This is a genomic window from Catenulispora sp. GP43 (genome assembly GCF_041260665.1).
GTDB lineage: Bacteria > Actinomycetota > Actinomycetes > Streptomycetales > Catenulisporaceae > Catenulispora.
Genome location: NZ_JBGCCT010000001.1, coordinates 627,536 through 742,878, shown reverse-complemented (window position 1 = coordinate 742,878; position 115,343 = coordinate 627,536). Strand labels below are relative to the sequence as shown.

The window sequence follows — 115,343 nt, the reverse complement described above, 5'->3', positions numbered from 1 at the left end:
GATGGCCGCGGCCCTGGCCGAGGTCGGCATGACCGCGCGCATGCACTGTGTGCTGGTCAAGGCGCTGGAGGAGGAGCGGACCCAGATCCAGATCGCGGAGATCGGCGACATGGACAAGACCACGATGGTGGTCACGGTCGACGCCCTGGAGAAGGCCGGCCTGGCCGAACGCCGCCCCGCCGCCACGGACCGCCGGGCCCGCGTCATCGCGGTCACCGACGCCGGCGCCGCGATGGCGAAGCGGACCCAGGAGATCGTGGACCGGGTGCACGCCGAGGCGATCGGGGCGCTGCCGGAGGAGATGCGGCCGGTGCTGCTGGAAGCGCTGAAGCTGCTGACGCAAGGGCATCTGGCGACGCCGGAGGAGAGTCCGGCAGGGGCGCGGCGGGCTCGGCAGGTCTGAGCGGTGAATGCACGTCCGGGGCCGGCGCCGGCCTGCGCTCGGCCCTCGGCGCGCCGCGGCGGGGGCCGTCCCAGGCCCGCCCGCGCCGCGACGCGTGGTGACATTGGAGCAGGTGCTCGTTAAGCGCGCTTTAAAGATGCCCGGAAAAACCGAACCGCCCGACCGGTGTGGCCGCTGCTCAGGGAGGAGGGCTGAGCGGCCTCACCGGACGGGCGTCCGGGTCTTGCATCCCACACACACACGACGCCGCTAGCGGCGCCCCCACACCGATCCCACAGACTTGAAGCGAACACAGCCCAGAGGGTCCTGCGAGTTGACCCGACGCCCCGGTCCCAAAGGACCGGGGCCCAGCATGGCCGTCTCGTCAGCAGCCACACCGTCCGGGAGTCGGGCTCTCCCGGGTTTTTCGGGGGTGAGACCACTATGGCCCGCGCGGCCCACGGATTCGCTGAGACCCCTGTGAGAAAACCCTGAGAAAAGAAATCGCAGGTCGAGGCCGGTGTGTTACCGAACGTATATCAGCGCGGAAGGTTCCCGATCGGGGTGAGGAATTCGGTGAGGAGATCCCTGAGTCCGGCCCGGTGACCCCAGAGCGCACCCGCCTGGTCGAAGACTGTCAGGCGGGCCGTCGGAAGCGCGTCGGCCACTCTGCGCGCCGCCGAGACGGGGTGCGCCGGATCGCCCTCCTGGGCGACCACGAGGACCGGGATCCGGACCGCGCGCAGCCGCTCCAGGTCCTGCGGCTCCAGCGGCACGGCCTCGGCGAGCGGCAGCCAGCGTCCGGGATCCCCGCCCTCGGCGATCAGCTCCTTGGCGCGGCGCTCGGCCCAGTCGCGGGCGATCGCCGCGTCGCGGACCGCGAGCGGCTGGGTGCGGAGCAGGGCGTCGGCGACCCCCGGCGCGTCGGCGGCGGCGAGTCGCTCGGCGAGGTCGCGATGCGGCGCGACGGCCTCGGGCTTGCGCGGGACGTCCGCGACCGCCGGCAGGTACAGCACCACCCGCTCGAAGCGGTCGGGCGTCCGGCTCAGCACCCGCAGCAGGGTCGCCGCGCCGAGTGAGACGCCGAGCGCCGCGGTGGCGTGCTCGTGGTCGGCGACGGCCAGCGCGGCCGCGGCGAGGGTGTCGTACCCGAGCGGGTCCGGGCCGGTGGAGCCGCCGTGGCCGGGCAGGTGCGCGAAGACTTTGCGCCCGGGCACGCCGGAGGCCAGCGGACGGGTGTCCTCGATGGAGCCGGCCAGGCCGTGCAGGAACAGGGTGGCCGGCGGTGTGGGGCTTCCGGCGAGCGCGTATTCGACGGTCCCGCCGCCGGCCGGGCCGGCGTAGGGCAGCGTCAGGGTCCTCACCAGCGGCCGGAGGGCCCCTGGTTGCTCCCGCTCTTGCGCTTGGGGCCGGAGACCTCCTTCAGGGCCGGGCGGACCTCCACCCAGTAGACCATCGCGACGACCACGCCGACGATGGTGAACAGCAGGCCCAGGAGCAGGTTCGCGGCGATCGCCACGGTGAGGATGATGAGCCATCCCGGCTTGGTGAGCTTGCCGGCGGCGCGGTAGGCGTCCTCGCGCCGCATGGCGGCGTCGACCAGGACGACGATCTGCCCGACCAGCACGGCCAGGGAGATGATGGCGAGGAAGCTGGAAAGGCCGTCGCGCAGTGCGGAGCCGATCATGTCGCCGTCCTCCTTCTACATTCGGGGCTGGGAGTGCCTGCCGGTCGTTACGTTCAACGTACGCGACCGACAGACTCGTTCCCAGTCTCCTCGCGATCTACCAACGATCGGCTGTGGCTTTCGCCGATCTGTCGGCTCTCGCCGGCTTGTCGGCTCAGCTCTCGCCGGTCTTCTTGGCGGCGGAGCCGTTGGCGCCCCGGCGCGGCGCGGCCTTCTTGGCGGTGGTCGAGGTGCCCTTAGCCTTGGGCTGCTCGGCGGCGGGCTTCGGCGCCTCGGCGGGCTTGGCGGCGGTCGGGGCCGGGGACTCGGGAGCCTCGGTCTTCGGGGTCTCGGTCTTCGGCTCGTCCTGCTCGATCACCACGACCGACTCGGCCCGCGCCGGCCCGGCGTCCGGGCTGTCCTGGACCACGACCACCTCGACGTCGGTGGCCCGGCCGGCCAGCACCCGCTCCACGACGGCCTTGCCGCGCTCGGAGTAGCCGTCGTAGGTCTCCACGGCCTTGCCCGCGACTTCCAGGGCCCGGCCGACCTGCATCAGCAGCAGGGTCTGGGCCTTCTCCCGCGCGGCCCGCAGGTCCGGCTCGGAGATGCGCCCGCGCAGCGCCTTGGCGTCGTCCTGCAGCTGGCCCAGCGCGATCTTCGACTGCACGGTCTCGGCCACCCCGGCCACCCGGCCGGCCACGGAGGTCGCGACGTCGCCGGCCTTGGAGCCGGCCTCGGTCAGCAGCGCCGGGGCGTCCTTGAGCGCGGCCACGGCGGCGTCGCCGACACCGGCGGCGAAGTACAGGGGCTTGGGGTTGCTGACGGTGGTCGTCACGGTCTTGCGGGCGTTGTCCACGAGGTTCATGGGTGACTCTCCGATTTCACTGCTCGGTGGGCCCGGATGTCACCGGGCTGTGGATGGTCTCGTCGCTGTCGTCGTCCTGGGGGGCCGGAACGGCCTGCTCCGCCGCCGCGCTCTCTATGCGGAAGGCCTCGTAGATGTCCAGCAGCGCGCGCTTCTGCCGCGCGTTGAGCCAGGGATCCTCCGCCACGGCGGCCCGTACCCCGTGCCCGTCGGTCGCCGCGTCCTCGTCGACGTCGGCGCCGCCGTCCAGCAGCCCGGCCCGCACGTACAGCGTCTCGGCCGAGATCCGCAGCGCCTTCGCGAGCTGCTGCAGGATCTCCGCGCTGGGCTTGCGCAGACCCCGCTCGATCTGGCTGAGGTAGGGATTCGACACCCCGGCCGCCTGCGCCAGCTGCCGCACGGAGTACTGCGCGTTGCGGCGCTGCTCGCGGATGTACTCGCCGAGCGGTCCGATCGGGAGGGCTCCCAGGGGGTTGTGGGGCATGTGTTCAGGGTGGCACGCGGGTGCTTGCAATTGCAAGCGGGTGCTTGCTGATGTGATGCGGGGCACTGCGGCGCGGCGGGTGAACGGTGTTGAGCCGTCTGGGTGGTCGCTCTCAACCTGAACGGTGCGTACCGCGTCGTACGAAATGTGAGTCCTGAAAAAGCGATCAAGGTCCTTACCCGACGCCGGGTTGCCGCCCTGGCCGGCTGTACCGCCCTCGCGGCAGGAGGCGCCCTGCTGGGGACGTCCGACAGCGCCGTGGCGGCCGGTGCGCCGGCGGACGCGGTCACCGTGCAGGTGTGGCTGACGCCGGATCTGGCCGGTGCCGCGGCGTTCGCCGACGCGGCGTCCACGCCGGGCGGAGCCGGGTATCGCCGCTATCTGAGTCCGAACGCTTATACGGCGCGCTTCGGTCCCTCGGCCGCGCACATCAAGGCGGTCACGGACTGGCTGACGCACGCGGGGCTGAAGCAGGTCCGGGTCAGCAGCGGGCACGACTTCGTCTCGGCGACCGGTGCGGTGACGAAGCTGCCCGTGCCGGCCTCGCTCGCGGCCGACGTGCTCGGTGTGACCGGGTTGGGCGGCGGGGACGCGGTGGCTTCGGCTTCGGCGGCGGCGAGGGCGGCGGCGACGTCGAAAGCCGCCCCGACCTGCTCGCAGTCCTGGGGTCAGCACACCCAGAACCTTCAGCCGGCTTACAAGGGCTTGACCAAGGCCTCCCTCCCGATCTGCGGCTACTCCGCCGCCCAGATGCGCGCCGCCTATGGCGCGACGTCCGCGAACACCGGCAAGGGCGTCACCGTCGCGCTGACCGAGGACGCGTCGCCGACCGCGATGTTCGCGACGCTGACCGAGTACGCGAAGAACAACCACCTCCTCGCGCCCCGCAGCTCGCAGTTCCGGAAGATCGAGGGCGGAGTCGGCTGCGCCGCTCCGGCGAAGGGCACCCCGGCCCGCCACGCCGCTGCGGCTGTTGCCGCGCCCGCCGACGCCGCGCCCGGCCCCGCCGTCGACGACGAGGCCCAGATGGACTCCGAGGCCGTCTACGCCCTCGCCCCCGACGCGAACCAGCTCATGGTCGTCGCCGGCGGCTGCGGAGACCAGGACCAGTCCCTGTTCGACGCCACGCTGTCGGTCCTGATCGGCGACGGCGCCCACCCCGGCGCCACCATCGTCTCCAACTCCTGGCAGATCCCCCTCGGCATGGAGCCCGAGCAGGTCGCGCACGCGATCGACCTGCGCGCCGCGGCCGAGGGCGTCGGCATGTACTTCGCCTCCGGCGACACCCCCGGCCTCACGATGACCGGCTCCGACCCGTACGCGACCGTCGTCGGCGGCACCACCCTGGGGATCGGCGCGCACAACGAGCGGGTCCTGGAGACCGGCTGGTCCAGCGACAGCGCCTCGCTGGACGGCGGCACGTGGAGCGACGAGGGCATCAGCGGGGGTGGCGGCGGCACCAGCCTGGTCTACGGGCAGCCCTTCTACCAGAAGGGAGTCGTCCCGCTGTCGATGGCGCAGGTCCAGGTCGGCAAGAAGACCGTGGTCAACCGCGCGACGCCCGACATCGCGGCCGACGGCGATCCGGACACCGGCATGATGGTCGGCTTCATCCAGACCGGAACCGACGCCGAGCCGGGGCCGTACCAGACGCTGCCGAACGCCGGCACGAGCCTGGCGACCCCGCTGGTCGCGGCCCTGGTCGCGGACGCGCAGCAGGGCCAGGCCGCGCCCTTCGGCTTCATCAACCCCCTGCTGTATCGGCTCGCCGGCAGTCCGGCACTGCGCGACGTGCTGCCGGTCGGGGCCGCCGCGCCGCAACCGGACCGTGCCGCCTACACTCCGGCCGCCGACGGTCTGAGCCCCAGCCTGGACGTCTTCGGCGCGACGGTGCCCGGCGCGGGGCAGCAGGTCATTGCGAAGGGGTACGACACGGTCACCGGTGTCGGCACGCCTAACGGCGCCGCCTTCATCGCCGGACTGCGCAAGGGGCACCGGTGACGGCGGTTCGCTAGACCGCGCCGGCTGCCGTCCTTCGTTGACCGATCAAGTCAGTCACCATAGGTTCGAGCCATGCGAGGAAGACTCCCGGCACGGCCGCTGGCCGAAGTGGCCGACGCGGCCGTGCGGGTCTTCCTCGACAAGGGGTTCCGCCCGGCCGGCATCTCCGACGTGGCCCGCGAACTCGGCCTGAGCCACGGTGCCGTCTACACCTACGCCGACAGCAAGCAGGCGCTGCTCTATCTGGCGCTGCTCCGGGTGCTGGACCCGGAGGCCGTCGCGAAGCTGTCGACGCCGGTGGTGGCGCCGCCGGCCGAGGGCATCGTCGAGGTGGTGAAGGTCTGGGCGGCCGCGCGCGGCGGCCTGGACAGCGTCAGCCAGGTGCTCTCCGAGGCGCCCGCGGAATCGGCGGAGCAGGCGCGCGACGAACTGGCCCGGATCGTCGACGGGCTCTACGGCTTCGTCGAGGACAACAGCGTCGCGCTGAAGCTGTTCGCGCGCTGCTCCGAAGACCTCCCCGAGATGACGCAGTGGTATTACATCGAGACGCGCCGGGGCTTGTTGGAGGTGCTCGGCAGGTATCTCAGGGCCCGTATCGACGCCGGGGTGCTGCGGCCGGTGCCGGACGTGCCGGTGGCGGCGCGGTTCATCGTCGAGACGATCGCCTGGTTCGCGATGCACCGGCACGGGGATCCGGACTCGGCGATGCTCAGCGACGCCGACTGCCGGCGGAGCGTGATGGATCTGGTGGCCGCGGCCTTCGCACGGTGACCGAGTGGTGACTGAACGGTGAGCGGGTGGTGAGCGGGCGGTGAGCGGGCGGCGACCGTCCGAGGCAGCGGTCCCCGCGCGACGGCAAATCCACCCAGGTTCTGGCGGCATTTTTCCGGTCGCCGTGCCTGGACGCCGCCGTTTCGATGGGCCCCGCACCGCTCCCACATAAAGATCCTGACCCGCGCCACGCGTTCGCCATACGTCAGAGAAAAAGCCTCTGAGCTGGGATTCGATGCCGCATTTCGGTCATCTACTACGCCGCGTAGAGGTTTTTCTTATGTGGTTTTGACATCGGACATGCCACTCTGAGAGCCCTCCGAGGGAGCCCGACCCTCGGCGGTGTGCGAGTGCAGACCCGCGCGCCTGCCCGGCCCCGTTCCGTTCGCGTCCCCGCGTGTTCGGTCATACGGGGCCGGGTCCTTTTTCCGGCTGTTCTCGCGCCGTGTTCCTGCTCACATCCGGTGGCGGGCAGAGGGCTTCCCCGTACGGGTTTCCGCGCGTTGCGCAAGGTCATGGCGTCCGTCTCACTGGTCAGTCGGCATCGCGGCGCGGCCCGTCATGCCCCGTAAAGTCATCCGATGATCGGACTGATGCGTGGCGCCGGCCCCGGCGGGGAATGCGCTGCCGAGGTCCTGCCGTTGCATCGTTGTCGGCCACGACAGCCGCCCGCGTCCGCGCGGGGCCGGTTGGGCGGCCTGCGACGACACCCCCGGATTTGCCGATGTAGGAGGTAGAGCGCCGTGGAATCGCTGCCCAGGCGTGTGGCGCTCCTTTCCGTCCATACTTCCCCGCTGCACCAACCGGGGACAGGCGACGCCGGGGGGATGAACGTCTACATCGTCGAGCTGTCGCGGCGGCTGGCCGACCTGGGCATCGAGGTGGAGATCTTCACCCGGGCCACCACCGGGGCGCTGCCGCCGGCCGTGGATCTGGCGCCCGGGGTGCTGGTGCGGCACGTCACGGCCGGTCCGTACGAGGGCCTGTCCAAGGAAGACCTGCCGGGGCAGCTGTGCGCCTTCACCTCCGGTGTGCTGCGCACCGAGGCCATGCACGAGCCCGGCTACTACGACCTGATCCACTCCCACTACTGGCTCTCCGGCCAGGTGGGCTGGCTGGCCAAGGAGCGGTGGGGCGTGCCGCTCATCCACTCCATGCACACCCTGGGCAAGGTGAAGAACGCCGCGCTGGCCCTGGGCGACGACCCCGAGCCGACGGCCCGGCTGGTCGGCGAGGACCAGGTGGTGGACGCCGCCGACCGGCTGATCGCGAACACCGACCAGGAGGCCGCGGAGCTGGTGCGGCTCTACGGCGCCGACCCGGAAAGGGTGTCGACCGTGAACCCCGGCGTGGACCTGGACCGCTTCCGTCCGGGGGACAAGCTGGCGGCGCGGGAGTCCGTGGGGCTGCCGGCCGACGCCGCCGTGCTGTTGTTCGTCGGCCGGATCCAGCCGCTGAAGGCGCCGGACGTGCTGCTGCGGGCCGCCGCCGAGCTGATCGCCCGGGCGCCGGAGCGGCGCGAGAAGCTGGTCGTCGCCGTGGTCGGCGGGCCCAGCGGGTCCGGGCTGGCCGAGCCCACGCACCTGCACCGGCTGGCGCGCCGGCTGGGGATCGCCGACGTGGTCCGGTTCGTGAAGCCGGTGGACCAGACCCGGCTGGCGGACTGGTACCGGGCGGCGGACGTCGCGGTCGTGCCCTCCTACAGCGAGTCCTTCGGGCTGGTCGCCATCGAGGCGCAGGCCTGCGGCACGCCGGTGGTGGCCGCGCGGGTCGGCGGGCTGGCCACGGCCGTGGCCGACGGCCGCTCCGGTGTTCTGGTCACCGGCCACGACCCCGGGGACTACGCCACCGCGGCCGCGCGGCTGCTCGACGCGCCGCACCTGCTGGCCGACTACGGCGAGAACGCCGTCGAGCACGCGGCCCGCTTCGGCTGGTCCGCCACGGCCGCGGCGACCGCCGACGTCTACAGCCGTTCGATCGAGGATCTGCGCGCGCTCCGGTACCGCGAGTTGTGCGCCGGCCAGTAGGGGCGGCGATGCGGGAGCCGGCGGGGCGGCAATAAGGTCGGTCCCATGGCTGGTGATCGAGAGACCTTGAAGGCCGCCGCGCGCTCGGCGGTGCTGGAGGCCGTCGGCGAGGCGGGAGTGGAGTACGAGCAGCCCGCGGAGAACACGTTCGTCGTGAAGCTTCCGGGCGAGCACAAGCTGTGGACCACGTGCTCGCTGGTGGTCGGGGACCACACGCTGTCGCTCAACGCCTTCGTGGCCCGCCGCCCCGACGAGAACCACGAGGGCGTCTACCGCTGGCTGCTGGAGCGCAACACCCGGCTCGGCTCGCTGGCCTTCGCGCTGGACCGGCTCGGCGACGTCTACCTGGTGGGCCGGCTGCCGCTGGGCCTGATCACCGCCGGGACCGTGGATCAGCTCCTCGGCGAGGCGGTCGCGGCCTCCGACTCCTCCTTCGACCAGCTGCTGGAGCTGGGCTTCGCCTCGGCGATCCGGCGCGAGTGGGAGTGGCGGACCTCGCGCGGGGAGTCACTGGCGAACCTCGCGGCCTTCCGCCATCTCATCGAGCGGACACCGGACACCCAGGACGAGAGTGGTACCGAACCCCCGAAGTAGGCTGGCGCCATGACCGCCGAATACCGCCTCATCCTGCTCCGCCACGGCGAGAGCGAGTGGAACGCCAAGAACCTGTTCACCGGTTGGGTGGACGTCAACCTCAACGCCAAGGGCGAGGCCGAGGCCGTGCGCGGCGGCGAACTGCTGCGCGAGCACGACCTGTTGCCGGACATGGTCCACACCTCGGTGCTCCGGCGCGCGATCCGCACCGCGAACCTGTCGCTGGAGGCCGCCGACCGGCACTGGATCCCGGTCCGCCGCAGCTGGCGCCTGAACGAGCGGCACTACGGCGCGCTACAGGGCAAGGACAAGGCCGCGACCCTGGCGGAGTTCGGCGAGGAGCAGTTCATGCTGTGGCGCCGCTCCTACGACGTCCCGCCGCCGCCGCTGGCCGTGGACGACCAGTACTCGCAGTTCGACGACCCGCGCTACGCCGGCCTGCCCACGGAGCTGCGCCCGCAGACGGAGTGCCTGAAGGACGTCGTCGAGCGCATGCTGCCGTACTGGTACGACGCGATCGTCCCGGACCTGCGCTCCGGCAACACGGTGCTGGTGGCCGCGCACGGCAACTCGCTGCGCGCGCTGGTGAAGCACCTGGACGGCATCTCCGACGAGGACATCGCCGGGCTGAACATCCCCACCGGGATCCCGCTGGTGTACACGCTGGACGGCGACCTGCGGCCGACGAAGACCGGCGGGGAGTACCTGGACCCGGCGGCCGCGGCGGCTTCCATCGAGGCGGTCAAGAACCAGGGTAAGAAGTAGCCCGGGAAAATCATTTGCCCCACTGGTGCCGTCGTGCGAGCCTGCACGACGGCACTGTCGTTTTACGGAAAGGCCACGGGCATGCGGCGTCGCTTCGAATTCTTCGTTTCCCCCATGGATCGAGCTTTCGAGGACGCAACCAACCGTGCCCACTGTGAACATCGGGATCCTCGCGCATGTCGACGCGGGTAAGACCAGCCTGACCGAGCGTCTGCTCTTCGAGACCGGGGCCATCGGCCGGCTCGGGAGTGTGGACGCCGGGACCACGCAGACCGACCGCGGCGAGATCGAGCGCCGTCGCGGGATCACCATCAAGTCCGCCGTCGCCGCCTTCGGGGTCGGCGACCTGCGGGTCAATCTCATCGACACCCCCGGGCACTCCGACTTCGTCGCCGAGGTCGAGCGCGCTCTGGGGGTGCTGGACGGTGCCGTGCTGGTGCTGTCGGCCGTCGAGGGGGTGCAGGCGCACACCCGGCGGTTGATGAAGACGTTGCGACGGCTGCGCGTGCCGACGCTGTTGTTCGTGAACAAGATCGACCGGGTCGGGGCGCGGTCGGAGGAGCTGCTCGCCGAGGTGCGGCGGCTGCTGACGCCCGGTGCGGTCGCCGTGACCGGGGTCGAGGGGATCGGGACGAAGGCGGCCCGGGTGTGGCCCGCGGCCGTGGGCGCGTCCGATGCCGAGCGGTTGGCCGAATACGACGACGCCGTGCTGGCCGCGCTGGTCGAGGACCGGCTCCCCGGCGATGCCGAGCTGCGCGCGGCCCTGGCCCGGCAGACGGCATCGGCGAAGATCTATCCGGTCTACTTCGGCTCGGCCATCACCGGCGTCGGCGTCGCGGACCTGGTCGACGGCGTGCGCGATCTGCTGCCACGCGCCGGAGGGGATCCGGACGGCCAGACCCGCGGGACCGTGTTCGCCATCGAGCGCGGACGCGCCGGCGACAAGACCGCCTACGTCCGCCTCCGCAACGGCATGCTGCGCATCCGTGACCGGACCGAGTTCGGGACGATCACCGGTCTGGAGGTCGTCGGCCTGCCGGGCGGGGGCGCGGGGGAGGCCCGGCCCGGCGACATCGCGAAGGTCAGGGGACTGCCCGGGATCAGGGTCGGCGACCGGTTCGGATCCGGGGAGACAGAAGCGGATGCGGCCGCGGACTTCGCCACGCCGAGCCTGGAAACCGTGGTGCACGCGGCGAACGGCGACCGCACCCGGCTGCACGCGGCCCTCGTCGAGATGGCCGATCAGGACCCGCTGATCAGCACCCGCGCGCTCCCCGGCGGCGAGAGTTCGGTCCTGCTGTACGGGGAGGTCCAGAAGGAGGTCGTCGCGGCGACCCTGGCCGAGGAGTACGGCGTCGAAGCGCTCTTCGAACCGAGCCGGACCGTCTACACCGAGCGGCCCAGCGGTGTCGGCGAATACCGCGAGGACATGAACCACGACCCGAGCACCCGCTTCCGCGCGACCCTCGGTTTCCGCGTCTCGCCGGGCGCGGCGGGCAGCGGCCGGGTGTTCCGCTACGAGACCGAGCTCGGTGCGCTGCCGCCGGTGTTCCACCGCGCCACCGAGGAGACTGTCCTGCGGGCGCTGGAGCAGGGGCTCGACGGCTGGGAGGTGACCGACGTGGTGGTGACGATGGTGCACAGCGGTTTCTGCTCGGTGACCAGTGTCGCGGGCGACTACCGCAGGCTCGCGCCGTTCGTGCTGATGCGCGCGCTGGCCGCCGCCGGGACCGAGGTCTACGAGCCCTGCCACGCCTTCGTGCTGGACGCGCCGGCCGACACCGTGTCGGCGGTGCTGTCGGTGCTGATCGCGGCGGAGGCAGAGCTTGAGGTGTCGGAGCTCGAGGTGTCGGAGGGCGGGACGGCTTCGTGGTCCCTGCGCGGGAACCTGCCGGCCCGGACCGTGCAGGACGTCGAGAAGACGCTGCCCGGGCTGACCCGCGGCGAGGCCGTGTGGCTGTCGCAGGCGGCGGGGGATCGGCTGACGCGGACCCGGCCGGCGGCGCGGGAGCGGACCGACGGGAACCCGGCCGAGCTCGACCAGTACTTGCGCCATCTTTCTTTGGAGAAGGGCTAGAACCCTGAGCCTGCCTACCCCGGTTGTATCTGCGTGAGATCTCTCAGGAAAGGCACCAGCCCGGAGCACCACGAGGAGTTCCGGGCCTTCGTCACGGGAAGCCAGGGCCACCTGAGGCGCTCGGCCTACGTGCTGTGCGGCGACTGGCACCTCGCCGAGGACCTCGTCCAGACCGCCTACCAGCGGATCTTCCGGGCGTGGCACCGGGTGCGGGTGATGGACCTGCCGGACGCCTACGCGCGGCGCGTCGTCTACCGCTGCTTCCTCGACAGCCGCAAGTGGCAGCGGGAGGCGGCGTCGCTGGAGGCGATGGTCGACCGGCCGGCCGTGCAGGACGACGCCGCGGTGCGGCTGACGATCCTGGCCGCGCTGGCCGAGTTGGCCCCGCGCACGCGTGCCGTCGTGGCCCTGCGCTACTGGGAGGACCAGAGCGTCGAGCAGACGGCGGCCGCGCTCGGGATCAGCACCGGCACGGTCAAGAGCATGTCCGCGCGCGGGCTTGGGCAGCTGCGGGACCGGCTGGGCGACTTCGCGGCCCTGCTTCCCGACTCCGTAGAAACCAGGTGAGGCAGCAATGGATGCAGAGAACTCGGACCTGATGGTCCATGACGTGATCGGCCGGCTTTTCGAGGGGCCGGAGCCGACCCACCGCGCGGATCTGGCCGACGGCGCGATCTCGCAGGGGATGGCCGTGACCAGGCGGCGCGGGTTCGCCGTGGCCGGGGCGACGCTGAGCGTGCTGGCGGTGGTCGCCGGGGCGGCGACGGTGAGCGGGACAGGGGCGGGATCGGGCGACTGGTCGCTCGGCCCGGACACGGGGTCTATCTCGCCGCAGGCGTATGAGGACTCCGGCCCCACCTACGCGGACCGGGAGCGGGAGATCGTCGAGCAGCTGCCGGGATTGCTCGGCCCGCTGCTGCCCGCCGGGATGACGGTGCGCCGCGATCCGCTGGCGGGCAATGATTCGACGACGATGGCGACCGGCGTCTTCTCGCCCGCTTTCGTGCTGAAGTCGGGCGGAGTCGAGTACATCTTGGGCATCGACAACGACGGCGGCGAAACCGCCGGCGGGTTCGCCAAGGCCTCGGCGAAACCGGTCGCCGTGACCGGTGGTTCGATCCGGATGACGGCGCCGTCCACGTCGAACTCTGAGGGCCCGGTCTGTTACGAGTTCACGCCCACCGACACCGCGGCGCCGCCGGTCCGCTTCGTGGTCTTCGGGTTCCGGACGCCCACGCCCATCGACGCCTCGCCCATCGACGCGACGGCCTTCAAGAAGATGGTGGAGGCGCCGGGATTCGCGAAGGTCCGGCAGCTTCTGGACCCGTCGGCCCGGGCCTCGGCCGCCGCGGTCCGGGAGCGGTACACGATCGAGGCGAAGATCGACGCCGAGGCCAAGACCGTGCTGCCGCCGGGATTCCGGCTGAAGCTCAGTCCGGGGGCGCCCGGCGAGCTCGAACTCGTCGGTCCTGAGGGGGTGGACGCGTTCCAGTGGTTCAACACCACCGGGCCGAAGGGGTCGCAGGGGCAGATCTCCTGCCCGGCCGACTCGGTGTGCTTCACCGCCCACGGCGGCCCGCACTTCAGCAAGATGGGCCCGGACGGCCGCGCCCGGCTCGGCATCTACGTGGGATGGGCCGGAGCGTCCACCGACTCGTCGGTGGTCCTTCAGGTCTTTGGAAAGTCCGGCGCGGGTGCCGCGACCGGTGCGTACGTCGCGACCGGTGCGCCGGGCAGCGAGACCGCCCCGCAGGGTCCGGGCCTGACGCCGCAGCAGGCGCGGGCGATCATCGACGCGCCGGGGGTGGCGACGGTGATCGCGGACGTGCAGAAGCTCGTCACTCTGAGCTGAGCGGCTGGTCAGCCAGCCGGCCGACCGGCCGACCGGTTGAACGACGGACCAGCTGCAAAAACGGCTCCGGCCGGCTCCCCGGGAAGGGCAGCCGGCCGGAGCCGCTGAGCTGTGTCGTCCGTGTGCGGACCGGCGTGGCTCAGCTCGCCGCCGGCGTCGGGTGCTCGCCGGTCACCAGGAACACCAGGCGCTTGGCCACCGAAACGGCGTGGTCGGCGTACCGCTCGTAGTAGCGCCCGCACAGGGTGACGTCCACCGCGGTCTCGATGCCGTGCTTCCACTTGTCGTCCATCAGCGACTTGAACAGGCTGCGGTGCAGGCGGTCCATCTCGTCGTCCTCGGACTCCAGGGCCAGGGCGGCCTCGACGTCGCGGGCGGCGATGATCGAGCCGACCTTGGCGACCAGCTCGGCGGCGATGTCGCCCATCTCCACGATGGTGCCGCGGATCTCCGGCGGGATGGCCGACTGCGGGTAGCGGCGGCGGGCCACCTTGGCCACGTGCCGGGCCAGGTCGCCCATGCGCTCCAGGTCGGCGCTCATGCGCAGGCTGGTGATGATGGTGCGCAGGTCGCCGGCCACCGGCTGCTGCCGGGCGAGCAGGTCGAAGCTGCTGTCGTCCAGCGCGTGCTGGAGGTCGTCGACCTTGTCGTCGGCGTCGATGACCGACTCCGCCAGGGTCAGGTCGGCGTCCAGGAGCGCGGTGGTGGCGCGGGTCATGGCCGAGCCGACCAGCCGCGTCATCTCGACCAGGGTGTCGCTGATCGAGTCGAGCTCCTCGTGGAAGGCGTCGCGCATGGGGTTACCGCTCCTGTCGTCGCGTGATCGCGTGATCGCGTGTGCTCTCGTCTGCTGTGCGGACGCCGTCCACTCTCCCCTTTCCAGGCGTCCCGGGACAATGCCGCCGGTGAATCGACAGGGTCGGGAAAGTGAACTCTTGGCCACGTCGGTACGGCGGAATGATCCGTGGGAGTGTTCGCGGTGCGAAGCGCCCTTACTGTTGGCTGTGTGAACGTCAACGCCGCGACCGCCGGGCTGGCCGCGCTGATCGGCCTGGGTACCGGCGTCAGCGGGGCTTTGGCCTTCCGGTTCAGTGAAAGGGAGCGAGTGGGTCCACCCGAACCGCCCGGCGACGACCCGGTGCCCCCGGGCGTGGCCGGCGTCCTGCAGGTCCTGCGCAGCTCGGCCGTGGTGCTGGACGCCAGCGACGCCGTCGTGAAGGCCTCGCCGGCCGCCTACGCCATGGGACTGGTCAAGTCCCGGAGCCTGACCTCGCCGGAGCTGCTGGAGCTGGCCCGGCACGTGCGCCGGGACGGCGAGATACGCCAGGTCGAGATGGACCTGCCGCACGGCGCGACCGCGGTGCTGCATTCCACCGTCCGCATCGCCCCGCTGGGCGCCACCCTGGTGCTGGTGCTGGTCGAGGACCGCACCGAGGCCCGGCGCGTGGACGAGGTGCGCCGGGACTTCGTGGCCAACGTCTCGCACGAGCTCAAGACCCCGGTCGGGGCGCTGTCGCTGCTGGCCGAGGCCGTGCAGTCGGCCTCCGACGACCCCGACGCGGTCCGCCGCTTCGCCGCGCGCATGCAGCAGGAGTCGCACCGGCTGACCTCGCTGATCCAGGACCTGATCGACCTGTCCCGGGTGCAGATCGACGCCCCGCTGGCCGCCTCGGCGGAGAAGGTGCACATCGCCGAGGTGGTGGCCGACGCGCTGGACCGCAGCTACGAGACCGCCGCGGCGCGCCGGATCGAGCTGGTCGCCGACGCCGAGGACGACGTCGCGGTGCGCGGGGACCGGACCCAGCTGTCCGCGGCCCTGGGCAACCTGGTGGAGAACGCGGTCAACTACTCCCCGGACGACACCCGGGTGGCGGTGACCGTCAAGCACGTCGGCGACCTGGTCGAGGTCTCCGTCACCGACCAGGGCATCGGGATACCCGAACGGGACCTGGAGCGCATCTTCGAGCGGTTCTACCGCGTCGACCCGGCGCGCTCGCGCGCCACCGGCGGCACGGGCCTGGGCCTGTCGATCGTCAAGCACATCGCGGCCACGCACGGCGGGGAGGTGACGGTGTGGTCCTCCGAGGGGAACGGCTCCACCTTCACCCTGAAGCTCCCCGTCTGTGTCGAGGAACGCGACCTGGCACGGGCCGTCTGAGGGCCCATGTACAACCGAGCCATACCAAGTGGGAGGACCCCGAAGTGACCCGTGTACTCGTGGTCGAGGACGAGGACTCGATCAGCGACCCCCTGTCCTACATGCTGCGCAACGAGGGCTTCGAGGTGGCGGTGGCCGACTCGGGACCTGCCGCGCTGGAGGAGTTCGACCGGCACGGCGCGGACCTGGTGCTGCTGGACCTGATGCTGCCGGGGCTGCCCGGCACCGAGGTCTGCCGGCAGATCCGGGCCAAGTCCAACGTCCCGGTGATCATGCTCACCGCCAAGGACAGCGAGATCGACAAGGTGGTCGGCCTGGAACTGGGCGCCGACGACTACGTCACCAAGCCCTTCTCGGCCCGCGAGCTGGTGGCCCGCATCCGCGCCGTGCTGCGCCGGCAGGCGACCAGCGACGAGCCGGACGGCGGCGCGCTGGAGGCCGGCCCGGTCCGGATGGACGTGGACCGGCACAAGGTGACCGTCGACGGCCGCCCGGTGGAGCTGCCGCTGAAGGAGTTCGAGCTGCTGGAGATGCTGCTGCGCAACTCCGGCCGGGTGCTGACCCGCATGCAGCTGATCGACCGGGTATGGGGCGCGGACTACGTCGGCGACACCAAGACGCTGGACGTGCACGTCAAGCGGCTGCGCGCGAAGATCGAGCCGGACCCGGGCACGCCGGTGCACCTGGTGACGGTGCGCGGGCTCGGGTACAAGTTCGAGGGCTGAGCCGGTGGGGAGTCGTACTCCCCGGCATACCGGGCAGCGGGCGCCGGCCTCGGGGGTCGACGTGCGTGAAGAGGGGCTCCGGTCGGTGACCGGGGCCCTTCGCCGTCGTCCGGCTCAGCGCGTCGACATCGACGGCGGGGGCGGCGGCGTGGTGTTCGACCGCGACCCCATCACCGGCCCGGTGGGCGTGCTGCTGTGCGGCGGGGGCGGCGGCGCGGACGTGGTCGGCTTCGGCGCGGACGTCGGCTGCGGGTGCGTCGGCGCCGGATCCTTCGACCGGGACGAGGTCGCGGTGGCGGGCGAGGAGGCCTGCGAGTCGTTGATGGATCCGCCGCTGGGCCGGTCGTCCGTCGAGGCCGTCGAGGCCCCGCCCGGGGCCATCGCCGCGCCGCTGGGCCGGTCGGAGTCGCTCGGGGCGCCGGCCCCGGTGGAGGAGACCGCGGCGCTCTTCGTCAGCGGTGCCGGCTGCTGGCTGGCGGTGCTGCTGCAGGCGGCGCAGACCAGGGCCGCCGCGACTGCGGTGGCGGCGGCCCTGGCCGGTGCTACGGTCCCCCGGATCGGCATGGATGCCACTGTAGCCAAGTGGACAGCCATGCGGGAGGACTCGTATGCGTGCACGCGGTGTGCGGCGCGACCGCTCCACCGTATCCGGCCGGGGCGGCTTTTCGCTTGATAACAGGTGAAAATCAGGGGTTCTTCACTCGAAAGTGGGTTGTGCCCTGATGTGCGGCCGCGTCGATCCTGTCGGGTGGCGCTCAGGGCTCCTTGCGGAAGAAGTCCCGCAATGCCGCGCCGACACAGACCACGATGATCAGGACCCCGATGACAACCGCCGCGGCGGCGGGCGTGCCGTGGATCGAGAACTCGCGCGGCATCGCCGTCACGAAGGCGCCGGTGAGTGCGCCGACCATGGCCAGCGAGAGGTTGAAGGGGGTCCGGCCGTTGATGGCGGGCCTGCCGCCGGCGACGCTTCGGGTCCCGGAGCCGGTGTCGGCTCCGGCTCCAGCCCGGGCTCGGACTCGGGCTCCGGGAGTCCCAGCTGGCCACGCGTAAGGATCCGGGTCCGGCGCCGGGGACTCGACCAGGCGCTGGCCGCTGAGCGTGCGGAACATCTGCCCCCGCGTGAGCGTGCCGGCGTCGACGACCCGCACGGTCTCCGGCGGCGCGAGCTCCCGTACGGCGCGGTAGACGGCGTCCAGGGCGGCGGACCCGTCGGCCTTCCGCGTCGGCTTCACGATCAGCAGCAGCGCGGGCACGCTGTCGGGGAAGAGCGTCCAGGTCGCCGTGATCCGCGCCGCCCCGGCCGGCTTGGCGGCCCGCCGGATCCCCGCGAGGTAGGCGTTCACGTGCGGCGGGGGTAAGTGGAAGGCGGCATCGGCCTCCGTCCCGAACGGGATCGGCCGGGGCCGCAGCTGGTCGACCGCGGCCGCCGAGACCACCATCGGATCGGCCGAGGCCATGTCCACGACCAGCCCGTGATGCGCCGGCACCAGCGCCAGCACGGCGTCGGCCGCCCCCGGGGACACCGGCCGCGCGCCGCCGGGCGCGTCGGCCACGTCGATGCTGGCTATCGTCGAGGCCACGACGTAGATCCCCGGCCCCACCTCCGGATCGCGCACCACCGCGGGCGCGCCCCCGCGCGTGATCCACACGATCAGTCGCGCCAGCGGAACCGGCGGCTCGGGGCGCCACAGGCGCTCGTCCGCTGCGGTCACGGCGCTCCCTTCGTCCGGCCGGCGCCGTGCGAGGGACGGCGGCTGTAACAGTGATATCAGGGGTTCCGGTGACTGTGCGCGCGGGGCTGCGGGGGCGGGTGACGGGGCCGGTCAAGCGCATCGCCCGCGTGCCGTGGGCGACGCGGGCGATGCGGGCGATGCGGGCGATGCGGGCGATGCGGGTGGTGCGGTGTTCGGACCGGGGGCTCAGCCGTTGGTGCTCTGACCTTCGTTGATCTTGATGGTCGTGGTGTTCGGCGCGCTGGTGATGGTCTGGACGTCCGGCTGGCCGCCGTTCTGGATGATGGCCAGGGTCCAGGACGTCGTCACGCTGATCGTGTAGGTGTCCGGCGCGGTGAACTGGTACGCGCAGTTCGGGTCCTTCGACGGCGCCGAGCCGTCGGAAGGGCTGTATTCGATGTCCGATTGACACGACCGGGTCGCGTCGGGGGTCGTGTGGTTCGCCCGCGTGATGGTCCACTTCACGCCGACGAACGTCCGGGTGCCGATCACGTTGCCCGCGGAGCGGGTCTGCACGGACGTGTCCAGACCCTTGGTCCAGAACCAGATGTTCTGGTTCACGAAGCCGATCGCGCCGGGGCCGCCGGGCGGCGCCATCCCGAGATCCGGCTTGGCGATCTGCAACTCGTTGGTGATGAGCGCCACCGGGTTCGGCCCGGCGCAGTAGCCGACGCAGGGGCCGATGATCTCGATGGCACCCACCTTGCTCGGCGGATTGCTGGTGCTTCTGCCGGGTGTGCAGTCCTCCCACTGGGCCCGGTTGGTGGACGGGTCGTAGCTGCCCCAGATCGGATCGTTGGTGGCGGGCTGGGGCACGACCGGCTGGATGTAGCAGCCGCCGCTGAACGACCAGCCGTCGATCGCGCACTTGTAGGTCTGGCCGTTCCGGACGATGTTGCCGGCGGCGTCGCAGTTGATGCTTACGCCGTTGCCATCGCCCCCGCCGCCTCCACCGCTCTGCTGGCCGTTGATCCAACAGATGGTGGTGCCATCGCGGGCCACAGTGATGGACGTGCACCCGTCGGCGTGCGCGGCGGGGGCCTTGGCGCTCGTGGCGACGACGGTCGCGGCGACCAGGGCCAGGACCGCGACGACTGCGGGGAGCCGCCGTCTGAGCGCGGTCAGCATGCCGTGCTCGACGGAGACACGGAGTAGACGCGCCACTTGCCACCGAAGCTCTGGTGAACCTTGTAGACGGACACCGTGGCGGGCTGCGCGGGGACGACGATCTTGCCCTTGTTCGGGCCGTATGTGCTGTACATCGGGAGCTTCGAGTCGTCGGTGCACACCGTGATCGACACGATCGGTGGATCGCCGGTGTCCTTGGATACGTTCATCACCCTGATGCCTTCCTGGCCGCGCGAGATGATGTTCTTTTGGCGTTCCTCTGTCACGAAGTTGTTCAGCAGGGACTCGACATTGCCGTCCGCGTAGTTCACAAGGTTGTTGTTGTGCGACATGGTGATGGCCATCTGGTAGGAGAGTGCCGCGTAGTTCTCGAACGCCGTCATCGCGTCGGCGATGGCGGTGTCGCCGGGAACCGAGGCGTTGTAAGCCCATCCCCCGTTCGACGTCGCCACACTCGTCGGCGCCGGGGCCCCCGGGCTGCTGCCCGTCGTGGAACCGGTCGGACCCGAAGAGCCCGTGGTCGCCTCCGTGGACGTGGCCGAGCCCGAGGTCCCGGCGGAAGTCCCCGTGGCGTTCCCGCCCACAGGTGCCAGAGCAGCCGGCTTCTGCGAGCTCGAGCAGCCGGCCAGCAGCAGACAACCTCCGAGAGCCCCGATGAGGCCCCTGTACATCTTGCCCTGCTTCAGCAGCACCATTCCCGTGTTCCCCCTTGTCCGGCCGTCCACTTTAGATACCGAGCCCCGTGCGGCCTAGGCCCCCACCGCCAGGACTTCGCGTCCTTCGCGCCAGCCGGGCAGGAGTTCGTCCACCAGGGCCTCGGTCTTCGGGTGCAGACCGCGTTCCCCGTGGACCGCCCGGGTCTGCTCCTCGACCGTCGCTATCGCCTCGCGCAGCCTGGTCTCGTCGCCGGTGGCGTGGGTCGCGCGCAGGAGAGCGCGGGACAGCTCCTCGTCGGAGGGGGCCCCGCGCATGCCGCTACGGACGGCGTCGATCGCGCCTTCGGCGTCGCCCAGGGCCAGGCGCAGTTCGCAGAGTTCGACCGCGGTGTCCGCGATCACCGCCGGGACCTCGGCCTCCACCGACTCGTACGCCAGCCAGCCGTAGCGGCTGGTCTCGCGGTGCGCCAGCAGCGGCCCGCGGACCAGGCCGAGGGCCTGGCCCAGGACCTGGTCGCGGTTCCTCGGGTCCTGATAGCGGGGGTCGGCGTCGGCCAGGGCCCGCATGTTCTTGAACATCTCCCAGTCGCTGCGCACGCTCGGCGAGACGGTCAGGCGGCCGTCGGGCAGCGTCACCAGGTTCGGGGAGCCGTCGGGGGCCACGCCGAGCCAGGTGCCCAGGCGGTGCAGGACCTGGTCGCCGATCTCGTTGGCGGCGCCGCGCGGGAACAGAGCCGAGGTGAGCACCCGGGGGTGGACGCCGTCGCGGTGCAGCATCACGAAGGTCAGGGCCTCGGCGGCCTGCTCGACGCGGTCCTCGTCGAGGTCGCCGTAGGCGCCGGTGACCTCCAGGTCGCCCAGCAGCCGGACCGACACCGTCGGGGTCAGGCGGAGCTGGGCCTCCAGGGCCGCCGCCTCGGCGGTCAGCGGCAGGATCGGCTCGCCGTTGACGTCGCGGGTCGCCTCGAAGAGCTCCAGGACCGACCGGTACTGGTCGTCGGGCAGGCGCTGGGCCGTCAGGTCCAGGTCCAGGGCCGGCAGGCGCAGGCGGCCGGCGCCGTCGACGGTGGCCTTCCAGGTAGCCCCCGGGACGTCCCCGGCTATCAGGTAGCCGATGCCCAGGCGGGACGGGTCGCCGATGATGCGGGCCAGCCGCGCCGCGGTCTGCCCGGACACCGGGACGGCGCTGATGATGAAGTGCGGCGGCCAGCCCGCGCCGCCGACCATGCCCAGGCGGCCGCCCAGCACCGAGTCCAGGCCGGCCTCGGCCAGGCCGCGGCGGCGCTCGGCCAGTTCGGTCTCCAGCCCCGGCAGCACTTCCTCCAGCGACGGGGTCTGGTGCACGCGCCCCGGCGCCAGCGTCGACAGGTCGCCGGCGAAGCCCACGAGGGTCACCGTCATCTTGTCCGACCACGTGTTGGTCAGCAGTTCCACGGCCATCGCGGCCAGGACCGCGCGCCGCATGGCGTCGTCGCCGCCGACCGAGATCACGCCGCCGGAGGCCTCCAGGTCCAGCAGCACGCGGGTGGCCGCGTCCGGCCCGACGGCGCCGACCGTCACCAGGCCCGGGCACGGCGCCACCGCGGCCTCCATGACGCGCCTGGCGACCAAGCCGACGTCGGTGCGGGCCACCCACCAGGCGAGCCCGTCCGGGCGGGTGTGCCACGGCTGCGGGGCCGCCGGGGCGGGCTCGGTCAGCCGCAGTTCGAGCCCTGATTCGGTCAGGTTGGCGCTCTGCACCGGCGGCAGCGGCCGTCCGGCGGTGGCCAGCGAAGCCGACAGCTCGCGCAGCGCCTGGTTCAGGAAGCGCACGTCGCCGAGCCCGGCGCCGAGCCGGATCGCCTCCTCGGCGCCGGCCGCGGCCTGCCCCGGGCCGGTCAGCCGGCGGCCGACGGTCCGGTGCCACAGCTGGCGGCGCCGGTTGCGGCCCAGCGCGCCGAGCAGGCCGGCGGCCAGCAGCGGGGCCGAGACCAGCTCCAGCGGCAGCCGGTACGGCGACTCGGCGCCGGCCGGGGCCGGGTTCTGGTGCGCGGCGGTGCTGGAGGCGTGGCCGCCGGCCGAGTCGTCCTGGTGCGCCGGCGTGGCCGGGGCCCGGTGCGGCGACTGAGGGTTCTGCGACAGCGCGCCGGCGACGATCTGCACCGCGTCCGAGCGTTCGCCCGAGCCGTCCCCGAGGTGCCGGGCGGCCTGGGCGACGACCTGGCCGGCCGTGTCGACGGCGTCGGTCACCGCGGACAGGTTCATCGTCTGCTCGGTGGGGGAGACGAAGCCCTGGGCGCCGGTGCCCGCGCCGGGCGGGATGTCGGTCGAGATGGTGATGGTGCGCGGGCTCCCCGGCACGCCGCCCCCGCCGCCCATGAGGCCCGGGGTCCCCGGGACGCTCGGCGGCGTACCGCCGTCCGGCTGTGTGCCGTCGCCGTGCTGCGTACCGCCGCCCAGCTGCGCGCCGCCTCCGGGCGCGCCACCCTGGAGAGTGCCACCACCCTGTTGGGTGCCGCCGCCCTGCGTGGTGTGCGTGGGCCCGCCGGGGTGCTGCGACGGCGCTCCGCCATGCGACGCCGCCGCCGGATCGCCCACCAGGTCCCCGCCGGTCGCGTCGGCCGGCATCTGCAGGATCCAGCCCGGCCGGATCAGCGAGGCCTTGGTCAGCATCGAGCCGTCCGGCTGCACCCGGTCCTTGTTGAGGTCGTAGATCTCCTGGTACCGCCGGCCGTCGCCGAGGTGCCGGTCCGCGATCTCCCACAGCGAGTCGTGGTGCCGGCCGGCCGGGGGCTGCACGCGGTAGAACTTCGTCGCGCCCTTGGCCGGCGTGGACTTCAAGTCCGTCGCGGTCCGCCCGTCGATGTTCGTCGCGGTGCGCTGCGTCGGGCCCGACGGCATCGCGGTGTCGGTGCGGGTGCCCTGCTGCAGCACCTGGGTCGCGGCGATCGGCGCGCGGTGCGGGCCGTCGTCGTGGGTGCGGCCGAGCGAGGACAGGCCGGGGGCGAAGGACGCGGCCGAGGCGGTGATCAGCAGCACCGCGGCGACGAGCTGGCGGGCCAGGATCTGGCTGCCGCCGGACAGCGGCACGTGCCCGGGCATCCCGATGCCGCGCGCCGCGGCCAGCGCCTCGACGAGCACGCACGCCGAGAACTGCGCCCAGGCCAGCCAGACCAGGATCGCCAGCACGTTGGTGAAGGTCTTGGTGTCGATCTTCGCGTTGAGCAGGCCGCCGGAGGGCATCTTGTGCGGCAGAGGCCAGCCGACGAAGTACGCCAACGCCAAGGGCACGCCGATCACCAGCACCAGCAACGCCACCAGAGCGCCCAGGCCGGTGATGACGTCCATCGCGCTCCGCTGCCGTTTCAGAACGACCGGAGTCTGCTGCGCCGTGCCCGGCGGCGGCCCCTGCGGCGCGAGGTACTGCCGGTCCGAATCGTGCGCCATGCGTCCGCGCCCCCTTTCCTGCTCCTGTTACTTCGGAATCACCGGTGTCGCGGTTCCCGTCCCGGTGACAGTAGTGTCCCCTTTGAGAGCGAAACCGACGAACAGCGGCTTGTACTGCATCTGCAGTGTGACGGTTATCTGGGGATTGACATAGGGGTTCGCGTCCGTCGGATTCCCCGTGACTTGGCACGACGTGATGGTCGTGTCCGCGATCTGGTTGTCGAGCAGGTATTGCTGGGCGTCCGGCATGCAGTCCCCGGCGGGGTCCACATTGATCTTGATCCCGGGATACGCGCCCGTCGTCGAGATGACGTTGTGCGTCTTGAGCCAGCCCTGGTCGATGTCCTGCGCGACCCGCCGTGCCGCCTGGTCTGCGTAGTCCGAGGCCTGGGTGCGGTCGGAGATCAGCAGGCCGACGTCGACCAGGAAGGCCATCAGCAGCACCACGACCGGCGCCCAGATGACCACGGCCATGGCCAGCGACCCGCGGTCGTTGCGCAGGCCCGTGCGCAGGCGGTCCAGACGGCTGCCCATCAGTGCCCCGTGGAGGTGGTCGAAGTCGGGTTGCTGGGCTTGGTCGGCTTGCCGGTCGAGCTCGTCTTGTCGCTCGGGCTCGGTTTGCTGGGCGGAGTCGTGGACGGCGGGGTGGGCAGGCTGTCGGTGCCGGTCGGCGTCGCGGGTGTGGTCGGCGACGTCGGCGAGGTCGAAGGCCCGCCGACCGTGGTGGTGCTGGCGTTGGTCGGCAGGACCGAGGGGGTCAGCCAGCTCGGGATCGAGAACTGCGTCGGCTCCGGCGTGCTGGGCCCGCTCGGCTGCGGGGCGGTGGAGGTCGGCACGGGCCCGGGGTGGAAGTTCTGCAGCGGGTCGATCGGCGCCGCGAAGGTCTGGCTGAAGGTCTGGTGCGCGCCGAACATCCCGAACCCGGACATGTCCACCGTGCACGCCACCGTCACCTTGTAGTAGCCGCCGCCGCCCGCCACCGGCGGGACGTACGCGCTGGTGACTGTGGCAGAGCCCTGACAGCGCGAGCCCAGGTCGGCGTCGGCGGCGGCCTGGGCCTGGGCCGCCGCGACGTCGCCGCTGCCCTGCAGCGACCCGGCCCGGGCCGCGTCCCGCGCCGCGCCCTGGACCTGGCTGCGGACGTTGACCATCACCCCGAGCGCGACGACGAACAGCAGCATCGTCACGATCAGCGGGGTCATCAGCACGACCTCGACGGAGGACACGCCGGCGTCGGAGGACACGCCGGCGTCGGAGGACACGCCGGCGTCGGAGGACACGCCGGCGTCGGAGGACACGCCGGCGCCGGCGGCCCGGCGGCCACGGGGTGCGGGCACGGGGCGGCTCACGGGTGCCTCACCGGCTGCTCCACGGGACCGCCGGCGTGCACGTCGATCGCCAGGCCGAAGCCGGGGAAGACGGAGGGCACGTTCGAGTGCAGATCCACCCGCACCAGCGAGATCTTGCAGTCGGCGTTCAGATTCGGGTCCGCGGTGAAGCTGGTCGTCGCCGTCGGGGTGAGAAGCAGCTGCCCGCCGAGGATCTGCGATTGCCGGATGGCGGTGTTCACCGCGTCCTGCTGCCAGGGGGCGGTCGGGGCGTCGCAGTCCTGCGGCAGCGTGCCCGCGGCCGCCTCCTCGCGGGCTTTGCGGGCGCCTTCCTGGACCGCCGCCGTCGCCGCCTGCTTGGCGAACAGGTACAGCGCGAACTGCACCGTCAGCATCAGCATCAGGAACAGCAGCGGGGTGAGGATGACGAACTCGATCGCGGTCATGCCGCGGTCGTCGCGCAGCGATCGTCCGCCGCGCGACTCCGTCCCGTCCTTCACCCCGTCTGTCATGTCCCTGACTCAGCCGCAGCTGCCGCCGGTGGTGCCGCCGGTGGTGCCGCCGGTGGTACCGGTGGTGGTGCCGGTGGTGCCGCCGTTCCCGCCGCCGGTGGCTCCGGCCGTCGTGCCGTTTCCGGCGTCGTTGATCTGGGTGCAGGCGCTCTTGGCCTTGTTGGAGATGGCCTGGCTGATGATCACGCCCACTCCGGCCACGATCGCGACCACGATGCCGGTGATGATGACCCACTCGACGGCGGACGCGCCGCGGTCGCGGGCCTTGCGCGGCGCGGCGGCCCCGGGCGCGGTGCCGTCGGCCGCGTCCCCGGCGCCGACCCCGGTAACAGAGTCCTGCGAAGCCGCGACGACGTGCTGCCACGCCTGGACCGGGTAGAGGTCGGTGTACTCGGTGGTGATGACCTGAGCCTTCATCTCTGCGTCTCCTAGATAGAGCCCATGACCCGGGCCATCGCCGGGTACAGGAGGAAAATCATGAAGCCCGCGCACAGCAGCATCTGCGCCACGAGCATGGACTGCGACTTCGCGCCGGCCGCGCCCTCGATCTCGGACAGCTCCCGGTGCCGCATCGTCTCGGCGCGCGCGGCCAGCGACTCGCGGACCTTCGCGCCGTCCTCGGCGACCAGCGCCAGCGCGGCGCCCAGGTCCTTGAGCTCGTCGATGTCCAGGGCCTCGCCGAGGTGGGACAGCGCGTTCCACTGCGAGACGCCGGTGACCCGGGCGTCGGTGAGCGCGTCGCGGATCCGGCGCAGCGCCCAGCCGTCGGAGACCTCGGCCGCCGCCATCAGCGCCTCGGGCAGGCCGCGCCCGCCGGCCAGGTTCATCGCGACCAGGTCCAGGTAGGCGCCGAGCACCCGGCGGAAGTCGCGGCGCTTCTCCGCGGCCTGGCCCTTCACCTCCAGGTCCGGCAGCAGGAAGAAGACGACGCCGAACAGCAGCGCCAGCCAGACCGGGATGGTCGGCGTCAGATGCAGCCCGATGATGTAGAAGGCGGCGAAGACGAACGGGCCGAAGACGACGCCCAGCGCCGCCAGCAGCAGCTTGGTGGCCAGGAACTGCTCCACCGAGCGGTCCAGGATCGCCAGGTCCGCGCGCAGCGAGCGGATCTGCCAGCCCTGGCGGATGTAGAAGTCGTTCACCGAGGCGCCCAGGTCCTGGCGCAGCTTGGCCAGGCCCTTGGGCGGGGCCTGCTCGGCGGACGGGGCCAGCGAGCTGTGCTGGCGCAGCGCGTCGATGCGGGCCACCGCGGCCATCGGGTCCGGCCGGCTCGGGATCAGGGCCCTGATGAGCAGGAAGAGCCCCAGGCCGGCCAGCGCGCCGGCCAGTACCTCGTACGTCATCGCGGATCACCGCCTCGCTGGTCGGGGACCTGCGCCGGCACGGTCCGGGCGCGCTGCAGGAACCGGGCGGGAGTCTGGATCGAGGACAGCCGGCGCAGCCAGTAGAACCCGGCGGCGAACAGCGCGATCACCGCCAGCAGCACCAGCTGGCCGGTGGCCGTGCTGTAGGGCTGCACGAAGGACTTGTTGAAGACCGCCAGCCCCAGCACCACCGCGACCGACACCCCGACCACGATCTGCACGCTGCGCCGGGTCGAGCTGCGCTGGGCCATGACGCGCTGGCGCATGTCGACCTCCTCACGCGAGGACTGCGCGAGCGCCCCGAGCACCTCGCGCAGGCCCGGGCCGCGCAGCCGGGCGTTCAGGATCAGCGCGGCGATGACCAGGTCGGCGGAGGCGTCGTCCATGTCGTCGGCGAAGTACTCCAGCGCCTGCGGCATGGGCATGCGGGCGCGCAGCCGGTCCACCAGGGTGTGCAGGTTCTCGCGGATCGCCGGTGAGGCGGCGCGGGCGGTGGCCGGGATCGCCTGCTCCAGGCCGACCGCGCCGGCGATGGTGTCGCGCAGGCTCTCGGTCCAGCCGGCCAGCGCCTCGACCCGGGCCAGCGCGGCGCGTTCGGCGGCCAGCCCGCCGAACAGCTGGTTCCAGAAGAAGACCAGGATGCCCGAGGCGATCGCGGCGGTCGGCCAGCGGGTCGCGGCCAGCACCAGCGCGCCGACCACGACCGCGACGGCACCGCGCGTCGACAGGAACTTGATGATGTCGCCGACGCTGCGCGCGGCGGGCTCCTCCGGCTTGGCCGGGAAGCCCCGGACCGCCGCGATCAGCAGCGCCACGGCGGCGCCGACGCCCGCGCCGATGCCGAGCGCGGCGAAGGTGGCCGGATTGAAGACCGCTGTGTCCATCCGGGCCTCACCTCCATCCCGGGGCGTGGTGGGTTTGCGTGGGGCCGGCGTATCCGACCTGTGCGAGGTCCTCCATGCAGGCGATCGGGGCGTGCGCGACCGCGCGGCCGTCCGGGCCCTCGGCGAAGATCTCGGAGGACAGCACACGGCCGTCGATGCCGTTCACCTCGCGGACCGAGGTCACCATGCGCTGCAGCGTGCCGCCGTGGTGGTAGGCGTTGCGGCGGGTGATGAAGACCACGAAGTTGATGGCGCCGGCGATCAGCATCTGGCTGGCCTCGACCGGCAGCCGCTCGCGCGATTGCAGGGCGTAGGTCGAGACGCGGTTGAAGACCTCCAGCGAGGAATTCGCGTGGATGGTGCTCAGCGAGCCGTCGTTGCCCTGGGACATGGCGTTGAGCATGGTGACGATCTCGTCGCCCAGCACCTCGCCGACGATCACCCGCGAGGGGTTCATGCGCAGGCTGCGGCGCACCAGCTCGGCCATCGACACCGCGCCGTGGCCCTCGGAGTTCGGCAGCCGCTCCTCGAAGGCCACGACGTTCGGATGCAGCTCGGGGAACTGGTCCAGGCCCAGCTCCAGCGCCCGCTCGACGGTGATCAGGCGCTCGTGGCCGGGGATCTCGTTGGCCAGCGCGCGCAGCAGCGTGGTCTTCCCGGCGTTGGTGGACCCGGCGATCATGATGTTCTTGCGCGCCGTGACGGCCGCGCGCAGGAACGCGGCGAGCTCCGGCAGCACGGTCCCGTTGGCCTCCAGGTCCCGCAGGAACACCTTGCCCAGCCGGGCCCGCCGGATCGACAGCGCGGGGCGCTGGGTGACGTCCATGACCGCCGAGAGCCGGGACCCGTCCGGCAGCCGCAGGTCCAGCTGCGGGTTCGCGGTGTCGAACGGCCGCGAGGACAGGCCGGAGTAGGCGCCGAGCACCTGGATGAGCTCGATGAGCTCCTCGTCGTTGTCCGCGACCGGCTCGCCGGTGGCCTCCCGGCCGTCGGCGTAGCCGAGGAAGACCCGGTCGCACCCGTTGATGTCGATGTTCTCGATGTCCGGGTCGTCCAGCAGCGGCTGCAACCGCCCGACGCCGTAGAGCGCGGCGTGCACCGCGGCCGCCAGCGCCTCCTCCTCCATGGCGTTCGGCGGCGTGCGGCCGTAGGTGATCTCGGCCCGAGCGTGGTCCTCCAGCGCCTGCGCCACCAGCGCCCGCGCGTACTGCCGCTCGTCCTCGCCGGTCATCGGGGGCAGCCGCGAGGCCTGGTCGGCCCGGCGCTGCTCGGCCAGCCGGTCGCCGACCTCCTGGCGCAGCCGCTTGACGAGCCCGTGGTCGATCGGCGTCATCATTCGTCCCCCTGCGGCGGCCCGGCGCGGTGGCCGCCGCGGCCGGGCGCGATCTCGTCGCGCGGCGGGAGCCGGTCCAGCTCGCCGTCCCGGTACGGCAGGGCGCCGCGGGGGTCCGGGCCGCCGCCGAGGGTGACGGAGGTGAAGCCCTCGTGCGCCGACGGCGCCGGGGCCGGGGGCTGTTCGCCGGGCCAGACGGTGGGCTGCGGCTGTGCGGTGCGGCGGAACATGGGCTGCTTCGCGGTGCCGGGATCCTGGGGGGTGCCGAGGTCCTGCGCCGGGGGCGGGTAGCCATTGGCGGGCGCGGCCGGGGACGCCGGTATGTGGTGCTGCGGCAGCGGATCGGTCATCGGCGGCGGCGCGGGCTGCTGCGCGAGCGGATCGGCCATGGTCGGCGGTGCGGGCTGCTGCGGCTGGGGCTGCGGCTGCGGGTTCGCGATCGGATCCGCCATGCCGGGCGCAGACTGCTGCTGCATCGGCGGTGCAGCCTGCGGCGGCCTTGGCGGCGCGGTCGGCTGCTGCATCGGCGGCGCAGCATATTGCTGCTGAGGCATCGGCCCAGCGCCGGTCATCGGCTGCTGCGGCCGCGGCGGCGTACCCGGCTGCTGCATCGGCGGCGCCGCGTATTGCTGCTGCGGCATCGGTCCTCTGCCGGCCGCCGGCTGCTGCGGCATCGGCCGGCCGTCGCCCATCGCGGGCCCCTGCGAAGGAGTCCCGTAATCGCGCGACAAGTCCAGCGCCACCTCGCGCGTCGAGCGGATCAGCAGGGTGCGGTCCAGGCGTCCGCGTCCGCGGCCGTTGATCAGGTCCGCGCCGTCCGGGTCGTCGGCGATGGTGCCGATCACCTTCACCGGCAGGCCGCTGTTCCGCAGCAGTTCGTCCACCTGCGCCGTGACCCTGGTGCGCTGCTTCGGGTCGACGATCAGCACCACGCCGATCGGCACGCCGAGGCCTCCGCCGGCCGCCGCGGTGCCGCCGCCGACACGCTGGAGCAGCGACAGCGCCCGGTCGCGGACGTGCGCGATCTGCTCCGCCGAGGTGCGCGCGATCAGCACCACCAGGGAGGCCGCCGCCATCAGTTCCAGGGCCGGGCCGGTGGCGTCGACGCGGCCGCAGTCGGCGATCACGTCGGTGTCCGGCAGCGAGTCGAAGGCGCGGCCCAGCGCCGGCCACAGGCCGGTCAGGCCCGCCGACTGGTCGCCGGTGGCCAGGCCGACCACCAGCTCCAGGCCGCCGTGCATGCGCTGGATGTGCTGCTCGAGCTGGTGCGCGGACAGGCCGTGGCGGGCCGTGGTGGCCAGCGACAGCATGCCGATGTTCGGGTTCAGCGGCGCGCCGCTCTCGGCCGGGGCGCGGTAGACCAGGTCGCCGCCGGAGGGGTCGCACTCGGCCAGGATGGCGCGGCGCGGCCAGACGCCGGCCAGCGCCACCGCGGTCGTGGTGACGCCGGGGGAGCCCTTGTCGGAGGCCAGGACTATCAGGGACATGAGGTGTGCTGCCCTACCCGAAGCTCTTGGTGAGCATCAGGTCGCCGGCGTTCGCCACGGCCAGCACCTTGTCGGTGGGCACGGCGATGGTCGCCGTCATGGTGTCCGCGTCGTTGCGGTTCACCAGCGTCACCGTGCACAGCTGGACCCAGGTCGTGGTGGCGTTCTGGCCGTTGGCGCCGGGCGTGGTGGTCTCGGTGTACAGCGTGAACTTGTCGCCGATGTACATCTGCTGCGTCGGGTAGTGGCCCTGTTTGATCTGGACGCCCATCAGGGTGTTGCCGGGGGTGGCACCGGCGACCGTACCCGACTGGTCGTTGAGCATGTCGGTGGTCAGCAGCGAGCCCTTGACCAGCGTGTTGTAGGTGGTCATGCCCTGAAGCTGGTTGACCTGGCTCCACGGCACGTACTTGATGCTGTTGTCCTGCGCCACACTGGTCTCGACGAACTGGCCGGTGCTCAGCTTCGACCCGGCCGCGATCGAGGTGTTCCCGACCCGCACCACCGAGACCCGGTGTCCGGACTGGGTCACCAACAGCATCGTCGCCAGCGCGCCGGCCAGGATGAGCAGCACGGCCAGCGCCGCCAGCGCGGGCTTGCGCTCGCGCGGCGCCGTGGGCAGCCGGGTGGGCGCGACCGCGCGACCACCTCCGAAAGCGGCACCCGCCGCCGGGGCGCCCGGAATCGTTCGGTCCTTGCTCACAGCTGTCTTCCCCGCCTACACACGTCAGGCCACATCGCAGAACGCAGAGACGGGGAGGATCGTGATCCCCCCGGAAGCGATGCGGCGATGGACGGTTCGCCATCCCCCTGCGAGCGGCTATCGTAACCGCCTTTCAGGGCCCCCGGGGAGGGGCGTTTTGCGATCTTTACCTGTTCACGCGCGGTCCGTTCCCAGTTCCCGCATTTACTTCGTCACTATACGTGGCAAAGGCCGCCGCGACAGGGGGTATCCCGAGTCGCGACGGCCCTTCAACCGGATGTATCTCACACGGCCCTTACGCCGCCACCACCGTCCGCTCGCGGCCCGCAGCTTCCTCCCGCAGCTGCCGCACCGCCTCCGAACTCAGGCGCAGGAACGACTCCGGCGTGACCAGCCGGTAGCCCACACCGCGCACCGTGGCGATCATCCCGGGCAGCGCGAGCTTCGAGCGCAGCGAGGCGATGTGCACCTCCAGCGACCGCTCCGCGCCGTCCCAGCCGGCCGGCCACAGCCGGGATATCAGCTGGTCCCGGGCCAGCACCGTGCCGGCCTGCCGGGCCAGGACCACCAGCAGCTGGTACTCCTTCGGGCGCAGGGCGACGCGCTGGCCGTGCACGGTGACCGTCCGCGAGTCCTCCGCGACCACCAGGGGTCCGGCGACGATGCGGCGGGGCGGTCCGGGCGTCAGCGGCGGTCGTGGTGGGGCCACGGCCAGCCGCAGACGCGCGGCCAACTCCTGAAGTCCGAACGGCTGGACCACGTAGTCGTCGATGCCGTTGTCGTGGCCGCGCAGCCACGCGTTCATGTCCACGCGATGGGTGACGGCGATGATCGGGGCCTGCAGCTCGGTGCGCAGCCGGCGGCAGAACGCCAGCACTTCGCGATCGACGATGCCGCATTCCAGCAGCACCACGTCCGGCAGCCGCCGCAGCGGCCCGGCCCCGGTGACGTCGGCGGCGTCCAGCACGTCGAACCCCAGCGCGGCCAGGCCGCCGCTGAGGGTCCGGCTGCGCCGCCGACCCAGTCCGGTGATGAGAACTCGCATACCGATACTGTCCGCCGCCGGGCTCACCATTTGCTCAACGTCGGATAGACGGGCTTGTCAACGCGGGTGCACGGGCCTTTGGATGGACGCTGACTACTGCCGTGCGGAGTCGTCGCGCACCGTCACGCGAAGCTCTCCGTGGGCGTTCATCCCGACCATTGGTAGACCGTTTCCGGCCGCCCGGGCCCGCCGTAGCGCGGCTGCCCGGAGACCAGCCGCCGCGCTGTCAGGTATTCGAGATAGCGCCGCGTGGTCGGCGCGCTCACCCCGGCCCGGCCGGCCAGTTCGGCCGCGGTCAGCGGCGAGGCCGCCTTCAGGATCCCGACGAGCGCGGCCAGGGTGCTGTCCGAGAGCCCCTTGGGCAGCTGCGCCGGCCGCGGGGACCGCAGTCCGTCGAGCATCCGGTCCAGTTCGTCCTGTTGCAGCGCGTCAGAGCTCGCGTCGGCGGACTCGGCGGCGCGGCGGAAGTCGGCGTAGGTCTCCAGCCGGGCGCGGAATGTCGAGAACTGAAACGGTTTGATGAGGTACTGCACGATCCCCAGCGACACTGCGGCCCGCACCGTCGCCAGATCCCGGGCCGAGGTCACCGCGATCACGTCGGTGGCGTCGCCGCGGGCCCGCAGCGTGCGGCACAGGTCGATCCCGGTCATGTCCGGCAGGTACACGTCCAGCAGCACCAGGTCCACGTCCCGCGCGGCCAGCACCCGCAACGCGTCGGCCCCGGTCCGCGCGACGTCCGCGACCTCGAAGCCGGGGACCCGCTCGACGTAGACGCGGTGCGCCTCGGCCAGCACCGGATCGTCCTCCACCACCAGGGTGCGGATCACTGCCCGGCCCTCCTGGGGATGTGGACGCTGAACACCGCGCCGCCGCCGTCCGCCTCCGAGACGGCGACCGTCCCGCCGTGCCGCCGCACGATCTGCGCCACCAGCGCCAGCCCCAGGCCGCGCCCGGCCTGGGCCTTGGTGGTGAACCCGCGCACGAACACCTCCTCGCGCAGCTCCGGCGCGATGCCCGGGCCGTTGTCGGTGACCCGGATGCCCAGCCCGGACGCGTCGTCGGACAGCTCGATCCAGACCCGCTTGGCGGCGCCGTCCCAGTTCTGCCCGGTGTCTCCGGTCTCTCCGCCCTCCCCGGTGTGCCCGGTGTGCCCGGTGTGCCCGGCGCCGCCCACCGCCTCCAGCGCGTTGTCGATCAGGTTCCCGACCAGCGTCACCGCGTCGGTCACCGGCAGCGGCAGGTCGCGCACCGCCGTCACCTCCCCGACGCCCAGCTCGATCCCGCGCTCCCGGGCCTGCGCGACCTTGCCGAGCACCAGCGCGGCCAGCACCGGCTCCTCGACCGCGGCCAGCAGCCGGTCGACCAGCTCCTGCTGGGCCGCCAGCTCGCCGGTCGCGAAGCGCACCGCCTCGCCCGGCCGGTCCAGCTCGATCAGCGTCACCACGGTGTGCAGCCGGTTCGCCGCCTCGTGGTTGGAGGCGCGCAGCGCTTCGGCGAAGCCGCGCACCGAGGCCAGCTCGTCGGTGAGCGCCTGCAGCTCGGTGCGGTCCCGCAGCGTGACCACGGTGCCCAGGTCGCGTCCGGCGCGCCGGGCCGTGGACTGGTTCACCGTCACCACCCGGTTGTCGGTGAGGTGGATCCCGTCGGCCACGTCGGCGCCCTCTGCCAGCACCGCGCCGAGCGAGCCGTCCACGCCGAGTTCGGCCGGCGTGCGCCCGGCCCGGGCCGCCGGCAGGTCCAGCAGCCGCACCGCCTCGTCGTTGGCCAGGATCAGTTTGCCGGCCGGATCCAGCAGCAGCAGGCCTTCGCGCATCGCGTGCATCACCGCGTCGTGGTGCTCGTACAGCTCGGCCAGCGCGACCGGGCCCAGGCCCCGGGTCTGCCGGCGCACCCGGCGGCCGACGGCGTACGCCCCGAGGACGGCCAGGGCCAGCGCCGCGGCCGAGATCCCGATGACCATCGGCAGCTGCTGCCCGAACAGCGAGCTGAGCCGGTGCTGGGTGATGCCGACCGAGACCAGGCCGATGATCTCGTTCCCGTGCTGCGGATCGCGGATCGGCACCACCGACCGCACCGACGGGCCCAGCGAGCCGCGGTAGGTCTCGGTGAACGCCCTGCCGGCCACCGCCGGGGCGATGTGCCCGACGAAGGTCTTCCCGATCAGCGTCGGGTTCGGGTGCGTGAAGCGGATGCCCTTGGTGGTCATCACCACCACGAAGTCGACGCCCGCCTGCTGCTCCAGCGCGGTCGTCTCGGGCTCCAGCGGGACGCTCGGATCGGCGGTGTGCAGCGCCGCGACCGTGGACGGCGCGCCGGCCAGCGCCTCGGCCGTGGAGATCACCTGGCGGCGCGCGTCGGCGTGCTCGGTGGCCTGCGCCTGGAGCACGGCCGCCGTGGAGCCCACCGCGGTCAGCAGCAGCACCAGCACGCACTGCATGAGCAGCACCTGGGTGGCGATGCTGAACCGGCGGTGGAGACGACGCATGTCCGGCAGTGTTCCCCACAATCCGTGATCGTCCAAGGTGAGCCCCCGGTCTCGTGCGCGTAATGCGCGTAACCGCGCTTGTGATCTGTGACCTGCCCCACAGTGAACGGCGTCCGTCAGCCCGTCCACGCAGTCCAAGGGGAGCGACCATGTCCGAAACCTCATCGCCACCGACGCACAGCCGCTGGTACAAGCAGCTCTACGTCTGGGTCCTCGTCGGCATCGCGGCCGGCATCGCCCTCGGCGCCGCCGCGCCGGGCGTGGCCACCCAGCTGCAGCCGCTCGGCGACAGCTTCGTGAGCCTGATCCGGATGGTCATCACCCCGGTGGTGTTCGTGACCGTGGTGACCGGGATCGCCGGGGTCGGCAAGCTGCGCGAGGTGGGCCGGGTCGGAATCAGGTCCCTGATCTACTTCGAGGTGCTCTCCACGGTCGCGCTGGCGATCGGGCTGCTGGTGATGGACGTGCTGCGCCCCGGGGCCGGGGTGCACGCCAAGGTGCCCAAGGCCACCGGCACGGCCGCGGACTACATCAAGACCGGCCAGACCCAGTCCGCCTGGCACTACCTGACCGACATGGTGCCGAACAGCATCGTCGGCGCGTTCAGCACCGGCAGCGTGCTGCAGGTGCTGGTGATCGCGGTGCTGGTGGCGGTGGCCATCAAGCTGGTCGGGGAGCCGGCCGAGCCGGTCGCGCGCGGTATCGAGGTGGTCGGCAGGGTCCTGTTCCAGGTGCTGCGGATCGTCATGTACGCGGCCCCGGTCGGTGCGTTCGGCGCGATGTCGTTCACCGTCGGCAAGTACGGCCTGCACACGCTGACCAGCCTGGGCAAGCTGATGGCCGTGTTCTACGGGACCTCGGCGCTGTTCGTGCTGGTGGTGCTCGGCGCGGTCGCCGCCACCCAGCAGGTGAACATCCTCAAGCTGCTGCGGTACATCGCCCCGGAACTGCTCGTGGTGCTCGGCACCTCCTCCAGCGAGACCGTGCTGCCGCGGATCATGGACAAGATGGAGCAGGCCGGCGTGCGCCGCGACGTGGTCGGCCTGACCGTGCCGGCCGGGTACTCGTTCAACCTCGACGGCACCTGCATCTACCTGACGCTCGGCGCGCTGTACATCGCGCAGGCCCTTGACGTGCACCTGTCGCTGGCCCAGCAGGTGACGATCCTCGGTGTCCTGCTGCTGACCTCCAAGGGCGCCGCCGGCGTCACCGGCAGCGGGTTCATCGTGCTGGCCGCGACGCTGTCCACGGTCGGCACCATCCCGGTCGCCGGCATCATGCTCATCTTCGGGATCGACAAGTTCATGAGCGAGTGCAGAGCCCTGACAAACCTGTGCGGAACGGCCGTCGGCACCATCGTCATCGCGGGCTGGGAGGACGCTTTGGACCGCGAGAAGCTCTCTTCCCAGCTCAACGGGGGTGGGGACGGGTCCCCGGAACCGGTTACAAGCGGTGTCGCAATTCCGGCATAAGCGGACAGATTTTCCGGGAAACCGCTGGTGAGGGAGTTGTCGCCGGTTGCCAAGCGGTACGCCGTGCTGGCAGTCTCTGAGGTGTTCACACGGGGCTGGGAAGCGAAACGCTGTCCGGCTGACGCGGGTGGCGCTCCGGTGGGGCGCTCAGACTAGGGGAGGGCTTCCAATGGCGAGCATTTCCATTACATACCACGACATGTCGGACGCGGCTGGCAAGCTGACCAGCTACCAGACGCAGATCCAGGACACCCTGAAGCAGGCGCAGTCGCTGGTGCAGAACCTGGTGAGCTCCGGCTTCGTCACCGAGGCCGCGTCGAAGGCGTTCGACCACGCCTACGCCGAGTTCACCCAGGGCGCCTCGAAGATGATCGAGGGCATGGAAGGCATGAGCAAGTACCTGAACAACGCCGCCCAGACGATGCAGCAGACGGACGAGCAGCTGGCCAAGGGCATCGGCGGCTGAGCAAGCCGTTGTGCCGGGCCCGCCGCGCGGGCTGAGCGCTGCCGAAGGGGCCCCCTCCGCATGGAGGGGGCCCCTTCGTGTTCTGCGATCTGCTTCGTGTTCTGCGACAAGGGTCGAGCGGCGCTGTCAGCCCTGCTGCCGCAGGCTGTTCGTGTACCCCGTGCACGCCGCGTAGTTCGGCAGCAGTCCACTGTCCTTGGCCTCCGCCAGCGACGGCGATTTCATGTCCCGCTCCGACAACTGCGGCACCTCGGCCGGCCAGTCGATGCCGAGTTCGGCGTCCAGCGGGTAGACCCCGTGCTCGTGGCCCGGGTTGTAGGTGGCCGAGCACAGGTAGGTCAGGGTCGCGTCATCGGTGAGCGCGCAGAAACCGTGGCCCAGGCCCTCGGCGATGTACACGGCCTTGCGCGTGTCCTCGTCCAGGCGGACGCCCTGCCACTGCCCGAAGGTCGGCGACCCGACGCGGATGTCGACGATGACGTCCAGCACCGCGCCGCGGGTGCAGGTGACGTACTTCGCCTGTCCCGGCGGGACGTCGGCGAAGTGGATGCCGCGCACCACGCCGCCCGCGGACACCGACAGGTTGCCCTGCCTCAGATCCAGGGGGTGGCCGACGGCCTCGGCCAGCAGGTCGAAGCGGTACCACTCCGTGAACAGGCCGCGGGGGTCGCCGTGCAGGCGCGGGGTGATCTCCCAGGCTCCGTCGATCGACAGGGGCGCGATGTCCATGCGGGAGGGGTCCTCGTTTCCGGTGAAGGGCTGCGGGGTCGGATCGCGGGCTGGATTCAGATCGCGGGGTCCGGGTTCAGATCGACGGGTCCAGGAGGTGCTGCAGGTACTCGCCGTACCCGCTCTTGCACAGGGGCTCGGCCAGCGCGGTCAGCTGCGCGTCGGTGATGAAGCCGGAGCGCCAGGCCACTTCCTCGACACAGCCGACCTTGTAACCCTGCCGCTGTTCTATGACGCGGACGTATTCGGCGGCCTGGACCAGGGAGTCGAAGGTGCCGGTGTCCAGCCACGCGGTGCCGCGCTCCAGGACCTGCACCTGGAGCTCGCCGCGGTTCAGGTACTCGACGTTGACGCCGGTGATCTCCAGCTCGCCGCGGGCGCTGGGCTTGAGCTTCTTGGCGATCTCCACGACCTGGTTGTCGTAGAAGTACAGACCGGGGATCGCGAAGCGGGACTTGGGCTTGTCCGGCTTCTCCTCGATGGAGACCGCGCGGCCGGCGTCGTCGAACTCCACCACGCCGTACTCGCGCGGGTTGGCGACCTGGTAGGCGAAGACCACGCCGCCGGCCGGCTCGGTGAGGGTGCGCAGCTGACGGCCCAGACCCACGCCGTGGAAGATGTTGTCGCCCAGGACCAGGGCCACGGACTCGTCGGCGATGAAGTCCTCACCGAGGATGAAGGCCTGGGCCAGACCGTCCGGGCGTTCCTGCGCGACGTAGGAGATGTCCAGGCCCCACTGCGAGCCGTCGCCGAGCAGGCGCTGGAACTGCACCTGGTCCTCGGGCGTGGTGATGACCAGGATCTCGTAGATGCCGGCCATCACCAGGGTGGAGAGCGGGTAGTAGATCATCGGCTTGTCGAAGACCGGCATGAGCTGTTTGGACACGCCCTTGGTGATCGGCCACAGCCGTGAGCCGGTCCCGCCGGCCAGGATGATGCCACGCATGCAGGCCACTCTAGCCGGGTCGCTGGTTCGGCCACCTGCGGGAAGTGGGATTGAGCCGTGCCCGGTAGCATCGCGCAGGTGAGGATTCTTGTCACCGGCGGTGCCGGGTTCATCGGCTCTGAGTATGTACGCCAGCTCCTGTCCCGGCCGGGTGCGCCCGATTCCGTGACGGTGCTCGACGCGCTGACCTATTCGGGGGTCGAGGCGAACCTGGAACCGGTCCGCGACAATCCAGGCTTCTCCTTCCGGCGCGGCGACATCCGGGAGGCCGAGGTCGTCGAAGCGGTGATGCCCGGCCACGACGCCGTGGTGCACTTCGCCGCCGAGTCGCATGTGGACCGTTCGATCCTGGGCGCCGGCCCCTTCGTCACCACCAACGTCGTGGGCACGCAGGTGTTGCTGGACGCGGCGCGCAAGCACGGCGTGGGCCGCTTCGTGCACGTGTCCACCGACGAGGTCTACGGCTCCATCGACGAGGGCTCGTGGACCGAGGAGTGGCCGCTGGCGCCGAACTCGGCGTACTCGGCCTCCAAGGCCGGCTCGGACCTGCTGGTGCTGGCCTACCACCGCACGCACAAGATGGACGTGGTCGTCACCCGCTGCTCCAACAACTACGGGCACTACCAGTTCCCGGAGAAGATGATCCCGCTGTCGGTGACCAACCTGATCGACGGCGGGACCGTCGCCCTCTACGGCGACGGTGCCAACGTGCGCGACTGGCTGCACGTCTCCGACCACGTCCGCGGTATCGACCTGGCGCTGCGCCAGGGCCGGGCCGGCGAGGTCTACAACATCGGCGGCGGCACCGAGATGACCAACAAGGACCTGGTCCAGCTGATGCTGGACGGCACCGGCAAGGACTGGACGTCGGTGCGCATGGTCGAGGACCGCAAGGGCCACGACCGCCGCTACTCGCTGTCGATCGACAAGATCCGGCGGGAGCTCGGCTACGAGCCGCAGGTGCCGTTCGAGCAGGGCATCGCGCAGACCATCGACTGGTACAAGAACAACCGGTCGTGGTGGGAGCCGCTGAAGGCGAAGGCGGCTCTGGAGAGCGCGGGCGGGTCCGGCGCGTCCGGCGCGAGCGGGAGCGCGGCGCTGTGAGCCGGCCGATCGTGATCGTGCCGGGGCGCGAGGCCCCGCGCCGCTGGCTGGTCACCGGGGCCGGCGGGATGCTCGGGGCGGACCTGGCGGCCCTGCTCAGGGCCGAGCCGGCCGCGCAGGTGACCGCGCTGACCCGGGCCGAGCTCGACGTCACCGACGCCGCCGCGGTGCGGGCCGCGGTCGACGGCCACGACATCGTGGTCAACGCCGCGGCCTGGACCGACGTCGACGGCGCCGAGACCCACGAGGCGGTGGCCACCGCGGTCAACGGCGGCGGCGTCAGCGCCCTGGCCTCGGCCTGCGCCGCGAGCGGGGCCCGGTTCCTCACGGTCTCGACCGACTACGTCTTCGACGGCAAGGGCGCCGCGCCCTACGCCGAGTACGCGGCCACCGACCCGATCAACGCCTACGGCCGCTCGAAGCTGGTCGGCGAGCAGGCCGTGCTCGCGGTGCTGCCGGAGACCGGCTACGTGGTCCGGACGGCCTGGCTCTACGGCGCGCACGGCCCGAACTTCGTCCGCACCATGCTGCGGCTGGCCGGCGAGCGCGAGACCCTGGACGTGGTCGACGACCAGGCCGGGCAGCCGACCTGGACCGGCGCGCTGGCCGGGCAGCTGATCGCGCTGGGGCAGGCCGCGCACGCCCCGGCCGGGATCTACCACGGCACCGCCTCGGGGCAGACGACCTGGTTCGGTCTGGCCCGCGCGGTGTTCGAGGAGGCGGGGCTGGACCCGGAGCGGGTGCGCCCGACCACCTCGGACAAGTTCGTGCGGCCCGCCGAGCGTCCGAAGTACAGCGTGCTCGGCCACGAGCGCTGGGCCGAGGCCGGGATCCCGGAGCTGGGGGACTGGCGCGCGATGCTGACCGCCAGCGGCGTGGCGGCCCCGGGCCAGGTGGGCTGAGGGCCGTTCGACCATTTGGACGACCGCGAACCGGGTAACAGGCATCAACGGTCGGATAGTCGGACATAACGACCCCATGACCGACATGTATGACGGCGACGACCGCGGCCCCGGCCCTGAGGAGTTCGGGAGCCCGCTGCGGATGCTCGGGCAGGCGGCCTGGCAGGCGCTGATGCTGATGGGTCTGGCCGCGATCGCCATCGGCGTGTGCGCCGTGGTCTGGCCCGGGCGGACCCTGCTGGTGATCGGCGTGCTGTTCGGGATCTATCTGCTGATCAGCGGGGTCATGCAGATCATCGCGGCCTTCGGCGACCACATCAGCGCGGGCATGCGCGTGCTCAACCTGATCGTCGGCGCGCTGTCGATCCTGCTGGGCCTGTTCTGCTTCCGGAACTCGCTGCACAACTCCGTGCTGCTGCTCAGCCTCTGGATCGGCATCGGCTTCCTGATGTGGGGCATCGCCACCATCGCGTCCAGCGCCGCGGCCCCCTCCGGGGTGGCGGGCCGCGGCTGGGCCTTCTTCGCCGGCTTCATGACCCTGCTGGGCGGGATCATCATCATCTCCTGGCCGATCGGGTCCATCTTCACCCTGGCGGTCTTCACCGGGATCTGGCTGATCGTGGTCGGGCTGATCGAGGTGATCCACGCCTTCAGCCTGCGCAACAGGGTCAAGCACGCGGCCGGTCCCGCCGGCCGGCACGCGACGGTCTAGCGCCGCACCGCCGGATGCTCGGCCCCCGCGGGCAGGTAGCGGGGGTCGACGCGTTCCCGCAGGCCGTCGCGGAAACCGCGCAGCAGGGCCGGGATGTGGGTCCGCCGCTTGGGCTCGAACAGCAGCGTGTTGGTGAAGCGCTCGCCCATGAAGATCAGCGTTGAAGCCAGGGCCCGAGGTCGACTCGCGAAGTGGCCGCGGTGCAGGATCGAGACGTTACGGCCGATCCAGTAGAGCCGCCACGCCGGATAGTGGCTGTAGTGCGCGGTCCGGCCGAACCTGGTGTGCACCTCGCAGGCGCCGATCTCGTGCGGCAGCCGCAGGCGCCAGTCGATGACGATGCGCCAGCCGGCCCGCCGCACGTCCAGGCAGAACGCGACGTCGACCCAGTCCAGGAACATGTCCTCGTCGAACGGCACCTTCTCCAGCACCTCGCGCCGCACCAGCATCCCGGAGGTGATGACCGCCTCCTCGTCGGACACGGAATCGTTGCGGCGCGCGTCCGAGCAGTAGTAGCGCTGATGCTTGGGATCCCACGGACTCGGTGCCGCGATCCCGACGGCCGGGTCGGCCAGATCGGCGACCAGTCCCGGCACGATCTCCGGCGGCAGCTCGGAGTCCTGGTCGAGGAACAGGACGGCCTCGGCGTCCGCGGGCAGCTCGCGCACCGCGATGTTCAGAGCCGCGCCCAACCCCACGTTGCGACCGTGGTCGATGACGGTGACCCGCGGCCCGGCCAGCGCTGGAGCGCTGGACTCCGGGGCACCGCCGCCGGGGCCGGCCGGGGTGTTGTCCACGACGATCACCGAGGTGCAGCTGCGCAGCGCCGCCTCGACCGCCGCGGCCAGGCGCTCGTCGGGGTGATAGGCGGTGAAGACAGCGGCCACGCGCATCGCGGGGAACCCACCTTTCAGTGACGGAATCTACAAGCGTATATTGTGCCGATTGGCATCGACTACCATCGAATCTCGTGTCCCCTCCCAGTGCCGAGCGCCCGCGCGTAATGCGCTCCGTCCTGAGCCGCCTGGTGACGCCCGGTCCGCTGCTGGCGATCGGGCTCGGGTCGACGACGGTGGCCGCGTCACTGTGGTTCGCGAACGCCAACCGCGCACTGAGCAGCCATTCGACGGCGGGACTCTACGCCTTCTACTTCCTGGTCGGGACGATCGGCACCGGGGTGCTCGCCGGCCTGGAACAGGAGATGACGCGCACCGTCGCGCGCACCCACGCCGCCGGGCGCCCGGTCGGGGTGGCGGTCCGCGGTCAGCTGCGGCAGGCCGCGGGGCTGGCGGCCGTGACGGTCGTGATCCTCGGTGGCGCCTCGCCCTTCCTGGTCTCGCACTTCTTCGGCGGGGACTGGACGTTGGCGCTGGCGCTGCTGGCCGGGCTGGCCGCGACGTGGGCTTCGTTCCTGGTGCGCGGGGTGCTGGCCGGCTGTCAGGACTTCCGCTATTACAGCCTGACCCTGGTCGTTCAGGGCCTGGCCACGCTCGTGCCGAGCGTGCTGCTGACGCTCGCCGACGGCGCCTACTCCCGTCCGGTCGGTGCCGCGCACCAGGCCGGCGGCGGGACCGGGCCGATGCTCGGATACGCCTTCATCTTCGCGCTCGCGCCGCTGGCCGCCGCGCTGAGCGGACTCGCCTCGCCGGTGCTGCGCCGGTCCTGGCGCGCGACCGGCGCGGCGACCGGCAGGGCGGCCGACTCGGTGGCCGCCGCTGGTCCCCCGGTGGACGCGGCACTCGCCGACGAGGTCGTCGCGGCCGGCGACGGCGCCGAGACCCTGCCGACCACCGTTCTTCCCGAGCCCGACGAGGAACCCGGCGGCAGCCCTCGCGAGAAGCTGGTCCTGCTCACCCTGGCCACCCTCGTCAGCCAGCTCCTGATCAACGCCGTACCGCTGATCATCGGCCAGCGTCTGGCCGCCGGCGACACGCACAGCGTCGACCTCGGCAAGTCCCTGAACTCGTCCATGGGCCTGTCCCGGCTGGCACTGCTGTGCCTGTTCCCGTTGCAGGCGCCCCTGCTCCCGCTGCTGGCGGCCGCCGCCGTGCGGGGCGACTTCCGGGAGGTCCGGCGCAAGACCGGCTTCCTGATCGGGGCCTGCCTGGCGGCCGGTGCGCTGGGCGTCGTCGCGGTGGTCGTGGCGGGGCCGTGGCTCCTGACGGTCTACCTGCACACTCCGGCGAAGCTCTCCCGCCCCTTCCTCGCCGCCCTCGCGTTGAGCACCGCCTTCCTCATGACCGCCTTCGTCCTGCAGTCCGCGCAGGTCGCGCTGAACCGGCACCGGGTGGTCTTCGCCTCCTGGCTGGCCGGGCTGGCCGCGATGGCGGTGGTCTTCGTGCTGCCGCTTTCGTCGCTCGGGGCGGCGGCTTGGGCCGGGATCCTGGGGCCGCTCGTGGTGACCGTGATCGCGGCCGCCGATGTGATGTTCGTGACCCGGCCGGTGCCGGTCGCGGTCGACGGCGTCACCGGCGTTGACCAGGCGGTTCCGGTCCCGGTCGAGCAGGCGCCGGCGGAGCCGGAGCGGGGTTCCGGGCACGGTGCGCCCGTCGCGGAAGGGGTGCGCCGATGAGCGCTATGCCCTGGCGGGGCGGCCCGCGGCGCCCCGATCCGGGAATGGAACCCGGTAGACTGCCCGGGTTCACCCATCGGGATCAGCCGACTACCGACGCGCCGGGGCGCGGCGTTGCGCGCCATCGCTCCCTACCGCGCCACCACCGCCATCAATCCGGGAGTGGATCCGCATGAAGCTGGCCATAATGACCGGTGTCGTGGCGCTCCTGCTGCTGGCACTGATCTTCGAGCTGCTCCGGCGCCGCCAGCTGCGCGAGAAGTACGCCGTGCTGTGGCTGGTCGTCGGGCTCGTCACGCTGCCGCTGGGCTTCATCCCGTGGTCCCTGGACAACGTCTCCAGCTGGCTGGGCGTGGCCAGCGGCGCGAGCCTGGTGCTCTTCCTGGCCGTGGTGTTCCTGCTGATCGTGTGCATCCACCTGAGCTGGGAGGCCTCGCGGCTGGAGGACGAGACCCGGTCGCTGGCCGAGGAGGTCGCGCTGATCCGGGCCGAGCTGCGCGAGGTGAAGGACAAGCACGCCGAGCTGGAGAGCGGGCTGGAGGCCGAGAGCGAGGCCGCGCGCGCGGTCCGGGCCGGCGGTGCGACCGGTGCGAACGGCCACGCCGTCGGCATCGTGACCCAGCGGGACGGGAAGGCGGTCGTCAGTGAACGCTGACCAGCGCGTCCTCGTCATCGTCCCGGCGTGGAACGAGGCCGGCTCGATAGCGGACGTCATCGCCGAGGTCCGCGACGTGCTCCCGGCCTACGACATCCTGGTCGTCAACGACGGCTCCACCGACGACACCGAGCGTGTGGCCCTGGCCTGCGGCGCCCGTGTCGTCTCGCTGCCCTACAACCTCGGCGTCGGCGGCGCCATGCGCCTGGGCTACCGCTACGCCGACGAGAACGACTACGACGTCGCGATCCAGCTCGACGCCGACGGCCAGCACGACCCGCGCTACGTCCCCAAGCTCATCGACGGCCTCGGCCAGGCCCAACTGGTGCTCGGCGCCCGCTTCGCCGGCGAGGGCGACTACGAGACGCGCGGACCGCGCCGCTGGGCCATGACGCTGCTGTCCCGGGTCCTGTCCCGGATGGCGAAGACCAAGCTGGACGACACCACCTCGGGCTTCCGTGCCTGCGACCGCGAGATCATCAGGCTGTTCGCGCAGTGGTACCCGGTGGAGTACCTGGGCGACACCGTCGAGACCCTGGTCCGCGTCATACGCCTGGGCCACCGGGTCGGCCAGGTGCCGGTGGCGATGCGCCAGCGCACCGCCGGCACGCCCAGCAACTCGCCGGTCAAGGCGGCGGTGTATCTGGGGCGCGCGCTGATCACGCTGCTGCTGGCGATCAACCGCCGATGACCCCGCTCCCGCCCGCCGCCGAATCCCGAACCGTGAGGCCTCAGACGCATCCATGACGACCATCGACATCATGCTGCCGTACTACGGCGACGTGGCCCTGATGCAGACCGCGGTGCGGAGCGTCATCGCGCAGTCGGACCCGGACTGGCGCCTGACGGTCGTCGACGACGGCACCGAGCCCGGCGTGCCGGAATGGTTCGCGGCCCTGGACGACCCGCGCGTCAGGTACCGGCGCAACGAGCAGAACCTCGGCGTCACCGGGAACTTCAACAAGTGCCTGGACCTGGCCGAGGCCGAGTACATGGTGATGATGGGCACCGACGACGTCATGCTCCCGGGCTACGTCGCGCAGATCCGCCGCATCGTCGCGCGCTACCCCGGAGTCGGCATCATCCAGCCCGGCGTCGAGGTCATCGACAGCGCCGGGCAGGTCGTGAACACCATCGCCGACCAGGCCAAGGCCCGCATCTACCTGCCGCGCTTCACCGGCACGGTCCTGATGGGCGGCGAGGCCCTGGCCGCCAGCCTGCTGCGCGGCTGCTGGTTCTACTTCCCCTCGCTGTGCTGGCGCACCGAGGCGATCAAGAAGGCCAGCTTCCGCCCCGACCTCGACATCATCCAGGACCTGGCGATCGTCATCGACCTCATCGAGGCCGGCGCGACCATGGCCCTGTCCGACGAACTGGCCTTCCAGTACCGCCGGCACGACGCGAGCGTCAGCTCCGTGGAGGCCATGGCCGGCAAGCGCTTCGCCGAGGCCCGCCGCTACTTCGTCGGCGCCGCCGCGCAGATGGACGCCCTGGGCTGGCCCAAGGCCGCGAAGGCGGCCCGCCGCTACACGGCCTCGCGCCTGCACGCGGTGACCCTGCTGCCGTCGGCGCTGAAGGCGCGCTCGGCCCCCGGCGTGCGGAACCTGGCGCGCCACGCATTCCTGCCCGCACCGCGGCCGGAGCAGCCCGGCCGGCCCGTGAAGCGCTGACGGCGCTCTGAGGGGACTGAGGGGACACGACGTGAGAATCGCCGCCGTAGTGACGGCCTACCACCCCGACGAACGGCTGCTCGCCGTCGTCGACTCCGTCCAGGAGTCCTGCGCCGAGATCGTGGTCGTGGACAACACCCCCGAGGGGGCCGCGTCCGTGGTGGAGAAGATCGAGGACACCGCGACCGTCACCGTGCTGCGCTCCGGCGTGAACCGCGGGCTGTCGCACGCGCTGAACCTCGGCGTCTCGCGCCTGTCGGCGGGCGTCGAGGCGGTCATCTTCCTGGACCAGGACTCGGTCCTGGCACCGGACGTGGTCCCGCGCCTGGCCGAGCACTTCAAGGACCCGACCATCGGCGTCGCGACCCCGGCCCCGTGGGACCCGGTCCACGAGCGCTTCTACGAGACCTTCTCCGGCCGGCACGAGGACGTTGCGGACCGGGCCATCTCCATCACCTCCGGCATGCTGATCCGCCGCGACCTGCTGGCCCGCGTCGGCGAGTTCCGCGAGGACTTCTTCGTGGACTACGCGGACCTCGAGTACTCACTGCGGGTCCGGCGCGCCGGCGCGCGCATCGTCCAGGACAAGCGCCTGAAACTGCCGCACTCCATCGGCGAGCGGCGCACCCACGCGTTCTTCGGGATGCGGGTGCCGGTCACGCACAAGGCCGCCTGGCGCGACTACTGGCAGCTGCGCAACGGCCTGATCACGGTGCGGGAGCAGGGGCGCTTCTCACCGGCCTGGGCCGTGACGGCGGTGCTGTACCTGGGACGCGCGGCGGTGCAGGCGGTGCTGTTCGAGGACGACCGGCGCGCGCACGCCGGCGCGGTGGCGCGCGGGCTGCGTGATGGTGTGACGCAGCAGTACAGCTTGCGGTACTTGCCGACGGGGGCGGAGCTGACGGTGCATCCGGAGCGGAAGCGGCGGCGGAACCAGCGGGGCTGAGCGCGGGATCAGCGCTCAGCGAAAGAACTGATCCCGGCCCCGCACCAGATCGCACGGCACCGTCATCGACCACGTGACGAACGCCGGTGCCACCCGGATCTCCGCCTCGCGCGCGTCAGGACTGCTACACGCCGCCGACGCCTTGGTGATCTCCGCGTCGAACGACGGGCCCTTCCCCCGCCACTGCATGTCCTGCGAGTACCCGCCGAAGATGCACAGCCCCACCAACCCCAGCGCTCCGTAGGCGGGCACCAGTCGCGGTGACGTCAGTGCGGTGCCCTCGCGCGGCGTCAGCAGGCCCGCCACCGCGACCAGGAACAGGCAGATCGCCGGCAGCTCATAGCGCGGGGCCGCGCTGCCACCCTGCATGGCCAGCCCGCAGAACAGCAGCAGGCTGTGCACCAGTGCGACCATGACCAGCGGCCAGTTCGGCTGGGTCACCCGCAGCAGCGCCAGCACCAGCGCCATGCCCGCCAGCGCCCACGCCACGTAGTGCGCATCCTTGCTCTGCACGACCATCCCGACGCGGGTGTCCGCGTGCTCCGTGAACAGCCCCTGCCCGACAACGGTCTGCACGTACTCCCGCACCGCCCACACCGGGTCGTAGTGCGGCGAGATATTGCGGCTCGTCAGCGCGTTCCGGAAGAGGATCCCCACCGACTGGAACACCATCCCGACGCCCATGGCGATCGCCGGCAGGGCTCCGCGCACGCCGCGCAGCGTTCGCCACCGCAGTACCGCGAGCGGGAAGAACACCATCGCCACCGGGTCGCTGCCCACCGTGCAGAACAGCACGATGGCCGCCAGTATCTGTGCCCGACGACGCACCGGGTTCCAGATCACCATCCAGAACGCCGTATAGAGGAACAGGAAGTGCAGACAGGCGAAGTTGTTCGCCAACTCCAGCTGCCCTATATACGGAAGTGCCACAGGGGCTGCCACTGCTATCCGCAGTGCGGGGGAGCGTAGATGCCGTCTGGAGGCTCGGTATATAAGCAGCGCACATGCGCTCGTGATGAGCGCACCCATAGTGGCGATCACCCAAGCGGCCCAAGCCAGGGGGAAGATCCTGACGATCTCTATAAGGACCCGCGGCACGAAGTGCAGGTAGCCGTTATACGGGGTGAACAGCAGGTCGACGAAGTTGTGCTGCAACGTCCCCTGATAGAAGACCCGCGCATCCTCAGCCCATATGGAGTCCGTCGCCCCGAACCCCTTGGTCCGCATCAGCGACAGCGTGACCCCCGCCGCCAGGGCCACGGCCCCGATGACAGGCTTCTTCCACGAACTCCACGATCTCAACGAACTCCACAAGCCGCCGCGCTGCCCCGGAGTCGTTGCGGAAACCTCGGCAGCACGATCGGCTACGAACACGTCTGAGACCCCCCTACACGGAACACATAAAGCGCCGCGTCTCCGATAAACCCGTAAGTCTTGTAGTGCTGTACAGAGACTAGCGACCACCCGGCCGCCATGCGCGGAGAGGGCGAAACCACGTAGCAGGGGAAGTGGTTCGGCAGATATTCCAGGGCGCCGAAGTAGGACCGGTCGACCGAGTGGTCCGCGTGGTCGGACATCGCCGTGGGGGAGTGGTACCCGTCCCAGACCAGGCCCGCGTCGATGTGCTCGGCGCCGGCCTGGCCGGCGGCGACGATGCGGCTCGCGGTGTTCCACACCGCCGTGTCGAAGGTGAAGGCGTTGACGGTCAGCGTCGCGCCGGTGACCGCGACCATGCCGGCGGCGACGGCGATCGGCGCGATCCGCCGCGGGGCGCGCAGGGCCCCCGGCGCGGGCAGCGGTTCGGACAGCAGCAGGGCCAGGACGGGGATCGCCATCGGGATCAGGTACCGGTCGTAGATGTCGGTGCCCCCGCCGATCTCCATCAGCGTGCCGACGACGGTCGCGACCGCGAACAGCAGCAGTTCCGGCCGGATGCGCAGGCCCCAGCCCTCGGTGCGCACCCGGTCCACCACCGAGCCCACCAGCAGTGCCGCCGAGGCGTAGGCCACGCACGCCAGCGCCATCCACCACCCGCTGCCGAGCAGGATCGGCCGGCCGGCGGCGCTGGCCGCGGAGTAGGCGCCGTCGTGGTTGACGTAGTTGCCGAGGAAGGCGCCCTTGTCCTCGGAGACCAGCAGCCCGGCGGCGACCGTCGCGACCGCCGCCGTCCAGGCGGGCCGGGACCAGCGGCGGGGGCGCACCATGGCGAACACCGCCGGGCTCACCGCGAGCGCCACGATCAGCAGGCCCTGCACCATCTCCACCGATACCAGCTCGGCGGTCACCTTGCGCACCGTGAGGTCCGGTGCGGCGCCGCCGGGCACCTTGCGGCGCCAGAGCTCGAACAGGCCCGTGGCGGCCAGCAGGAGGGCTCCAGGGGCGAGGATGTGCGGGATGCGGAAGGTGGGGAACCGGTCGGCGCGGAACCGGGCCCGGAACAGGGCGACCGCCAGGATCGCCGCCGGGGCGGCGAGGACCTGCTCGCGGACCGTCGCGCCCCACAGGCCTGCCGCGCAGGCCGCGGCGAGCCACGGCACCGAGAGGCGGTCCAGCGCGCGGCGTCCGAAGGCCAGCGTCGCGGCGATGGCGGTGAAGGCCGGGATGTCGGTCATGAACGACGTGGACAGCAGCGCGAAGCCCGGCCACAGCGCCACCAGCAGGGTGCCGAGCGCGGCGCGGCGGCGGCCGGCCGGGCCGAGCGCCCCGGCCAGCACGTCATAGCAGGCCAGCAGCCCGGCCACGGCCAGGACGGCGATGAACACCGACTGCGCGGCCAGCGAGGCCCCGACCGGCCAGGCCACGACCACCAGGCCGGCCAGGCCCATCATGTTCCAGTTGTACATGCGGACGTGCCCGGTGTGGACGAAGTCCTCCGCGGAGCGTCCGAAGGCCCAGGTGTCGTTGTGCGGGATGCCCAGGTTGCCGCTGAGGGCGGCGTACGCGAGCGGGATGAGGACGCCGAGCAGCAGCGCGGCGCCGAGCGGGACCATCCAGGGCAGGGAGCGGCGCGCGGAGCCGGTGCCGCCGTGGTCTTCGGAGGGGGCCGGTGCGCGCGTTTCGTGCGCGACTCCTGTCGCCAAGGCTGCCGCCCCCGTTCCTCACCTTGGGTACACCCGTTTATCGACGTGTATAGAGTTCCGAGGCTACCTCAGTGACCATGGGCGTCGCCGCGTCTCCACTACGATGAAACGATGCCGACGATCGCCGCGGTAGCCACCGCCTTCCATCCGGATGAACGCCTCACGGCCGTCGTCGAGGCGGCGCTGAAGAGCTGCGTGCGAGTCGTGGTGGTGGACAACACTCCCGGCGACGGACCGTTCCTGACCGATGCCCTGCGTGACCGCGCCGGCGTCACGGTGCTGCGCGACGGCGGCAACCGCGGCCTGGCCGGGGCGCTGAACAGCGGGGTGGACACCCTGCTCGCCGTCGACGGCGGCGAGCAGCCCGACCTGCTGCTCTTCCTCGACCAGGACTCGGTCCTGGGCGAGGACCTGGTGCTCGGGCTCGCCGAACACCTGGCCGACCCGGCGGTCGGCATCGCGGCGCCGGCGGCCTGGGACGAGCGGCAGGGGCGCTACTACGAGCCGGGCACGGAGAAGGGCCCGGACGTCGCCGACCGGGACACGGTCATCACCTCCGGCATGCTGGTCCGGCGCGACGTGCTGACCGAGGTGGGCCGGTTCCGCACCGAGTTCTTCGTGGACCACGTCGACAACGACTTCTGCCTGCGCGTGCGCGCCGCCGGATACCGCGTGCTGCGGGACAAGCGCCAGAAGCTGGCGCACAGCCTGGGGCAGCGCAACCAGCACAAGCTGCCCGGGGTCTCGGTGTCGTCCTCGCGGCACCCGACCTGGCGCCTGTACTGGATCGCCCGCAACGGCACGGTCCTGATGCGCGAGCACCGCAAGGACGCACCGGCCTGGACCCGCGGCACCGCGGCGTACCTGGTGTGGTGGTTCGGGCTGCGCACGGCGATCGAGGCCCCGCGCGGGGCGCGCGCCCTGGCGATGCTGCGGGGCTTCCGGGACGGGTTCCGGGGAAAGACGTCCCGGCGCTATCTGCCGCCGGGAGCGGAGCTGTAGGACCCGCTCAGGAGGCTGAGGTGACCGCCGGGCCGCGGTCCTCCGCCGAGCTCGGGCCCGGCGCGATGGCCGTGCCCGATCCGTTCGCGGAGTGCTGCTTGCCGTTGGCGCCGTTGGCGCCGTTCGGGCCGTTGCCGGTCCCGTTGACCGCGGCCGGGGCGGGCACCGTGACCACCGTCCGGTCCGGGGCCGGGAAGTCTCCACCGGAACCCTCGCTCGCCTCCGCCGGATACGGCGCCCAGCTCTTGAGCACCACCAGCGCGGCCAGCCCGGCGCCGGCCAGGTACAGCAGCACCACGCCGGCGATCGTCCCGGGCGGGTTCCACGTCGGGTGCAGCGAAAGCAGCGGGCCATAGGTGCCCACGGCGTAGCGGCGCAGCGTCATGTAGAACATCAGGAAGCCGAGGACCAGCGTCGACGCCGTCACCGCGAGCGGCAGCCGGGCCACCGCGCCGCGCAGCCGCTCCCGCCGCGGTTCGCGCTTGGCCAGTATCGTCGCGGCCAGCAGCGGCAGGCCGACGGCCACCGCCAGCAGGTAGCGGCCCTGCCAGATGTAGCCCAGGCTGGCCGCCTGGCGGCCCTGCGCCAGCACCGGGATGAAGACCACCGAGCCGGCCAGCACGGCCAGCGCCGCGATCTCGCGCAGCCGCCCGGCGGCCACCGCGCCCGCGATCAGCGCCAGGACCGGGATGAACCACAGCTCGGCCAGGTTGTACGGCGCGCGCACGTCCAGCCAGCCGAAGAAGCCGACCATCTGCCGCATGTAGTCCACGCTCAGCCCGAAGGTGTGCTCGGCCGCGACCGGGAAGGTCAGCTCCGGGTGGGTGGCCGCGGTGCCGGTGCCCAGGACGTTGAACTTCGCGGTCCAGGCGATCGAGCCCAGACCCACCACGCCGACCACGGCCGTCCACAGCCAGACCGCGGGCCGCCGCAGCACCGAGCGCAGGGCTCCGCTGTGGCCGGCCAGCGCCGCGCAGACGATGATGACCAGCGCCCACGCCGGGCCCAGCTGCCGGACCGACACCAGCGCGATCGTGGCCAGGCCGGCCCGGGTGAGCAGCCGGGGCACCAGCTCCGGGCGGGGGTCCGTCAGCAGGCTGAGGACGGCGGCCCACAGCAGCAGGGCCGAGGTGGCCTCCAGCGAGTTCGGGTTCACCGAACCGTTCAGGAACAGCACCATCGGGGTCGCGGCGGCCAGCACCGCGGCCATCGGGTAGCGCCGGCGCCGGCTCCAGCCGAAGGCCGTGACCACCGCGCTGGCCAGCATCGCCGAGCTCAGCGCGGCCGAGACCAGGCGCATGCCGTACATCCCCAGCGGCCCCGGCGACAGCAGGCTCGGCCAGCCGACCGCGAGGTAGTACAGGGGGTTGTTGGACCCGGCGGTGGTGCCGGCCAGGGCGGTGCCGGGCAGCGAGCCCAGGTGCCGGGAGCAGGCGGCGGTGACATAAGGGCTGTTGAAGTAGCACTCGTGCAGGTTCGTCAGGAACGAGTACGCGGTCGGCAGGCGGTAGCCGGTCATCGGGACTTCGTTGGTGACCCGGCCGTTGTGCGTGATGACCGTGATCGGCGTGCCGTGCAGCTGGCCCCGGACCGTGGCCGCGGCCTTCACCATGTGCCAGGGCTCGTCCGGGACCGAGGTCAGCGGGGAGGCCAGGGCCCAGGCGGCGGCCAGGGCGAAGAAGGCCAGGAACGCGGTGATCCAGACGCGGCGCGGGGTCCAGGTGTCGGGGGCGATGCCCGCGACCAACCGATGCCGCATCCGTCGTACTCCTTCGTCCGGTGACCCGCCCCGCAACGAAACCGGCCGCTCCCCCATGGCCCTCGGGCGTCCATCCATGCTAGCGACCTGTCCAGGTAAGGGACGTCGGCGCTTATGAAATCCTTATATACCGTTCACGGATTGTGACCGTTTCGACGTCCGATATCGGCATGGAGCGGGCCGCCCTCAGGGCCAGGGTGAGCAACACCACGACGCCGGCCACACCGAGCAGTACCGCCGGGACCCCGGAGCCAGGGGGCGTCCACGCCCCGGAGAACGGGTTCACCGACGAGGTCTCACCGAACAGGAAGAACAGGTTCGGGTGCAGGCCGTGGAAGGCGTGCTGGAACCGGATCATGGTGATCCACAGCGCGACGCCCTGGGTCGGGATCAGGATCCAGGCGGCCCAGCGCATCACCGTGGCCTGGCGCGGGACCGCGACCAGGCCCCGGTCGGCGAGCACGAACCCGGCCAGGATCGGCGCCCCGACCAGCATCGGCAGCGCGTAACGGCCCTGCGAGAACCACCAGCCGCCGGCCGCGGCCTGCAGGTCGGCGGCGACCAGGAACAGGTAGCCGCCGGCCACGATCGCCGCCAGTTGCAGCAGCACCCGCCCGCCGGCCCGGCGCGCGGCCGCGACCAGGAGCGCGCCGACGGCCGCGAACCAGACCAGGACCAGCGGCAGCGGGACCGCGACGTCCCCGAAGGAGGTCAGCCCGACCAGGCCGTTGGTGTACATCGGGACCCGGTGGGTCAGCTCCTTGACCAGCAGGCTCATGCCGTGCGGGATGGCGTTGGTCGACTGGCCGCTGGCCGGGATGCCGGCCTGGGTGGACAGCAGTATCCAGCCCGCGCCGACCGCCGCGGCGAGCACCACGACCGCCGACCAGACCTGGACCGATCGTCGGCGGGCCAGCTCGCGGAGCCGTTCCGTGCCGGCCCCGAACGCGGTCACCACCAGGGCCGCCAGCAGCCAGCCGATGCCCAGTTCGCGCAGGACGGCCAGGACGCCGGCCGAGACGCCGAACAAGGCGAGTGTCCACTTGGAGTCGTCGCGGGCCATCAGGATCGCGATCAGCGAGGTCCACACCGCGACCGCGGCCGCGATCTCCGGACCGGCCGGGTTCACCGCGCCGGTGAGGTTCACCGCGACCGGGGTCACGGCCAGCAGGACGCCGCCGAGCACCAGCGGCCCGCGGCCGCGCGCCAGCCGGGCCGCGACCGCCACCGCGCCGCCGAGCAGCGCGCTGGTCAGCAGGCAGGTCAGGAGCCGTGCGGCGATGACGCCGTGGTAGTCCGGGAAGAGCTTGATCGGCCAGCCGGTGACGGCGTAGTAGATCGGGTTGTAGTTCGCCGCTCCGCTGGTGGTGACCACCATGCGGTGCTCGTCGCCGGGCGCGGGGGAGGCCACGCAGGCCGCGGTGACGTTGAGCTTCCAGCGCATGCAGGACTGCGGGTCCGGGTCGGCGATGCCGTTCGGGACCAGGCTCTTGGGCACGGTGATGTGCGCGTCGGCGACGTTGATCTGGCCGTCCAGCACGCCGTAGGCGCGCACGACGTGACGGAACTCATCCGCCGAGCCGTCGTAGGGCATGGCCAGGGACCAGGCGGAGCCCAGCAGGAAGAAGCCGACGAACGCCAGCAGGAACGCCTTCGTCCCCGTCGAGCGCGGCTTCAGGCGCAGGGCGGTACGGGACGGGGCGGATGGCATCCCGTCAGTTTAGGGCCGTTCATCGTACGGATCGACCCACCTTGCTGTGAAGACGGCGACGGCCGGCGAATTCCGGGCCGGTGACCGGGGTCACACCCGGCCGGCGGCCTGGGCCTCGGCGGCCGGGGTCGGGGCGCCCGCCGGATCGGCCGGATCGGCCGCAAGGGCGTCCTCGGCCCCGGCGAAGCGGGCGTTCCGCAGACCCCTGAGGCTGAAGGCCATCGCCAGCACCACGCCGGCCGGGCCGACCAGCGAGGCCGCGACCGCCGCCGCGACCGGGTCGCCCGGCCACACCACGGCCACACCCATCGCGACCGCGCCGATCACCCAGGCGATCGGCACCTGGCGCTGGCGGGCCAGGCCGATCAGCGTCGGCTGCAGGACGCCGACGGTCATCAGGCCCGCCGTCCCGATCGCCATCAGCACCAGGGAAAGCGCGGAGATCCCGGAGGCGTGGAAGAAGGTCTTGAGCACCCACGGGCCCAGCACCCCGAGCCCGGCCCCGGCCAGGGAGCCCAGGGCCAGCATGGCGATCGAGCCGGTGCGGACCGTGGTGCGCACCGCGCGCATGTCGCCGATCGCGCCGGCGGCCGTCAGGCGCGGCAGCAGCAGCGCCGTCACCGGGCCGACGAGCAGCAGCGGGATGCGGGCCAGGGTGGCGGCCTGGACGAAGGCGGTGGCGGTGGCCGGGTGCGCGCCGAGGCGGGAGCTGGCGCCGAGGGCCGGGAGGTTCGCGACCAGCTGGGTCAGCAGGGCGGCGCCGACGAGGAACAGCAGGCCGGCGGAGTACCAGGCCCGCAGGCCCGACTCGTGGGTGTCGGTGTCGGCGTTGGCGTTGGCGTCGGCCTTCGCGTCGGCGTGGACAGCGGCGTCGGCGTGGGTGGCGGAGGCCGCGGTGCCGGCCGCCTCAGCGCGCTGCCGCGCGAGCCGGGGCCGGAGCCAGAAGTACCAGCCGATCCCGGCGGAGAAGAAGAGGCCGCAGGAGTACACGGCGCAGTAGATGAGGGCCGAGCCGGCGCCGACGGCCACGATCGCCAGGCACGGCACGATGCGCGAAAGGCCCTCGGCGACGAGGGTCGCGGAGTAGCCGCCGAACAGCTGCTGCCCCCCGAGCAGACCGCGTACGAGGTATGACAGCGCGTAGCTGACCGTCCCGACCAGCACGGTGGGGATCAGGACCCACTGCTTGTGCAGCGGCCCGGCCACCAGGATCGGCGAGGCGGCCGCCACGAACACGCAGCACACCGCGAGCAGCGCGGCCGTGTGCCGGACGGCGCGGCGCATCACCGGACCGGTGTCGTCCCCGACCGCCGCCGCCCGGCTCAGGGAGCGGCTGGTCTCCTGCTCCAGTCCCGCGAAGACGCCCTGGCCGATGAGGTTGACCAGGACGTACATCGAGGCCATGGCGGCGGCCTCTTTCTTGTCGCTCAGTCCGCCGGCCAGCATCAGGAACAGGTAGCCGCCGCCGGCCACCAGGAGAACCGAAGCCGTCATCATCGCCGAGGGGGATTTGGCGAGGCGGCGTATCGAGGTCAGCGTCATCGAGGAATCACCGGGGCCTGGAGGTGGTGCGGGCGGCGAGGGGGACGTGTCGATAGTGCCAGATCCGCGGGGTGGCGCGAGCACGCCTCGGGCCTGCCTACGTTTTATGTAGCATGTTGGCTTGTTCCACAGGATGTCGAGAGGGGTGGGCGCCATGACTGGCGGCGACGCTGCGGTGATCGAGTTCCTCATCCCCTACTACGGGAGTCCGGAGTACCTGCACCAGACCATCGCCAGCATCAGGGCCCTGGAGGACACCGACTGGCGGCTGACGGTGGTCGAGGACGCCTACCCGGACGGCCTGGAAGTCGAGCGCACGGTCCGTGCCCTGGAGGACGACCGCATCCGGTACGTCCGCAACGAGAAGAACCTCGGCAACAACGCGAACACGTACCGTTGCATAGAGCTCGCCGAAGGTGACTGGTTCGCCATGCCCGGCGCCGACGACCTGGTGAACCCGAACTACGGCCGCGCGGTCGCCGACCTGATCCGCCGCCACCCGGACGCCGCGATGGTCCAGCCCGCGGTCGAGGTCATCGACGAGGCCGGCGCCCCGCACTTCCCGCTCCCGGACAAGATCAAGCGCCTGACCCGCCCCGGCACCGGCGAGGTCGTCCTCAAGGGCGACGCGGGCGCGGCGAGCCTGCTGCGCAGCAACTGGCTGTACACCCCGGCCTCCTGCTACCGCCGCGAGCACCTGCAGAAGGTGTCCTACCGCGAGGGCATCGACGCCGCGCACGATCTGGCCTTCATCGTGGACGTCATCATGGCCGGCGGCGAGGTCGTGGCCGGCAGCGAGGTGGCCTTCCGCTACCGCCGCCACGGCTCCAGCCACTCCAGCTCCTTCGCCCGCAGCGGCCGCCGCTTCGAGCAGGAGCGCAAGTACTTCGAGGACATCCAGGCCGAGCTGATCGCGCTGAACTGGAAGACGGCCGAGCGCGCGGCCCGCCGCCGGCTGCTGTCGCGGCTGAACGCGCTGAGCCAGATCCCCGGCGCGGCGAAGGCCCGGGACGGCGGGGCGGCCAAGGCGATGCTGCGGCACGGGGTGCGGTAGGGGGCTGCGCACGGGCGCCAGCCCACCCGCCCACCTTTTCTCAGCCGACGAAGTCGCGAAACCCGAAGGGCCCGGTTCCAGCAGCCTCCGCCGCTGGAACCGGGCCCTTCCGCCGTGCTCTACCGCCTACTTGCCGTTGACCTTCGTGATCCCCTGCACCAGGTTCGCCGGGGAGTCGAAGTGCGCGTGCCAGGCCAGCTGGCCCTCGGAGCCGTCGTTCTTCGGCATGATCTTGTCGGTGGCCGCCGAGGCGGACATGCCGGTGAACAGTGTGAGCGCGAACGCCAGGCCGACCATGCCGGTCTGGAACGGCACCGGCACCCGCCCGCCGGAGCGCCGTCCACGCTGCGCGGGCACCAGGGCCTCGCCCTCGGCGTCCGACTCCTGCGCCGCGGTCTCGGGCTCGCTCTCGGCCTTTGCAGCCGCTGCCTGCTGCCGCACGGTCGCCGTGAGCTTGCGGTGCTCGGCCAGGAACTCCTGCGCGCGCTCGCCGATCAGCTTGACGGCGAACACCGCCAGGATCAGGAAGCAGTACAGCGAGAAGGTCGTGGTGCGCGGCCAGTAGCGGACCAGCTGGTCGCGGTACTCATGCGAGGCCAGATAGAAGCGCATCAGCCAGCCGCCGGTGAGCAGGCCGGCGGTGAGCAGGACCGGGGTGCGGCGCATGCCGAGCCAGATCGCGACGCCGGTCAGGACCAGGACGATGGCGCCGAAGACGCCCACGCCGCCGAGCTCGCCGGTCGGCGGCCAGGTGCCGTTGCGGATGGCGTTGCCGGGCATGTCCGTGAGGTACACGAAGGTGTACGCAGGGTCCTGGCTGGTGCCGAAGAAGAAGTACGGGTCCGGCGCCTCGTGCAGCAGGCCGTCGATCAGGTGGTAGGAGGGGATCAGGAACCCGACCACCGTGGCGCCCAGCAGGGTCGCGCCGTGGCGCCATCCGGTGCGCCAGGGGAACATCACCGCGGCGCCCAGCGCGACGCCGAAGGCCGCCCAGTAGAAGGGGCCGGCGAACAGGATGAAGATCTCGCCGACCAGCAGGCCCCAGGCCAGACCCGCGATCGCCAGGTGCACCAGGCCCTTGGTCGGGCTGGTCTGCAGATAGCGCAGGAAGGCGATGACGATCGGGATGACGATGGCCAGCACCAGCGGCTCGTAGGCCTTGTACGGCTCGGCCAGCGTCGGCACGTACACCACGGCCAGCACGCACGCCCACGGCCGGGAGACGACGAAGCGCCACGCCAGGTAGGTCAGCGGGCCGAGCACCGCGGTGGTGAGGATCTCAGTGTGCTTCAGGCCCAGGAAGACGTTGTCGTGGCTGAACTTCGCGACGAACCAGACGATGCGCGGGTACAGCGGCGGGTAGCCGGGGTGCGTCATCTGGCCGTGCTGGAGCATGATCGCCCAGCGCTCCATGTCGCCGGCGTCGCCCGAGGTGCCGTTCAGCGGCAGGTTCGCGCCGCGCAGCGCCAGGTTCACCCCGGCGGCCAGGAAGCCCGAGGTGAAGCCGGGCAGCGCCGCGAAGGCGGTCCGCGCGGCGAGCAGCCGGTACTTCTCCGTGCGGCGCGCCAGCAGCAGGAACACCACCAGGGCCAGGGCCGGGACGAGGAACCGGAACTGCAGCGCGGCCAGCCCGCTGACCTGGCTGACCCGGTCCAGCGGGGCGAAGACCTTGATGGTCTTGGTGGAGACGAGCATCCACGCGGCGGCCGCGAAGGCCACGGCGGCCTCGTACAGCGGCCAGCGCCCGGCGGTCAGGGCCCGGGACCAGAGCTCGTTGGACGCTCGGATCCGGCCTGCGCTTCGCGGGCCCGCCTCAGGCTCCGCGGCGATAGTGGTCACGGTGTGTTCCTTACGAATCGCGATCTGGGGTTCGGTCTCGGCGGCCCGGGCACGGGGAGGGACGGGCCCAGCCCCCGTGCCGTCGGACGGGCTTGGCTCCTACTTCTTGCCGACCAGGCGGTTCAGCCGGTACTTGGTGCCCCACACGGTGGTCCGCCACAGCGCCTCGGCGACTATGTTGCCGCTCATCTTCGAGGCGCCGAGCTCCCGCTCGACGAAGGTGATCGGCACCTCGACCACCTTCAGACCGGCCCGCACCGTGCGCCAGGCCAGGTCCACCTGGAAGGTGTAGCCGGCGCTGGCGACCGACGCCAGGTCGATCTTCTCCAGCGTCTCCCGGCGGAACAGGCGGTAGCCACCGGTCGCGTCGGCCAGCTTCATGCCGGTGACCAGGCGGACCCAGGTGTTGCCGCCCTTGGACAGGATCTCGCGCCGCTTGGGCCAGCCGACGGTCTTGCCGCCGGGGACGTAGCGCGAGCCCAGCACCAGGTCGGCGTCCTGCGCCACCAGCGCCTTCAGCAACGCCGGGAAGTCCTCGGGGCGGTGCGAGCCGTCGGCGTCCATCTCGCAGATGACGTCGTAGTCGTGCTCGATGCCCCAGGCGAAGCCGGCCAGGTAGGCCTTGCCCAGGCCCTCCTTGCCGGCCCGGTGCATGACCTTGACCCGCTCGTCCGCGCCGGCCAGCTTGTCGGCCAGATCGCCGGTGCCGTCCGGGGAGTTGTCGTCCGCGACCAGCACGTGCACGTCGGGGTTCGCCGCGTGCACGCGGGCGACGATCTTCTCCAGGTTCTCCGACTCGTTGTACGTCGGGATGATCACCAGGACACTCAGGGCCTTGGCGTCGGACTCCACGTCGGTTTCGCTCCTTCGGGTCTGGTCGGGAGTGGCCCCGACCATGCCCACAGCGGCCGCTTCCGGGCGCAGGCGGGCGGTGGCCACAGCAGTCACCACGGCCAGGACCGAGGCGAATATCGAGAGGTTGAGGTGCTTGGCGGTGTCGATCCCGTCGAAGTAGGCCCCCGCGCCGAACTGCAGCAGGGCCACGACCGACAGGAACAAGGTCATCCACGCGAACGCCTTGCGCTCACCGGTGACCCGGTCGCGCTTGCGCGCCAGGCGCCGGACGGCGACCCAGATCGGGATGGCCCACAGCAGCAGCAGCGGGATCAGGCCCATGCCGCGGAACAGCCCCAGGACGCTGGTCACCGGGGTGAACCGCTTGTCGACGGTGTCGCCGCCGTTGGGGTAGTTGGCGTAGTTGCCGAGCGGGTTGGCCTGGTCCTTGTGCGACCCTCCGCACAGGCCCGTGTACGTGGGACGCACGTAGAAGAAGGCGTTCGCGGCGTCGTTGGCGACGCGGACCATGCGGTCCGGGTGCGTCAGCATGAACTTCCACGTGTTGCCGGTCTTCATCGCCGCCTGCAACGCCGGGTCGTTCGAGTGGTCGCGCGCCACGAACTTGTCGCCCTTGTTGGCCGGGACGTATATCCCGGTGTCCATCACGCTCGGCGAGTACGGCGGGCACCAGGCGGGCTTGCCGACCTGGGCGCTGTAGTAGAACGGCACGCCCATGGCCGCCATGTCGGCCTTCGGGTTCGGGCTGACATACAGCAGCTCGTTGAACAGGAAGTCGGCCTTGGTCTGCAGCGTGAAGTGCGGGTCCTGCTTCGGCGTCATCGCGACGCCCGCGAAGGCCAGGACCACCGCCAGCGCGGCGGGAACAACCCGGCTGCCGATGCGGCCCTTGAGTGGGCCGACCGTGACCGGGAAGGCCAGAAGCAGCACGGCCAGACCCACCATCGGCGCGTCCTGCGCCTTGGAGGTCACCAGGAACATCAGGGCGCCGCAGCCCAGAACCAGTCCGGCCCAGCGGGATCGGCCGGGACGGAACAGCAGCAGGATGGCCGGCAGCAGGAAGAGCAGGCCGATGACGGCCGAGATCTCGCTGAGCGGAGACGCGGCGAAGTCGATGAAGCTGGCGTCGGCGACGATGAGCAGCACGGCCCCGCACACCAGGTAGCGGGACAGGCGCGAAGTGCGCATGACCGCGAACAGCAGGCCGATCGCGACCCCGATGAACACGCATCCCACGGCGCCGAGCACGCGCAGGTCCAGGGCCGTGGGCCCGCCGTCGTGCCGCAACCCCAGCCACTTGGTGATGTAGTGCGCGGTGTTCATCAGGATCAGCTGGCTGGAGTTGTACGCCGGCTGCGGCAGGTCGATGTTCGTGGCGTTCTTCGTGCCGATGCCGTAGGGGGTCTTCGTGCAGTTCCACCCCTGCTTGATCACATATGTGAAGTTGACCCAGTGGCGCATCTGGTCTGAGTTGCCCGTGGTGTACAGCCCTAGGTGGCACAGCAGCCTGCTGCCGTCATAGTTGTCCGCCACGCCCACCGGGACCGGGAACATCAGCCGGACGAACAACAGTACGGCTGCGCTGAAGCCGACGGACACCGGTTCCACGACGCGCCGGGAGACGACCGCCAGTATTCGGGTCAGACCGGCCCGCGGGGCTTTGGGATCCGCAGCATCGGGCGTGCCGCTTCGCTCCTGGCTGGTAATGGACAACGGGGACCTCTTAGAGACTACGCAGACCGGCTTCCAGGTCCGGATGGATTAGAACGCACGATGACGGGCAGCGAGCCGCGCGACAGTAGAGGTTACCCGGTGGACGGCGGTCATGGGCTGCCGGTCCGGGTAAGAGGGGGAGGAATCAAAGGTTTGTCGCGTATGGTGCTCCGATGATCGCATAGGGTGATGTGCCTCTGAGGAAACGCCTCAACGTCCACTGCCCCTTCATCTCGGCGATCGCCGACGGGTCACTGCGGCGGGTGCCAATGCCCCGGCCGACGACGTAGGCGACGAGTGACCTGAACAAATGTCGCATGCCTGGGCCGAGTTCAACCTCGTCGGCATGGCAGTTTCACCTCGTATGAGCCAATAGTCTGTCACCTTCGCGACGCGGCCACCCGGCGCGAAGACTTGTGCGAACATCAGTTCCCTGATGTGATCATCTGGCTCCTCCGCCTGGAGGGGCTCGGCAGGGCCACAAGGCGCAGCGCGATCCGCGTAGACGCGTTTTGAGGTGTCAGCCGATGCAACGTTCTCATCCCACGGAACGGGATCGATCACTATGGCTAGTATCCTGACACCACGACAAACCCGACGTCGATTCCTCACCAGATCGGCCACGACTGCCGCAGCATGTGTAAGCCTTGCCGGCGGCCTCCTTGCGACGGCGCTTGCGAACCCGGCTTGGGCGTCCTCGCCGACGCCACCCGATGTCCGATCCAATCTGGCAAAGCCGTTGACGAGCGTGCAGGCGGGCGCTGTGGCGGTACCCGCGGCGGTCAAGGTGGTCGCGACGGTGGACGGCGTCAACCTGACGATAGGTGCCAACGTGCTTCCGGCGACCTCCGCCAAGGTGTCCGAGGCAGGCTCGCCAGTGCCGGAAGCCGTGATCCAGAACCAGCAGTCGAGCTATGAGTTCACAGTAACTGCCGTCCCCGCCGGCCACCCCGACCCCCTCGACTTTCCCGAACTCGGCGCAGCCAAGCCCGGCGACAGTCCGGCATGGGCCGCAGCGCTGGGCAAGGCCCGCGACGGGCAGGGCGGCGCCAGCCACCCGGGACCCGCAGCCCACCTGTTCGGCCGGACCGTCAAAGGCATCGAAAGCAATCCGAACATTCCGTTCGACGGTGTGCACCTGCAAAAGACCGACATGATCGAATGGGTCACCGAAGCCGGAACCCGCACCTTCATCATCCAGATATCCAAGCTGGCCAGCGAACAAGTGCCGGGATTCGGCACCGGCATCACCATCGACGGCACTGGGCTGGCCTCGCCAACCTCGATCGGACAGACCGCACCGTCCGACCAACAGACGGCCCAGACCACGGCCGGCGCTCACACCGTGCCCAGGCTGACTGCTGCCACAACGAGCGCATCGGTGCTGCCGACGTTGTCCGAACCAACTTGGTGGGGCGGCACACCGTGTGACACGGTCTCAGGGCATAGCCCGGGCAGCTACCAGCTTGGCTCATCCAATGTTCGTGGCATTATCGCGTGTGGCCCGAACAACGACACCTATTCGGCGCTGGGCTGGAAAGACTTTGAGTGCACAGAACTCGCTGGCAGATACATGTATCAGGCCGGCTACATAACCGGCGGCTACGGCGCAACCGGCGGCACCATAGTCTCCAACTTCCCCAACGGCAAGCTCACCAAGGTCACCAACGGCCACGCCACCAGCTCGTCCCCGGCAGCGGGCGATGTGATCAGCATGGCAACACAACACGCCACGGGACACGTCGCACTCGTACTGGGCAACTACGTCGACTCGACAGGCAACGGCTACATCACCCTGCTGCAGCAGAACTTCTCCTCCGACGGCTCTGGACGGATGAATGTCGTCAATGGAGTGGTCCAGTCCGAAGAGACCGGAAATGACAGCACCCAGCCCCAGTACACGGACGGTGTCGGCTGGCTCCACGACCCCGCCGGCGACACCCCGCCTCCGCCGCCCGCGCCTGCGGCGCCATCGGTGAGCATCACAAGCCCGGCCGGCGGGTCGCTCGTCAACGGAACAGTGACGATCACAGCGTCGGTGTCTGACAGTACTCCGGGTGCCACGTTCAGCACCCAGTTCTACGTCAACGCAGGCAGCGGCAACAATGCCTGGGGCGCCCCGGTGGCCGGGGCCAATCCGTCCATCACCTGGTCGAGCAGCCAGGTGCCTTTGAACACTCCTGTCACCTTTGGCGCTGTCAGCACTGCTTCCAACGCGGGCGGGAAAAGCGGTAACGGCCTCGCGCCGGGCGTTACCGTCACGGTCGGCTTGCCGCCGACGGCTGGCGCTACTCGGTCCACGGTGATCGCGCCGAATGGCCACATGTATCAATTCGTCCGTGGCAGTGACAGCACTTTGCGCATGTGGAGCGCGGACTTCGCCAACGGCTGGCAGGACCAGGGCACCAACCTCGGTGGGGGCACCATCGCCGGCGAGCCGTCCGCGATCATCGCGCCGAATGGGCACGTGTACATCTTTGGGCGGGGGACAGATTCGACCTTGCGTATGTGGAGTGCGGACTTCGCCAACGGCTGGCAGGACCAGGGCACCAACCTCGGGGGTGTCGCGATTGCGACAGATCCAGCGGTCACGATCGCCCCCAATGGCCACATGTACGTCTTCGCTGGCGGGACCGACGGGGCTCTGCACATGTGGAGTGCGGACTTCGCCAACGGCTGGCAGGACCAGGGCACTGATGCCTACGGCACCGTGGCCAGCACTCCATCAGCCGCCATCGGCGCGAACGGCCATATGTACATCTTCGCAGGCGGAGCGGACAAGGCCTTGCACATGTGGAGCGCGGACTTCGCCAACGGCTGGCAGGACCAGGGCACCAACCTCGGCGGAAGTGTCGGAGGCGAGTCTGAGGTCCTCGCGGCCAACAAGAACATGTACGTCCTCGCACGAGGTGGCGACGGGACGCTCCGCATGTGGAGCACAGACTTCAACGGCTGGACAGACTCCAACACCAACCTCGGCGGCAGCATCGCCAGCGACCCGTCAGCGATCATCGCGCCGAACGGGCACATGTATGTCTTCGCTCGCGGGACGGACGCCACGCTGCGCATGTGGAGTGCTGACTTTGCCAACGGCTGGCAGGACCAGGGCACCAACCTCGGCGGAAGTATCGCCAGCTCTGCATCCGAAGTCATCGCCAACAACGGCAGCATGTATATCTTCGCCGGCGGCACCGATTACACGCTGCGGATGTGGAGTGCGAACTTCACGAGCGGCTGGCAGGACCAGGGCACCAACCTCAGCGGAAGCATTTGGTTCTAGCTTCGGCGTCGTTCAGTTCGGTGTGGACTGGTTCTAGTTCTGCCGGTTCCATAGAAATAGAACCCGCGTCCTGTGGCTCCCGAATACGGAACCACAGGACGCGGCCAGGGCAGTGATGTTGGATGCTGAGCCCGGCCTCCGGAGCCTTCTAGGAGAACCGAGTCGGTTCGTTGGGCTGGAGGACGGCTGTAGCGGTCTCCTGACGAGGGATCGTCGAACGGCGACGCCGTGGCCCCGGTGCGCTGGCATCCGCGGTGCGCACCGCTTCGATGGACTTGCCGATGCCGTCCTTGATGAGCCGTTGACTGGGCTTTTCGATGAACCGGTGCACAAGCCAGCAGATGCCCAGCAGCACGACGAACATGAGCGGCAGCATTATCTTGGCCGACATCTTGGGGTACAGATAGGCGATCGCCGTGAAGCCGATCTCCTGGTGCAGCAGGTAAAGCGGATAGGTGAGTGCGCCCACCACTGTCAGGCCCTTCCAACGGACCCAGTCGAGCTTGTGCAGGGCGATCAAAGCCATTGAGCCGTAGCAGGCGGTGATGACCAGGACCATCGGCCACATCGGTGCGTTCCATCCGAACGCCACCTGCGGCTGGGGCTGAAGTTGAGCCTGCGCGACGAGGAAGGTGATGCCGACCAGTCCCCACAACAGGAGATTGGGGCCGAACTTCCACATGAGGAAGAAGGCGATGCCGCCGATGAAGTAGGGCGCGTAGTCCGGCTGGGTGATGGCGTCCAGTGTCCCGTTGCCGCTCATGGCGGTCAACATGGCCACGAACAGCCACAGCCAGCAGAAGTAGAGCACACGGCGGTAGGTGACGCCGAAGGCGACGACGATCGCGAACAAGAGGTAGAAGCGAAGCTCTTGCGCCAGTGTCCAGTACACGGGGTCGGCGTCGGCGCCGCCGAAGAAGTGCTGGAGCATCGTGAGATTGGCCAGGCAGGTCCGGAACAGGGAGAAGTTCCCTTGCACTCCTAGCCGGGGAAACAGCAGCACCACGGCCGTGGTCGCGAGGACGGCGAACCAATAGGCGGGGAACAGCCGGGATATCCGGGAAGCGCCGAACTGGCCGACAGTCCGGCCCCAACTGCTCATGCAGATGACGAAGCCGCTGATCAGGAAGAAGAGCTCGACCCCGAGCCCGCCATAGGTCAGGGCGTCGGTGATCGAATGGGGGAAGATCTGACGGCCGTAGGTCACCCCGTACGGTTCTGCTCTCTGAGCGCCATAAGCACCCACGCCGTTACCCAGCGCGACCCAGTGCATCCCAACCACGGAAGCGGCCGCTATGAAGCGCAGTAGATCCAGCGCGTACAGGCGAGGCGCACGGCTCTTGGCCGGGGTCGCGGCGGGCGCAGGTGCGAATACGGACGCTGCAACGGGCGCGGGCGCCTCCAGGTCTCCGGATGGTTCCATCTTGGCCGTCGCCCCCACTTCGAACTCCTTCACCGTGTCGCTCATCGGTGCCACCCCGCCCACGCCGACTCCACCATCTCGCGCACGTCCCTTCGCGTCGTCCAGCCCAGTTCCTGCCGGATCCGGTCCGCTGAGGCCGCCGAGCGCGCCGGGACGCCGTCCCGGCGCGCCTCGACGGCGCCGGTCAGGCCCGGGGGCGGGTCGGCGATCAGCCGGCGGGCCGCCGCGGTGTGGGCCTCGGCGAGGTCTGCGACGTGGATGTAGTCGCGGATGCCGGTGCCGTCCGGGGTCGGGGGCTTGAGCTTGCGCGCGGTAGGGCTGGAGCTCAGCGCCACCACGGTGTGCAGCACGTCACGGCTTCTCACGGGGCTGGTTCGGACTGCGATGGAGACGACGCCGCCCCCTGGTGCGGAATCAGGAATGCGCGACTTCTGCTGCTCCGGCCGGCCGGCTGGGCGCCTTCGTCGGCGCGCCGCATGGCCAGCAGGGAGTTCTTGACGCCGTTCTTCAGCAGGCGCTGCACAGTCGGCTCGACGAACCGCTGGACCAGGTAGCACAGCACGAGGATGCCAAATGCGGCCAGGCCCAGCGTGGGCCAGAACGACAGGTGCCGGTGCAGGTAGGCGATCATCGTGAAGCCGATGTCCTGGTGGAGCAGGTACAGGGGATAAGTCAGGGCGCCGAGCGTGGCCAGCGGCTTCCACCGGACCCAGTCGAGCTTGTGCAGCGCGATGAGGGCCATCAGTGCGAAGAACAGCACCAGGCACAGCAGCATCGGCCAGCGCGGGTAGGCCCAGCCGATCTCGGGGAACGAGAGCGGGTCTGGGGCGGTCTGCGACTGCGCGATCAGGAACGACACCCCGACCAGCGCCCACAGCAGCATGGTCGGCCCGAAGCGCCATATCAGGAAGAACGCCACGCCGGCGATGAAGTACGGCGCGTAGGCCGGCTGCAGGATCTGGTTCAGCGTGCCATTGCCGGTGACCTTGGTGAACATCGCCGCGAAGACCCAGAGCCAGCAGAAGTACATGACCCGCCGGTAGGTCACGCCGAATGCCACGACGATGGCGAACAACAGGTAGAAGCGCAGCTCGGCAGCCAGGGTCCAGTACACCGGGTCGATGTCGTGGACGCCGTAGAAACTCTGCGTCATGGTCAGGTTCATCAGGACGTCGTTGAACGTACCGGGCCACCTGTGCACACCCAGGCGGGGGAGGGCGAGCAGCACCGCGATCGAGGCGAGCACGGAAAACCAGTAAGCGGGGTACAGCCGCGAGACGCGCGAGGCGCCGAACTGGCCGAGCGTGCGGCCCCAGCTGCTCATGCAGATCACGAAGCCGCTGATCAGGAAGAAGAGCTGGACGCCCAGGTCTCCGTAGGTCACGACCGCGACGAGCGGGAACGGCGCTATGTGCCTGGGCTGCGCTATGCCCCAGGCGTAGACCCAGTGGTTGCCCACGTAGGCGGTTCCGGTCGCCACCCAGTGGCGCAGCACGACCACTGCCGCGGCGATGAAGCGTATGAGGTCGAGCGCGTAGAGCCGTGGAGGGCGGGCCGTGGGAGCGGCCGCGCCGCCGGGCGGCGCGGGCTTCACATTGCTGTCGGTCCCGGTGCCCGCCGCCGTCACCCCGGCTGTCCCCACTCCTTCAGTCACCGGCGCCATCCCGCCCACGCCGACTCCACCATCTCGCGCACGTCCCGGCGCGCCGTCCACCCCAGCTCCTCGCGGATCCGGTCGGCGGAGGCCACCGAGCGGGCCGGGTCGCCGGGCCGGCGCGCCTCGACGGCGCCGGTGAGGCCGGGGTCGCCGATCACGGCGCCGACGGTGTGGATGATCTCGCGCACCGACACGCCCACGCCGCGGCCGGCGTTGACGGTCAGCGCGGTCTGCGGGTCGGCGATCAGCCGGCGGGCTGCCGCGGTGTGCGCTTCGGCCAGGTCCGCGACGTGGATGTAGTCCCGGATGCCGGTGCCGTCCGGGGTCGGATAGTCGTCGCCGAAGATGCGCGGGGGCAGTCCGGCGTCGACGCGTTCGAAGATCAGCGGGATCAGGTTGGCCGCGCCGCGGTCGGCGAGCTCGGGGCTCGCGCTGCCCGCGACGTTGAAGTAGCGGATGTTCACATAGCTGAGCGGCTGGGCCACGGCCGCGGCGGCGATCATCTGCTCGCCGATCAGCTTGGTCAGCCCGTAGGGGCTCAGCGGCGCGCAGGGCGTGTCCTCGGTGACGAACTCGACGTCCGGCATGCCGTACGCGGCGGCGCTGGAGGAGAACACCAGGGAGCGCACGCCGTGCTCGCCCATGGACGCCAGCAGGATCCGCAGGCCTTCGACGTTCTCATGGAAGTAGTACAGCGGTTTGGCGACCGACTCGCCGACCTGCTTCTTGCCGGCCAGGTGCACGACGCCGGTGATGCCGTGGTCCCCGAAGGCGCGCTCCAGCGCGGCCGGGTCCAGGACCGTGCCCATGACCATCGGCACGCCGTCCGGGACGCGCTCCTTGAACCCGGTCGACAGGTCGTCGAGCACCGCCACGTCGTGGCCGTCGGCGAGCAGCGCGCGCACCACGTGCGCGCCGATGTAACCGGCGCCGCCGGTCACGAGCCAGGTCATCGGGCGGGTCCTCCAGAAAGGGTGGTCTGCGGCTCCTGCTCCTGCTCGTGCGCCGGAGCCTGGGCCGGCACCTGCGGTGCCGTGGCGGTCACCACCTCGGGCGGCAGCTGCGCGTCGCGCAGGGCGATGGCCCGAGCCAGGTCGGTGAACCGGCGTTCGAGGTTGCGGAAGCGCAGGAAGGTGTTCACCGCGAAGAACGCGAATGCCGCGACCAGCATGTACAGCAGCAGGTCCGCGCCGCGGCCGACCCCGACCTTGTGGGCCAGCCAGGTGGTGTCGTTGGGCCGCAGCACCGCGTCCAGGCTCAGGATCAGGAAGACGACGAACCCTATGCGCTTGAACGCCTGCGTCTTGACCGAGTGCGAGCTGCGGATGAAGAACACGAACAGCACGACCGCGACCGCGATCAGGATGATCTGGATCAGCATGAGTGCTACGCCCCTCGCTGTCGGACCGACAGGTCGAACAGTATGTTGACGCCGTTGATCAGCGACTGGCCCTTGGACCGCGAGTAGTCGGTGTACAGGATGGTCACCGGGACCTCGCGGACCTTCAGTCCCGAGCTCGCCAGGAAGCCGACGATCTCCGAGGCGTGCGCCATCCCGTTCATGGTGATCCGCAGCCGGGAGGCGGCCTCGCGGTTCATCACCCGCAGCCCGTTGTGGGCGTCGGACAGCTTCAGCTTGCGCGCGGTGGGGCTCAACGTCACCACGGTGCGCAGCACGATCCGCTTCAGCAGCGGGATCTGCTCGTTCTGCTCCAGGAAGCGCGAGCCCAGGACCACGTCGGCGCCCTCGGTGCGGGCCACGGCGAGCATCGTCTCGGCGTCCTCCACCCGGTGCTGGCCGTCCGCGTCGAAGGTGACCAGGTACCGCATGCCCGGCTGGGACAGCGCGTAGGCGATGCCGGTCTGCAGGGCCGCGCCCTGGCCGAGGTTGACCGGGTGCCGCACCAGGTGCGCGCCGGTCCCGGCGATCTTCTCGGCCGAGTCGTCGCGGCTGCCGTCGTCGACGCAGACGATGTTGGGGAACGTCTCGCGCGTGCGCTCGACGACGTCGCTGATGACGGCGCCTTCGTTGTAGACCGGGATCACGATCCACACGTCGTCGTAGTCGGTCATCGTCGCGCACCTCCTTCTTGGTTTTCTGACGCCGGCTGGGGCGGATCCGGTTGCCAGCCCGGGTACCGGCCCGGCAGCGGGGATCAGGGGGACGCCGCCCGCGGCCCGGACAAGGCGACGACGGCTCATGGTACTTAACAAAGCGCGCCACTAGGCGCCGGTCCGTCGAATGGCGGACCGGCGCTGATACACCTAGCGGACCCGAATTGTCCGGAAAATCTCAGATGGTGCCGTTCTCCACCGCGGTGACGATCCACGGGATCACCTCGTCGAGCATCTGCTCCAGCGAGGTGTCTGCGGTGAAGCCCAGGACCCGCTCGGCCTTCTCGGTGGCCGGCACGCGGCGCTGCACGTCGTACTCGAACGGATCGTCGGAGACCAGGGTCAGCGGGACGTCCGGGCCCTTGATCTTGGCCCAGATCGCCTCGGCCAGCTCCCTGACCGAGTGCCCGGCCGGGGTGGACAGGTTGAAGTCGTCGTTCAGCGCCGCCGGGTGCGCCATCGCGGTCACGATGCCGCGGGCCAGGTCGCCGCCGTAGGTGTAGTGGCGCACCTGCTCGCCGGTGCCCAGGATGTGCAGCGGGTCCTGGCCCTTGACGATCTTCTGCACCAGGTCCGGCACCACGTGGCTCATCGCCAGCTTGACGTTGCCGGACAGGATCTCCTCGTCGCCCAGCGCGCGGGACTCGCCGATACCGACGCAGTTGAACGGCCGCACGATCGTGTACGGCAGCTTGTACTGGTCCCACGCCGCGCGCGCGAAGTACTCCACGGCCAGCTTCTGGAAGCCGTAGGACGACAGCGGCGGCGGCACCTTGCGCTCGGAGCCCTCGACCGACGGCCACACCTCGGTGGACTCGAAGACCATCGAGGAGGACATGTACGTGACCTTCTTCAGCCGGCCGTTGCCGCTGTTGTGCGCCTTGATGGCGGCGTCGCACGAGGAGGCGATGATGCGCTCGTTGGTCGCCAGCAGGTCGTAGGCGTAGGTGTGGAAGTAGGAGATGCCGCCGATCAGCGCGGCACCGGCGATGAAGTGGTCGCAGTCCGACAGCAGCTCGGTCATCAGAGCGGTGTCGCGGACGTCGCCCTCGTGGAACTGGTAGTCCGGGTGGTCGTCGTACGACTTCACGATCTTGCCGTACTTCGAGTAGTTGTCGATGCCGACCACGGTGTAGCCGCGTGAGAGCAGCTCCTCCACGACATAGCCGCCGATGAAGCCGGCCGAGCCGGAGACGAGGACTTTCTCAGACATGGGTATCGCTTCCTGGGATCTCAGTGCTCGGTCTTGTCACGCAGCTGCTCGACGGTCAACGGCGGCCCGAAGGCGAACCGGTACCAGCGCAGGTACTTGGGCAGCCACTTGCGCAGCTGGAAGTTGGAGCCGCCCTGGGTGCGGTCCAGCCAGATGGTCGGGATCTCGGCGACCGGACGGCGCAGCCGGCGGGCCTTGGCGGCCAGCTCGATGCCGATCTCGAAGCCGTCGCGGGAGTCGATGCCGACCTCGCGGACGAACTCGGTGGAGTAGGCCTTGAAGGAGTTGGTCGCATCGCGCGTGCCCACGCGCGCGAACCAGGCCAGCGAGCGGCCGGCGGCCTGCGACATCAGGCCCTTGAGCAGCGGCCCGCCGACCTGCTGGCCGCCGGCCATGTAGCGGGAGGCCGCGGCCACCGCCACGCCGCGCTCCACCAGCCGGGCCAAGTCGTCGATCTGGCGCGGGTCGTCGCAGCCGTCGGCCATGGTGACCACCGCGGCCGGGCTCAGCGCGTGGTCGATGCCGAACCGGATGGCGTTGGCCGGACCCCGGCCGTAGGTGTTGACCAGCGGCTTGAGCCGGGGCTCGGCGACGGCGTACTTCTCTATCACCGGCATCGTGGTGTCCTCGGGGGTGTCCACCACGACCAGCACCTCGCACGGCAGCTGGACGGACTCGAAGAGCCGGTCCAGCACCGGGAGCACCCCGTCGCCCTCGTTGTAGGCCGGGATGATGACCGAGACCTTCGGCCGGTTCGGATCCACCGCCGGCGTCATACGCGGACCCCTTCGCCGAAGACGTTCCAGATGTCGGCCACCGGCACCGAGGCCTTCAGGCCCCGGTACTCCGGATGGGGGGCGCCGACGATGAGCAGGTCCGACTTCTCCAGGACCTCCTCCAGGCCGACCAGCGAGGGGTCGGTGGTGACCAGCGGGTCGGTGCACAGCACCTCGGCGGCCTTGAACTTCAGGATCCGCTTGAGCTTGTAGGACAGCGAGGAGCGGGTGTCGTCCGAGCCGCCCTTGAACGCCATGCCCAGGATGCCGACCGTCATGTTCTTCAGGTCGTACTGCGAGTCCAGCCGGTCCACGACGTACAGCGGCAGGCCCTCGTTCGTGGTCATCGCCGCGTAGCCGAGGGTGAAGTTGTTGTTGTGGAATGCCGCCAGCTGCATGGCGTCCTTGAACAGGCACGGCCCCGCGGCGAACCCGGCGCCGGGCATGTCGGCCGCGCGCGGATAGTCCTGCGTCAGGCCCGCCCGGATGCGCTCGAAGTCCAGGCCCCGGTCGTTGGCCATCATGTAGAACTGGTTCACCGCGGCGAACTTGATGTAGCGCCAGGTGTTGGTGAACAGCTTGGCCAGCTCGGCCTCTTCCGGGCTCAGGTGAACGATCTTGTCGGTGAGCCGGTGGAACAGCGCCTCCGCACGCTGCTGCGCCCGCTCGGTCCGGCCGGAGACGATCTGCGGCAGCTCGAACAGCTCGGTCATGGCCTTGCCCTCGGCGATGCGCTCGGGGCAGAAGGCCACGTCGACGGCCACGCCCAGGCGCGCGATCATCCGCTCCACCAGCTCGGTGACCCCGGGGTACACCGTCGATCGCAGTATCAGCAGCTGGCCGTCCCGGAAGTGCGGCGCACAGGTCTCCAGCGCCCGCGGGATCGCGGTCTGGTCGGGGTTCAGGTGCTCGTCCACCGGGGTGCCGATGACCACGATCACGTGCTCGCAGGCGGCCACCACCGCCGGGTCGGTGGACGCCGACAGCGCCCCGGCGGCCACCACGCGCTCGATCACCGGGGCGGCCCCGGGCTCGTCGAACGGCAGCCGGGCGGAGTTCACCGCCTCGACGGCCTCCGCGCTGACGTCGTAGACGACCACCGAGGCGCCGCGGTCGGCGAGCGCGATAGCCAGCGGCAGGCCGACGTGCCCGCCCCCGCCGATGACCACGACATCGTGAGCGAAGCCGTTTGGTGCGGTTTCGGGCATGGGTTCCCCTGTTGCGGTGGCGTTCGGTGAGAAGTCAGTCGGCCCACAATATGACATCGGTGCGGGCCGACGGGCCGGTTGGGGACATGCTGTGACCCATACGGCGTCGTGCTGTGACGCCCTCCGGTCAGCCGTTGAAGTGCGGCAGATAGACCACCACCAGGCGCAATTGCGGGTTCTGATCCCCGAAGGCCGTCAGGTAGTCGGCGACCGCCTTGTTGGACACCGCAACGCGCAACCCGACCGGACGCTGCTCGATCCAGGTCTCGAGCCGCGACAGATAGAGCTTGTCGATGGCCGGCATGTGCCCCTTGGCGTCGAGCTTGACCGAGTCCAGGTTGTCGATGCCGTGGCCGCCGAGGCCGTCGATGTCCATCTGGCCCATGTCGCCGTTGAGCGCGGCCAGGAACATGGTCACGTGCCGGTTGTCGTGGGCGGTGTCGGAGAAGATCGCGGCCGTCGGCACTCCGTCGCCCACCGGCAGCGCCTTGGCGTACTCCCAGGTCGGCTTGGTCCACCCGGAGATCACCAGGCCGTTCGACCAGATCGCCGAGGTGCTCAGGCCGGCCGGCACGTTCTGGCCCCACTGCCAGTCGACCGGGACCAGCGGCACGGCGCGGGTCAGGACCAGCACGCCGGCCAGGGCCGCGGCGGCGGCGGGCAGTTCGGTCAGCCGGCGCGAGCCCAGGACGCGCCGCTTGGTCCGCTGGCCGGGCTTCAGGAACAGGCCGATGGCCCCGAACCCGCACAGCGTGATCACCCACGCGGCCTCGACCATCTTGGAGCTGTAGTAGCCGGGCTGGCCTATGTGCGAGCGCCCGTACCACTCGGTGTAGACCGCGACCGCGCAGGACAGGCCGACGAACGCGGTGAGCGCCCACCACGCCGGCGAGCGCCGGCCGGCCCGGGTCGCCAGGCCGGACATCGCGACCAGGGCGAAGCCGACGGACGTGGCGCGCGAGAAGCCCCAGAAGGCGCCGCCCTGCAGGAACAGCGGGCCCGCGCTGACCGCCGAGTGCGCGCTGGACTCCCAATAGGGGATGTACGCGATGGGCAGGGCGACCGCGCAGACCGCGAGGGCGAAGACCCAGTGCCGCAGCGCCCGGCGCCAGTACACCGCCACGGCTATCAGGACCCCGACCGCCAGGAACGCCGGGTAGAGGCTGTAGGTGAAGCTGATCGAGATCACCAGCGAACCGATCAGCAGCATCTGCTCGCGGACCCGGTGGGGCGGGCGGACCAGGACGGCGGTGGCCAGGGCGAGCAGGCCCAGGGACACCACCTCGCCGTCGAAGCCCTGCCAGTACAGCGTGGTCAGGTCGCCGTAGACGGCCAGGCAGCCGACGGTCCCGCAGATCAGGGCCCGCCGCCAGCCAGTCATCGCCGGCCCGGCTATCCAGCGGGCCGCCCAGACGATCGCCATGCAGGTGAAGGCCATGCCGACGATCTCGTACTGGTGGTAGCGGCCGAAGGCGTCGTAGGAGGAGTCCGGGGTCGTCGTCGAGCGGCGGAACACGTCGATCAGCGCGTACAGGAAGTGCGACCCGGACGGGTACGTGTACTGGTTGCCGTTGATCACGAACTTGGCGGCCGAGCCGCCGTGCAGGAAGGTGAACCCTCCGACGTGCCGGATGGCGTCGAACAGCGCGAAGTGGTTGAACGAGTCCTCCCGGGAGGAGGTGAACGCCAGCTGCTGCAGGAAGGTCTTGCCCGCGAACGGCGCGTTCAGCACCCGATAGGACAGCACCGGCGCGGCCAGGACCAGCAGATCGCTGGCCAGGACCCGGCGCGGCAGGCTCGGCCGGCGGTTCAGCGCCGCGCCGACCGCCACGATGCCGGTCAGCAGGGTGCCGGAGACCGGCACCGGGTCCAGGCCCCAGGGCCAGGCCGAGAACAGCAGCCCCGTTGCGATCAGCACCCCGGCCAGCAGCGCGGTGGTGAACATCAGCCGGTCCAGCAGGGTGTGGCCGGCCCGCAGCAGCGAGGCCGTGGCCAGCCCGATGACCGGCAGCAGCAGGATGTCGGCGTGCAGCAGGTCGGTCAGCAGCGGCAGGACCCAGGCCGCCACGACCAGGCCGGCGGTCCAGGCCGCGCGGGTGGCCAGGGGCGGGAGGTCGGAGCGGCGCCGCGGTCCCCGTCTGGGCAGCGGCCGGTCCTCGACGGGGTCCGGCTGCGGTTCGGCGGCCGTCGGCGGCAGGGTCGTGTCCATCGGGGGCCTCGGTTCTAGGCCGGCGAGCGTTCGCCGGGGAGATCGGGAAGGTAGAGCACTGCGAGCTTCAGGGACGGGTGCGACGCGGCGATCGCGCGCAGCCGGGCGGCGACCACCGGGTCGGGTGTGATGACGCGCAAAGGGACCCGCGAGGTTCTGACCAGATCGGTGAAGGCGCCCAGCGCGCTCTCGGTGCCCGGGGCCAGCGGGGCCCCCGGCCTCGGCGGGGGCGCGACGCCGGCCAGCCCGTCGAGATCGGTGAGCCCGTACAGGATCGGCCCCATCGTCCCGGAATCGTGGTTGAGCGCGGCCATGATGAGCGTCAGGTCCCGGTTCTGGCTGCCGGTCCGGTCCCACAGGGCGACGGTCGGCCTGCCGTCGCCGAGCAGATGCCGGTCCGACAGGTAGGCCAGGGCCGCGCCGTGGACCCCGAAGATCTGCCGGCCGTCGTCCCAGACCCGCGCCCACGTGGTGTCCGGGCCCGGATACATGTCCTGGTACTGGAACCGCACCGGGCCGGGCGAGGCGGCGCCGACCGCGATCACCCCGGCCAGCGCGCCCGCGGTCCCGGCGGCCCGGCGCTTCCACAGCGCGGCGGTGCCGCCGGACCAGCCCGGCTTGAGCACGGTGACGGCGGTGCCGGCCCCCATCACCGCGAAGACCAGCGCGACGTGCATGGCCTTGGGGAAGTAGTAGGTCGTGAAGCCGATCTTCGCCAGCTGATAGAGGCCGAAGGCCGCCACCACGGCGATCGCGGTGCCGAGCAGCAGGGCCAGCGTGGCCGTCGTCGGGCGGCGCCGGCCGGTCGCCGACAGCAGCCCGAGGGCGCACAGCCCGGCCAGCACCAGCAGGGTCGAGTGCGGCACGGTGATCGCGAAGCCCGGGGTGAGCAGCCCGTCGGAGGTGCTGACGGTGTCGTAGCGCAGCTGGAGCAGGTAGGGCGTTACGGATATCAGGAGGCTGACCGTGCCGACGGCCGCTGTGAACCACAGGTGGGGCCGCAGCCGGCGCCGGTTGGCGAACCCGAACACGGCGGCCAGCGCCCAGGCGAAGGGCACGTACAGGGTGTAGGTGAACCCCGCGGCGGCGACGAGCGCGCCGACCAGCAGCAGCTGTTCGGTCGGCCGGCTGATCGGCCGCACCGCGATCGCCGCGGCCAGCGCCATGAAGCCCAGCGCCAGCACCTCGGCGTCCCACGTGCACCACAGCATGGTGGTCAGCACCCCGGTCGCGGCCCAGGCGCCGGCCGCCGAGACCACCAGCGCGCGCTGCCAGCCCGGGGTGGCCGGGCCGAGCACCCGGCGGGCGCCCCAGGCCACGGACAGCACCAGGAAGGCGAAGCCCAGCGCGACGTAGTCGCGATAGCGGTCCAGCTCGGCGACCGGGCTCGTCCGGGTGCCGGAGGTCACGAAGGAGTCGAGCAGCGCGTAGAGGTAGTGCATGCCCGCGGGGTAGTTCCGCCCGATCTTCGGGTCGACGACCGAGGCCGCGGCGCGCCAGTGCAGGAAGGGGTAGCCGCCGACCCGCGAGATGGTGTCGAACAGGCCGAACTGCCGCATCCGGTCGCCGGTCAGGGTGGTGTACCCGAGCCCCGCGGTGGGGGTGGTGCGCAGGACGGGGGCCAGGGCGACCCAGGCCCCGTAGCCGCCCGCGGCCAGCAGCGGGAGGTCGGAGCCGACGACGCGGCGCGGCAGGCTCGGACGCCGGCCGGTGCGCGCGTGGGTCCGGAACGCCAGCAGGGACAGGGCGCTGAACCAGACACCCGCCACCGGCACCGGTTGAAGACCCCACGGCCAGCTGGAGAACACGAAACCGCCGGCGATCGCCGTGCCGCACACCAGGCCCACCGCCGGGATCAGCCGGTCGGAGAGCGTCGAGCCGATGGTCAGCTGCGCCGCCGTCGCGGCGACGATGAGCGGGACCAGGACGATGTCCAGTCCGGCCGCGTGGGTGGCCATCGGTATCAGCCAGCCGGCCGCCAGGGCCAGAGCCAGGACCCGGACCGGGCCGGCGGGCAGACGCGACGGCGCGCCGCCCGCCGACCCGGGGGTCGGCGGTGCGGCGGGGACGTCAGTGGGCGCGCTCATCGTGGGATCGCCATCGTTTAGGACCCGTCGGGCCTGTCCGGTTGCCGGCGGTCGCCCGGGCGGGGACTTCGTACAAGCCCTCGATCACCGCCACGCCGCCGAGAGGAAGGTCGAGTACCCGAACCGGCCGAGGCTGCCCTGCATCCCGTAGCTCTGGAAGTACAGCTGGCGGCCGCCGGTGCCGTGGCTCAACACTGTGAAGTGCACCTGGCCCTCGCGGTCCGTGCTCCCGCAGGAGGCCGACGCGCCGGCCGGCGAGGCGGTGATCTTGGCGGAGTCGAAGTTGGTGCTGGAGTTGCTGAACTTGGTCTGGTCCAGGCAGATGCGCACGCCCGAGCGGTGCAGCAGAGTGCCGAACTGCGACTGCATGCTCGCGGTCAGCGTGATCGAGCTGCCCGGCGGGAGCAGCGGCATCACCGGCGTGTCGGCGACCAGGAGCGTGGTGTACGGCTGCGGCGCGACCGACGCGGAGTAGCTGACCGTCGCCGGGGTGTCGGTGACCGCCTGGAGCTTCAGGGAGTCGGTTATCGGCGGCATCGCGCTCACGCTCGGCGCCGTCACCACGTACTGCGCCCAGGAGTGCGCCTTGATGACCTTGGGTCCCGAGATGATGTCCCAGCTGGCGCTGACCATGCCGTTGCCGTGGACCGCCATGAAGTGCGGGGTGAGCGCGTGGTCGGAGTGGTTGGTCGCGGTCAGCGTGACCGTCTGGACCGAGTTGAGCTGGGCCGAGGTCAGGTAGCTGTCTATCTTCAGGGACATCGGCGCCGGTGCGGCCACCGCCGCGCCGAAGACCACGACGGCGGGCACGAACGCGGCGACCGTGATCGCGGCGTAGCGGCTCAGCCACGGGATGCGCGGGGTCAGCGGCGTGCGCTGGGCTATGGTCCGCGCGTCGGGCTCCTCGTCCTCGGCCTCGGCCTGCTGGCGCGCGGGCTCGGGGTCGTTGGTCAGCAGCCCGACGATCCAGGCCGCCGCGTAGGCGATGAAGTACGTCCAGTACGAGCGGGTCGGGAACAGCAGGCCGATCATCGGCAGCGCGAAGCAGGCCGTGCTCAGCCGGTCGAAGTGCCGCCAGTACGCGACCAGCAGGGCCAGCATCACCAGGGCCCCGGCGTAGGTGTACAGGCTCAGGTTGCCCGAGCCGGTGGACAGCGACTGCACCAGGTTGATCAGGCCCTCGCCCTCGGGGACCGCGTGCTGGGTGAGCGGGGCGAGCGCGCCGCGGAACCAGCCGCCCGGGCTCCAGATGATGAAGGGCACGTTGATGACCAGGAACGTCGCGGCGGCCACGGCGACGTACTTGCCGGTGACGATCGCCGCGGCGCGCCGGCCGAGCTCCTCGCGCCGGGCCAGGAAGATCCCGAGGATCAGGAACGGGATCGGGAACCAGGCGACCTGCGTGGTCGAGATCGCGGCGCCGACCACGACCGCCTTGGCCAGGTCCGTCTTCGACAGCCGGCCGCCGGCGCCGGTGTGCTTCCAGCGGTACGCGGCGAACGCCAGCAGCGGCACCACCAGGGCGAACAGCAGACCGCCCACGGCGCCCTGGGCCAGCACCGGGATCCCGGCGACCAGCAGCGCGCCCAGGGAGCGCAGGCCGCGCGGCAGCAGGACGTACATCACGAAGACCGTGAGGACCAGGAACAGCGTGCACAGCAGGCCCACAGTGTGGAAGGTGCCGACCATCATGGTCAGGACCGCCGTCAGCAGGGTGGGCAGCGCCGGGTAGTCCAGGTGGTGGGTGATGCTGCCGTCCAGGAGCTTGGTCGGGAACGGCGAGGGGTACTGCGCGTAGGCCTGGGTCAGGTCCGCGGTGTACGGGTTGTGGCCGTGCCGCAGCAGGTCGGCCGAGTACTGGACGAAGATCTCCTCGTCGCTGCGGTAGCCGTTGAAGCTGATGATCATCGAGAGCATCCACAGCGAGACGCCCACCACCGCCAGTAGCGCCAGCACCATCTCGGCACGGCCGAACCAGCGCATCGTGCGGGCCGTGAAGCCCAGGACGGCCACGCCGACCAGCGCGCACATCGAGACGGCGAGCAGGATCCCGACGGCCGGCCAGCGGACCGTGGGACCGAAGACGCCCATCAACGTGGAGAACATGGAGAAGGCGGTCAGCACGAGCAGGATCCGGTGCACCACGTTCGGCTGGGCATCCGGATCGGAGCCGGTCTCCCGCAGGAGCTTGAGCAGGCCGTCGGAGGAGCTTTGCGCCTGGGCAGGCGGGCGTTCGACCTCAACGCTCATGCGGGACTCTCCAGAAGAAAAGGGGACTACTGGTGCGGCAGACGCAGGCGCGAGCATCCCATGGTCAAGCGACCGGTACATCGTACAGACGGCGTGCCCCGGTTCGTATGATCGTGCGAGGCCCCCAGAGGACGTCGTCCTTTCTGTCAGACGTCTGAAGGGGGCCGAACGGTTGTGCCCGTCGGCCGTATTTCCTTGCGCGCCGTCCCGGCGGCTCCGGCGCGGTGCCGCGAATCCGGCGCCGACATGGCTGATCACGCAGGGTCGCGGCTTCTGAGGACCGGTGACAACGCGGCCCCCGCCGAGGTACCGTCGCCTCTACGGCCCGGGCCGAAAACGCCCCGGGCACCTTTCCAACTCGGATCGTCCGGCACGTTCCTGCCGGTTGAAAGGGAGTGCACCATGGCTGGTGTCGTCTATCAGGACGCTTCCTGCGTCTACCCGGGCGCCGAGCGCCCCGCCGTCGACAAGCTGAACCTGGAGATCGCCGACGGCGAGTTCCTGGTCCTCGTCGGCCCTTCCGGTTGCGGTAAGTCCACGTCGCTGCGCATGCTCGCCGGTCTGGAGGAAGTCTCCTCCGGCGGCATCTTCATCGGCGACCGGGACGTCACGCACCTTCCGCCGAAGGACCGCGACATCGCGATGGTGTTCCAGAACTACGCTCTGTACCCGCACATGACCGTCGCGGAGAACATGGGCTTCGCGCTGAAGATCGCCAAGGTCGACAAGGCCACGATCGCCAAGCGCGTCGAGGAGGCGGCCAAGCTCCTGGAGCTCACCGAGTACCTGGGCCGCAAGCCCAAGGCACTGTCCGGTGGCCAGCGGCAGCGGGTCGCGATGGGCCGCGCGATCGTCCGGGAGCCGAAGGTCTTCCTCATGGACGAGCCGCTGTCGAACCTGGACGCGAAGCTGCGTGTGCAGACCCGCACCCAGATCGCCTCGCTGCAGCGCCGCCTGGGCATCACCACCGTCTACGTCACCCACGACCAGGTCGAGGCCATGACCATGGGCGACCGCGTGGCGGTGCTGAAGGACGGCCTGCTCCAGCAGTGCGACACCCCGCGCGCGATGTACGAGAAGCCGGCGAACGTGTTCGTCGCGGGCTTCATCGGCTCCCCGGCGATGAACCTCGTCGAGGTGCCGATCGTCGAGGACGGCGTGGAGTTCAACGGCCTGACCATCCCGGTCTCCCGCGACGCCCTGGGCGTGGCCTCCGGCGGCGGTGCCAAGACCCTGACCGTCGGGGTGCGCCCGGAGTCCTTCGACTTCGTCGGCGACGCCGCCGGCGCGATCGCGGTCACCGTGCACCTGGTCGAGGAGCTCGGCGCGGACGCGTTCGCGTACTGCGCGGCCCAGGTCGGCGACCGCGATGTGGACCTGATCGTGCGCGTCGACGCCCGCGCGGTGCCGATGAAGGGTGACACGCTGTACGTGAAGCCGCGTGCCAGCGAGACCCACCTGTTCTCGGCGAGCTCCGGCGAGCGCATCGAGGCTTAAGGAGCACGAAACACCGGGCGGTGTCCCGGGTGGCGCTCCTGCGCGGATACCATGCCTTGGAACCGAGGCGAGGTATCCGCGCATCCCTTTTATAGGGGGATGTCGGAAAACGCTGTAGGCCGCGCCGGCAGCCCTGAGAGCAGGAGTGGACTGGATGAGTTCGGACACCGTCGTCGCCGACACGGGTAAGTCAGTGTCAGGCCGCGGTCGGGGAAGCGGCCGCTGGCCTCGCCCGAGCCGACCGGTGTCCGAACTGGTCTCCGATTTCCTGAGCCGCGATGTCCTCGGGGTGCGCGTCGGGGTGCTCCTGCTGATCCTCCCGGTGATCCTGGCCGGGATCGGGATGAACCTGGTCAGCCGCCAGGGCTGGAACCACCCGCCGGACAGCCGCTACTACCTGCCGATGATGTCGCGCGACATGGGGCACTCCTGGGGTGACGCGGTCCGCACCGAGCGGAGCATCTCCCCGAGCTGGAACCTGTCGCCCTGGTACTTCGCGGACAACGACCCGACCTGGCAGCAGGTGCGCCTGCGCTTCCTGTACCCGGTGCTCTCGATCCCGTTCATCTGGCTGTGGGGCCTGTCCGGCGGCTCGATGGCGATCCCGGTGATCGGCACGGTGCTGTTCATCTGGGCGATCGCCCGGGTGCTCCAGCGGCTGTACGGCCCGGGGGTCGCGGTGATCGTCACCGGCGCCTTCAGCCTCACGGTCCCGGTCAACGTCTACACCTGGGCCGGAACCGACACCCTCGCACTAGGGCTGGCAGCGGTGCTCGTCCTGAACCTGCCGATCGACCGCCGCATCGGCAAGGCCAACCTGGCCTGGCTGGGCGTGGTGTCGGTGTTCATCGCCCTGACCCGCCAGGTCGGCGTCCTGGCCCCGGCGATGGCCGGCGCCGGCTGGCTGTGGGTGCTGGTGCGGGAGCGGCAGTGGCGCAACCGCTGGCTGGGCTCGCTGATCGTGACGGCCGCGACCACCTTCGTCATGACGGTGATCTCGATGACGGCGGTCAGCGCCAACACCACCGGCGTCGTCGGCCGCGGCCAGACCACGTACTTCGGCATCCTGCGCCAGTTCGTCCACTACCTGAAGATCGTCACCGAGCAGGCGACGACCTACATGTGGCACACCGATCGCCTCCTGTACGCGCTGCTGATCGCGGCAGGCATCTCGGTCCTGGCCCGCTTCGCCTCCGACGCCACCGCCGTCTTCGTCGGCGCCGTGGCCTCCACCTACGTCATCACCGCGGGCGTCGGCTTCTCCGACCACATGCGCTACGAGATGCTCATGTTCCCGGCCGCCGCGGTCGCCGCCGGCGGCCTGGTCAGCCTGGCCATCGGCGGCTTCCTGCCGAAGCCGGTGGCGCAGACCGGCACCGAGCAGGCGCCCGAAGCGGCAGCGGAAGCGGCCGCGGCCGCCCCGCCCCGCCCGCGTTTCTCGCTGGGCCTGGCCGCCGCCGTGGCCCGCACGGCCCCCGGCCGCTTCCTGGGCCTGCACCTCCCGCGCGGCGACCGCTGGAAGCCGCACGTGATCCTCAGCTCGGCCGTCCTGGCCGTCGTGGTCTGGGTCTCGCTCGCGGGCTCCTGGAGCTCCACCATCGCCGCCCCGGCGTCCCCCTCCTTCGCCGCGGCCCAGGGCGGCGCGGACTACGCGGTCGAGCCACTGGCCAAGCCCCCGGCGGAGCAGACCCTGCACATCCTGTTCGACCAGGCGACCGCCATGGCCCACGACAACATCAACCTCCAGGGCGCCCTGGACTGGGCCCACGTGATGCGCTACCAGCCGATCGCCCCCGACGAGCCGGGCTGGAGCACCCGCGCCAAGGACGGCACGGCGCTGGTCAACCCCAACTCCATGGGCCAGGACCAGGCCATGGCCGAGGCCTACGGCCGCGGCCTGTCCCTGAACTCGACGATCAAGTCGGACACCGTCAAGATCCTGAGCCGCCAGGCCAGCGCCTACGGCGAGGACGTGGTGTTCACGGTGCAGGACAAGTCCGGCAAGGTCCACCAGGGCACCGCGACGACCATGTACCCGGTCTGGAGCTCGAGGGACTCGGCGACGGTGACGTCGCTGGTGTTCGACACACCCTGACCGCCACGCAAGACCCGGCCTCGGTCTCGAAAGCGTCTCGATGGCAACCCGGGACAACCCCGTATCCCTTCTGTCTATGACAGCGCATTGCAGGGACGTCCCGCCGAGGGGACGAACGGGAAGCAGGGTGCCGGCAGATGATCGCACGTCGTCGGGTGTTGGCTTACTGGATCGCGACCGGTCTGTTCGGCATCGTCGGCGTCGGTGACGCACTGGTGTCGCGGTCGCTGGCGCGCGGAGCCCGCCCGCGCAGACCCGCTCAACCGGATTCCGGCGCTGCGGAAGGCCCGGCGGCCGCGCCGCGCCTCCCCAACGCCGCGCCAGTGCAAGCCTTCGACCCGACTCCGGCACGCGGCGTCCTGGAACGGCTGCTGGGCACCGAATACGCCGGCCAGATCGAGCTCCTGGCGATACCCGCGCAGGATGACGTCGACCGCTACCGCATCCGGGCCTCGGCTGCGACTTCGACCAGCCCCTCCGCCGTGACCATCGAGGGCTCCAGCACCACCGCGCTCCTGGCCGGCACCAACTGGTACCTCAAATATGTGGTCGGCATCACCATCTCCCTCCCCGGCGACAGCCTCGCGGCCCTCCCGCCCACACTCCCCGCACCACGCACCCTTCTTACCGGCGCCGCCACCGTAAAGCACCGATTCGCCCTGAACGACACCGAGAACGGCTACGCCGGCGCCTACCGCACCTGGGCCGACTGGGAGCGCACCCTCGACGTCCTGGCCCTGCACGGCTTCACCGAAGTCCTCATAGCCGCCGGCCAGGACGAGGTCTACCGGCGTGTCTTCACAGAGTTCGGATACCGCAGCGGCGAGCTCGACGCCTGGATCCCCGACGCGTCCCACCAGCCCTGGTGGCTCCTGGGGAACCTTCAGGGCATCGCCGGCGCGCCCGGCGATCAGGCCGGGACCGACTCGTCGGTCCGCCAGGCCGGCGTCGCGCTGGTCCGCCAGGCCGTCGCCCGCCTGCGCGAGCTCGGACTGACGCCGGTGCTCCCCGGCTACCTCGGCCAGGTCCCGCAAGGCTTCGCGGCGCGCAACCCCGGCGCCCGGGTCCTGCCGCAGGGGCTCTGGGACAAATATCAGCGTCCTGACTGGCTCGACCCTCGCGATTCGTACTTCTCGCGAATAGCAGAGTCCTTCTACCGCCACCAGGACGAGCTCTACGGCCGCGGCACCGCCTACAAGATGGACCTCCTTCACGAAGGCGGCAGCAGCGACGGCATCCCCATGGGCGACGCGGCCGTATCCGTGATGACCGCCCTGCAGGCCGCCCGCCCCGGCGCCACCTGGGTGATGCTCGGCTGGCAGGCCAACCCGCGCCGGGACGTCCTCGACGCGCTGCGCGCCTGCGCGCCGTCCGTCTGCGCGCGGGGCGGCGTGCTGATCGTCGACGGCTGCGCGGACAAGTTCGCGGGCTTCGACCGGGAGGCCGACTGGGGCGGCACCGCCTACGCCTTCGGCACCATCACCAACTTCGGCGGCCGGTCGCTGCTCGGCGCCAACGCCGCGACGTGGACCGACCGCTTCCCGAAGGCCCTGGCCGCGAAGGGATCGGCGCTGACCGGCATCGCCTGGATGCCCGAGGCCTCCGGCCACGATCCGGCGGCCTTCGAGCTGTTCGCCGAGCTGGCGTGGCGTCCCGATCCGTTCGACCTGTCCGAGTGGTTCGGCCAGTACGCCGCACGCCGCTACGGGAAGGTCGACGCGGCGGCGACGCAGGCGTGGCAGGCGATCGCGCAGACCGCGTACTCGCTCGCCCCGGGCACCTACAGCCAGGCGCAGGACAGCCTGTTCAGCGCCTGGCCGGACCTGTCCGCGGTCTCGGCATCGCCGGATGGTGTAGTCATGCGCTACGACGGCGCTGCCTTCCAGCAGGCCGTCCTGCTGCTCCTGCAAGCCGACCCGGCGCTGCGCGCCGTCGACGCCTACCGCTACGACGTCGTCGACCTCACGCGCCAGGCCCTGGCCAACCACGCCCGCGTCCTGCTGCCGAGGATCAAGGCCGCGTACGTCGGCCGCGACGTGGCCGGCTGGCACGCCCTCACCGGCCGCTGGCTGGACGCGATGGCGCTCCTGGACTCGCTGCTGGCCACCGACGAGCGCTTCCTGCTCGGGACGTGGCTGCGCTCCGGCGGGTACGACGCGCGCTCGCTGATCACCACCTGGGGCGGTCGCACCCCGGCCGCGCTGCTGCGCAACTACGCCGGACGGGAGCTGTCGGGCCTGGTCGCCGACGTCTACATCCCGCGCTGGCGCCGGCATTTCGCGGTGCTGGAGCCCGTCGTCACCGGGGCGGCCGAGCGGTGGACGCAGACCGACTGGTTCGCGCTCGACGATGCCTGGGCGCGCGGCGGCAAGGCGTACCCGACCGTGCCCACCGGCGATCCGTTCGCCGTCGCAAACACCGCCGCGGCCCTCCTGGCCGCGCCCTGACCTGCGCATACCGGCCCTGATCAGGGCCGCAGATGACTATTGACGACCCATCAGATTCGGCATACGGTCCGTTCGGACCAGCGGACCGTGCGTTTGTTCCGGCAAACGCAGCCGAACGTGGAGGCGTCACCGATGAAGCTCGACCTGCTGTACGAGATCGACGTGCCCAAGCCCTGGGCCAAGCCCCACCCCTACGGCCAGCGCGAGGCCGAGCAGCGTGCGTACCGCGAGGCGATCGAGCAGATCAAGCTCGGCGACAAGCTCGGCTTCCACACCACCTGGCACGTCGAGCACCACTTCCGCGAGGGCCGCTCGCACTCGCCGGCGCCCGAGGTCATCATCGGCGCGCTGTCGCAGTGCACGGAGCAGATCCGGCTGGGCTTCGGCGTGACCCTGATGCCGCACGCCTTCACCCCGCCGATGCGGGTGGCCGAGAAGGTCGCCACCGCCGACATCCTGTCCGGCGGTCGGGTCGAGTGGGGCACCGGACGCTCCACACCGATGGAGCAGACCGCGTTCGGCGTGGACCGCGACGCCTCCCGTGCGCAGTGGGAGGAGGCGATCCAGGCCGTCGTCGGGATGTGGGAGGACGAGTACTTCGAGTTCCACGGCAAGTACCTGGACTTTCCGCGCCGCATGGTCACGCCCAAGCCGGTGCAGGACCCGCATCCGCCGTGCTGGATGGCCGCGACCTCCGAGGGCTCCTCGGCGGTGGCCGGGGAGAAGGGCCTGGGCCTGCTGTCCTTCTCCATCCTGCAGCCGATCCACAAGATGGCCGAGCACATCCGGCTGTACCGGGCCGCGGCCGCCGCGCCCAAGCCGATCACCCGCGTCACCACCAACCGGGTCGCCGCCTACACCCTCGTGCACTGCGAGGAGTCGATGGCCAAGTGCGAGGAGTCCGGGATCTGGGACTCGGTCTGGTGGTGGTACAAGAACATCGCCGAGTTCACCGCCGAGTGGGAGCTGCCGCACCTGTCGCAGGAGGAGCGGGACAAGGTCTTCCCGTACCTGATGCAGCAGGCCGACGGGAACTTCGACCCCAAGTCGTTCAACGACCACGACATGATCGTCGTCGGGGACCCCGAGCAGTGCTACGCCAAGATGCTCAAGTACGCCGAGCTGGGCGTCGACCAGCTGATCTGCTACGTGCAGTTCGGCTACCTGCCGCACGAGTCGGTCATGAAGACCATCGAACTGCTCGGCAAGGAGGTGCTGCCGGCGCTGGCCAAGGAGGGCGTCGACGCCACCATCAAGCCGGCCCCGGCATCGGCATCCTGACACGCGCGGACGAGAGGGCTGATCCCCATGACCCGCACCGATGACACCGAGGTCCCGGACTACCGGTCGCTGCTCAGTCTGGACGGCAAGAACTTCGCCGTGCTCGGCGCCGGGCAGGGCATCGGCCGGCAGGCCGCGCACGCGCTGGCCGCCGTCGGCGCCCGGGTGTTCTGCGTCGACCTGGACGCCGGGCTCGCCGATGACATCGCGAAAGAGGTCGGCGGCGTCCCGTGGGCCGGCGACGCCATCGAGCAGGACTCCGCCGCACGCCTGTATCAGGACGCGGAGACCGCCCTGGGCCGCATCGACGGCATCGTGGACATCATCGGCATGGCGAAGTACGCCGGGCTGCTGGAGTCCGACCACGACAGCTGGGTGTGGCACCACGGGATCGTGCTCCAGCACGCCGTCAACGCGATCCGCTTCGGCGCCCCGCGCATGATCGCCACCGGCGGCGGCGTCCTCACCGTCGTCGCCTCTGTTTCCGGGATGCAGTCCGCGCCCTCACACGGCGCGTACGGGGCGTACAAGGCCGCGCTGATGTCCTTGGTGCGAACGGCCGCGGTCGAGCTGGGGCCCAAGGGGTTGCGGGTGAACGCCGTGGCCCCGGGCCTGGTCATGACTCCGCGGGTGGCCGGATACCTCACGGAGGCGGAGAAGGAGCGCGGCGCGCGCAACGCTCCGCTGCGGCGATCGGCGTTTCCGAAGGACATCGCCGAAGTCATCTTGTTCTTGTGCACAGGCTTGTCGTCGTATATCACTGGGCAAACGATCGTCGTTGACGGCGGAGTCTCGGCCAAGTTCGGGTACTCGTTGCCTGGAGAGGACTGATACGGATCGATGACGGCTCACAACGGCGTGGGTGACAGCGCGCACACCGAAATGTCCAACGCCGACCGGGGTCAGCGCGCGGGGACTTCCCGGCACGCCTCCGTGGAGCCGTATCTCGCCGGCTGCGCCTGGCCGCCGGGCCAGGGGGCGGTCTATCCGCGCGCGGACCCGAAGGACTTCTCCCGGCTGCCGATCGACACCTGGGGGACCGCGACCGTCCCGGTGGGTGTGCGGCTGGAGTTCTCCGGGGCGGCGCGCGCCGTGCAGATCGCCTACCGGACCAAGACGGCGGACCTGGGGTACCGGGGCGACGGCGCGGGCACGTTCTTCGCCGCCTACCAGGGTGAGAAGTTCATCTCCTACGCCGACGCCATGCTCGGCGACGGGATGGCGGTGCTCGATCTGGCCGGGGCCGACGAGGCGCTGCCGGTCACGGTGTACCTGCCCGAGGGCATGAAGCCGGAGATCGTCTCGCTGCGGGCCACCCAGGGCGAGCTGGTCGCCGCGCCCAAGCAGCCGCGCTGGATCTGCTACGGCGACTCCATCGCCGAGGGCTGGTCCGCCTCCGAGCCGGCGCTGTCCTGGCCGGCCATCGCCGGCCGGGTGCACGGCCTGGACGTGGTCAACCTCGGCTACGCCGGCGCGGCCCGCGGCGAGATCGTCTCGGCCGAGCAGATCGCGGCGCTGGACTCCCCGGCGGTCATCTCCGTCAACCACGGCACGAACTGCTGGACCCGGATCCCGCACAGCGCGACGATGATGATGGCCGGGATGGACGCGTTCCTGCGGGTGGTGCGCGAAGGGCATCCGGGCGTGCCGATCGTGGTGTGCTCGCCGGTGCTGCGGCCGGACGCCGAGCAGACCCGCAACAAGCTGGGCGCGACGCTGGAGGACCTGCGCGAGGCGATCGAGGACGTGGTCGTCAGCCGCCGCGAGCGCGGCGACCGCGACCTGTACCTGGTCCGCGGCGGCGGCGTCCTGCGCGCGGAGCACCTGGCCGACGGCATCCACCCGGGCGACGAGGGCCACCGGATCATGGCACGGGCCTTCGGCGACCCCGTCGCCGAGCGGGCGACGAGAGAGTAACGAGAGAGTAAGAGGACAGGACCATGGCGCGTCCGGCCCCGGCCGTGGACCGCACGGTGGCGGTGCTGAACCTGCTCGCCGCGCACCCCGACACGGCCTTCTCGCTGTCGGAGATGTGCCGCCGCCTCGACATCAACAAGGCCACCGCGCACGCGATGCTCACGGCCCTGGCCGACTCGGGGTTCCTGCTGCGCAACCCGCGCGACAAGTCCTACACGCTGGGCCCGGCGCTGATCGCCCTGGGCTCCGCGGCGGCCGCGCGCCGCCTGGAGCTCGTGGAGTTCGCGCGGGCGCCGATGCAGGCCCTGGCCGCCGGCACCGGTCTGCAGTGCGTGGTGTCCTCGGCGATGGGGGAGGAGATCGTCTTCCTGGCGGTGGCCGGCGAGGTGGTCCCCTTCGGCCCGCATGTCCGCGTCGGCCAGCGCATCCCGCTGGCCCCGCCGATCGGCACGGTGTTCATGGCCTGGTCGCTGCCCGACGACGTGGACACCTGGCTGAACCGCAGCACCGTCGGGAAGCCCTTGGCGGAGACGGAGCTGGAGCGCTTCCGCAACGGAGTGCGCGCGGTCAGGCGGCGCGGCTACTCGGTCGGGTTGGAGCCGGACGTCCTGGGCGTGCGCCTCGGGCAGTCGCTGGACGACCACGAGGCGGTGCCGCCGCTGCTCGCGGAACTGTCGCACACCTCTTATTTGATGGACGACTTCGGCGGCAGCACGCATCGCATCGGCCACCTCGCCGCTCCGGTCTTCGGCCCTGATGAGCGCGTCGCGATGGTGCTGACGCTGTACGGCTTCCAGAAACAGCTGAGCGGCGCGGACATCGACGCTCTCGCCTCACGTTTGACGGCCACCACCCGGGAGATCACCTTTGCGGTGCGGGGGCGGCATCCGGATCTCCGGGTGAGTGGATTGTTGGACTGAGCGCCCCCTTCCTTTCCAAGACCGAAGGGGTGGGTTTTGCGTACTGACAACGGGAACCGCGGGGGCGCGCGACGGCTGGCGATGGCGGGGGCGGCGGCGCTGACTGCGCTGTCCTGCGCGATGCTCAGCGGGGGACCGGCGGCGGCTTCGGTGCTGCCGGCGCCGTATGGGGACCTCAATGCGGACGGCAACAGTGATCTGCTCTCGGTGTCCGCCGACGGCAGTCTGCACTTCTGGGCCGGAACCGGCACCGGCGGGGTGGCGAGCCCGGTCGCCGAGCCGTCGGCCGGTACCGACTTCACCGGCGACCTGATCGACGGCGCCGGCAACTTCAACCGGAGCGCCTACCAGTCGTTCCCCTTCTACTCCACCGCCACCAGCTACGTGTACGTGGAAGTCGGCGACGGGACCGGCCAGTTCTCCTCGGGCCACGAGGTCCTCGTGAGCCCGCCCGGCGGCGCGTCCTCCTGGCCGGCGTTCACGCAGCTGGTCTCGCCCGGCGACATCACCGGCCACAACCGGGCCGATCTGGTGGCCCGGGTCGGTGACCAGCTGGAGGTGTTCCCGAACACCACGCTGTACCACTACGGCACCCCGACCGCCGTCGCCGGCTCCGGCTGGAGCGGACGCACCGTCATCGGCATCGTCGACGTGACCGGCGACGGGGTGAAGGACCTCATCGCCCGCGACGACGCGACCGGCGTCATCTGGCTCTACCCGGGCGTCGCCGGCGGGACCTTCGGCGACGGGAGCACCCGCGTGCAGATCGGCTCGGGCCTGGACGCGGCCGCCTACCCGTTCGTCATCACCAAGGGCGACGCCAACGGCGACGGGCACGCCGACATCTACGCGGTCGGCGCGGCCGGCGGCCTGTACCTGTTGGCGGGCGACGCCTCCGGCGGCTTCGGCGCGCCGACGCTGGTGAGCAGCGACGCGGCGTGGACCGGGATCAAGGCGCTCGGCTGATCGCTTGACGGTGTCCCTACTCTGATCGCGTGAGTGATCGTCATGACGAGCCGGGTGCCGGGGCGGGAGCGAGCTTCACCGGCAATCTGCGGCTGCTGTCCGTGGCCACCCGGAGCACATGGAGCGCGGGACGGTTCCGGTACTCGGCTCCATGGCGGCCACAGCGTTGATACTCGCCGTCCTGGCGGCCGTGGAAGCACTGCTCGACCTCGTCTGGCCTGGCGGCCGGCCCAACGGGCCGGCCCCGGGCGTGTTCTACACGGCCTTCGTGCCGTTGGCGCTCGAGATGATTCGGCGTCCGATCCGCCACCGATGGTGGGCGCTGTTCGGCGGCCTCGTGGCGGGCCTCGTGACGGGCATCCCCGCCGCCTCCGTCCTCCATGGCGGAGTCGGCGACGAATGGGCCGGCTTCCTCGGGTTCTGCGTCGGAGCCCTGATGGCCGTCGCGGCTTTTGCGGCGATCACCCACAAGTCCCCGGCTCGGATCAAGGGCCGGGGCGAGACCCAGCCGTGATCTAGCTCTGCGACGCTGTGATCCGTGGCGACCTTCACCTCTTACGACGGCACCGAACTGTCCTACCGCGAAGCCGGCACTGGCGATCCGCTGGTCTGCCTGCCCGGCGGCCCGCTCCTGGCGTCGACCTACTTCGGCGACCTCGGCGGCCTGCCCGCGACGCGCCGCCTGATCCTGCTCGACCACCGGGGGACCGGCGAGTCCGCGGTGCCCGAGGACCCCGAGACGTACCGCATCGACCGGATGGTCGGCGATGTCGAGGCCCTGCGCGTGCACCTCGGCCTGGAGCGGCTGGACATCCTCGCGCACTCCGCGGGCGCCAACCTGGCGATGCTCTACGCGATCGCGCACCCGGACCGTGTCAGCCGTCTGACGCTGATCACCCCGGGTACCCGGGCGGTCGGCTTCCCGTTGACCATGGAGCCGATCCGCGCCGAGCTCCTCACCCGCAGCGAGGAGCCCTGGTTCCCGGCCGCGTGGGAAGCCTTCCAGCGCGCCGAGGAAGGCGACGAGTCCGAGGAGACCTGGACGGCGATCATGCCCGTCTACTACGGCGCCTGGACACCCGCCGCCCAGGCCCATGCCGCGGCCCTCCCGGCCGACGAGGAGAAGCAGGAGATCCACTTCGCAGAGGGGGTGTTCACGCCCGAGGCCACCATCGCCGCGCTGGCGACGGTCGAGCTGCCGATCCTGATCCTGGCCGGTGGCCGTGACCCGGGCCCCACGCCGGAGCGCGCCAAGGAGCTGGCGGACCTGTTCCCCAAGGCGCGGGTGCGCTTCGAGGTGCAGGACGGCGCCGGGCACTTCCCGTGGGTGGACGACCCGGCGGCCTTCGGGGCGCTCGTCGCGGAGTGGCTGGCCGGCTGACGGCGGCGGGTTCGGGTCGGGCTCGGGCCGGGCCCCCGAACCCGGCTCGGCTGGCTCGGCTTGGCCCGGCCCGGCCCGGCCCCGGGGCGCCCTACACCTCGTCCAGCATCGGCGGCGCGATCTCGTCGAACACGTCGCCCGGCCCGGGGTTCTCAGGGCTCGTCGATCCCCCGAAGTGCTTCATCACGCCCCACACCGCGTTCAGCGCCGTGGTCACCGCGCCCTCGGCCCAGCCGGCGGTCCAGGAGATGTCGTCGCCGGCCAGGAACAGGCCGCGCTGGTGCTCGGGGAGCTCGTCCTGCATGAAGTGCGTGTACAGGCGGCGCTGGTAGCGGTACTGGCCCGGCAGGTTCGCCTTGAAGGCGCCCATGAAATACGGCTCGGTCTCCCACGAGACGGTCAGCGGCGTGCCGATGATGTGCGAGCGGATGTCGACGTGCGGGTAGATCTCCGCCAGCGAGGCCAGGATCACCTCCAGGCGCTCCTCGCGGGAGAGCGGGACGAACTTCATCGAGTCGTCGACCCAGGTGTAGGACAGGCACATCACGCCGGGCTTGTCCGGGCCGTCGTCCAGCAGGTACACGCCGCGCGGCATGCGGTCGGTCAGGGTCATCGACATCGTGTCGCGGTCGGGGTCGGTCGGGGACGGGTCGCGCCAGAAGGGCCGGTCCACCACGACGAACAGCTTCGAGGCGCCCATGTAGTGCGTGCGCTCGACCGCGGTCCAGACGTCCGCGGGCAGCAGCGCCTCGTCGACCTTGATCTTCGAGAGCATCATCCAGCTCTGCGCGGTGAACACCGCGGCCTGGTACGTGCGTATCTCGTTCGCGGCGTCGGCGACGGTGATGCCGCGTCCGGTGCGGTACATGCGGGTCACGGCCGGGCGCGGGTGGCCGTTCTCGTGCAGCGACCGCACCGACGTGCCGGCCGGCCAGTGCGCGAGCGTGTCGGGGGACTGCGACCACAGCGCCAGCGGCAGCTGCTGGCAGCCGCCGACCACGCGCCGGTGGTGGTCGTCGGCGCCGGTGTAGACGACGCGCAGGATCTCCAGCATCGAGTTCGGGAAGTCCGTGTCCCAGCCGCCGGTGCCGAAGCCGACCTGGCCGAACACCTCGCGGTGCCGGAAGGACTTGAAGGCCGGGTTCGCGGCCAGGAAGCCGTAGAACGAGGTGTCGTCCAGCCGGTGCACCAGCCGGCCCCAGATCTCCCGCACCGTGGCCACGTCCCGCTCGCGGATCGCCTGCTGCATCGCGGAGAACTCGGCGCCGTGCGCCGGGTCGTCCAGCGCGTCGGCCCAGGCGTCGGCGACCTCGTGGTAGATCGCCGGCAGGTCCTCCAGGGTGGTGGCGTAGTGGCTGACGCCCTTGAGGTCGATGACCGTGGACGGCGTCGCGGCGTCCAGCGGGTTCGGGAACGGCTCGGTGCGCAGCCCCGCACGCTCGAGGTAGTCGAACAGCGTCGTGGAGGACGGCGGGAAGCGCATCGCCCCCATCTCGGCCTTCACCCCCGGCACGCCGGGGAACGGCGTGGAGCGCATCCGGCCGCCGAGCTCGTCGGCCTCGTACACCACCGGCTTGAGCCCCAGCTTCAGCAGCTCGTACGCGGCCACCAGCCCGGACAGGCCGCCGCCGATCACCGCGACCTCGGTCCCGTGCGCCGCCTCCGGCACCGACCCCAGGCCCGCCGGGTGCGCGGCGTAGTCGTCGTAGGCGAAGGGGAAGTCGGGGCCGAACATGGTGATCGGCTTGTGCGAGTCGCAGTGCACGTGGTCGGTGACCTCGTGCACGGTGGCCGGGACGGCGGATGTCATCGGTGGGCTTCCCTAAAAGTCACTGGTGAGCTCTGTACAGGTCGGTTCGTCGGTCTTGCAGATACGTGTTCAGGTCGCGGGAGGCCGCCAGGTCGTCCAGGTCCACGTCGGCCAGCAGCAGCTGCTCCCCGTCGCCGCCGACCGCCAGCTCCCGGCCGTCCGGCGCCACCACCCGGGTCTCGCCGGCGTAGACGAAGTCCCGCTCCACCCCGACCCGGTTCACGTACGCCACGAACAGCTGCGACTCGATCGCCCGCGCCGGCACGATCTGCCGCGGCACGAACTCGTACGGCCGCATCAGGGCGGTGGGCACCAGCAGCAGCTGCGTCCCGGCGTCGGAGTGCGCCCGCACCGGCTCGGGGAACTCGACGTCGTAGCAGATCAGGAAGCCGACCCGGAAGCCGTCCAGATCGGCCTGCACCACCAGCTCCGACCCCGGCGCGAAGGCCTCGCGGTCCACGTCGCCGAACAGGTGCGTCTTGCGGTAGTTGGCCTTGGAGGCGCCGTCGCCGCCGATGAGCTGCACGGCGTTGTAGACGACACCGTCGCCGTCGCGCTCGGGGTAGCCGTAGAGGATCGCGATCCCGTGCTTGGCGGCGATCGCGGACACCTCTTGCTGCGAGGGCCCGAAGCGCTCCTCGGCCAGCTCGGCGATCACCTCGGCGCCGAGGTTGTAGCCGGTGAGGTACATCTCGGGGGTGATGAGCAGGCGCGCGCCGCCCTCGGCGGCCCCGGCGGCGGCGTCCGCCAGCGCGGCCAGGTTGGCGCGGCGGTCGGCGACGGGATCCGGGGCGCCATCGGGGTGATCGGTCGCCGGAGCTTGCAGGCAGGCCAGCCGAAGGGTGGTCATGTCCTCAAGCGTAGGTCCGCAACGCTGGAACGCATCTCGCCGTGGTGGCGAGAGTGGCGGCTCCAGCTCGACAAGTGGTCAGTCCCGCACCCAGAAGTCGAACAGATCTGCGCCCGGCTTGAACCCCGCGGCCCGGGCCACCTCGGCCGCCTCCTTGAAGCCGCGGCCGACCGCCTCCGGCAGGTGCGCGTCGGAGGCGAAGGACACGCCCTTCCCGCCCTCCTGACGCCACCAGCCGACGACCCGGGGGTCCAGCGGGACCCGGGTGTTGAACTCCATGATCTTGTCGGCGCGCGCCAGGGTCCGCAGCACCAGGCGGATGTCGTCCTCGAAGGCGTCGAGGTCGAAGCGCATCCCCTCGGGCCAGTAGCGCACCGGGTAGTCGATGTGCGTCAGCACCTCGAACCCGTCGTACTCCTCGATCAGCAGCGCCGCCTCGGCCAGGTAGCGGCGGTACTCCACGTCGGCGTCGCCCCGCTTGATGCTCACGGAGATGTCGGCGTAGTCCTCGTCGCGCGCCGACGCGGTGTGCAGCGATGCGAGGATCCGCTGGAACCCGCCGCGCTTCAGGAGATCCGCGGTCTCCTCCGGGAACCAGTGCGCCTCGCTGAGCTCGACGCCGGACAGGATGCGCAGCGTCGGGAAGCGTTCGCGGCAGCGCTCCAGCGTCTCCAGATAGCCGGTGAGGTCGATCCGCGGCGGGGTCAGGATGCTGCGGCCGTCCACCACCTCGACGTAGCGCTGCCACGCCTGCGGGAAGTAGCTGTCCGCCGTCATCTCCGAGATGCTGAAGTCCGCGTGCTCGGTGAAGGCGATGGACGGCAGCCCGAGCGCGACAGCGCGCTCGCAGGTCCCCTCCATGGAACCGGCGAGCGCGTCCCACGAGTACTCGCTGTGGACGTGGTTGTCGGGTGGCAGCACCGGAAGTCCCCCTTTTCAGGGGCGGCGCCTCACCGCCCCTGCATGGCCAGCAACGTCACAAGATCGTAGGCCACGTGCGCGGCGGCGATCGAGGTGATCTCGGCGTGGTCGTAGGCCGGGGCGACCTCGACCACGTCCGCGCCGACCAGGTTCAGGCCGTCCAGGCCGCGCAGGATCTCCAGCAGTTCACGGCTGGTCATGCCGCCGGCCTCGGGGGTGCCGGTGCCGGGGGCGTGCGCGGGGTCCAGGACGTCGATGTCGATCGAGACGTACAGCGGCCGGTCGCCGATCCGCTCGCGCAGCGCCTGGACCGCCGCGTCCACGCCTTGGCGCATCACGTCCGCGGAGGTCACGATGCCGAAGCCCATGCGCTGGTCGTCGGTGAGGTCCTGCTTGCTGTACAGCGGGCCGCGGGTGCCGACGTGCGCCACCGCCGAGGAGTCGAGGATGCCCTCCTCGAACGCGCGGCGGAACGGCGTGCCGTGGGTGTACGGCGCTCCGAAGTACGTGTCCCAGGTGTCCAGGTGCGCGTCGAAGTGCAGCAGCGCCACCGGTCCGTGCTTGCGGGCCATCGTGCGCAGCAGCGGCAGCGCGATGGTGTGGTCGCCGCCGATGGTGACCAGCTTGGACCCGGCCCCGACCAGTTCGCCGGAGTGCTCCTCGATCTGCTCCAGCGCCTGGTCCAGCAGATAGGGGTTGATGGCGATGTCGCCGGCGTCGGCGACCTGGACCGCCTCGAACGGCGAGAAGTCCAGGCCCGGGTGGTAGGGCCGCAGCAGCCGCGAGGCCTCGCGCACCGCCGCCGGCGCGAAGCGGGCGCCGGGGCGGTAGGAGACGCCGGAGTCGAAGGGCGCGCCCAGGACCGCGACGTCGGCCTTCTCGCCGGCCGGGAGCTGGTCCAGGCGCGGCAGCCGCGCGAAGGTCGCGAAGCCCGCGAAGCGCGGGGTCTTCGAGGAGTCGACCGGCCCGATCGGGGCCGGGCGTGCGGAACTGCCGCTTTCAGTGCTCGCCATTGAGCTGTTCTCCTAGCTGAGTGGTGCGGTGGTGCCTGATACTTCGCGGTCAGCCGCGCGCTTCGGCGCGCCGACGGTTGACCTCGTACAACGCGATTCCGGCGGCGACGCCGGCGTTCAGCGACTCGGTCGAGGAGGCGATCGGGATCGAGACGGTGACGTCGCAGAGCTCGGACACCAGCCGCGACATGCCCTTGCCCTCGGAGCCGACGACCAGGCACAGCGGCTCGGTGGCGATCTCCAGCTCGTGCAGCGGCACCGCGCCGTCGGCGGCCAGCCCGGCGATCATCACGCCCTGCTTCTTGTACGCCTCCAGCGCGCGGGTCAGGTTCCCGGCACGGGCCACCGGCAGCCGGGCCCCGGCGCCGGCCGCGGCCTTGAACGCGCCGGCCGTCATGCCCGCCGCGCGGCGCTCCGGCACGATCACGCCGTGCCCGCCGAAGGCCGCGACGGACCGCATCACGGCGCCGAGGTTGCGCGGGTCGGTGACGCCGTCCAGCGCAGCGAACAGCGGGGTGTCGCCGTTGGCGAACACCTCCTCCAGGAGGTCGTCCGGGTGCGCGTACTCATAGGGCGGCATGACCAGCATCACGCCCTGGTGCAGGGTGCCGTTGGTCATCCGGTCCAGCTCGTGGCGCGGGGCCTCCAGCAGCGGCACGCCCTGCTCCATCGCGAGCTTCATGGACTCGCGGACCCGGTCGTCGCTGTCGATGTACTGCGCGACGTACAGGGCCTTGGCCGGAACCTGCGCCCGCAGCGCCTCGACCACGGAGTTGCGGCCGGCCACCTGCTCGGCGTCGCCCTTGCCGGGGGTGCGCCGGGTCGGACGGGCCGTGCTGCGCGTACCGGCGCCCGAGCGGGGGCTCGCGGCGGTGGCGCGCTTGGCCGCCGACTTCGCCCGCCGGGCCGCCGGATGCCCGGTGCGCTCCTCGGCCTTCGGCGTCGGGCCGCGGCCCTCCAGGCCCTGGCGGCGCTGGCCGCCGGAGCCCTTCTGCGCGCCCTTCCGGGAGCTCGACGCGCCCGGCTTGTTCGCCCGGCCGCCGGTGCCGCCGCCTTTGCTCGCCATGATGTCTTTCCTTTGTGAATTCTGCTCAGAGGCCGTGCCTCCGCTCCACGCTACCTGCGGCGCGGCGGGGGCACGGTGGGGAGGGCCCGGTCGGGCGACCGCCCCGGTGTCAGGCGATGGTCCAGCGTGGACCGCTCGGGGTGTCCTCGACGGTGATGCCGGCCCGGGCCAGCTGGTCGCGGATGGCGTCGGAGGCGGCGTAGTCCTTGCGCTCGCGCGCCGCCTGCCGCTGCTCCAGCGCCACCTTGACCAGGCTGTCGACGGCCGGCCGCAGGTCGGTGGCCGAGCCCGGGGCACCCGCGGCCCCGGCCCACTGCGCGTCCAGCGGGTTCAGGCCGAGGATGTCCAGCATCTTCAGCACCGAGGCCAGGTGCGAGGCCACGCCTTCCTTGTCGCCGGCGGCCAGGGCGGTGTTGCCCTCGCGGACGGTGTTGTACAGGACGGCCACCGCGCCCGGGACGCCGAAGTCGTCGTCCATGGACTCCGCGAACGCCGCCGGGACCTCGGCCGCGGACTCGGTCGGGCCGACCGTCTCCAGGGCCCGGGTGACGAAGCCCTCGATGCGCGAGTACGCGGTGTCGGCATCGCGCAGCGAGTCCTCCGTGTACTCGATCATCGAGCGGTAGTGCGGGGTGCCGAGGTAGTAGCGCAGGACCACCGGCCGGTACTGCTTGGCCAGTTCCGTGACCAGGACCGAGTTGCCCAGCGACTTGGACATCTTCTCGTTCTTGAGGGTGACCCAGCCGTTGTGCATCCAGTAGTTGGTGAACTTGTCGCCGAACGCGTGCGACTGCGCCTGCTCGTTCTCGTGGTGCGGGAAGATCAGGTCGACGCCGCCGCCGTGGATGTCGAAGTTCGTGCCCAGATAGCGGTGCGCCATCGCGGAGCACTCCAGGTGCCAGCCCGGACGCCCCGGACCCCACGGCGTGTCCCAAAAGGGCTCGCCCGGCTTCGACGCCTTCCAGAGCGTGAAGTCGTGCGGGTCCTCCTTGTGTGTGGTCGGGGCCACGTCGTCGAGCGGCTGCTCCTCCAGGTCGTCCACGCTGAAGTGGGCCAGCGCGCCGTACTCGGGGAAGGAGCGCACGCGGAAGTAGACGTCGCCGCCGGCCGCGTAGGCGTGGCCGTCGTCGATGAGCTTGCGCATCATCGCGATCATCTCCGGGATGTGCCCGGTCGCGCGCGGCTCGACGGAGGGGTCCTCGCAGCCCAGCAGCCGGTAGGCGTCCTGGAACGCGTACTCGTTGGCCTGCGCGACCCGCCAGGTCTCCACACCCTGCTCGGCGGCCTTGCGGATGATCTTGTCGTCGATGTCGGTGACGTTGCGCACGAAGGTGACGTCGTAGCCGCGGTACTCGAACCAGCGGCGGACGATGTCGAAGGAGAGCTGCGACCGGACGTGGCCGATGTGCGGCGGGGCCTGGACGGTCGCGCCACACAGGTAGATCGAGACTTTGCCTGGGGTGACGGGTACGAACTCGCGCGTCGCTCGCGCGGCGGTGTCATACAGGCGGAGAGTCATTCCCCAAGGATACCGGGGGGTGGAAGGCGAAATTGTCTTCAGTTGCCATGTGCTCTCATAGGGTGGTGACGCGTGCGAACCGGGCTCCGCTGAAGTTGCTCCTGATATTGGGGGCGCTTTCCATGTTCGGGCCGTTGTCGCTCGACATGTATCTGCCTGCGCTGCCGGATCTGGCGCATTCCTTCCGAACGCCCGAGGCGAACGTCCAGCTGACGCTGACCGCGTGCATGATCGGGTTGGCGGTCGGCCAGCTGGTGGCCGGTCCGATGTCGGATGCGTGGGGGCGCAAGAAGCCGCTGGCCATTGGGCTGATCGCCTATGCGGCCACCTCGCTGTTCTGCGCCGTGGCCCCCGACGTGTACTCGCTCACCGCCGCCCGGCTGCTCCAGGGACTCGCGGGGGCCGCGGGGCTGGTGATCTCGCGGGCGATGGTGCGCGACCTGTACGAGGGGGACGCGCTCACCAAGTTCTTCGCGACGCTGATGCTGGTGAACGGGCTGGCGCCGATCCTGGCCCCGGTCATCGGCGGGCAGCTGACCCGGTTCATGAGCTGGCGCGGGGTGTTCGTGGTGCTGGCCGCGATCGGCGTGGCGCTGCTGGCCGCGGCGGTGCTCGGGCTGAAGGAGACGCTGCCGCCGCGAGCGCGGGGGACCTCCGGCGGGGGACTGCCGGCGACGCTGCGGACCTTCCGGGTCCTGATGCGCGACCGCCGCTTCATGGGCTACATCCTGACCGGCGGCTTCGCGTTCGCGGCGATGTTCGCCTACATCTCCGGCTCGCCGTTCGTGCTGGAGAACATCCACGGCCTGAGCAAGCAGCAGTTCAGCTTCGCGTTCGGGACCAACGCCCTCGGCATCATGATCGCCGGCCAGTTCAGCGGCCGGCTCGTGGGGCGCGTGGCGCCGAGCCGCCTGCTCGGCGCGGGGCTGGTGATGTCGTTCGGCGGCAGCACGATCCTGCTGGCGGCCACCGCGCTCTTCGGGGGCGACCTGACCGGGACCCTGGTCGGGCTGTTCCTGATGGTCTCGTCGATCGGCGTGATCATGCCTCAGGTGACGGCGCTGGCGCTGTCGGGGTACGAGCCCGCGGTGGCCGGTGCGGCCTCGGCGCTGATCGGGACCGGGCAGTTCCTGTTCGGGGCGATCTTCGCTCCGCTGACCGGCCTGGGGAGCAAGACGAGCGGGATGCCGATGGCGGTGGTGATCTTCGGGCTGAGTGCCGCGGCGGTGCTGATGCGCGCGCTGCTGGTGCGGAGCCCGAGGATCGAGAGCGAGCCGGTCGCCGAGCCCGCGGTGGCTTGAGGCCGTGGCTGCTACTCCGCCGTCCGCACCGTCCCGCCGCCCCGGCGCACCGGATTCAGCTCCGGCGCCTTCCGGTGCAGCGTCAGCCGTCCCACCAGGTGGCTGATCAGCCCGACCATCAGCGTCGAGCCGCCCTGCACATGGCCCAGCGAGCTGCCGGTGATCATGAAGACGTGGGCCGCGATCGTCATCACCAGCGCGACCCGGGTCTTCGTGTCCTGCCACAGGTACTCGACCAGGTAGCGCCACAGGTCGCGGCCGGCTTTGCGGGCCGGGCCGATCAGGCAGGCCGCGAGGACCGCGATGACCGCCAGCGGGATCAGGAACCTGATGTCGAAGCCGGGGATGGCGATGCCGCCGAAGGCGACCAGCCAGCCCGCCGCCGCACTGAACTCCATCGAGCGGAGCACCAGGTTGCCGACGTGCGCCAGGCTGTCGTCGTCGGGGCCCGGGCGGGAGGCCAGGACCGCCTCCAGATCGGCGACCAGCGCGACCGACTCCGGGGCCTGTTCGTGCTCCTCGGAGGCCTTGGCGACCGCCTCCTCGATCTCCTTGGCCTCGGAGGCCGATTCCGGGTCCAGGACCGCGGCCATCTCCGACGCCCGGCGGGCCTCGGCCGCGGCCTGCGACAGGTCGCCGCTGGCTTCCAGGGCGGCGGCCAGGCTCGCGCGGCTCTGCCAGACCTGCGGGCCGAGGCGGACCGCCTGTTCGGCGGCGGCGACCGCCTCGTCGAGGCGGGCCAGCAGGCGCAGGGCCGAAGCCCGCAGGCGATAGCCCCATTCGTCGTCGGGGGCGAAGGTGACGACCCAGTCCGCGGCGCGCAGTGCCTTCTCGCCGTCGCCGGTCTCCAGGTACACCGCGGCCAGGGCGCGCCAGACGCGGACGTCCTGGGCGCCGGCCACGATCAGTTCGTTGAGGACGTCCAGGGCCTGCTGGCGGCGGCCGAGTTCGGCCAGGGCCTCGGCGCGGGCGATGTGGCGCGCTATCTGCTCCGGGCCGAGCGCCGCCGGTTCCGATGTCATCACAGGGACTGGTGGGGCGGGTTCCGGCGGAGCCGAAAGGGGAACGTACTTCACGACCATGGTTCGTTCGAGATCGTCGGCCTCGGCCGGGTCGTCCTCGCCCGTCCCGGCGACCGCCTCCCCGGCCGCGCTGACGGCTGCCCGGACCTCGGCCTTGATGGCGGCGTCCATCGTCGCCGCCGGGTGCCAGACCCGCTGTTCGCCCGCATCGCCGGACTCGACGGACATCCCCCCCACCCCCTCCGCCGGGCGCGCCGCCCGGCAACAGAGGCCTGGTATACCCCACCGGCGCGCCGGGATGCCAGACCCACGCCTGGTATGCGGGCCGGACATGGGATGATCGGAACCAGACAGGGAAGGACGCCCGAGGTGACAGTGGCACTGCCTGAACGAGCCGAGCGCACGCCCCGCCCCGGCGCCTCGCGCCACGACGTCGTCGTGGTCGGCGGCGGCCACAACGCGCTGGTGGCCGCGGCCTACCTGGCGCGCGCCGGCCTGCACGTCACCCTGCTGGAGCGCCTGGACTCCGTGGGCGGCGCCGCGGTCAGCGCCTCACCGTTCGCCGGGGTCGACGCCCGCCTGTCGCGCTACTCCTACCTGGTGTCGCTGCTGCCCTACACGATCGTGCGCAACCTGGAGCTGGTCATCGAGCTGCGCAGCCGCCCGGTCTCCTCCTACACGCCGGTGCGCCGCGCCGGCCGGGATACCGGCCTGCTGGTCGAGCGCCGCCCCGGGGCCGCCACCGAGGACAGCTTCCGCCGCCTGACCGGAGGCGAGGCCGAGTACCGGGCCTGGACCAAGTTCTACGAGCAGCTCGGCAAGTTGGCCCGGGCGCTGGCCCCCACGCTGCTGAACCCGCTGCTGGGCCGCGGGCAGCTGGAGGCGCTGGCCCGCGAGGAGGGCGCCGGGCAGGCCTGGGAGTGGGTGTTCGAGCAGCCGATCGGCGCGGCCGTGGAGCGCTTCTTCGGCGACGACCTGGTGCGCGGCGTGGTCCTCACCGACGCCCTGATCGGCACCGACAGCTGGGCCGGGGACACCGGCCTGAAGCAGAACCGGTGCTTCCTGTACCACGTCATGGGCAACGGCAGCGGCGAGTGGCGGGTCCCCATCGGCGGCATGGGCAGCGTCACCGACGCGCTGCACCGGTCGGCCGTGGACGCCGGCGCGCGGATCCTCACCGGGGTTGAGGTCACGCACATCGACCCGGACGCCGGCGGCGGCCGCGCCGAGGTCACCTACCGCGACCGCGACGGTGCCGAGCAGGTCGTCCAGGCCGGGTACGTGCTGGCCGGGGTGGCGCCGGCGGTCCTGACCCGGCTGCTCGGCCGCGGCGGGTCCGGGGCGACGCAGCCGCAGGGCACCCAGCTGAAGATCAACATGCTGCTGGACCATCTGCCGCGCCTGAAGTCCGGGGCCGACCCGCACGTGGCCTTCGCCGGCACCTTCCACATCGACGAGGGCGCCGCGCACCTGCGCCAGGCCTATCAGGACTCACACGCCGGCCGGCTGCCGGACCCGCTGCCCTCCGAGGTCTACTGCCACACCCTCACCGACCGCTCGATCCTGGGCAAGGACCTGCTCAAGCGGCCCGACGTGCAGACCCTGACGCTGTTCTCGCTGCACACCCTGCCCGGCGGCGCGACGAAGGAGGAGATGGTGCGGGCCGCGGTGGCCGGCCTGGACGCCTATCTGGAGGAGCCGCTGGCCGACTGCCTGGCGCTGGACGCGCAGGGCCGGCCGTGCCTGGAGGCCAAGACGACCGAGGATCTGCAGGCGGAGCTGGCGATGCCCGGCGGCCACATCTTCCACCGGGACCTGTCCTGGCCCTACGCCGAGCGCGCGGACCAGGTGGGCAAGTGGGGCGTGGAGACCGGGATCGACAACGTCCTCATCTGCGGCGCTGGCGCGCGCCGCGGAGGCGGTGTGTCCGGAATCCCCGGCCACAACGCTGCACGTGCAGTTCTCGACCGCGTCGCCGACGCGGGTCGTAGGCGCAGCAGCGGGATATGAGGTTCACGTTTCCATTCCTAGCACACGGGGTTTCGACCCCGTGCCGGGTCCGTCAATTTTGCCCCGCGATCGTGGGATGATCATCGTTTTGTCGTCCCACCGTGACCGACAGGGGGCACAGTGCGAGCGATCAGCGGGATTCGGCCGGAGCGTCGATCGGCTCACGATCGCTCGGGCCTCACCACGGCGCCGAACACGATCGCGGTCGCGATCCCGGCCAGTCCCTCGCCCTTGCCGGTGAATCCGAGCCCGTCGGTGGTCGCGGCCGCCAGCCGCACCGGGGCCCCGGCCGCCTGGCTGAGCGCCTGTTCGGACTCCGCGCGCCGCTTGCCGATCCGCGGCCGGACTCCGACCAGCTGCACCGAGACGTTCCCGATCTCGAACCCGGCCTCGCGCACCCGGCGCGCCGCCTCGCCGAGCAGCTTCAGCCCCGAGGCGCCGGCCCATTCCGGGTCGCTCGTCCCGAACTGCGCCCCGAGGTCGCCGAGCCCGGCCGCCGAGAACAGCGCGTTGCAGGCGGCGTGCGCGACCACGTCGGCGTCCGAGTGTCCGGCCAGCCCGACCTCGCCGGGCCAGTGCAGGCCGCCGATCCAGAGCTCGCGCCCTTCTTCGAAGGCGTGGACGTCGACCCCGATGCCGACCAGCGGCAGGGCGGTCACCGCCGCCTCCTGAGCACGGCCTCGGCCAGTACCAGGTCGAACGGTGTGGTGATCTTGAAGGCCTCGGCGTGCCCGGGGACCGTGCGCACCGGCAGGCCGAGCGCCTCGACCAGTCCGGCGTCGTCCGTGGCGGGGGCTGCCGGGTCGGAGGCCGCGTGCGCCTTGGTGAGTATGGCGCGGGTGAAGCCCTGGGGCGTCTGGACCGCGCGCAGTGTGGAGCGGTCCACGGTCGCGGTCACCAGATCGCCGTCCACGGCCTTGATGGTGTCGGTCACCGGCAGCACCGGGATCACCGCGCCGGCCCCGCCGCGCACCGCGGCCACCACCGCCTCGACGACGTCGACCGGGGTCAGCGCGCGGGCGGCGTCGTGGACCAGGACCACGTCGCAGTCCTCGGGCAGGGCCGCCAGCGCCAGCGCCACCGACTCCTGCCGGCTGCTCCCGCCGGCCACCACGCGGGTGTCGCCGGGCAGGTCGGCCGCCAGCCGCTGCACCTCGGCCAGGCCCTGCGGGTCCGGCGGCGCGGCCACCACGACCAGGTCCACCGAGCGCGCGGCGGCCAGCGTGCGGACCGCGTGCACCAGCAGCGGGAAACCGCCCAGCTCGCGCAGGGCCTTCGGGGCGCCGGGGCCCAGCCGCTCGCCCCGGCCGGCGGCCGGGACGATCACGGCCGCCCGGCCGGGCGCGGCCGCGGGTCCGGTCTCGGGGGCGGGATCAGTACTCATGCTCACGGCTCGGGACATTAGCGCACAACAAGCCGCCGGCCCCGACGGCTGCTGCCGCGGGGCCGGATGGCGTGCTCATGCTGAAAAGAACGATGGTGCTCACACGATTCAGGACAAGCGGTGGAGCCGAGCCTTCAGGAAGCGCTGAACCTTTAGGAAGCCAAGACCTCGTCGAGGATGGCGTCCGCCTTGTCCTCGTTCGTGGCCTCGGCCAGCGCCAGCTCGCTGACCAGGATCTGCCGTGCCTTGGCCAGCATGCGCTTCTCGCCGGCGGACAGCCCGCGGTCGCGGTCGCGGCGCCACAGGTCGCGCACCACCTCGGCCACCTTGATGACGTCGCCGGACTGGATCTTCTCGATGTTCGCCTTGTAGCGGCGCGACCAGTTGGTCGGCTCCTCGGTGTGCGGCGCGCGCAGAACGTCGAACACGCGCTCCAGGCCGCCCTGGTCGACCACGTCGCGCACGCCGACGTACTCGGCCTTCTCAGAGGGCACGCGTACGGTCAGATCACCTTGCGCCACCTTCAGCACGAGGTATTCCTTCGGCTCGCCCTTGATCACGCGGATCTCGATATCCTCGATGAGCGCGGCCCCGTGATGGGGATAGACCACGGTCTCGCCAACTTTGAACGTCATGTGATAAGTGCCCCTTCCGTGGCTCTCCAGGATACCACGTTGTACGCCCGTTCTGAAGACCGTTTGCGCAGGTCAGCGCACCCGTGGGGGCTTGACAAACCCCCCTTTGGCGTGCTCGTGCAGCTCAATCGCCATCGCAAAGCGCCCGACGATCTCCATCCGGCACGGCGGTCGATCTTGGTCGATCTCGATCGATAGCGGGGGGCGGGGGCGCGGAAAATCGGGGAATCCCAGCGGGATTACGAGCCCCATCTCTCTGGGCACAACGCTCTGCAAAGCGCACAATGACGCTACGGCTCCCGACGACGACGCGTGGGGTGGGTGCAGACACAGGTGAACAGTCCAGGTCGCGACAACGGCGATCATTCCTTCGGTTCCTTCGGCGATCCGGGCGACGACAGCGGCTTCCAGGTCGTGGTCGTCCCCGACGACATCTCCGCCCTCGACGCCGAGGTGCGGGCCTACCGGCGGGAGGTCGCGCGGGCCAAGGCCCGGGCGAGGGCCTGGTCCGTGCTGACGTGGCCCTTCCGCGCCCTGGCCGGGGTCACCCGGCGTGTCGGGCGCGCCCTGGGCTTCCTCGTCTTCTGGTGACACCCGCCGCCGCGGCGTGCCTCCGGCGCGCCGCGGCACGGTTCTGACACGGACGCGCCACGGACACGCCACGGCCCCCCGCCACGGCGGCTGCCGGCCTGCCCGCTCCCGGGCAGTAGCGAACATCACTCCGGTGGATCGGGCCCCGGGCCCGGAGCTGATCTGAGGCCCTTTTACACTGGCTGCGAGCCGCCATTTCATCGGGTGGTCGGGAAGTCGCACGAATCCGCGACCGGACCCGGCACCACCGCGATCGACAACGGCGGCGGCCCATGAGCCAGTTGGACCGTCTAGGAGCCGTTCCGCCGTGAAGAGCATGCGCATCGCCCTCGTCATCGCCGCAGTCGCCGGCACAGCAGCGGTCGCGACCGGCTGCGCCGCCGGCGGCGGCGCAGCGACCCTGCAGATCCAGCCGAACTTCGCCGCCGGTGCCAGCGGCGACCTGCAGGCCCTGGACATGGTCGTGGTCGTGGACCCGGCCACCGGCACCGCGCAGGTGACCGGCACCGTGGTCAACAACGGCGACCAGCCGGCCGAGCTGTCCGGCGTGACCGTCAACGGCAAGTCGGTGCCGGTCACCGGCGGCAGCCTGGACCTCGGCGCGCACTCGGCGCTGAACCTGGCCGCGCCGAACGGCCCGAAGATGGTGCTGAACAACTCCGGCTCGGTGCCCGGCCACAACTCGCCGGTGGCGCTGACCTTCTCCGGCGGCGCGGCGATCTCCGTGGCCGCCGAGACCGAGGCGAACACCGGGATCTACGGGCAGTTCCAGCCCTCCAGCGCGAGCTGACGGCGGGTCCGGGCGGGCCCGCCGCGCGGCGGGCTCATCCGGGTCATTAAGGCCTTCCAGGCCTTCCGGTCGTCCGGCTCATCCCACGAGGACCGCGAAGAACGCCCCGAGCAGTAGGAACGGCCCGTACGTCAGCGCCGACTTCCGGTCCATCCGGCCCATGCGCATCATGACCACGGCGAACAGCGCCGCGGAGAAGGTCCCGGCGAGCATGCCGAGCACCAGGTCCCGCCAGCCGAGGTAGCCCAGGAACAGACCGAGCACCGCGGCCAGCTTGGCGTCGCCCAGCCCCATCCCCTCGCCGTCCGGCCGGACCCAGGCCAGCCCCAGGAAGAGCCCGCCGGCCAGGGCCGCCGCAATCAGCCCCCTGAGCAGCGGGGTCATGTCACGGCCCAGATACGACGCGGTGCCCAGGCCCACGACGCCGAGTACGGCCAGCGGCGCGGTCAGCTGGTCCGGCAGCCGGCGGACCGCCAGGTCGATGAAGGCGAGCAGGACGCAGCCCAGCGCAAAGACCAGGAACGACAGGGTCACCGGGTCGTTGCCGAGTCGGTGTCCGACCACGAACCCGCCGACCGCCGCCACCGGCGCGACCAGCCACACCCGCGGCCCGAGCGGCCCCCGGCACGCGCCGCAGCGGCCCGGCCACAGGGCGAACCGGATCCAGCCGTCCGGCAGTCGGACACCGCAGTGTCCGCACCGGTGCCGCGCGGGCGTGTCGGCGTCGACCGACATCTGATACACCCCGCGTGCCAGTGCCGGCCCGCATAGCGCCCCGACCAGGGCTATCGCTATGCCGACGACCATGGAAGCCTCCTGTCCGGCCCGTCGTGGGCGGATCGTGTGCGCCGGGCGCGAACGAGGGCTCCCGATGGCCGATCCGCGCTTGTCAGGGCGGACCTTATCCCCTGCCGCCGCTGGCCGTAGACTTCCGAGTCATGCGTATGACGTTGACGGTGGTGGATCCTGTCCAGGGCTCCTGGATGGACGCACTGCTGGACGCGGACGGGGAGTCATCGATCCCGCAGGTCGCGGACCAGTTGGGTCGAATGCTGGGGACGCAGGGACCGAACCCGGGGTCGCCACCCCTCCTGTTCGTGGACGGCAATCTCGTGGACCAACGCCACTCTTTGGCCTCCTCGCCTTTGCGCGAGGGCTCAGTGGTTTCCCTCCACAACCCCTCGGGCTGTCTGCCCGCGGAACCCTATGGCACGGTCGAGGTCCGGGTCGCCGGCGGGCCCGACGCCGGCGGCGTGCACCGAATAAACCCCGGTTACGCCGATATCGGACGATCGCGGCGTAACCGAGTGAAGATCGACGACCCGGGCATACCGGACTTCGCGCTGCGTGTCAGCCTGGATGTCCGAGGTGTGATCCGCGTGGCCCCGTACGAGGGCGTGGCCGCGGCCCTGGAGAAGCAGCCACTGGTCGGGGAGGCCGAGTGGAAGCCGGGGATGCAGGTCGTGATCGGCACGACGATCCTCGAGGTCGGCTACTTCACGCCGCCGGACGCCGCGCTGACCCCGTCGGAGGACGGCGCGTTCCTGGACTACAACCGGCCCCCGCGCATCCTGCCGCCGGAGCGCCAGACCCGGTTCAAGCTGCCGAACCCGGTCAAGGACGACCACAAGCGGCCGTTCCCGATCGTGATGCTGGTCCTGCCGGTGATGGGCGCGGTCCTGATGGCCGTGATGATGAACCGGCCGCAGTACCTGATGATGGCGGCGATGTCGCCGATGATGATGCTGGGCAACTTCTGGCAGGAGAAGAAGACCGGCAAGAAGACCTTCACGCAGCAGGTCGCCGAGTACGAGGCGAAGAAGGCCCGCATCGAGCAGGACGCCCGCGAGGCGCTGTCGCTGGAGCGCAACGCCCGGCGCCAGGAGAGCCCGGACCCGGCGACGCTGCTGGACATCGGCATCGGCCCGCGCCAGCGGCTGTGGGAGCGCCGCCGCCGCGACGCCGACCACCTGCTGCTCCGGGTCGGCACCCTGGACCAGGACTCCGAGGTCGTGCTGGAGGACCCGGAGCAGGACGAGCACCGGCGCAACGTCGCCTGGACCGTCCCCGAGGCCCCGGTGACCATCCCGTTCAAGGACCGCGGCGTGATCGGCGTGGCCGGCCCGGCCGGCACCCCGCGCGCCCTGGCCCGCTGGCTGGTGGCCCAGACCGCGGCCCTGTCCAGCCCGGACGACGTGCAGTTCGTGCTGCTCACCGACTCCCACGCCCAGCAGGACTGGGAGTGGATGCGCTGGCTGCCGCACCTGCGGCCCAGTTCCGGCCAGAACGCCAGTGCCCTGATCGGCACCGACGCCGAGTCGGTCGCGCAGCGCATCGCCGAACTGTCGCAGCAGCTGAGCTTCCGGATGAAGGAGCACATGGCCAGCGGCGGCGAGAACGTCGCGTTCAAGGACCCGGACATCGTGGTGATCCTGGACGGCTCGCGCCGGCTGCGCTCCATGCCCGGCATGATCCAGGTCCTGCAGCAGGGCCCGATGGTCGGCATCCGCTCCATCTGCCTGGACGGCGAGGACCGCTTCCTGCCCGGCGAGTGCCAGGCCATCGTGGTCGTGGAGCCGCAGGGCCTGCGGGTGCAGCAGGTCGGCAGCGACATGCTGCGCGGCGTGCGGCCGGACGCGGTGTCCCCGGTGTGGTGCCAGCGCCTGGTGCGCGGCCTGGCCGCGGTGCGCGACGTCTCCGGCAACGAGGAGGCCAGCGGCATCCCGAACTCGGCGCGCCTGCTGGACGTGCTGGGCCTGGAGCCGCCGACCAGCCAGGCCATCGCCGCGCGCTGGACCATGGGCGGCGAGACGACCATGGCGATGCTGGGTGAGTCCTTCGACGGCCCGTTCGGCATCGACATCCGCCGCGACGGCCCGCACGGCCTGATCGCCGGTACCACCGGTGCCGGTAAGTCCGAGCTGCTGCAGACGATCGTGGCCTCGCTGGCGGTGGCCAACAAGCCGACCGCCATGACCTTCGTCCTCGTGGACTACAAGGGCGGTTCGGCGTTCAAGGACTGTGTCCAGCTGCCGCACACCGTCGGCATGGTCACCGACCTGGACAACCACCTGGTGGAGCGGGCCCTGGAGTCCCTGGGCGCGGAGCTGAAGCGCCGGGAGCACATCCTGGCCGAGGCCGGCGCCAAGGACATCGAGGACTACGGCGACATCCGGAAGAAGAACACGCACCTGTCGCCGATGCCGCGGCTGCTCATCGTCATCGACGAGTTCGCCTCGATGGTGCGCGAGCTGCCGGACTTCGTCACCGGCCTGGTGAACATCGCCCAGCGTGGCCGCTCGCTCGGTATCCACCTGCTGCTGGCCACCCAGCGTCCCTCCGGTGTGGTCTCGCCGGAGATCCGGGCCAACACCAACCTGCGCATCGCGCTGCGCGTCACCGACGGCAACGAGTCCACGGACGTGATCGACGACCCGTCGGCCGGCTTCATCTCCAAGTCCACGCCCGGCCGCGCCTACGTGCGGCTCGGCGCCAACTCGCTGGTGCCCTTCCAGGCCGGCCGGGTCGGCGGGCGGCGCCCCGGCGCGAACGTGGTGTCGCAGTCCTCGGTGTGGAGCACCCGGCTGGACTGGCCGGCGCTGGCCGCCGCCCCGCCGAAGAAGCCCGAGGGCCCCAAGGTCGAGGACGACGCGGAGATCACGGACCTGAAGGTGCTGGTCGACGCGATCCGCGAGGCGAACGCGGCGATGCAGATCCCGCCGCAGCACTCGCCGTGGCTGCCTGCGTTGCAGGACACGGTGCTGCTGTCGGACGTGCCCCCGGTGCGCCGGCACGGCGGCCACGACCTGGCGCCGGTGCCGTGGGGCATCGACGACCTGCCGGCGCTGCAGGCGCGGCGCGCGGCGGTGCTGGACTTCGCCTCGCTGGGCCACATGCTCGTGGCCGGCGCGCCTCGTTCGGGCCGCTCGCAGCTGCTGCGCACGATGGCCGGCGCGATCGCGCTCACCCAGTCCACGGCCGACGTCCACATCTACGGCATCGACTGCGGCTCCGGCGCCCTGCTCCCGCTGACCGCGCTGCCGCACTGCGGCGCGGTGGTGCAGCGGCAGCAGGCCGAGCGGGCCACCCGGCTGATCAACCGGCTGATGCAGGAGATCACCGACCGCCAGGAGAAGCTGGCCTCGCAGGGCTACGCGGGCATCGTCGAGCAGCGCATGTCGGTGCCGGCGGACCAGAGGCTGCCGCACATCATCGTGTTCCTGGACCGCTGGGACGGCTTCCTGGGCTCGCTCGGCGAGATCGACGGCGGGGTGCTGACCGACCAGATCATGAAGATCATGCGTGAGGGCCAGGGCGCCGGCGTGCACGTCATCGCCACCGGCGACCGCCTGGTGCTCTCCGGCCGGGTGGCCTCGCTGACCGAGGACAAGATGTCCTTCCGGCTCCCGGACAAGTCCGACTTCGGCCTCATCGGCCTGCACCCGCGCAAGATCCCGGACGAGATCGCCACCGGCCGCGCCTTCCGCTCGGAGTCCGGCCTGGAGACCCAGGTCGCGCTGCTGACGCCGGACGGCTCCGGCCAGGCGCAGGCCGCGGCCCTGGCGGCGATCGCCGAGCAGGCCCGGGCCCGCGACGCGCAGATCCCGCGCGCCCGCCGCCCGTTCCGGGTCGACGTGCTGCCCAACCGCATCTCCCTGGCCGAGGCCTGGGAGCTGCGCGACGAGGCCTCGCAGGGCCGGCCGCTGTGGGCGCTGGCCGGCGTCGGCGGCGACGAGCTCATCGGCGCCGGTCCCGACCTCGGCGACGGCGTGCCGGCCTTCGTGATCGCCGGGCCGCCGAAGTCCGGCCGCTCGACGATGCTGGTGATGATGGCCCGCACCCTGGTGGTCCAGGGCTCGCAGGTGATCCTGGTGGCCCCGCGCAACTCGCCGCTGCGCAAGATGGCCGGCGAGCGCGGCGTCCTGGCCGTCTTCGAGAACTCCGACCTCGGCGAGGACGAGCTGCGCACGGCCCTGGACAGCGCGGGCGGCCACCCGGTCTGCGTCCTGATCGACGACGCGGAGATGCTGAAGGAGGCCCCGGCCGGCACCCTGCTGCGCGAAGTGATCAACCAGGGCGGCGACCGCGCCCAGGCCCTGGTCGTCGCGGGCAGCGCCGAGGACCTGAACACCGGCTTCAGCGGCTGGCACGTGGACGCCCGCCGCGGCCGGCGCGGCGCGCTCCTGTCGCCGCAGTCGCCGATGGACGGCGACCTGATCGGCGTGCGCATCAGCCGCGGCCAGGTCGGCGGCCAGATCCAGCCCGGGCGCGCGCTGCTGCACCTCGGCGACGGCGAGGTGCGGACGGTCCAGGTGCCCGCGGAGTGAGTGCGGTGACGCCGGGCCGGTAGCGGTTAGCGGTTCGGCGGTGATGATGACGACGACGGCGGTCGGGGCTGGGGCCTCGGCCGCCGTCGGTGTTGGGGGTGGTGTCGGGGGCGGCCGGCGGCGGCTTGGCCGGCTACGGCCGGGCGTTGGCCTGCGTTGGCTCGGCTGCGCTATGGCCAGCGGCGGCTTGCTGGCCAGCGCTGCCCGATCACCCCTGCCCGATCACCCTTCCCTGATCACGCGCAGGCGGGATGGCCCCAGCGGCCGCTGTCGAGCTTGGTGATCTTCTCGCCGGCGTCGTAGCCCTGGCCGCAGGAGCAGGTGCCGGCGAACTTGGCCTGGATGGTGAAGGCCTTCCTCGGCTTGGCGTCGCCACCGCCACCGCCACCGCCACCGCCACCGCCACTGCTGCTCTTGCTGCTGCTCTTGGCGCCGCCACCGCCGCTCGCCCGGCCGCTCCCGGCGGGCCGGTCCGGGGTCCCCGGCACCTGCGAGGCGTCCGACCCGGCCAGCGCCTGCTGGCTGATCGCGCTGGCGCTCGCGGCCCGGTCGGCGAGGTCGTTGTACGGGTCGCCGTTCACCTGGTGTGCCGCGACGTGCACGAACACGACGTCACGGCTCCCCAGCAGGGCGTCGATCTCCCGGATCAGGTCGGCGTTGGCCACCGGCTTCTTCCCGGCGGTCATCCACCCGTTCTTCTTCCAGGAGGGCAGCCACTTGGTCACGGCGTTGATCGTGTACTGGGAGTCCAGCCGAGCCTCCACCCGGGCCCCGACCCCGACCTCCACCAGCAGCTCCCGCAGAGCGGTCAGCTCTGCGATGTTGTTGGTCGCGTGCCCCAAAGGCCCCGACCGCCACCGCAGGACAGTCCCGTCCGCATCGGCCAGGACCCACGCCCACGCCGACGGACCGGGGTTCCCTTTGGTGGCGCCGTCACAGGCGGCGATGAGGCGATTCTGGGTGCTGGACATCCGTCAATGGTGGCAGACGGCGAAACGGACTGGGGCAACACCCGCCCGGTTGGGTACCATGGCGGCGGATCAGATCGGCGTGCCGGTCATCCGGTCCGGCCGCTGTGGCGCAATTGGCAGCGCACCTGTCTTGTAAACAGGCGGTTAGGGGTTCGAGTCCCCTCAGCGGCTCTCTTTGTACGGTGACAGTCCGGCCCGGGAAACCGGGCTACCCCGCCAGCAACCGCCCGATCCAGGCGTGCCGCGCCTCCACCGCCGCCCGGCTGACCCGCGACTCGGGCACGACCTTGTCGAAGCAGTGGAAGCCGCCGGACCAGATGTGCAGCTCCGCCGCACCGCTGGCGGCCCAGATGCGGGTGGCATAGTCGGTGATCTCGTCGCGGAGGGATTCGGCGGAGCCGGTGTCGAGGTAGGTCGGAGGCAGGCCCGACAAGTCGGTGGCGCGGGCGGGTGCGGCATACGGGGAGACGTCCGGGGCGCCGCAGGTCGAGCCGAGCAGTGCGCTCCAGCCGAAGCCGTTCGTGGTGCGGTCCCAGATGTCGATGCCTTCCATGCGGTGCATCGAGGGGCTGTCGTTGCGGTCGTCGAGCATCGGTGACATCAGGAGCTGGCCGAGCAGGCGCGGTCCGCCCTGGTCGCGGACCGTCAGGGCCAGTGCGGCGGTCAGGGCGCCGCCGGCGCTGGTGCCGGCGATGATGATGCGCTGCGGGTCGATGCCCAGGTCGGCGGCGTGGTCGGCGGTCCAGAGCAGGCCGGTGCGGAGGTCGTCGAGGGGCGCGATGTCGAGCAGGGGGTCGACGTTCGGGCGGTGGCGGTGGTCGCCGCTGAACATGCCGCCGCCGAACGAGTAGTAGATCGCCGGACGGGGCCCCGGTGCGCCGGTGGGGGTGCAGATCAGCAGCCTGACGTCGGGGTCGCCGGGCCGTCCCGGTGCCGCGTGCTCGGTCACGGTGAAGCGGGCGAAGACCTCGAGCGGGGGATGCCGGCGGCGTCGCTCTCGCGGATCTCGGGGAGGAGCTCCAGGCTCAGCGGCTCGTCGTCTTCGGCTATCGCGTTGTACGCGTCCATCAGTTCGGCGGCGATTAACGCCGCGCCTTCACTGCTGGTCCGGCCACACCGTGGCATGGATCCGGAGGTAGGGGAAGTCCGTCGAGTCCCGTCCCTGCGCGATGATGAGCACCGCCGCGTACTGGTTCCCGGGGTTCCGGGTGCTGTGGGCCACGCGGACGCAGTACACGTCGCCCGGCACGGCCGTCACGTGCGTCATGTTCTGCGCCAGTATCAACGGCGCGCACGCCCTCGGGCTCGGCGCGGCCGTCGCCGTCCACCGCGCGGCTCCCAGCCCGGCGAAGACGGTCCCGTCGAACGCGGCGCTGATGTCGGGGCGGCCGGACTGGTCCGGGCTCGGCGGGACGGTGGCCAGCGAGTACCCGAGCGCGTCGACCCGGACGTCGCCCTCCCACTGCGGGGCCGGCGCCGGGGGAGCGCCCCGGAGGGTCACCGCCTGCGCGCTGCTGGACGTCGGCGCGGGCGTGGGACCGGCCGTCGGACTCGGCGCGACCGTGTCCTGGACGCCGGCCACGGTCGTGGTCACCGCCGACGCCGGGTCGCCCTCGGGGTCGCGGCACACCAGGGCGATCATGCCGCCGACCGCGGTGAACAGGGCGACGATCCCGGCCAGGACCACCGCCGCCGCCTTGGCGTGCCTGGCGAACCGGCCGCGGTACCGGTCGCCGCCGGTCTCCGAGCCGCCCGACTCGCTCGTCACGTCCACCCCTGCGAATGAGAGCTTTGATTGTCCGTGAGGCTAGCCTTCGGGCGGCCGGTCGAACAGGTGTCGGAATCCCTCAACGGCGCGGCGGATTGGGCTGCACCGGCCGCGCGGGCGGCGGCGGGAGCGGTCCGGGCGGCGGATCCTTCGGCGGACGCTGCGGATTGGTCGCCGCGCCGGCCCCGACGCGGGCCAGCGGCAGGAAGTCCCAGGCCGCCGCCCCCGGCTCGGTCCGCACGGTGAGGAACATCTCGAACCCCTCCGGCACCCGCGACCGGTCCCCGTTCCGCAGCGGCGGCGGTTCGGTCCAGGCCGCGTTCACGAACCGCACCGGCCGGTGCCCGAAGTACTTGCGCGCCCGCGAGCAGTCCGTCCCCAGGATCGAGCGCCCCAGGCACGCCGCGCACAACAGCAGGCCGCTGTCGGGGTCGCGCCCGACCGCGTTCCCCTCGCA

At 71.2% G+C, this 115,343-nt stretch carries 97 protein-coding genes, 1 tRNA gene and 1 pseudogene (2 of these 99 running past the window's edge); 41 read left to right on the top strand and 58 right to left on the bottom strand.

The window, feature by feature from the left end:
- On the top strand, positions 1–403 hold the 3' portion of the coding sequence (locus ABH926_RS03320) for a MarR family winged helix-turn-helix transcriptional regulator (protein WP_370363744.1). The gene continues 98 nt to the left of window position 1, outside the view; only the last 403 of its 501 coding nucleotides appear in the window; its start codon lies beyond the left edge, outside the window; it ends in the stop codon at positions 401–403.
- Positions 404–921: 518 nt separating this feature from the next.
- Here ABH926_RS03320 and ABH926_RS03315 read toward each other — a convergent pair.
- The 4 genes from ABH926_RS03315 to ABH926_RS03300 all read right to left on the bottom strand — a co-directional run bounded on the left by ABH926_RS03315 (position 922) and on the right by ABH926_RS03300 (position 3,385).
- Positions 922–1,746, bottom strand: a complete 825-nt coding sequence (locus ABH926_RS03315) for an alpha/beta fold hydrolase (protein WP_370363743.1) — start codon at positions 1,744–1,746, stop codon at positions 922–924.
- Positions 1,743–2,069, bottom strand: coding sequence for a DUF2516 family protein (locus tag ABH926_RS03310; protein ID WP_370363742.1), 327 nt, complete (start codon positions 2,067–2,069; stop codon positions 1,743–1,745). Before ABH926_RS03310 ends, ABH926_RS03315 begins: the two co-directional genes overlap by 4 nt.
- Before the next feature lie 154 nt (positions 2,070–2,223).
- Entirely contained in the window at positions 2,224–2,916 is a 693-nt protein-coding gene (locus tag ABH926_RS03305) for a hypothetical protein (protein ID WP_370363741.1), read from the bottom strand.
- 16 nt (positions 2,917–2,932) lie between these two features.
- Positions 2,933–3,385, bottom strand: coding sequence for a helix-turn-helix domain-containing protein (locus ABH926_RS03300; RefSeq protein WP_370363827.1), 453 nt, complete (start codon positions 3,383–3,385; stop codon positions 2,933–2,935).
- Between the two features lie 162 nt (positions 3,386–3,547).
- Here ABH926_RS03300 and ABH926_RS03295 point away from each other — a divergent pair, with 162 nt between their 5' ends.
- The 8 genes from ABH926_RS03295 to ABH926_RS03260 all read left to right on the top strand — a co-directional run bounded on the left by ABH926_RS03295 (position 3,548) and on the right by ABH926_RS03260 (position 13,487).
- Positions 3,548–5,401 carry a protease pro-enzyme activation domain-containing protein gene (locus tag ABH926_RS03295; protein ID WP_370363740.1) on the top strand — a complete coding sequence of 618 codons (1,854 nt, stop codon included), beginning with the start codon at positions 3,548–3,550 and terminating at the stop codon, positions 5,399–5,401.
- 72 nt (positions 5,402–5,473) lie between these two features.
- The gene (locus tag ABH926_RS03290) at positions 5,474–6,172 is read left to right on the top strand and encodes a TetR/AcrR family transcriptional regulator (protein WP_370363739.1); all 699 of its coding nucleotides are present in this window, start codon (positions 5,474–5,476) and stop codon (positions 6,170–6,172) included.
- A 743-nt stretch (positions 6,173–6,915) separates the two neighbouring features.
- Positions 6,916–8,199, top strand: coding sequence for a D-inositol-3-phosphate glycosyltransferase (gene mshA / locus ABH926_RS03285; RefSeq protein WP_370363738.1), 1,284 nt, complete (start codon positions 6,916–6,918; stop codon positions 8,197–8,199).
- Between the two features lie 45 nt (positions 8,200–8,244).
- A complete protein-coding gene (locus ABH926_RS03280; protein WP_370363737.1) occupies positions 8,245–8,793 on the top strand; it encodes a YbjN domain-containing protein in 549 nt (182 codons plus the stop codon).
- Positions 8,794–8,802: 9 nt separating this feature from the next.
- Positions 8,803–9,558: a phosphoglyceromutase gene (locus ABH926_RS03275; protein ID WP_370363736.1), complete on the top strand. Its 756-nt coding sequence runs from the start codon at positions 8,803–8,805 to the stop codon at positions 9,556–9,558.
- Positions 9,559–9,703: 145 nt separating this feature from the next.
- Positions 9,704–11,635, top strand: coding sequence for a GTP-binding protein (locus tag ABH926_RS03270; RefSeq protein WP_370363735.1), 1,932 nt, complete (start codon positions 9,704–9,706; stop codon positions 11,633–11,635).
- 33 nt (positions 11,636–11,668) lie between these two features.
- Positions 11,669–12,202 (top strand): SigE family RNA polymerase sigma factor, encoded by a 534-nt coding sequence (locus ABH926_RS03265; protein ID WP_370363733.1) that lies wholly within the window; start codon positions 11,669–11,671, stop codon positions 12,200–12,202.
- A 7-nt stretch (positions 12,203–12,209) separates the two neighbouring features.
- Positions 12,210–13,487 carry a hypothetical protein gene (locus ABH926_RS03260; protein ID WP_370363732.1) on the top strand — a complete coding sequence of 426 codons (1,278 nt, stop codon included), beginning with the start codon at positions 12,210–12,212 and terminating at the stop codon, positions 13,485–13,487.
- A gap of 139 nt (positions 13,488–13,626) precedes the next feature.
- Here the strand turns inward: ABH926_RS03260 and phoU are convergent, their stop codons facing one another.
- Entirely contained in the window at positions 13,627–14,283 is a 657-nt protein-coding gene (gene phoU, locus ABH926_RS03255; RefSeq protein ID WP_370363731.1) for a phosphate signaling complex protein PhoU, read from the bottom strand.
- Positions 14,284–14,493: 210 nt separating this feature from the next.
- Here phoU and ABH926_RS03250 point away from each other — a divergent pair, with 210 nt between their 5' ends.
- The 3 genes from ABH926_RS03250 to ABH926_RS03240 all read left to right on the top strand — a co-directional run bounded on the left by ABH926_RS03250 (position 14,494) and on the right by ABH926_RS03240 (position 17,043).
- Entirely contained in the window at positions 14,494–15,645 is a 1,152-nt protein-coding gene (locus ABH926_RS03250) for a sensor histidine kinase (RefSeq protein ID WP_370363730.1), read from the top strand.
- 44 nt (positions 15,646–15,689) lie between these two features.
- Positions 15,690–16,370, top strand: a complete 681-nt coding sequence (locus ABH926_RS03245; RefSeq protein ID WP_370363729.1) for a response regulator — start codon at positions 15,690–15,692, stop codon at positions 16,368–16,370.
- Between the two features lie 85 nt (positions 16,371–16,455).
- Complete coding sequence (locus ABH926_RS03240) at positions 16,456–17,043, top strand: hypothetical protein (protein WP_370363728.1); 588 nt, start codon at positions 16,456–16,458, stop codon at positions 17,041–17,043.
- Positions 17,044–17,125: 82 nt separating this feature from the next.
- On the opposite strand, the gene ABH926_RS03235 is transcribed toward ABH926_RS03240, so the two are convergent.
- From ABH926_RS03235 to ABH926_RS03160, 16 genes are all read right to left on the bottom strand, one after another.
- Entirely contained in the window at positions 17,126–18,085 is a 960-nt protein-coding gene (locus tag ABH926_RS03235; protein ID WP_370363727.1) for a hypothetical protein, read from the bottom strand.
- 207 nt (positions 18,086–18,292) lie between these two features.
- On the bottom strand, positions 18,293–19,270 hold the full coding sequence (locus ABH926_RS03230; RefSeq protein WP_370363726.1) for a hypothetical protein: 978 nt from the start codon (positions 19,268–19,270) through the stop codon (positions 18,293–18,295).
- Complete coding sequence (locus ABH926_RS03225) at positions 19,228–19,929, bottom strand: hypothetical protein (protein ID WP_370363725.1); 702 nt, start codon at positions 19,927–19,929, stop codon at positions 19,228–19,230. Before ABH926_RS03225 ends, ABH926_RS03230 begins: the two co-directional genes overlap by 43 nt.
- A gap of 54 nt (positions 19,930–19,983) precedes the next feature.
- A complete protein-coding gene (locus ABH926_RS03220; protein ID WP_370363724.1) occupies positions 19,984–23,316 on the bottom strand; it encodes a BTAD domain-containing putative transcriptional regulator in 3,333 nt (1,110 codons plus the stop codon).
- A gap of 27 nt (positions 23,317–23,343) precedes the next feature.
- Positions 23,344–23,850 (bottom strand): TadE/TadG family type IV pilus assembly protein, encoded by a 507-nt coding sequence (locus ABH926_RS03215; RefSeq protein WP_370363723.1) that lies wholly within the window; start codon positions 23,848–23,850, stop codon positions 23,344–23,346.
- The gene (locus ABH926_RS03210; RefSeq protein ID WP_370363722.1) at positions 23,850–24,653 is read right to left on the bottom strand and encodes a TadE family protein; all 804 of its coding nucleotides are present in this window, start codon (positions 24,651–24,653) and stop codon (positions 23,850–23,852) included. Before ABH926_RS03210 ends, ABH926_RS03215 begins: the two co-directional genes overlap by 1 nt.
- Before the next feature lie 8 nt (positions 24,654–24,661).
- Positions 24,662–25,156: a TadE family protein gene (locus tag ABH926_RS03205; RefSeq protein WP_370363721.1), complete on the bottom strand. Its 495-nt coding sequence runs from the start codon at positions 25,154–25,156 to the stop codon at positions 24,662–24,664.
- 9 nt (positions 25,157–25,165) lie between these two features.
- A complete protein-coding gene (locus ABH926_RS03200) occupies positions 25,166–25,573 on the bottom strand; it encodes a hypothetical protein (RefSeq protein WP_370363720.1) in 408 nt (135 codons plus the stop codon).
- 11 nt (positions 25,574–25,584) lie between these two features.
- Positions 25,585–26,499: a type II secretion system F family protein gene (locus tag ABH926_RS03195; protein ID WP_370363719.1), complete on the bottom strand. Its 915-nt coding sequence runs from the start codon at positions 26,497–26,499 to the stop codon at positions 25,585–25,587.
- Entirely contained in the window at positions 26,496–27,404 is a 909-nt protein-coding gene (locus tag ABH926_RS03190; protein ID WP_370363718.1) for a type II secretion system F family protein, read from the bottom strand. The genes ABH926_RS03195 and ABH926_RS03190 overlap by 4 nt, the downstream gene beginning before the upstream one ends.
- 7 nt (positions 27,405–27,411) lie before the next feature.
- Positions 27,412–28,737, bottom strand: a complete 1,326-nt coding sequence (locus ABH926_RS03185; RefSeq protein ID WP_370363826.1) for a CpaF family protein — start codon at positions 28,735–28,737, stop codon at positions 27,412–27,414.
- Complete coding sequence (locus ABH926_RS03180) at positions 28,737–30,224, bottom strand: hypothetical protein (protein ID WP_370363717.1); 1,488 nt, start codon at positions 30,222–30,224, stop codon at positions 28,737–28,739. The genes ABH926_RS03185 and ABH926_RS03180 overlap by 1 nt, the downstream gene beginning before the upstream one ends.
- A 13-nt stretch (positions 30,225–30,237) precedes the next feature.
- The gene (locus ABH926_RS03175) at positions 30,238–30,927 is read right to left on the bottom strand and encodes a hypothetical protein (RefSeq protein ID WP_370363716.1); all 690 of its coding nucleotides are present in this window, start codon (positions 30,925–30,927) and stop codon (positions 30,238–30,240) included.
- 295 nt (positions 30,928–31,222) lie between these two features.
- Positions 31,223–31,972 carry a response regulator transcription factor gene (locus ABH926_RS03170; RefSeq protein WP_370363715.1) on the bottom strand — a complete coding sequence of 250 codons (750 nt, stop codon included), beginning with the start codon at positions 31,970–31,972 and terminating at the stop codon, positions 31,223–31,225.
- A 146-nt stretch (positions 31,973–32,118) separates the two neighbouring features.
- A complete protein-coding gene (locus ABH926_RS03165) occupies positions 32,119–32,799 on the bottom strand; it encodes a response regulator (protein ID WP_370363714.1) in 681 nt (226 codons plus the stop codon).
- On the bottom strand, positions 32,796–34,457 hold the full coding sequence (locus ABH926_RS03160) for an ATP-binding protein (protein ID WP_370363713.1): 1,662 nt from the start codon (positions 34,455–34,457) through the stop codon (positions 32,796–32,798). The genes ABH926_RS03165 and ABH926_RS03160 overlap by 4 nt, the downstream gene beginning before the upstream one ends.
- Before the next feature lie 149 nt (positions 34,458–34,606).
- Here ABH926_RS03160 and dctA point away from each other — a divergent pair, with 149 nt between their 5' ends.
- Both dctA and ABH926_RS03150 read left to right on the top strand, forming a co-directional pair.
- The gene (dctA, locus tag ABH926_RS03155) at positions 34,607–35,929 is read left to right on the top strand and encodes a C4-dicarboxylate transporter DctA (RefSeq protein ID WP_370363712.1); all 1,323 of its coding nucleotides are present in this window, start codon (positions 34,607–34,609) and stop codon (positions 35,927–35,929) included.
- 169 nt (positions 35,930–36,098) lie between these two features.
- Positions 36,099–36,395, top strand: a complete 297-nt coding sequence (locus tag ABH926_RS03150; protein ID WP_370363710.1) for a WXG100 family type VII secretion target — start codon at positions 36,099–36,101, stop codon at positions 36,393–36,395.
- Positions 36,396–36,521: 126 nt separating this feature from the next.
- On the opposite strand, the gene rfbC is transcribed toward ABH926_RS03150, so the two are convergent.
- Together rfbC and rfbA are read right to left on the bottom strand one after the other, a co-directional pair.
- Positions 36,522–37,124: a dTDP-4-dehydrorhamnose 3,5-epimerase gene (gene rfbC, locus ABH926_RS03145; RefSeq protein ID WP_370363709.1), complete on the bottom strand. Its 603-nt coding sequence runs from the start codon at positions 37,122–37,124 to the stop codon at positions 36,522–36,524.
- Positions 37,125–37,200: 76 nt separating this feature from the next.
- On the bottom strand, positions 37,201–38,070 hold the full coding sequence (gene rfbA / locus ABH926_RS03140; protein ID WP_370363708.1) for a glucose-1-phosphate thymidylyltransferase RfbA: 870 nt from the start codon (positions 38,068–38,070) through the stop codon (positions 37,201–37,203).
- Between the two features lie 78 nt (positions 38,071–38,148).
- Here rfbA and rfbB point away from each other — a divergent pair, with 78 nt between their 5' ends.
- The 3 genes from rfbB to ABH926_RS03125 all read left to right on the top strand — a co-directional run bounded on the left by rfbB (position 38,149) and on the right by ABH926_RS03125 (position 40,788).
- Positions 38,149–39,174, top strand: a complete 1,026-nt coding sequence (rfbB, locus tag ABH926_RS03135) for a dTDP-glucose 4,6-dehydratase (protein WP_370363707.1) — start codon at positions 38,149–38,151, stop codon at positions 39,172–39,174.
- Positions 39,175–39,242: 68 nt separating this feature from the next.
- On the top strand, positions 39,243–40,076 hold the full coding sequence (gene rfbD, locus ABH926_RS03130) for a dTDP-4-dehydrorhamnose reductase (RefSeq protein WP_370363825.1): 834 nt from the start codon (positions 39,243–39,245) through the stop codon (positions 40,074–40,076).
- Between the two features lie 76 nt (positions 40,077–40,152).
- The gene (locus ABH926_RS03125; RefSeq protein ID WP_370363706.1) at positions 40,153–40,788 is read left to right on the top strand and encodes an HdeD family acid-resistance protein; all 636 of its coding nucleotides are present in this window, start codon (positions 40,153–40,155) and stop codon (positions 40,786–40,788) included.
- On the opposite strand, the gene ABH926_RS03120 is transcribed toward ABH926_RS03125, so the two are convergent.
- The gene (locus tag ABH926_RS03120; protein WP_370363705.1) at positions 40,785–41,681 is read right to left on the bottom strand and encodes a glycosyltransferase; all 897 of its coding nucleotides are present in this window, start codon (positions 41,679–41,681) and stop codon (positions 40,785–40,787) included. The two genes, ABH926_RS03125 and ABH926_RS03120, sit on opposite strands and share 4 nt — an antisense overlap.
- 77 nt (positions 41,682–41,758) lie before the next feature.
- Here ABH926_RS03120 and ABH926_RS03115 point away from each other — a divergent pair, with 77 nt between their 5' ends.
- The 5 genes from ABH926_RS03115 to ABH926_RS03095 all read left to right on the top strand — a co-directional run bounded on the left by ABH926_RS03115 (position 41,759) and on the right by ABH926_RS03095 (position 46,631).
- Entirely contained in the window at positions 41,759–43,360 is a 1,602-nt protein-coding gene (locus ABH926_RS03115) for a hypothetical protein (protein ID WP_370363704.1), read from the top strand.
- 172 nt (positions 43,361–43,532) lie between these two features.
- Entirely contained in the window at positions 43,533–44,015 is a 483-nt protein-coding gene (locus ABH926_RS03110; protein WP_370363703.1) for a DUF2304 domain-containing protein, read from the top strand.
- The gene (locus ABH926_RS03105; protein ID WP_370363702.1) at positions 44,005–44,706 is read left to right on the top strand and encodes a glycosyltransferase family 2 protein; all 702 of its coding nucleotides are present in this window, start codon (positions 44,005–44,007) and stop codon (positions 44,704–44,706) included. The genes ABH926_RS03110 and ABH926_RS03105 overlap by 11 nt, the downstream gene beginning before the upstream one ends.
- Before the next feature lie 52 nt (positions 44,707–44,758).
- The gene (locus tag ABH926_RS03100; protein WP_370363701.1) at positions 44,759–45,685 is read left to right on the top strand and encodes a glycosyltransferase family 2 protein; all 927 of its coding nucleotides are present in this window, start codon (positions 44,759–44,761) and stop codon (positions 45,683–45,685) included.
- 31 nt (positions 45,686–45,716) lie between these two features.
- Positions 45,717–46,631 (top strand): glycosyltransferase, encoded by a 915-nt coding sequence (locus ABH926_RS03095; RefSeq protein WP_370363699.1) that lies wholly within the window; start codon positions 45,717–45,719, stop codon positions 46,629–46,631.
- 15 nt (positions 46,632–46,646) lie between these two features.
- On the opposite strand, the gene ABH926_RS03090 is transcribed toward ABH926_RS03095, so the two are convergent.
- Complete coding sequence (locus ABH926_RS03090; protein WP_370363697.1) at positions 46,647–47,891, bottom strand: hypothetical protein; 1,245 nt, start codon at positions 47,889–47,891, stop codon at positions 46,647–46,649.
- 104 nt (positions 47,892–47,995) lie between these two features.
- Positions 47,996–49,711 carry a hypothetical protein gene (locus ABH926_RS03085; RefSeq protein ID WP_370363696.1) on the bottom strand — a complete coding sequence of 572 codons (1,716 nt, stop codon included), beginning with the start codon at positions 49,709–49,711 and terminating at the stop codon, positions 47,996–47,998.
- Between the two features lie 111 nt (positions 49,712–49,822).
- On the opposite strand from ABH926_RS03085, the gene ABH926_RS03080 reads away from it, so the two are divergent.
- The gene (locus ABH926_RS03080) at positions 49,823–50,713 is read left to right on the top strand and encodes a glycosyltransferase (RefSeq protein ID WP_370363695.1); all 891 of its coding nucleotides are present in this window, start codon (positions 49,823–49,825) and stop codon (positions 50,711–50,713) included.
- Positions 50,714–50,720: 7 nt separating this feature from the next.
- On the opposite strand, the gene ABH926_RS03075 is transcribed toward ABH926_RS03080, so the two are convergent.
- The 3 genes from ABH926_RS03075 to ABH926_RS03065 form a co-directional block, all read right to left on the bottom strand.
- Positions 50,721–52,472: a DUF2142 domain-containing protein gene (locus tag ABH926_RS03075; protein ID WP_370363694.1), complete on the bottom strand. Its 1,752-nt coding sequence runs from the start codon at positions 52,470–52,472 to the stop codon at positions 50,721–50,723.
- A gap of 112 nt (positions 52,473–52,584) precedes the next feature.
- The gene (locus ABH926_RS03070; RefSeq protein ID WP_370363693.1) at positions 52,585–54,183 is read right to left on the bottom strand and encodes a DUF2142 domain-containing protein; all 1,599 of its coding nucleotides are present in this window, start codon (positions 54,181–54,183) and stop codon (positions 52,585–52,587) included.
- Between the two features lie 90 nt (positions 54,184–54,273).
- A complete protein-coding gene (locus tag ABH926_RS03065; protein WP_370363692.1) occupies positions 54,274–55,725 on the bottom strand; it encodes a lipopolysaccharide biosynthesis protein in 1,452 nt (483 codons plus the stop codon).
- A gap of 154 nt (positions 55,726–55,879) precedes the next feature.
- On the opposite strand from ABH926_RS03065, the gene ABH926_RS03060 reads away from it, so the two are divergent.
- Positions 55,880–56,779, top strand: coding sequence for a glycosyltransferase (locus ABH926_RS03060; protein WP_370363691.1), 900 nt, complete (start codon positions 55,880–55,882; stop codon positions 56,777–56,779).
- Between the two features lie 126 nt (positions 56,780–56,905).
- Here the strand turns inward: ABH926_RS03060 and ABH926_RS03055 are convergent, their stop codons facing one another.
- Together ABH926_RS03055 and ABH926_RS03050 are read right to left on the bottom strand one after the other, a co-directional pair.
- The gene (locus ABH926_RS03055; protein WP_370363690.1) at positions 56,906–58,618 is read right to left on the bottom strand and encodes a hypothetical protein; all 1,713 of its coding nucleotides are present in this window, start codon (positions 58,616–58,618) and stop codon (positions 56,906–56,908) included.
- A gap of 99 nt (positions 58,619–58,717) precedes the next feature.
- The gene (locus ABH926_RS03050) at positions 58,718–59,515 is read right to left on the bottom strand and encodes a polyprenol monophosphomannose synthase (RefSeq protein ID WP_370363824.1); all 798 of its coding nucleotides are present in this window, start codon (positions 59,513–59,515) and stop codon (positions 58,718–58,720) included.
- Positions 59,516–61,934: 2,419 nt separating this feature from the next.
- On the opposite strand from ABH926_RS03050, the gene ABH926_RS03045 reads away from it, so the two are divergent.
- Positions 61,935–64,466 (top strand): CHAP domain-containing protein, encoded by a 2,532-nt coding sequence (locus tag ABH926_RS03045; protein WP_370363823.1) that lies wholly within the window; start codon positions 61,935–61,937, stop codon positions 64,464–64,466.
- A 148-nt stretch (positions 64,467–64,614) separates the two neighbouring features.
- On the opposite strand, the gene ABH926_RS03040 is transcribed toward ABH926_RS03045, so the two are convergent.
- From ABH926_RS03040 to ABH926_RS02985, 12 genes and pseudogenes are all read right to left on the bottom strand, one after another.
- The gene (locus ABH926_RS03040; RefSeq protein ID WP_370363689.1) at positions 64,615–65,934 is read right to left on the bottom strand and encodes an acyltransferase family protein; all 1,320 of its coding nucleotides are present in this window, start codon (positions 65,932–65,934) and stop codon (positions 64,615–64,617) included.
- A pseudogene (locus ABH926_RS03035) lies at positions 65,931–66,182 on the bottom strand (UDP-glucose 4-epimerase GalE); the annotation flags it as partial. The pseudogene ABH926_RS03035 and the gene ABH926_RS03040, both read right to left, overlap by 4 nt.
- Positions 66,183–66,250: 68 nt before the next feature.
- Complete coding sequence (locus tag ABH926_RS03030; RefSeq protein WP_370363687.1) at positions 66,251–67,543, bottom strand: acyltransferase family protein; 1,293 nt, start codon at positions 67,541–67,543, stop codon at positions 66,251–66,253.
- Entirely contained in the window at positions 67,540–68,499 is a 960-nt protein-coding gene (galE, locus tag ABH926_RS03025; protein ID WP_370363686.1) for a UDP-glucose 4-epimerase GalE, read from the bottom strand. The genes ABH926_RS03030 and galE overlap by 4 nt, the downstream gene beginning before the upstream one ends.
- Positions 68,496–68,927, bottom strand: a complete 432-nt coding sequence (locus ABH926_RS03020; RefSeq protein ID WP_370363685.1) for a DUF2304 domain-containing protein — start codon at positions 68,925–68,927, stop codon at positions 68,496–68,498. Before ABH926_RS03020 ends, galE begins: the two co-directional genes overlap by 4 nt.
- Before the next feature lie 5 nt (positions 68,928–68,932).
- A complete protein-coding gene (locus ABH926_RS03015) occupies positions 68,933–69,619 on the bottom strand; it encodes a glycosyltransferase family 2 protein (protein ID WP_370363683.1) in 687 nt (228 codons plus the stop codon).
- Positions 69,620–69,839: 220 nt separating this feature from the next.
- Positions 69,840–70,874 carry an NAD-dependent epimerase/dehydratase family protein gene (locus tag ABH926_RS03010; RefSeq protein WP_370363681.1) on the bottom strand — a complete coding sequence of 345 codons (1,035 nt, stop codon included), beginning with the start codon at positions 70,872–70,874 and terminating at the stop codon, positions 69,840–69,842.
- A 20-nt stretch (positions 70,875–70,894) separates the two neighbouring features.
- Positions 70,895–71,650, bottom strand: coding sequence for a glycosyltransferase family 2 protein (locus ABH926_RS03005; protein ID WP_370363679.1), 756 nt, complete (start codon positions 71,648–71,650; stop codon positions 70,895–70,897).
- On the bottom strand, positions 71,647–72,858 hold the full coding sequence (locus ABH926_RS03000; RefSeq protein ID WP_370363678.1) for a nucleotide sugar dehydrogenase: 1,212 nt from the start codon (positions 72,856–72,858) through the stop codon (positions 71,647–71,649). Before ABH926_RS03000 ends, ABH926_RS03005 begins: the two co-directional genes overlap by 4 nt.
- A gap of 127 nt (positions 72,859–72,985) precedes the next feature.
- Entirely contained in the window at positions 72,986–75,067 is a 2,082-nt protein-coding gene (locus ABH926_RS02995) for a hypothetical protein (protein ID WP_370363677.1), read from the bottom strand.
- 14 nt (positions 75,068–75,081) lie between these two features.
- A complete protein-coding gene (locus tag ABH926_RS02990; protein WP_370363676.1) occupies positions 75,082–77,154 on the bottom strand; it encodes a hypothetical protein in 2,073 nt (690 codons plus the stop codon).
- An 84-nt stretch (positions 77,155–77,238) separates the two neighbouring features.
- Positions 77,239–79,404, bottom strand: a complete 2,166-nt coding sequence (locus tag ABH926_RS02985) for a hypothetical protein (protein WP_370363675.1) — start codon at positions 79,402–79,404, stop codon at positions 77,239–77,241.
- 402 nt (positions 79,405–79,806) lie between these two features.
- Here ABH926_RS02985 and ABH926_RS02980 point away from each other — a divergent pair, with 402 nt between their 5' ends.
- The 10 genes from ABH926_RS02980 to ABH926_RS02935 all read left to right on the top strand — a co-directional run bounded on the left by ABH926_RS02980 (position 79,807) and on the right by ABH926_RS02935 (position 91,908).
- Complete coding sequence (locus ABH926_RS02980) at positions 79,807–80,901, top strand: ABC transporter ATP-binding protein (RefSeq protein ID WP_370363674.1); 1,095 nt, start codon at positions 79,807–79,809, stop codon at positions 80,899–80,901.
- A 244-nt stretch (positions 80,902–81,145) separates the two neighbouring features.
- A complete protein-coding gene (locus tag ABH926_RS02975; RefSeq protein WP_370363673.1) occupies positions 81,146–82,996 on the top strand; it encodes a hypothetical protein in 1,851 nt (616 codons plus the stop codon).
- 137 nt (positions 82,997–83,133) lie between these two features.
- Entirely contained in the window at positions 83,134–85,443 is a 2,310-nt protein-coding gene (locus ABH926_RS02970; protein WP_370363672.1) for an alpha-N-acetylglucosaminidase, read from the top strand.
- A 132-nt stretch (positions 85,444–85,575) separates the two neighbouring features.
- Positions 85,576–86,724, top strand: coding sequence for an LLM class flavin-dependent oxidoreductase (locus ABH926_RS02965; protein WP_370363671.1), 1,149 nt, complete (start codon positions 85,576–85,578; stop codon positions 86,722–86,724).
- 27 nt (positions 86,725–86,751) lie between these two features.
- The gene (locus ABH926_RS02960; protein WP_370363670.1) at positions 86,752–87,555 is read left to right on the top strand and encodes an SDR family NAD(P)-dependent oxidoreductase; all 804 of its coding nucleotides are present in this window, start codon (positions 86,752–86,754) and stop codon (positions 87,553–87,555) included.
- Positions 87,556–87,564: 9 nt separating this feature from the next.
- Complete coding sequence (locus ABH926_RS02955) at positions 87,565–88,641, top strand: SGNH/GDSL hydrolase family protein (RefSeq protein WP_370363669.1); 1,077 nt, start codon at positions 87,565–87,567, stop codon at positions 88,639–88,641.
- Between the two features lie 23 nt (positions 88,642–88,664).
- Positions 88,665–89,561 carry an IclR family transcriptional regulator gene (locus tag ABH926_RS02950; protein WP_370363668.1) on the top strand — a complete coding sequence of 299 codons (897 nt, stop codon included), beginning with the start codon at positions 88,665–88,667 and terminating at the stop codon, positions 89,559–89,561.
- A gap of 36 nt (positions 89,562–89,597) precedes the next feature.
- The gene (locus ABH926_RS02945; RefSeq protein WP_370363667.1) at positions 89,598–90,527 is read left to right on the top strand and encodes an FG-GAP repeat domain-containing protein; all 930 of its coding nucleotides are present in this window, start codon (positions 89,598–89,600) and stop codon (positions 90,525–90,527) included.
- Between the two features lie 151 nt (positions 90,528–90,678).
- A complete protein-coding gene (locus ABH926_RS02940; RefSeq protein WP_370363666.1) occupies positions 90,679–91,041 on the top strand; it encodes a hypothetical protein in 363 nt (120 codons plus the stop codon).
- 24 nt (positions 91,042–91,065) lie between these two features.
- Positions 91,066–91,908, top strand: coding sequence for an alpha/beta fold hydrolase (locus ABH926_RS02935; protein WP_370363665.1), 843 nt, complete (start codon positions 91,066–91,068; stop codon positions 91,906–91,908).
- Between the two features lie 91 nt (positions 91,909–91,999).
- Here the strand turns inward: ABH926_RS02935 and ABH926_RS02930 are convergent, their stop codons facing one another.
- From ABH926_RS02930 to cysS, 6 genes are all read right to left on the bottom strand, one after another.
- Positions 92,000–93,718 (bottom strand): flavin monoamine oxidase family protein, encoded by a 1,719-nt coding sequence (locus tag ABH926_RS02930; protein WP_370363664.1) that lies wholly within the window; start codon positions 93,716–93,718, stop codon positions 92,000–92,002.
- 19 nt (positions 93,719–93,737) lie between these two features.
- Positions 93,738–94,568, bottom strand: coding sequence for a carbon-nitrogen hydrolase family protein (locus tag ABH926_RS02925; RefSeq protein ID WP_370363663.1), 831 nt, complete (start codon positions 94,566–94,568; stop codon positions 93,738–93,740).
- 78 nt (positions 94,569–94,646) lie between these two features.
- Entirely contained in the window at positions 94,647–95,489 is an 843-nt protein-coding gene (locus ABH926_RS02920; RefSeq protein WP_370363662.1) for a PHP domain-containing protein, read from the bottom strand.
- Between the two features lie 29 nt (positions 95,490–95,518).
- A complete protein-coding gene (gene speB / locus ABH926_RS02915) occupies positions 95,519–96,502 on the bottom strand; it encodes an agmatinase (protein WP_370363660.1) in 984 nt (327 codons plus the stop codon).
- A gap of 49 nt (positions 96,503–96,551) precedes the next feature.
- Positions 96,552–97,568, bottom strand: coding sequence for a 23S rRNA (guanosine(2251)-2'-O)-methyltransferase RlmB (gene rlmB, locus ABH926_RS02910; RefSeq protein ID WP_370363659.1), 1,017 nt, complete (start codon positions 97,566–97,568; stop codon positions 96,552–96,554).
- A 109-nt stretch (positions 97,569–97,677) separates the two neighbouring features.
- Positions 97,678–99,087 (bottom strand): cysteine--tRNA ligase, encoded by a 1,410-nt coding sequence (gene cysS / locus ABH926_RS02905; protein ID WP_370363658.1) that lies wholly within the window; start codon positions 99,085–99,087, stop codon positions 97,678–97,680.
- Between the two features lie 32 nt (positions 99,088–99,119).
- Between cysS and ABH926_RS02900 the strand changes: the two genes are divergently transcribed.
- Positions 99,120–100,388: a multidrug effflux MFS transporter gene (locus ABH926_RS02900; RefSeq protein ID WP_370363657.1), complete on the top strand. Its 1,269-nt coding sequence runs from the start codon at positions 99,120–99,122 to the stop codon at positions 100,386–100,388.
- An 11-nt stretch (positions 100,389–100,399) separates the two neighbouring features.
- On the opposite strand, the gene ABH926_RS02895 is transcribed toward ABH926_RS02900, so the two are convergent.
- Positions 100,400–101,638, bottom strand: a complete 1,239-nt coding sequence (locus tag ABH926_RS02895; RefSeq protein ID WP_370363656.1) for a tetratricopeptide repeat protein — start codon at positions 101,636–101,638, stop codon at positions 100,400–100,402.
- Positions 101,639–101,746: 108 nt separating this feature from the next.
- On the opposite strand from ABH926_RS02895, the gene ABH926_RS02890 reads away from it, so the two are divergent.
- Entirely contained in the window at positions 101,747–103,420 is a 1,674-nt protein-coding gene (locus ABH926_RS02890; RefSeq protein WP_370363655.1) for a phytoene desaturase family protein, read from the top strand.
- A gap of 161 nt (positions 103,421–103,581) precedes the next feature.
- Here the strand turns inward: ABH926_RS02890 and ispF are convergent, their stop codons facing one another.
- The 3 genes from ispF to ABH926_RS02875 all read right to left on the bottom strand — a co-directional run bounded on the left by ispF (position 103,582) and on the right by ABH926_RS02875 (position 105,439).
- Complete coding sequence (ispF, locus tag ABH926_RS02885) at positions 103,582–104,079, bottom strand: 2-C-methyl-D-erythritol 2,4-cyclodiphosphate synthase (protein WP_370363654.1); 498 nt, start codon at positions 104,077–104,079, stop codon at positions 103,582–103,584.
- Entirely contained in the window at positions 104,076–104,804 is a 729-nt protein-coding gene (ispD, locus tag ABH926_RS02880) for a 2-C-methyl-D-erythritol 4-phosphate cytidylyltransferase (protein ID WP_370363821.1), read from the bottom strand. Before ispD ends, ispF begins: the two co-directional genes overlap by 4 nt.
- Before the next feature lie 152 nt (positions 104,805–104,956).
- Positions 104,957–105,439 (bottom strand): CarD family transcriptional regulator, encoded by a 483-nt coding sequence (locus ABH926_RS02875; protein WP_015796693.1) that lies wholly within the window; start codon positions 105,437–105,439, stop codon positions 104,957–104,959.
- 333 nt (positions 105,440–105,772) lie between these two features.
- Here ABH926_RS02875 and ABH926_RS02870 point away from each other — a divergent pair, with 333 nt between their 5' ends.
- The gene (locus ABH926_RS02870; protein ID WP_370363653.1) at positions 105,773–106,030 is read left to right on the top strand and encodes a hypothetical protein; all 258 of its coding nucleotides are present in this window, start codon (positions 105,773–105,775) and stop codon (positions 106,028–106,030) included.
- A gap of 307 nt (positions 106,031–106,337) precedes the next feature.
- Complete coding sequence (locus ABH926_RS02865; protein WP_370363652.1) at positions 106,338–106,820, top strand: hypothetical protein; 483 nt, start codon at positions 106,338–106,340, stop codon at positions 106,818–106,820.
- A gap of 78 nt (positions 106,821–106,898) precedes the next feature.
- Here the strand turns inward: ABH926_RS02865 and ABH926_RS02860 are convergent, their stop codons facing one another.
- The gene (locus ABH926_RS02860; RefSeq protein ID WP_370363651.1) at positions 106,899–107,627 is read right to left on the bottom strand and encodes an A24 family peptidase; all 729 of its coding nucleotides are present in this window, start codon (positions 107,625–107,627) and stop codon (positions 106,899–106,901) included.
- Between the two features lie 131 nt (positions 107,628–107,758).
- Here ABH926_RS02860 and ABH926_RS02855 point away from each other — a divergent pair, with 131 nt between their 5' ends.
- A complete protein-coding gene (locus ABH926_RS02855; RefSeq protein WP_370363650.1) occupies positions 107,759–112,147 on the top strand; it encodes an FtsK/SpoIIIE domain-containing protein in 4,389 nt (1,462 codons plus the stop codon).
- 236 nt (positions 112,148–112,383) lie between these two features.
- Here the strand turns inward: ABH926_RS02855 and ABH926_RS02850 are convergent, their stop codons facing one another.
- Positions 112,384–113,118, bottom strand: coding sequence for a ribonuclease H (locus ABH926_RS02850; protein WP_370363649.1), 735 nt, complete (start codon positions 113,116–113,118; stop codon positions 112,384–112,386).
- A gap of 98 nt (positions 113,119–113,216) precedes the next feature.
- On the opposite strand from ABH926_RS02850, the gene ABH926_RS02845 reads away from it, so the two are divergent.
- A tRNA-Thr gene (locus ABH926_RS02845) sits at positions 113,217–113,289 on the top strand.
- Positions 113,290–113,326: 37 nt separating this feature from the next.
- On the opposite strand, the gene ABH926_RS02840 is transcribed toward ABH926_RS02845, so the two are convergent.
- The 3 genes from ABH926_RS02840 to ABH926_RS02830 all read right to left on the bottom strand — a co-directional run.
- Complete coding sequence (locus ABH926_RS02840) at positions 113,327–114,067, bottom strand: alpha/beta hydrolase (RefSeq protein WP_370363648.1); 741 nt, start codon at positions 114,065–114,067, stop codon at positions 113,327–113,329.
- Between the two features lie 147 nt (positions 114,068–114,214).
- Positions 114,215–114,886, bottom strand: a complete 672-nt coding sequence (locus ABH926_RS02835; RefSeq protein ID WP_370363647.1) for a hypothetical protein — start codon at positions 114,884–114,886, stop codon at positions 114,215–114,217.
- Between the two features lie 79 nt (positions 114,887–114,965).
- Positions 114,966–115,343 carry the 3' portion of a hypothetical protein gene (locus ABH926_RS02830; RefSeq protein WP_370363646.1) on the bottom strand. Its footprint extends 27 nt past the window's final position, so the window shows 378 of its 405 coding nt (coding positions 28–405); its start codon lies off the right edge, out of view; it ends in the stop codon at positions 114,966–114,968.

Bases quoted from the DNA above. Each gene is read 5' to 3' on its own strand.
- ABH926_RS03075 (WP_370363694.1), bottom strand. From the start codon at position 52,472: ATGCGGCATCGGTTGGTCGCGGGCATCGCCCCCGACACCTGGACCCCG.
- ABH926_RS03220 (WP_370363724.1), bottom strand. From the start codon at position 23,316: ATGGCGCACGATTCGGACCGGCAGTACCTCGCGCCGCAGGGGCCGCCG.
- ABH926_RS02995 (WP_370363677.1), bottom strand. From the start codon at position 75,067: ATGGACACGACCCTGCCGCCGACGGCCGCCGAACCGCAGCCGGACCCC.
- ABH926_RS02985 (WP_370363675.1), bottom strand. From the start codon at position 79,404: ATGAGCGTTGAGGTCGAACGCCCGCCTGCCCAGGCGCAAAGCTCCTCC.
- ABH926_RS02965 (WP_370363671.1), top strand. From the start codon at position 85,576: ATGAAGCTCGACCTGCTGTACGAGATCGACGTGCCCAAGCCCTGGGCC.
- ABH926_RS03205 (WP_370363721.1), bottom strand. From the start codon at position 25,156: ATGACAGACGGGGTGAAGGACGGGACGGAGTCGCGCGGCGGACGATCG.
- ABH926_RS02940 (WP_370363666.1), top strand. From the start codon at position 90,679: ATGGCGGCCACAGCGTTGATACTCGCCGTCCTGGCGGCCGTGGAAGCA.
- ABH926_RS03100 (WP_370363701.1), top strand. From the start codon at position 44,759: ATGACGACCATCGACATCATGCTGCCGTACTACGGCGACGTGGCCCTG.
- ABH926_RS03120 (WP_370363705.1), bottom strand. From the start codon at position 41,681: ATGCGCGTGGCCGCTGTCTTCACCGCCTATCACCCCGACGAGCGCCTG.
- ABH926_RS02850 (WP_370363649.1), bottom strand. From the start codon at position 113,118: ATGTCCAGCACCCAGAATCGCCTCATCGCCGCCTGTGACGGCGCCACC.
- ABH926_RS03110 (WP_370363703.1), top strand. From the start codon at position 43,533: ATGAAGCTGGCCATAATGACCGGTGTCGTGGCGCTCCTGCTGCTGGCA.
- rfbC (WP_370363709.1), bottom strand. From the start codon at position 37,124: ATGGACATCGCGCCCCTGTCGATCGACGGAGCCTGGGAGATCACCCCG.
- galE (WP_370363686.1), bottom strand. From the start codon at position 68,499: ATGACCTGGCTCGTGACCGGCGGCGCCGGTTACATCGGCGCGCACGTG.
- ABH926_RS03040 (WP_370363689.1), bottom strand. From the start codon at position 65,934: ATGAGCGACACGGTGAAGGAGTTCGAAGTGGGGGCGACGGCCAAGATG.
- ABH926_RS03080 (WP_370363695.1), top strand. From the start codon at position 49,823: ATGCCGACGATCGCCGCGGTAGCCACCGCCTTCCATCCGGATGAACGC.
- ABH926_RS02950 (WP_370363668.1), top strand. From the start codon at position 88,665: ATGGCGCGTCCGGCCCCGGCCGTGGACCGCACGGTGGCGGTGCTGAAC.
- ABH926_RS02860 (WP_370363651.1), bottom strand. From the start codon at position 107,627: ATGGTCGTCGGCATAGCGATAGCCCTGGTCGGGGCGCTATGCGGGCCG.
- ABH926_RS02895 (WP_370363656.1), bottom strand. From the start codon at position 101,638: ATGTCCGTCGAGTCCGGCGATGCGGGCGAACAGCGGGTCTGGCACCCG.
- ABH926_RS03200 (WP_370363720.1), bottom strand. From the start codon at position 25,573: ATGAAGGCTCAGGTCATCACCACCGAGTACACCGACCTCTACCCGGTC.
- speB (WP_370363660.1), bottom strand. From the start codon at position 96,502: ATGGCGAGCACTGAAAGCGGCAGTTCCGCACGCCCGGCCCCGATCGGG.
- ABH926_RS03290 (WP_370363739.1), top strand. From the start codon at position 5,474: ATGCGAGGAAGACTCCCGGCACGGCCGCTGGCCGAAGTGGCCGACGCG.
- rfbA (WP_370363708.1), bottom strand. From the start codon at position 38,070: ATGCGTGGCATCATCCTGGCCGGCGGGACCGGCTCACGGCTGTGGCCG.
- ABH926_RS03000 (WP_370363678.1), bottom strand. From the start codon at position 72,858: ATGCCCGAAACCGCACCAAACGGCTTCGCTCACGATGTCGTGGTCATC.
- ABH926_RS03275 (WP_370363736.1), top strand. From the start codon at position 8,803: ATGACCGCCGAATACCGCCTCATCCTGCTCCGCCACGGCGAGAGCGAG.
- ABH926_RS02875 (WP_015796693.1), bottom strand. From the start codon at position 105,439: ATGACGTTCAAAGTTGGCGAGACCGTGGTCTATCCCCATCACGGGGCC.
- ABH926_RS02930 (WP_370363664.1), bottom strand. From the start codon at position 93,718: ATGACATCCGCCGTCCCGGCCACCGTGCACGAGGTCACCGACCACGTG.
- ABH926_RS03050 (WP_370363824.1), bottom strand. From the start codon at position 59,515: ATGGTCGGGGCCACTCCCGACCAGACCCGAAGGAGCGAAACCGACGTG.
- ABH926_RS03185 (WP_370363826.1), bottom strand. From the start codon at position 28,737: ATGACGCCGATCGACCACGGGCTCGTCAAGCGGCTGCGCCAGGAGGTC.
- ABH926_RS03160 (WP_370363713.1), bottom strand. From the start codon at position 34,457: ATGCGTCGTCTCCACCGCCGGTTCAGCATCGCCACCCAGGTGCTGCTC.
- ABH926_RS03060 (WP_370363691.1), top strand. From the start codon at position 55,880: ATGACTGGCGGCGACGCTGCGGTGATCGAGTTCCTCATCCCCTACTAC.
- ABH926_RS03305 (WP_370363741.1), bottom strand. From the start codon at position 2,916: ATGAACCTCGTGGACAACGCCCGCAAGACCGTGACGACCACCGTCAGC.
- ABH926_RS03170 (WP_370363715.1), bottom strand. From the start codon at position 31,972: ATGCGAGTTCTCATCACCGGACTGGGTCGGCGGCGCAGCCGGACCCTC.
- ABH926_RS03310 (WP_370363742.1), bottom strand. From the start codon at position 2,069: ATGATCGGCTCCGCACTGCGCGACGGCCTTTCCAGCTTCCTCGCCATC.
- ABH926_RS03215 (WP_370363723.1), bottom strand. From the start codon at position 23,850: ATGGGCAGCCGTCTGGACCGCCTGCGCACGGGCCTGCGCAACGACCGC.
- ABH926_RS03070 (WP_370363693.1), bottom strand. From the start codon at position 54,183: ATGCCATCCGCCCCGTCCCGTACCGCCCTGCGCCTGAAGCCGCGCTCG.
- dctA (WP_370363712.1), top strand. From the start codon at position 34,607: ATGTCCGAAACCTCATCGCCACCGACGCACAGCCGCTGGTACAAGCAG.
- ABH926_RS03020 (WP_370363685.1), bottom strand. From the start codon at position 68,927: ATGCTGATCCAGATCATCCTGATCGCGGTCGCGGTCGTGCTGTTCGTG.
- rfbD (WP_370363825.1), top strand. From the start codon at position 39,243: ATGCTCGGGGCGGACCTGGCGGCCCTGCTCAGGGCCGAGCCGGCCGCG.
- ABH926_RS03125 (WP_370363706.1), top strand. From the start codon at position 40,153: ATGACCGACATGTATGACGGCGACGACCGCGGCCCCGGCCCTGAGGAG.
- ABH926_RS02970 (WP_370363672.1), top strand. From the start codon at position 83,134: ATGATCGCACGTCGTCGGGTGTTGGCTTACTGGATCGCGACCGGTCTG.
- ABH926_RS02990 (WP_370363676.1), bottom strand. From the start codon at position 77,154: ATGAGCGCGCCCACTGACGTCCCCGCCGCACCGCCGACCCCCGGGTCG.
- ABH926_RS02890 (WP_370363655.1), top strand. From the start codon at position 101,747: ATGATCGGAACCAGACAGGGAAGGACGCCCGAGGTGACAGTGGCACTG.
- ABH926_RS02855 (WP_370363650.1), top strand. From the start codon at position 107,759: ATGCGTATGACGTTGACGGTGGTGGATCCTGTCCAGGGCTCCTGGATG.
- ABH926_RS03180 (WP_370363717.1), bottom strand. From the start codon at position 30,224: ATGTCCCTGATAGTCCTGGCCTCCGACAAGGGCTCCCCCGGCGTCACC.
- ABH926_RS03150 (WP_370363710.1), top strand. From the start codon at position 36,099: ATGGCGAGCATTTCCATTACATACCACGACATGTCGGACGCGGCTGGC.
- ABH926_RS03015 (WP_370363683.1), bottom strand. From the start codon at position 69,619: ATGACCGACTACGACGACGTGTGGATCGTGATCCCGGTCTACAACGAA.
- ispD (WP_370363821.1), bottom strand. From the start codon at position 104,804: ATGAGTACTGATCCCGCCCCCGAGACCGGACCCGCGGCCGCGCCCGGC.
- ABH926_RS02955 (WP_370363669.1), top strand. From the start codon at position 87,565: ATGACGGCTCACAACGGCGTGGGTGACAGCGCGCACACCGAAATGTCC.
- ABH926_RS03280 (WP_370363737.1), top strand. From the start codon at position 8,245: ATGGCTGGTGATCGAGAGACCTTGAAGGCCGCCGCGCGCTCGGCGGTG.
- rlmB (WP_370363659.1), bottom strand. From the start codon at position 97,568: ATGGCGAGCAAAGGCGGCGGCACCGGCGGCCGGGCGAACAAGCCGGGC.
- ABH926_RS03065 (WP_370363692.1), bottom strand. From the start codon at position 55,725: ATGACGCTGACCTCGATACGCCGCCTCGCCAAATCCCCCTCGGCGATG.
- phoU (WP_370363731.1), bottom strand. From the start codon at position 14,283: ATGCGCGACGCCTTCCACGAGGAGCTCGACTCGATCAGCGACACCCTG.
- ABH926_RS03195 (WP_370363719.1), bottom strand. From the start codon at position 26,499: ATGACGTACGAGGTACTGGCCGGCGCGCTGGCCGGCCTGGGGCTCTTC.
- ABH926_RS03260 (WP_370363732.1), top strand. From the start codon at position 12,210: ATGGATGCAGAGAACTCGGACCTGATGGTCCATGACGTGATCGGCCGG.
- ABH926_RS03005 (WP_370363679.1), bottom strand. From the start codon at position 71,650: ATGACGCCGGCGGTGGATCCGAACCGGCCGAAGGTCTCGGTCATCATC.
- ABH926_RS03010 (WP_370363681.1), bottom strand. From the start codon at position 70,874: ATGTCTGAGAAAGTCCTCGTCTCCGGCTCGGCCGGCTTCATCGGCGGC.
- ABH926_RS02925 (WP_370363663.1), bottom strand. From the start codon at position 94,568: ATGACCACCCTTCGGCTGGCCTGCCTGCAAGCTCCGGCGACCGATCAC.
- ABH926_RS02980 (WP_370363674.1), top strand. From the start codon at position 79,807: ATGGCTGGTGTCGTCTATCAGGACGCTTCCTGCGTCTACCCGGGCGCC.
- ABH926_RS03225 (WP_370363725.1), bottom strand. From the start codon at position 19,929: ATGGTGCTGCTGAAGCAGGGCAAGATGTACAGGGGCCTCATCGGGGCT.
- ABH926_RS03190 (WP_370363718.1), bottom strand. From the start codon at position 27,404: ATGGACACAGCGGTCTTCAATCCGGCCACCTTCGCCGCGCTCGGCATC.
- ABH926_RS02960 (WP_370363670.1), top strand. From the start codon at position 86,752: ATGACCCGCACCGATGACACCGAGGTCCCGGACTACCGGTCGCTGCTC.
- cysS (WP_370363658.1), bottom strand. From the start codon at position 99,087: ATGACTCTCCGCCTGTATGACACCGCCGCGCGAGCGACGCGCGAGTTC.